At 72.2% G+C, this 114,166-nt stretch carries 101 protein-coding genes (1 of these 101 cut by a window edge); 49 read left to right on the top strand and 52 right to left on the bottom strand.

Annotated elements, in window-relative coordinates; all coding sequences use genetic code 11:
• From ACIBKX_RS37590 to ACIBKX_RS37625, 8 genes are all read right to left on the bottom strand, one after another.
• Positions 1-92 (bottom strand): chorismate synthase (locus ACIBKX_RS37590; RefSeq protein WP_351336173.1); only part of this gene is annotated, 92 nt, incomplete at its 3' end.
• Complete coding sequence (locus ACIBKX_RS37595; RefSeq protein ID WP_363272295.1) at positions 89-1,291, bottom strand: 3-hydroxybenzoate 6-monooxygenase; 1,203 nt, start codon at positions 1,289-1,291, stop codon at positions 89-91. The genes ACIBKX_RS37595 and ACIBKX_RS37590, both read right to left, overlap by 4 nt.
• Positions 1,292-1,332: 41 nt before the next feature.
• Entirely contained in the window at positions 1,333-2,601 is a 1,269-nt protein-coding gene (gene aroA / locus ACIBKX_RS37600; protein ID WP_363272294.1) for a 3-phosphoshikimate 1-carboxyvinyltransferase, read from the bottom strand.
• A gap of 261 nt (positions 2,602-2,862) precedes the next feature.
• Positions 2,863-3,204, bottom strand: coding sequence for a hypothetical protein (locus ACIBKX_RS37605; protein WP_363272293.1), 342 nt, complete (start codon positions 3,202-3,204; stop codon positions 2,863-2,865).
• Positions 3,192-5,087: an anthranilate synthase family protein gene (locus ACIBKX_RS37610; RefSeq protein WP_363272292.1), complete on the bottom strand. Its 1,896-nt coding sequence runs from the start codon at positions 5,085-5,087 to the stop codon at positions 3,192-3,194. Before ACIBKX_RS37610 ends, ACIBKX_RS37605 begins: the two co-directional genes overlap by 13 nt.
• A 28-nt stretch (positions 5,088-5,115) precedes the next feature.
• Positions 5,116-5,775, bottom strand: a complete 660-nt coding sequence (locus ACIBKX_RS37615; protein WP_363272306.1) for an isochorismatase family protein — start codon at positions 5,773-5,775, stop codon at positions 5,116-5,118.
• A 58-nt stretch (positions 5,776-5,833) separates the two neighbouring features.
• Positions 5,834-6,604, bottom strand: coding sequence for a 2,3-dihydro-2,3-dihydroxybenzoate dehydrogenase (locus tag ACIBKX_RS37620; protein ID WP_363272291.1), 771 nt, complete (start codon positions 6,602-6,604; stop codon positions 5,834-5,836).
• Between the two features lie 51 nt (positions 6,605-6,655).
• Entirely contained in the window at positions 6,656-7,831 is a 1,176-nt protein-coding gene (locus ACIBKX_RS37625) for a 3-deoxy-7-phosphoheptulonate synthase (protein ID WP_363272290.1), read from the bottom strand.
• A 310-nt stretch (positions 7,832-8,141) separates the two neighbouring features.
• Between ACIBKX_RS37625 and ACIBKX_RS37630 the strand changes: the two genes are divergently transcribed.
• Entirely contained in the window at positions 8,142-9,197 is a 1,056-nt protein-coding gene (locus ACIBKX_RS37630; protein ID WP_363272289.1) for a ketoacyl-ACP synthase III family protein, read from the top strand.
• Between the two features lie 76 nt (positions 9,198-9,273).
• On the opposite strand, the gene ACIBKX_RS37635 is transcribed toward ACIBKX_RS37630, so the two are convergent.
• Positions 9,274-10,215: an oxidoreductase gene (locus ACIBKX_RS37635; protein WP_363272288.1), complete on the bottom strand. Its 942-nt coding sequence runs from the start codon at positions 10,213-10,215 to the stop codon at positions 9,274-9,276.
• An 86-nt stretch (positions 10,216-10,301) separates the two neighbouring features.
• A complete protein-coding gene (locus tag ACIBKX_RS37640) occupies positions 10,302-11,705 on the bottom strand; it encodes an MFS transporter (protein ID WP_363272287.1) in 1,404 nt (467 codons plus the stop codon).
• Positions 11,706-12,045: 340 nt separating this feature from the next.
• On the opposite strand from ACIBKX_RS37640, the gene ACIBKX_RS37645 reads away from it, so the two are divergent.
• From ACIBKX_RS37645 to ACIBKX_RS37715, 15 genes are all read left to right on the top strand, one after another.
• Positions 12,046-12,771, top strand: coding sequence for a dithiol-disulfide isomerase (locus ACIBKX_RS37645; protein ID WP_363272286.1), 726 nt, complete (start codon positions 12,046-12,048; stop codon positions 12,769-12,771).
• A gap of 65 nt (positions 12,772-12,836) precedes the next feature.
• Positions 12,837-13,934 (top strand): phenazine antibiotic biosynthesis protein, encoded by a 1,098-nt coding sequence (locus ACIBKX_RS37650; RefSeq protein WP_363272285.1) that lies wholly within the window; start codon positions 12,837-12,839, stop codon positions 13,932-13,934.
• The gene (locus tag ACIBKX_RS37655) at positions 13,934-15,334 is read left to right on the top strand and encodes an aldehyde dehydrogenase family protein (RefSeq protein ID WP_363272284.1); all 1,401 of its coding nucleotides are present in this window, start codon (positions 13,934-13,936) and stop codon (positions 15,332-15,334) included. Before ACIBKX_RS37650 ends, ACIBKX_RS37655 begins: the two co-directional genes overlap by 1 nt.
• A 21-nt stretch (positions 15,335-15,355) precedes the next feature.
• A complete protein-coding gene (locus ACIBKX_RS37660; RefSeq protein ID WP_363272283.1) occupies positions 15,356-16,360 on the top strand; it encodes a beta-ketoacyl-ACP synthase III in 1,005 nt (334 codons plus the stop codon).
• 69 nt (positions 16,361-16,429) lie between these two features.
• Positions 16,430-16,672, top strand: coding sequence for an acyl carrier protein (locus tag ACIBKX_RS37665; protein WP_363272282.1), 243 nt, complete (start codon positions 16,430-16,432; stop codon positions 16,670-16,672).
• 88 nt (positions 16,673-16,760) lie between these two features.
• Positions 16,761-17,414: a hypothetical protein gene (locus tag ACIBKX_RS37670; protein WP_363272281.1), complete on the top strand. Its 654-nt coding sequence runs from the start codon at positions 16,761-16,763 to the stop codon at positions 17,412-17,414.
• The gene (locus ACIBKX_RS37675; protein WP_363272280.1) at positions 17,401-19,092 is read left to right on the top strand and encodes a GH3 auxin-responsive promoter family protein; all 1,692 of its coding nucleotides are present in this window, start codon (positions 17,401-17,403) and stop codon (positions 19,090-19,092) included. The genes ACIBKX_RS37670 and ACIBKX_RS37675 overlap by 14 nt, the downstream gene beginning before the upstream one ends.
• 92 nt (positions 19,093-19,184) lie before the next feature.
• Positions 19,185-20,042, top strand: a complete 858-nt coding sequence (locus ACIBKX_RS37680; protein ID WP_363272279.1) for an SAM-dependent methyltransferase — start codon at positions 19,185-19,187, stop codon at positions 20,040-20,042.
• Positions 20,042-21,505 (top strand): FAD-dependent oxidoreductase, encoded by a 1,464-nt coding sequence (locus tag ACIBKX_RS37685; RefSeq protein WP_363272278.1) that lies wholly within the window; start codon positions 20,042-20,044, stop codon positions 21,503-21,505. Before ACIBKX_RS37680 ends, ACIBKX_RS37685 begins: the two co-directional genes overlap by 1 nt.
• Positions 21,502-22,653: a hypothetical protein gene (locus ACIBKX_RS37690; RefSeq protein WP_363272277.1), complete on the top strand. Its 1,152-nt coding sequence runs from the start codon at positions 21,502-21,504 to the stop codon at positions 22,651-22,653. Before ACIBKX_RS37685 ends, ACIBKX_RS37690 begins: the two co-directional genes overlap by 4 nt.
• Positions 22,650-23,387 carry a DUF6182 family protein gene (locus ACIBKX_RS37695; RefSeq protein WP_363272276.1) on the top strand — a complete coding sequence of 246 codons (738 nt, stop codon included), beginning with the start codon at positions 22,650-22,652 and terminating at the stop codon, positions 23,385-23,387. Before ACIBKX_RS37690 ends, ACIBKX_RS37695 begins: the two co-directional genes overlap by 4 nt.
• A complete protein-coding gene (locus tag ACIBKX_RS37700) occupies positions 23,380-24,027 on the top strand; it encodes a LysR substrate-binding domain-containing protein (RefSeq protein WP_363272275.1) in 648 nt (215 codons plus the stop codon). The genes ACIBKX_RS37695 and ACIBKX_RS37700 overlap by 8 nt, the downstream gene beginning before the upstream one ends.
• Entirely contained in the window at positions 24,024-24,839 is an 816-nt protein-coding gene (locus ACIBKX_RS37705) for an alpha/beta hydrolase (RefSeq protein ID WP_363272274.1), read from the top strand. Before ACIBKX_RS37700 ends, ACIBKX_RS37705 begins: the two co-directional genes overlap by 4 nt.
• On the top strand, positions 24,833-25,687 hold the full coding sequence (locus tag ACIBKX_RS37710; RefSeq protein ID WP_363272273.1) for a class I SAM-dependent methyltransferase: 855 nt from the start codon (positions 24,833-24,835) through the stop codon (positions 25,685-25,687). Before ACIBKX_RS37705 ends, ACIBKX_RS37710 begins: the two co-directional genes overlap by 7 nt.
• A gap of 37 nt (positions 25,688-25,724) precedes the next feature.
• A complete protein-coding gene (locus ACIBKX_RS37715) occupies positions 25,725-27,065 on the top strand; it encodes a cytochrome P450 (RefSeq protein WP_363272272.1) in 1,341 nt (446 codons plus the stop codon).
• A gap of 65 nt (positions 27,066-27,130) precedes the next feature.
• Here the strand turns inward: ACIBKX_RS37715 and ACIBKX_RS37720 are convergent, their stop codons facing one another.
• The 4 genes from ACIBKX_RS37720 to ACIBKX_RS37735 all read right to left on the bottom strand — a co-directional run bounded on the left by ACIBKX_RS37720 (position 27,131) and on the right by ACIBKX_RS37735 (position 31,698).
• Positions 27,131-27,910 carry a glucose 1-dehydrogenase gene (locus tag ACIBKX_RS37720; RefSeq protein ID WP_363272271.1) on the bottom strand — a complete coding sequence of 260 codons (780 nt, stop codon included), beginning with the start codon at positions 27,908-27,910 and terminating at the stop codon, positions 27,131-27,133.
• 55 nt (positions 27,911-27,965) lie between these two features.
• A complete protein-coding gene (locus ACIBKX_RS37725) occupies positions 27,966-29,462 on the bottom strand; it encodes an MFS transporter (RefSeq protein WP_363272270.1) in 1,497 nt (498 codons plus the stop codon).
• A gap of 36 nt (positions 29,463-29,498) precedes the next feature.
• Positions 29,499-31,151, bottom strand: a complete 1,653-nt coding sequence (locus ACIBKX_RS37730; protein WP_363272269.1) for an FAD-binding protein — start codon at positions 31,149-31,151, stop codon at positions 29,499-29,501.
• A gap of 61 nt (positions 31,152-31,212) precedes the next feature.
• On the bottom strand, positions 31,213-31,698 hold the full coding sequence (locus ACIBKX_RS37735; protein ID WP_363272268.1) for an AtaL-like protein: 486 nt from the start codon (positions 31,696-31,698) through the stop codon (positions 31,213-31,215).
• Positions 31,699-31,999: 301 nt separating this feature from the next.
• Between ACIBKX_RS37735 and ACIBKX_RS37740 the strand changes: the two genes are divergently transcribed.
• The 3 genes from ACIBKX_RS37740 to ACIBKX_RS37750 all read left to right on the top strand — a co-directional run bounded on the left by ACIBKX_RS37740 (position 32,000) and on the right by ACIBKX_RS37750 (position 36,143).
• Positions 32,000-33,235: an acyltransferase gene (locus tag ACIBKX_RS37740; RefSeq protein WP_363272267.1), complete on the top strand. Its 1,236-nt coding sequence runs from the start codon at positions 32,000-32,002 to the stop codon at positions 33,233-33,235.
• Positions 33,236-33,357: 122 nt separating this feature from the next.
• Entirely contained in the window at positions 33,358-35,037 is a 1,680-nt protein-coding gene (locus tag ACIBKX_RS37745; RefSeq protein WP_363272266.1) for an FAD-binding protein, read from the top strand.
• 41 nt (positions 35,038-35,078) lie between these two features.
• The gene (locus tag ACIBKX_RS37750; protein ID WP_363272265.1) at positions 35,079-36,143 is read left to right on the top strand and encodes an alkene reductase; all 1,065 of its coding nucleotides are present in this window, start codon (positions 35,079-35,081) and stop codon (positions 36,141-36,143) included.
• A 74-nt stretch (positions 36,144-36,217) separates the two neighbouring features.
• On the opposite strand, the gene ACIBKX_RS37755 is transcribed toward ACIBKX_RS37750, so the two are convergent.
• The gene (locus ACIBKX_RS37755) at positions 36,218-36,517 is read right to left on the bottom strand and encodes an antibiotic biosynthesis monooxygenase (RefSeq protein WP_363272264.1); all 300 of its coding nucleotides are present in this window, start codon (positions 36,515-36,517) and stop codon (positions 36,218-36,220) included.
• 160 nt (positions 36,518-36,677) lie between these two features.
• The gene (locus ACIBKX_RS37760) at positions 36,678-37,412 is read right to left on the bottom strand and encodes a peptidyl-tRNA hydrolase (protein WP_363272263.1); all 735 of its coding nucleotides are present in this window, start codon (positions 37,410-37,412) and stop codon (positions 36,678-36,680) included.
• Between the two features lie 107 nt (positions 37,413-37,519).
• Between ACIBKX_RS37760 and ACIBKX_RS37765 the strand changes: the two genes are divergently transcribed.
• Together ACIBKX_RS37765 and ACIBKX_RS37770 are read left to right on the top strand one after the other, a co-directional pair.
• The gene (locus ACIBKX_RS37765) at positions 37,520-38,449 is read left to right on the top strand and encodes an ATP-binding cassette domain-containing protein (protein WP_363272262.1); all 930 of its coding nucleotides are present in this window, start codon (positions 37,520-37,522) and stop codon (positions 38,447-38,449) included.
• Positions 38,446-39,114: an ABC transporter gene (locus ACIBKX_RS37770; RefSeq protein ID WP_363272261.1), complete on the top strand. Its 669-nt coding sequence runs from the start codon at positions 38,446-38,448 to the stop codon at positions 39,112-39,114. Before ACIBKX_RS37765 ends, ACIBKX_RS37770 begins: the two co-directional genes overlap by 4 nt.
• Positions 39,115-39,165: 51 nt before the next feature.
• Here the strand turns inward: ACIBKX_RS37770 and ACIBKX_RS37775 are convergent, their stop codons facing one another.
• The 4 genes from ACIBKX_RS37775 to ACIBKX_RS37790 all read right to left on the bottom strand — a co-directional run bounded on the left by ACIBKX_RS37775 (position 39,166) and on the right by ACIBKX_RS37790 (position 42,116).
• Positions 39,166-39,306 (bottom strand): hypothetical protein, encoded by a 141-nt coding sequence (locus tag ACIBKX_RS37775; RefSeq protein WP_363272260.1) that lies wholly within the window; start codon positions 39,304-39,306, stop codon positions 39,166-39,168.
• A 238-nt stretch (positions 39,307-39,544) separates the two neighbouring features.
• Positions 39,545-40,423 carry a polysaccharide deacetylase family protein gene (locus tag ACIBKX_RS37780; protein ID WP_363272259.1) on the bottom strand — a complete coding sequence of 293 codons (879 nt, stop codon included), beginning with the start codon at positions 40,421-40,423 and terminating at the stop codon, positions 39,545-39,547.
• Between the two features lie 94 nt (positions 40,424-40,517).
• Positions 40,518-41,312: a hypothetical protein gene (locus tag ACIBKX_RS37785; protein ID WP_363272258.1), complete on the bottom strand. Its 795-nt coding sequence runs from the start codon at positions 41,310-41,312 to the stop codon at positions 40,518-40,520.
• Positions 41,313-41,396: 84 nt separating this feature from the next.
• Positions 41,397-42,116, bottom strand: coding sequence for a hypothetical protein (locus tag ACIBKX_RS37790; RefSeq protein WP_363272257.1), 720 nt, complete (start codon positions 42,114-42,116; stop codon positions 41,397-41,399).
• Between the two features lie 489 nt (positions 42,117-42,605).
• Between ACIBKX_RS37790 and ACIBKX_RS37795 the strand changes: the two genes are divergently transcribed.
• The 3 genes from ACIBKX_RS37795 to ACIBKX_RS37805 are packed head-to-tail and all read left to right on the top strand — an operon-like array spanning position 42,606 to position 46,936.
• Positions 42,606-44,036: a DUF4331 domain-containing protein gene (locus tag ACIBKX_RS37795; protein ID WP_363272256.1), complete on the top strand. Its 1,431-nt coding sequence runs from the start codon at positions 42,606-42,608 to the stop codon at positions 44,034-44,036.
• The gene (locus tag ACIBKX_RS37800; RefSeq protein ID WP_363272255.1) at positions 44,033-45,358 is read left to right on the top strand and encodes a tetratricopeptide repeat protein; all 1,326 of its coding nucleotides are present in this window, start codon (positions 44,033-44,035) and stop codon (positions 45,356-45,358) included. The genes ACIBKX_RS37795 and ACIBKX_RS37800 overlap by 4 nt, the downstream gene beginning before the upstream one ends.
• A gap of 6 nt (positions 45,359-45,364) precedes the next feature.
• A complete protein-coding gene (locus ACIBKX_RS37805) occupies positions 45,365-46,936 on the top strand; it encodes a nickel transporter (RefSeq protein WP_363272254.1) in 1,572 nt (523 codons plus the stop codon).
• A 9-nt stretch (positions 46,937-46,945) separates the two neighbouring features.
• On the opposite strand, the gene ACIBKX_RS37810 is transcribed toward ACIBKX_RS37805, so the two are convergent.
• Together ACIBKX_RS37810 and ACIBKX_RS37815 are read right to left on the bottom strand one after the other, a co-directional pair.
• Positions 46,946-47,245, bottom strand: a complete 300-nt coding sequence (locus tag ACIBKX_RS37810) for a hypothetical protein (protein ID WP_363272252.1) — start codon at positions 47,243-47,245, stop codon at positions 46,946-46,948.
• Positions 47,246-47,310: 65 nt separating this feature from the next.
• Positions 47,311-47,754 carry a hypothetical protein gene (locus ACIBKX_RS37815; protein WP_399377120.1) on the bottom strand — a complete coding sequence of 148 codons (444 nt, stop codon included), beginning with the start codon at positions 47,752-47,754 and terminating at the stop codon, positions 47,311-47,313.
• 65 nt (positions 47,755-47,819) lie between these two features.
• Between ACIBKX_RS37815 and ACIBKX_RS37820 the strand changes: the two genes are divergently transcribed.
• Complete coding sequence (locus ACIBKX_RS37820) at positions 47,820-48,227, top strand: VOC family protein (RefSeq protein ID WP_363272251.1); 408 nt, start codon at positions 47,820-47,822, stop codon at positions 48,225-48,227.
• Between the two features lie 39 nt (positions 48,228-48,266).
• On the opposite strand, the gene ACIBKX_RS37825 is transcribed toward ACIBKX_RS37820, so the two are convergent.
• The 5 genes from ACIBKX_RS37825 to ACIBKX_RS37845 all read right to left on the bottom strand — a co-directional run bounded on the left by ACIBKX_RS37825 (position 48,267) and on the right by ACIBKX_RS37845 (position 54,247).
• Positions 48,267-49,664, bottom strand: a complete 1,398-nt coding sequence (locus tag ACIBKX_RS37825) for an MATE family efflux transporter (RefSeq protein WP_363272250.1) — start codon at positions 49,662-49,664, stop codon at positions 48,267-48,269.
• Between the two features lie 5 nt (positions 49,665-49,669).
• Positions 49,670-50,698: a cysteine synthase family protein gene (locus ACIBKX_RS37830; protein ID WP_363272249.1), complete on the bottom strand. Its 1,029-nt coding sequence runs from the start codon at positions 50,696-50,698 to the stop codon at positions 49,670-49,672.
• Between the two features lie 67 nt (positions 50,699-50,765).
• On the bottom strand, positions 50,766-52,178 hold the full coding sequence (locus ACIBKX_RS37835; protein ID WP_399377123.1) for a Y4yA family PLP-dependent enzyme: 1,413 nt from the start codon (positions 52,176-52,178) through the stop codon (positions 50,766-50,768).
• Entirely contained in the window at positions 52,169-53,179 is a 1,011-nt protein-coding gene (locus ACIBKX_RS37840) for an ornithine cyclodeaminase family protein (RefSeq protein WP_363272247.1), read from the bottom strand. Before ACIBKX_RS37840 ends, ACIBKX_RS37835 begins: the two co-directional genes overlap by 10 nt.
• 72 nt (positions 53,180-53,251) lie before the next feature.
• Positions 53,252-54,247: a TauD/TfdA family dioxygenase gene (locus ACIBKX_RS37845; RefSeq protein ID WP_363272246.1), complete on the bottom strand. Its 996-nt coding sequence runs from the start codon at positions 54,245-54,247 to the stop codon at positions 53,252-53,254.
• Positions 54,248-54,512: 265 nt separating this feature from the next.
• On the opposite strand from ACIBKX_RS37845, the gene ACIBKX_RS37850 reads away from it, so the two are divergent.
• The 8 genes from ACIBKX_RS37850 (at position 54,513) to sph (ending at position 63,011) form a co-directional block, all read left to right on the top strand.
• Positions 54,513-56,063 (top strand): ABC transporter substrate-binding protein, encoded by a 1,551-nt coding sequence (locus tag ACIBKX_RS37850; protein ID WP_363272245.1) that lies wholly within the window; start codon positions 54,513-54,515, stop codon positions 56,061-56,063.
• The gene (locus ACIBKX_RS37855) at positions 56,048-57,079 is read left to right on the top strand and encodes an ABC transporter permease (protein WP_363272244.1); all 1,032 of its coding nucleotides are present in this window, start codon (positions 56,048-56,050) and stop codon (positions 57,077-57,079) included. The genes ACIBKX_RS37850 and ACIBKX_RS37855 overlap by 16 nt, the downstream gene beginning before the upstream one ends.
• Positions 57,076-57,972 (top strand): ABC transporter permease subunit, encoded by an 897-nt coding sequence (locus tag ACIBKX_RS37860; protein WP_363272243.1) that lies wholly within the window; start codon positions 57,076-57,078, stop codon positions 57,970-57,972. The genes ACIBKX_RS37855 and ACIBKX_RS37860 overlap by 4 nt, the downstream gene beginning before the upstream one ends.
• The gene (locus ACIBKX_RS37865; protein ID WP_399377126.1) at positions 57,969-59,504 is read left to right on the top strand and encodes an ABC transporter ATP-binding protein; all 1,536 of its coding nucleotides are present in this window, start codon (positions 57,969-57,971) and stop codon (positions 59,502-59,504) included. Before ACIBKX_RS37860 ends, ACIBKX_RS37865 begins: the two co-directional genes overlap by 4 nt.
• 148 nt (positions 59,505-59,652) lie before the next feature.
• Positions 59,653-60,960, top strand: a complete 1,308-nt coding sequence (locus tag ACIBKX_RS37870) for a Cmx/CmrA family chloramphenicol efflux MFS transporter (RefSeq protein ID WP_363272242.1) — start codon at positions 59,653-59,655, stop codon at positions 60,958-60,960.
• Positions 60,900-61,223: a RidA family protein gene (locus ACIBKX_RS37875; protein WP_399377167.1), complete on the top strand. Its 324-nt coding sequence runs from the start codon at positions 60,900-60,902 to the stop codon at positions 61,221-61,223. The genes ACIBKX_RS37870 and ACIBKX_RS37875 overlap by 61 nt, the downstream gene beginning before the upstream one ends.
• Before the next feature lie 62 nt (positions 61,224-61,285).
• Positions 61,286-61,864, top strand: coding sequence for a TetR/AcrR family transcriptional regulator (locus tag ACIBKX_RS37880; RefSeq protein WP_363272241.1), 579 nt, complete (start codon positions 61,286-61,288; stop codon positions 61,862-61,864).
• 94 nt (positions 61,865-61,958) lie between these two features.
• Complete coding sequence (gene sph, locus ACIBKX_RS37885; protein ID WP_399377129.1) at positions 61,959-63,011, top strand: sphingomyelin phosphodiesterase; 1,053 nt, start codon at positions 61,959-61,961, stop codon at positions 63,009-63,011.
• Between the two features lie 56 nt (positions 63,012-63,067).
• Here the strand turns inward: sph and ACIBKX_RS37890 are convergent, their stop codons facing one another.
• Both ACIBKX_RS37890 and zapE read right to left on the bottom strand, forming a co-directional pair.
• Positions 63,068-64,429, bottom strand: a complete 1,362-nt coding sequence (locus ACIBKX_RS37890; protein WP_363272239.1) for an alkaline phosphatase PhoX — start codon at positions 64,427-64,429, stop codon at positions 63,068-63,070.
• Between the two features lie 166 nt (positions 64,430-64,595).
• Positions 64,596-65,687, bottom strand: a complete 1,092-nt coding sequence (gene zapE / locus ACIBKX_RS37895) for a cell division protein ZapE (RefSeq protein WP_363272238.1) — start codon at positions 65,685-65,687, stop codon at positions 64,596-64,598.
• Between the two features lie 36 nt (positions 65,688-65,723).
• On the opposite strand from zapE, the gene ACIBKX_RS37900 reads away from it, so the two are divergent.
• From ACIBKX_RS37900 to ACIBKX_RS37925, 6 genes are all read left to right on the top strand, one after another.
• On the top strand, positions 65,724-66,488 hold the full coding sequence (locus ACIBKX_RS37900; protein WP_363272237.1) for a pyrimidine reductase family protein: 765 nt from the start codon (positions 65,724-65,726) through the stop codon (positions 66,486-66,488).
• Positions 66,489-66,633: 145 nt separating this feature from the next.
• Complete coding sequence (locus ACIBKX_RS37905; RefSeq protein WP_363272236.1) at positions 66,634-67,107, top strand: indole-3-glycerol phosphate synthase; 474 nt, start codon at positions 66,634-66,636, stop codon at positions 67,105-67,107.
• Between the two features lie 133 nt (positions 67,108-67,240).
• Positions 67,241-68,635, top strand: a complete 1,395-nt coding sequence (gene murC, locus ACIBKX_RS37910; protein ID WP_363272235.1) for a UDP-N-acetylmuramate--L-alanine ligase — start codon at positions 67,241-67,243, stop codon at positions 68,633-68,635.
• A 22-nt stretch (positions 68,636-68,657) separates the two neighbouring features.
• Positions 68,658-69,065: a peptide-methionine (R)-S-oxide reductase MsrB gene (msrB, locus tag ACIBKX_RS37915; RefSeq protein WP_363272234.1), complete on the top strand. Its 408-nt coding sequence runs from the start codon at positions 68,658-68,660 to the stop codon at positions 69,063-69,065.
• A 99-nt stretch (positions 69,066-69,164) separates the two neighbouring features.
• Positions 69,165-69,491, top strand: a complete 327-nt coding sequence (locus ACIBKX_RS37920) for a plasmid mobilization protein (RefSeq protein WP_363272233.1) — start codon at positions 69,165-69,167, stop codon at positions 69,489-69,491.
• The gene (locus tag ACIBKX_RS37925) at positions 69,488-69,973 is read left to right on the top strand and encodes a hypothetical protein (protein WP_363272232.1); all 486 of its coding nucleotides are present in this window, start codon (positions 69,488-69,490) and stop codon (positions 69,971-69,973) included. The genes ACIBKX_RS37920 and ACIBKX_RS37925 overlap by 4 nt, the downstream gene beginning before the upstream one ends.
• On the opposite strand, the gene ACIBKX_RS37930 is transcribed toward ACIBKX_RS37925, so the two are convergent.
• Together ACIBKX_RS37930 and ACIBKX_RS37935 are read right to left on the bottom strand one after the other, a co-directional pair.
• Positions 69,925-70,188, bottom strand: coding sequence for a hypothetical protein (locus ACIBKX_RS37930; protein ID WP_363272231.1), 264 nt, complete (start codon positions 70,186-70,188; stop codon positions 69,925-69,927). The genes ACIBKX_RS37925 and ACIBKX_RS37930 overlap by 49 nt on opposite strands.
• A 181-nt stretch (positions 70,189-70,369) precedes the next feature.
• Entirely contained in the window at positions 70,370-71,707 is a 1,338-nt protein-coding gene (locus ACIBKX_RS37935; protein ID WP_363272230.1) for a M28 family peptidase, read from the bottom strand.
• A gap of 285 nt (positions 71,708-71,992) precedes the next feature.
• Between ACIBKX_RS37935 and ACIBKX_RS37940 the strand changes: the two genes are divergently transcribed.
• Genes ACIBKX_RS37940 through ACIBKX_RS37955 form a run of 4 tightly spaced genes read left to right on the top strand, consistent with a single transcriptional unit; the run spans position 71,993 to position 78,881 of the window.
• Positions 71,993-72,379 (top strand): CU044_2847 family protein, encoded by a 387-nt coding sequence (locus ACIBKX_RS37940; protein WP_363272229.1) that lies wholly within the window; start codon positions 71,993-71,995, stop codon positions 72,377-72,379.
• Between the two features lie 4 nt (positions 72,380-72,383).
• Positions 72,384-74,540 carry a trypsin-like peptidase domain-containing protein gene (locus tag ACIBKX_RS37945; RefSeq protein WP_363272228.1) on the top strand — a complete coding sequence of 719 codons (2,157 nt, stop codon included), beginning with the start codon at positions 72,384-72,386 and terminating at the stop codon, positions 74,538-74,540.
• A gap of 22 nt (positions 74,541-74,562) precedes the next feature.
• Positions 74,563-75,513 carry a MoxR family ATPase gene (locus ACIBKX_RS37950; RefSeq protein ID WP_363272227.1) on the top strand — a complete coding sequence of 317 codons (951 nt, stop codon included), beginning with the start codon at positions 74,563-74,565 and terminating at the stop codon, positions 75,511-75,513.
• 2 nt (positions 75,514-75,515) lie between these two features.
• The gene (locus ACIBKX_RS37955) at positions 75,516-78,881 is read left to right on the top strand and encodes an SAV_2336 N-terminal domain-related protein (protein ID WP_363272226.1); all 3,366 of its coding nucleotides are present in this window, start codon (positions 75,516-75,518) and stop codon (positions 78,879-78,881) included.
• 1 nt (position 78,882) lies between these two features.
• Here ACIBKX_RS37955 and ACIBKX_RS37960 read toward each other — a convergent pair whose 3' ends face one another.
• Together ACIBKX_RS37960 and ACIBKX_RS37965 are read right to left on the bottom strand one after the other, a co-directional pair.
• Positions 78,883-79,374 carry a hypothetical protein gene (locus ACIBKX_RS37960; RefSeq protein WP_363272225.1) on the bottom strand — a complete coding sequence of 164 codons (492 nt, stop codon included), beginning with the start codon at positions 79,372-79,374 and terminating at the stop codon, positions 78,883-78,885.
• Positions 79,375-79,459: 85 nt separating this feature from the next.
• Entirely contained in the window at positions 79,460-79,870 is a 411-nt protein-coding gene (locus tag ACIBKX_RS37965; protein ID WP_363272224.1) for an organic hydroperoxide resistance protein, read from the bottom strand.
• A 111-nt stretch (positions 79,871-79,981) separates the two neighbouring features.
• Here ACIBKX_RS37965 and ACIBKX_RS37970 point away from each other — a divergent pair, with 111 nt between their 5' ends.
• Together ACIBKX_RS37970 and ACIBKX_RS37975 are read left to right on the top strand one after the other, a co-directional pair.
• On the top strand, positions 79,982-80,464 hold the full coding sequence (locus ACIBKX_RS37970; RefSeq protein ID WP_363272223.1) for a MarR family transcriptional regulator: 483 nt from the start codon (positions 79,982-79,984) through the stop codon (positions 80,462-80,464).
• Positions 80,465-80,800: 336 nt separating this feature from the next.
• Positions 80,801-84,460 (top strand): hypothetical protein, encoded by a 3,660-nt coding sequence (locus ACIBKX_RS37975; protein ID WP_363272222.1) that lies wholly within the window; start codon positions 80,801-80,803, stop codon positions 84,458-84,460.
• Between the two features lie 88 nt (positions 84,461-84,548).
• Here ACIBKX_RS37975 and ACIBKX_RS37980 read toward each other — a convergent pair whose 3' ends face one another.
• From ACIBKX_RS37980 to ACIBKX_RS38010, 7 genes are all read right to left on the bottom strand, one after another.
• Complete coding sequence (locus tag ACIBKX_RS37980; protein WP_363272221.1) at positions 84,549-85,097, bottom strand: hypothetical protein; 549 nt, start codon at positions 85,095-85,097, stop codon at positions 84,549-84,551.
• Between the two features lie 184 nt (positions 85,098-85,281).
• Entirely contained in the window at positions 85,282-86,292 is a 1,011-nt protein-coding gene (locus tag ACIBKX_RS37985) for an ABC transporter substrate-binding protein (protein ID WP_363272220.1), read from the bottom strand.
• A gap of 47 nt (positions 86,293-86,339) precedes the next feature.
• Positions 86,340-87,113: an ABC transporter ATP-binding protein gene (locus tag ACIBKX_RS37990; protein WP_363272219.1), complete on the bottom strand. Its 774-nt coding sequence runs from the start codon at positions 87,111-87,113 to the stop codon at positions 86,340-86,342.
• A gap of 38 nt (positions 87,114-87,151) precedes the next feature.
• Positions 87,152-88,249, bottom strand: coding sequence for an iron ABC transporter permease (locus ACIBKX_RS37995; protein ID WP_363272218.1), 1,098 nt, complete (start codon positions 88,247-88,249; stop codon positions 87,152-87,154).
• Between the two features lie 118 nt (positions 88,250-88,367).
• Complete coding sequence (locus tag ACIBKX_RS38000; protein ID WP_363272217.1) at positions 88,368-89,642, bottom strand: MFS transporter; 1,275 nt, start codon at positions 89,640-89,642, stop codon at positions 88,368-88,370.
• Positions 89,639-90,466, bottom strand: coding sequence for a Rossmann-like domain-containing protein (locus ACIBKX_RS38005; protein ID WP_363272216.1), 828 nt, complete (start codon positions 90,464-90,466; stop codon positions 89,639-89,641). The genes ACIBKX_RS38000 and ACIBKX_RS38005 overlap by 4 nt, the downstream gene beginning before the upstream one ends.
• Before the next feature lie 65 nt (positions 90,467-90,531).
• Positions 90,532-91,521, bottom strand: coding sequence for a pyridoxal-phosphate dependent enzyme (locus tag ACIBKX_RS38010; protein WP_363272215.1), 990 nt, complete (start codon positions 91,519-91,521; stop codon positions 90,532-90,534).
• A 122-nt stretch (positions 91,522-91,643) separates the two neighbouring features.
• On the opposite strand from ACIBKX_RS38010, the gene ACIBKX_RS38015 reads away from it, so the two are divergent.
• A complete protein-coding gene (locus ACIBKX_RS38015; RefSeq protein WP_363272214.1) occupies positions 91,644-92,585 on the top strand; it encodes a kinase in 942 nt (313 codons plus the stop codon).
• Between the two features lie 383 nt (positions 92,586-92,968).
• On the opposite strand, the gene ACIBKX_RS38020 is transcribed toward ACIBKX_RS38015, so the two are convergent.
• Positions 92,969-95,938 (bottom strand): BTAD domain-containing putative transcriptional regulator, encoded by a 2,970-nt coding sequence (locus ACIBKX_RS38020; RefSeq protein ID WP_363272213.1) that lies wholly within the window; start codon positions 95,936-95,938, stop codon positions 92,969-92,971.
• A gap of 308 nt (positions 95,939-96,246) precedes the next feature.
• Between ACIBKX_RS38020 and ACIBKX_RS38025 the strand changes: the two genes are divergently transcribed.
• Positions 96,247-98,913, top strand: a complete 2,667-nt coding sequence (locus ACIBKX_RS38025; protein WP_363272212.1) for a hypothetical protein — start codon at positions 96,247-96,249, stop codon at positions 98,911-98,913.
• Here the strand turns inward: ACIBKX_RS38025 and ACIBKX_RS38030 are convergent.
• From ACIBKX_RS38030 to ACIBKX_RS38080, 11 genes are all read right to left on the bottom strand, one after another.
• A complete protein-coding gene (locus tag ACIBKX_RS38030; RefSeq protein ID WP_363272211.1) occupies positions 98,861-99,532 on the bottom strand; it encodes a hypothetical protein in 672 nt (223 codons plus the stop codon). The two genes, ACIBKX_RS38025 and ACIBKX_RS38030, sit on opposite strands and share 53 nt — an antisense overlap.
• Positions 99,529-100,773 carry a hypothetical protein gene (locus tag ACIBKX_RS38035; protein WP_363272210.1) on the bottom strand — a complete coding sequence of 415 codons (1,245 nt, stop codon included), beginning with the start codon at positions 100,771-100,773 and terminating at the stop codon, positions 99,529-99,531. The genes ACIBKX_RS38030 and ACIBKX_RS38035 overlap by 4 nt, the downstream gene beginning before the upstream one ends.
• A gap of 126 nt (positions 100,774-100,899) precedes the next feature.
• Positions 100,900-101,289, bottom strand: coding sequence for a D-ribose pyranase (gene rbsD, locus ACIBKX_RS38040; RefSeq protein WP_363272209.1), 390 nt, complete (start codon positions 101,287-101,289; stop codon positions 100,900-100,902).
• Complete coding sequence (locus ACIBKX_RS38045) at positions 101,286-102,191, bottom strand: ribokinase (RefSeq protein ID WP_363272208.1); 906 nt, start codon at positions 102,189-102,191, stop codon at positions 101,286-101,288. The genes rbsD and ACIBKX_RS38045 overlap by 4 nt, the downstream gene beginning before the upstream one ends.
• A gap of 92 nt (positions 102,192-102,283) precedes the next feature.
• Positions 102,284-104,230: a substrate-binding domain-containing protein gene (locus ACIBKX_RS38050; RefSeq protein ID WP_363272207.1), complete on the bottom strand. Its 1,947-nt coding sequence runs from the start codon at positions 104,228-104,230 to the stop codon at positions 102,284-102,286.
• The gene (locus ACIBKX_RS38055; protein WP_363272206.1) at positions 104,220-105,773 is read right to left on the bottom strand and encodes a sugar ABC transporter ATP-binding protein; all 1,554 of its coding nucleotides are present in this window, start codon (positions 105,771-105,773) and stop codon (positions 104,220-104,222) included. The genes ACIBKX_RS38050 and ACIBKX_RS38055 overlap by 11 nt, the downstream gene beginning before the upstream one ends.
• A complete protein-coding gene (locus ACIBKX_RS38060; RefSeq protein WP_363272205.1) occupies positions 105,770-106,786 on the bottom strand; it encodes a LacI family DNA-binding transcriptional regulator in 1,017 nt (338 codons plus the stop codon). Before ACIBKX_RS38060 ends, ACIBKX_RS38055 begins: the two co-directional genes overlap by 4 nt.
• A 177-nt stretch (positions 106,787-106,963) precedes the next feature.
• A complete protein-coding gene (locus ACIBKX_RS38065; RefSeq protein WP_363272204.1) occupies positions 106,964-108,259 on the bottom strand; it encodes a DUF1266 domain-containing protein in 1,296 nt (431 codons plus the stop codon).
• 104 nt (positions 108,260-108,363) lie between these two features.
• Positions 108,364-109,650: a cytochrome P450 gene (locus ACIBKX_RS38070; protein WP_363272203.1), complete on the bottom strand. Its 1,287-nt coding sequence runs from the start codon at positions 109,648-109,650 to the stop codon at positions 108,364-108,366.
• Between the two features lie 35 nt (positions 109,651-109,685).
• Positions 109,686-110,456, bottom strand: a complete 771-nt coding sequence (locus ACIBKX_RS38075; RefSeq protein WP_363272302.1) for an alpha/beta hydrolase — start codon at positions 110,454-110,456, stop codon at positions 109,686-109,688.
• A gap of 156 nt (positions 110,457-110,612) precedes the next feature.
• Positions 110,613-111,833, bottom strand: coding sequence for a hypothetical protein (locus ACIBKX_RS38080; RefSeq protein ID WP_363272202.1), 1,221 nt, complete (start codon positions 111,831-111,833; stop codon positions 110,613-110,615).
• Positions 111,834-112,032: 199 nt separating this feature from the next.
• Between ACIBKX_RS38080 and phsA the strand changes: the two genes are divergently transcribed.
• Both phsA and ACIBKX_RS38090 read left to right on the top strand, forming a co-directional pair.
• Complete coding sequence (gene phsA, locus ACIBKX_RS38085; RefSeq protein ID WP_363272201.1) at positions 112,033-113,940, top strand: O-aminophenol oxidase PhsA; 1,908 nt, start codon at positions 112,033-112,035, stop codon at positions 113,938-113,940.
• Between the two features lie 117 nt (positions 113,941-114,057).
• Positions 114,058-114,166: the beginning of a PDZ domain-containing protein gene (locus ACIBKX_RS38090; protein ID WP_363272200.1), read on the top strand. The gene runs 635 nt beyond the window's last position; only the first 109 of its 744 coding nucleotides appear in the window; its start codon is at positions 114,058-114,060; its stop codon lies off the right edge, out of view.

A 114,166-nucleotide genomic window follows, 5' to 3' on the forward strand; every position in this document is an offset into this window, starting at 1 on the left:
GTGATCGGCACGCCGGCGGGAAGACCCTCCAGCGTCGCCACAAGTGCGGGTCCGTGGGACTCGCCCGCGGTCAGCCAACGCAACCTGCTCAACGGACGCCCCCGGCACCGCTGTCGGTGAAGCCGCGGTCGCCGTGCAGCCAGGACACCTTGTCGTACATCTCCCGCTGCGTCAGACCGGAGAGCATCGCGTTGCGCGCCGCGGCCCGCTCGCCCGCCGGGTGGTACAGCTCGCTGCCCATGAGCCGGGCCGTCAGCTGTGCGCGCCCCGCGCGTTCGCGTCGTACGGCGTTGAACTTCTCCAGGCACTGCACGGCGTCGTCCGCGGCCATGCCGTCGAGCAGGTCGCCGAGGACGACGGCGTCCTCCAGCGCCTGGCAGGCGCCCTGGGCCGCGTACTGCAGCATCGGGTGTGCGGCGTCGCCCATCAGCGCGACGCGCCGGTCGGTCCAGTTGCGCACCGGGTCGCGGTCGCAGAGCACCCACTCGCGCCAGCCCTCGCCGAGTTCGAGCAGCCTGCGTGCCGTGGCGCCGATGCCGGGGAACCGGCCGAGCACGTGGTCGCGCGCGGTCTCCCGTCCTGCCACCGGAACGGTCGCCCCGTCGTCGAGGGTCACGGCGAGATTGAGGTACTTGCCGCCGCCGATGATGTAGTGCACGAAGTGCCACTTGGGTCCGGCCCACAGCGTGACCGTGTTCCAGCGCAGTTCCTCGGGGACCTTCTCGATCGGGATCACCGAGCGGTAGATCGTGTGCCCGGACACGCGGGGCTCGCCGTCGCCCAGCATCGCCGCGCGCACCCTGGAGCGGATGCCGTCCGCGCCGATCAGCGCCGCGCCGTGGAACGTCCGCCCGTCGGTGGTGCGTACCGTCACGCTGCCCGCGTCCTGCCGGTAGCCGTCCACCGCGGCCTCGGTGAGGAGTTCGACGGCGTCCGACTCCTGGCAGGCGGCGAGCAGCGGCTGGTACAGGTCGCCGCGGTGCACCACCGCGTACGGGTTGCCGAACCGGCCGCGGTAGGCGTCGGTCAGTTCCATGGCGGCGACCTTCTCGCCGGTGGTGCCGTCCATGAAGCGCAACTCGTCGATGAACACCGCGCGTTCCCGTACGCCGTCGCCCACGCCGAGGCGGTCCAGGGCGTGGAAGGCGTTGGGGCCGAGCTGGATGCCGGCGCCGATCTCCGCGAAGGTGTCGTTGCGTTCGAGCACGGTGGCCCGGTGCCCGTGCCGGGCGAGGGACAGCGCCGTGGCGAGCCCGCCGATTCCGCCGCCTGCGATCACTATGTCGGCCATGGTCGTCAAATCCTCTCTGAGATACGGATGGTGACGGTGCGTCAGTGGATGTGTCCGGGGAACAGGCGGTGCAGTTCCTCGTGGAAGCCCGGGAAGGTCTTGGCGACGCAGCCGGGGTCGTCGAGCGTGAGGTGCCCGGCCCGCAGGTTCAGCACGGAGAACGCCATCGCGATCCGGTGGTCGCGATGGCAGGCGACATGTGCCGGGGAGGTGGGGCCCGGATGCACCGTGATCCGGTCCCGGCCCGTCTCGACGCGTACGCCCATGGCCCGCAGGTTCAGCGCGACGGCCTCGATCCGGTCGGACTCCTTCAGCCGGGCGTGGCCGATGCCGCTGATGGTGATCGGGCCGTCGGCGAGCGGCGCGATCGCCGCCAGCGTCATGAAGGTGTCGGAGATCTCGCCCATGTCGACCGTGAACCCTCCCCTGAGCACGCCGGTTCCGGTGACGGTGGTCGACTGCCGGTCGCGGTGCACGGCGACCCCGGCGCGTTCGAGGACCTCGGTGAAGCGCACGTCCCCCTGAAGACTGCCGCTGCCGAGGCCGTCCACGGTCACCCGGCTCCCGGTGACGGCCGCCGCGGCGAAGAAGTACGAGGCGGTGGAGGCGTCCGGTTCGATGCGCAGATCGGCGGCGCGGTAGCCGGTGGGGCGGACGGTGAACTCGCCGGGGGCGTCCTCGGAGACCTCGGCCCCGAAGTGCCGCATCAGGGCCAGCGTCATGTCGACGTAGGGCCGGCTGACCAGGTCGCGCACCCGGAACGTCACCGGCGCGCGGAACAGCGGGCCCGCCATGAGCAGCCCGCTCAGGAACTGGCTGCTGAGCCGCCCGTCGACGTCGAGCGCCCCGCCGTCGAGCCCTCGGGCCCGTACCCGCAGCGGCAGTTTCCCGTCCGGCGCGGTCTGCGCTCCTGCGCCCAGGCCGCGCAGCGCGTCGGCGAGCGGGGCCACGGGGCGGGCCGTGAGCTGCTCGCTGCCCTCGAAGACGAAGTCGCCGTGGCCGGCGGCCGCAAGGGGCGGCAGGAAGCGTGCGGCCGTCCCGGCGTCCGCGCACCAGATGCGGGCGGCGCCCTCGGGACCGCCGCCGAGCCCGGTCACCCGCCATGCGTCAGAGTCGTCCAACGGCTCGACAGGGGCGCCGAGTTCGGCGAGCGCGTGCCGGAAGGCCGTGGTGTCCTCGCTGACCAGCGGCGCGGAGAGGACGCTGGTCGCGTCGGCCGCGGCGGCGAGCAGCAGGGCCCGGTTGGTGAGTGACTTCGAGCCCGGGATACGGGCGTGGAGCGCCGGGGGAGGCGCGGTGACGGTGGTCATCACTGTCCTTGGTCGGTCTCGGGGGCGCCGGTGCCCGGCGCGACCGACGGCCCCGCCCGGCCGGCGGCGCGGTGGCCCGGACGGTGGGGCCCGTGGCGGGCACGGGCCCCACAGCGGACGGGACCGGGCCGCCGAGCCCGGGGGACTGTAGGTGCGGCGGCAACCGGGCCCGTGGGGATGATCTTTGGACGCGGCCGTCGGGCCGGCAAGCGGGGCCGCCCGAGTGCGTCACGTCGCGTCCGGCCGGGCGATGGCGGCAGGTCAGCCGCCCGCGGTCTCCAGCGCGAGACCCCGCCCGGCGAGCGCGGCCAGGGCGAACTCGCCCTCCACGGTGGCCTCCACGTCGAAGGCGTACCGCTCGGTGGGCGCGTAGCCGATCAGCGGCGCCGCCAGGTTCGGCAGCGGGCCGTCGGCGGCCTGCCGCGACTCCCAGAGCAGCACCGCGCCCCACCGGTTCGTCGCCGGGTCGGAGATCCAGAACTTCAGCCGCAGCCCCGGAACTTGGGAGAAGCGTTCCACCGCCTCCTCGCGCAGGAAGCCGCGCAGCGACTCGATGGTCTGCCGCGAGTGGGTCAGGTCCCACCAGACGATCACAGCGCGCATGCGCCCGACACCTCCTGGAGCAGCGAGCCGATGATGCCGGGCCCGTCCACGGTCAGCACGGACTCGGCGTGGAACTGCATCGAGGCGAACCCCGCGGCCCGCAGCGCGTGCACCTCGCCCGTCGCCGGGTCCCGGCTCACGTCGACCCTGCCGTACACCGGGTGCGTGAAGGAGTCCGCGTCGCAGCGGGCCGCGAAGGTGTTGTAGAAGCCCACGCGGCGCCGGGTGCCGAACAGGTCGATCTCGTGCCGGGCGCCCTGGTTGGGCACCGGGCGGCGCGCCAGGTCCAGGCCGAGGAGCGTGCTGAGCACCTGGTGGCTCAGGCACACGGCGAGGAACGGACGGCGCTGGTCCAGGAGTTGGGCCACCGCCGAGCGCAGATGGGCGATCTTCGGGTGCGCCACGTGCTGCGGGTCACCGGGGCCCGGGCCCATCACCACCAGGTCGTACGCGTCGAAGTCGTACGGCTCGTCGAAGCGCCGTACCGTCACCTGGCAGCCCAGCGACCGGATCTGATGGGCAATCATCTCGGTGAACGTGTCCTCGGCGTCGACCACCAGGACGCTCCGCCCGGCCAGCGGACCGGTGAACCCGCCGGTCAGGGCGGCGTCCTTCAGCCAGAAGGGGGCGATGTCGTCGTTGCGCGCGTCCAGCGCCTCGCGCACCGCCGGGTGCGCGCCGAACCGGGTGGGCTCGGGATCGCCGAGCGCGGCGAGCAGCCCGGCCGCCTTGGCGCGGGTCTCCTGAACCTCGGACGCGGGGTCGGAGTGCCGCACCAGGGTGGCGCCCACGCCGATGCGCATCACACCGTCCTTGTCGATGTCCGCCGTACGGATCAGGATCGACGAGTCCAGGGTGCGTCCGCCCGCCGCGTCCCGTCCGATGAGGGCGGCCACCCCGCTGTAGTAGCCGCGCCCCGCGGGCTCGTAGCGGCTGATGACACGGGCGGCGCTCTCCAGGGGCGAGCCGGTCACCGTCGGCGCGAACAGCGTCTCGCGCAGGATGTCGCGCACATCGCGCCCGGTCCGGCCCTCGATGAAGTACTCGGTGTGCGCGAGGCGCGCCATCTCCTTCAGGTACGGACCCACCACCCGGCCGCCGTCGGGGCAGATCCGGCCCATCATCTTCAGCTCTTCGTCGACGACCATGTACAGCTCGTCGGCTTCCTTCGTGTCGGCGAGGAAGCCGAGCACGCCGTCCAGTTCGGGGCCGGACGCCGGGTAGCGGTAGGTGCCGCTGATGGGGTTCATCACGGCCCTGCCGTCATGGACGCTGATGTGCCGCTCGGGGGTGGCCCCCACGAAGGTCCGCTCCCCGGTGTGGATGAGGAAGGTCCAGTACGCGGCCGACTCGCGCTCGACGAGGCGGCGGAAGAACGACAGCGCCGCCGATACGTCGAAGCCCGGCAGCTGGGCGACGAACGACCGCTTCATCACGAAGTTGGCGCCCTCGCCGCTGCCGATCTCGTCGGCGACCACGCGGCGCACGGTCTCCGCGTACGCGTCGTCGTCGACGTCGAAGTGGCCCTCGGCCACCTTCACCGGGTCGTTCGGGAAAAGCCCCAGGTTCTCGCGCAGCGGCAGCGCGGCCTGCTCGCGGATCCGCATGGCGAGCAGCGGTTCGCCGTCGTCCGGGGCCGCGAAGCCGCGTTCGGCGAGCTGCCGGTAGGGGACGAGCGCGAGCAGCTCGTGGCGGGCGCCGCCGCCCACCGCCTCGGGCAGTTCGAGATCGGCGAGCGTCTCGACCCGGGTGATGTCACCGGTCAGCAGCTCCAGGGTGTCGTCGCCCGCCGGCTCGGGCCGGTGCAGCAGCGCGAACGCCTCCGTCGAGCCGTCGAGGATGCGTGCCAGCAGCCGGTGGGCGGCGCCGTCGTGTCCAGTCATCAGAGGTCCTTTCGCCGGGTCGGCACGATCAGCGCGCCGCCGTGGCGGCCGCGTCGAGTTCGGTCAGCACCGCCCGGGTCGTCACGACCTTCCCGGCCCGCTCGGCGGCGTAGGTGAGCGCCAGCTGGTGGTAGTGGGCGGAGAAGTCGGCGACCGCGTCGGCCACCAGGAACGGCTGGATGTCGTTCGTGTACGCCTCCACCGCGGTCATCAGGACGCCCACGTGCGCGTACACACCGCAGATGACCAGCTGGTCGCGGCCCTGGGAGCGCATCCGCTCCAGCAGGTCCGACTTGAAGAAGGCGCTGTAGCGCCACTTGGTGAACGTCCAGTCGTCGGCGTCCGGCTCCAGTGGGGAGACCACCTTGCGGTGCTCGGGCGTGGGGCGCATGCCGGGGCCCCAGAAGTCCTTGAGCAGCCCGCGCTGCTCGGGCGTCATGCCGCCGGGCTGCGCGGTGTACGCCACCGGTATGCCGAGCGCCTTGGCCTCGGTGCGCAGCCGTGCCGTGTTGTCCACCAGGGCCCGGCCCAGTTCGGTGGTGCGCGGGAACGGCTTGAGGAAATACTCCTGCATGTCGTGCAGGAGCAGCACCGCGCGGCGCGGGTCGAGTCGCCAGCCGACCGTGTTCTGGGGCAGCTGGTCCGCGGTGGGCACGGGGTAGGGGTCGACGGTGGGGATGCCGGGCATGAGCCGGTGGTTCCTTTCGTTCTCGGACATCGGGTCGTTCACGGCCGCCGAGTCGATCTCAGACACCGAGGGTGGCCCCGCCGTCCACGGTCAGTTCGTGCATCGTGATGTGCCCGGCGTCGTCCGAGAGCAGGAAGGCGATGGTCCGCGCGATGTCCTCGGGGCGGCCGATCTTGCCCAGCGGGATGCCCACCTTGTACGTGTCCGGAGTACCGGCGATGAGGTCCGCGACGAGGCCGTCGCCGTCGTGCATGCCGTGCAGCATCGGGGTGTCGGTGGAGCCAGGCGCCACCACGTTGCAGCGGATGCCGTGGCGCGCGACCTCGAGGCCGAGGCACTTGGTGAACGCGGTCGCGGCGGCCTTGGACGCCGCGTAGGCGGCCATGCCGGAGCGCGCGGTGCCCGCCGCGTTCGACGCGACGGTGACGATCGCGCCGGCGCCGCGCGGGACCATCCGGTTGACCACGGCCCGCGACATGTGGAACACGCCTGCGGTGTTCACGGCGAAGGTCGCCTCCCAGTCCGCGTCGGACAGCGCCGAGGCCTGGCCGATGCGCAGCACACCGGCGGCGTTCACCAGGGCCCGCACCGGGCCGAGCCGCTCCTCGACGTCCGCGACGAGCCGGTCGACGTCCGCGCTGGAGGTGACGTCGGCGGCGAAGCCGGTCACGTCGAGGCCTTCGCCGCGCAGCGCGGCCGCCGTCTTCTCGACCCGCTCGGGGTCGAGGTCCACGGCGGCCACCCGCAGTCCGCGCCCGGCCAGCAGCCGGGCGGTGGCCTCTCCTATGCCACCGGCCGCCCCGGTGACCAGCGCAAGATTTCCTTGCACGCTTTCAACCTCCATATGTGGTGGGCGAGTTGACTGCCGGCCAGGGCGGGGTCAGCCCTGCCAGGCCGAGACGGCCTCGACGGCCTGCTGCGGATTGAGCCGCGGGTCGCAGAAGCTCAGGTACTTGTCGCCGATGCGGTCCATGCCGACCGCGTCCGACACGCACTCGGTGACCGCTTCCGGGGTCGTCTCCAGGTGCAGGCCCGCCGCGACACCGCCGCCGGCGCGCACCGCGTCCTGGAACGCCCGTATCTCGGACTTGACGGTCTCGACGAGGCGGGTCTTGAGCCCGTCGGGGCCGCTCACCGTGTTGCCGTGCATCGGGTCCGACATCCACAGCGCCGGATGGCCCGCGTCGGCGACGGCCGAGACCAGGGCGGGCAGCTTCCGCTCGGCGTTCTCCGCGCCCATCCGCGCGATCAGCGTCAGCCGGCCGGGCGTGCGCCCGGCGTCGAGCCGCTCGCACAGGTCGAGCAGCTCGGGCGCCGTCATGCCCGGGCCGACCTTGACGGCGACCGGGTTGGACACGGCGGCGAGCAGCGCGATGTGCGCGCCGTCCGGCTGCCGGGTGCGCTCGCCCACCCACGGCCAGTGCGTGGAGGACAGCAGCAGCGAGCCGTCGGGTTCGCGGCGCAGCATGGGCAGTTCGTAGTCGAGGAGCAGCGCCTCGTGGCTGGTCCACACCGGTACGCCGAGCTCGGAGCGCAGGCCCGCGGTGCCGCGCCAGCCCAGGTAGTGCATGGTGTCGCTGGCGGCGCGGTACCCGGAGAGCAGATGCTCGGGGTCGGGGCGGCGCAGATCGGCGTCGGGCTCGGGGCGGTTGACCATGTGGCCGCGGTAGACGGGCAGTTCGACGCCGTGCACGGTCTCGGTCGGCTTCGAGCGGGGCTTGCCGAACTGTCCGGCGAGGCGGCCCACTCGCAGCACCGGCTTCCCGGAGGCGAGTTTCATCGACCCGGCGAGCACGTCGAGCAGCGCCGTCTTGCGGGCGACGTCCTCGGGGGTCGCCTCGGCGGGGTCCTCGGCGCAGTCGCCGGCCTGCACGATCTGCAGATGGCCCGCCGCGGCCTCGGCGAGGAGGGACCTGAGGCGGTGCACGGCCTCGATGTCCACGAGGGCGGGCATGCGGCGCAGATGGGCGCGGGCCTTGTCCAGGCACGGGTGGTGTGCCCAGTCGGGCTGTTGGATGGCGGGTAGAGAACGGAGGTAGGACTCAACGTCGGTCATCGAATTCCCTCGGAGGGGCATGCCGGATCGACTCCGGCAGATGGTGGGCGTGGCCGTGTATGCGGCGGCACGGTCATGGGTGCTCGCCGGCGAGGTGTCCTGCCCGGTGAAGGGTCGACCAGTGGCTCAGATGCGGCTGGTCCGGGCGGCTACCACTGTTGGCCGGGGCGTGCCGGGCCGCAACGCATTGCGGCGTAGTCCGTCAAGTGCGGGCCGCTGCCGGCACGTTGTTTCCCGAGATGGTCCCGACACGTGACGGAGTACGGGCCGGGCGATTGCCGCTCCCGACGCGGTGCGCAAGGGTCCACCCATGCGCCACGACAACCTGTATCTGGCGGGCGTGGGGGCCTGGTACCCCGAGCCGACGCCCATCGGCGACGCGATAGCCGCCGGCTGGTACGACGAGGCCGCGCAGCGGCGCTCCGGCCAGCTGAGCGCCACCATCGCGGGCGACCACGACACCCAGCCGGAGATGGCCGCGCGCGCCGGATCCGCCGCCGTACGCCACTCGGGCATCGACCCGGACGAGTTCGGGCTGCTGCTGCACGCCACCGTCGCGTTCAGCGGCCTGGACGGCTGGAACGTCGCCTCCTACCTCCAGCACCGCGTGCTTGGCGGCAACGGCCTTTCCTTCGAGGTCAGACAGCAGTCCAACGGGGCCATGGCCGCCATCGAGCTGGCCGCCGCGTTCCTCACCGCGGGCGGCGACCGCCCGGCCGCCCTCGTCACGGCCTCCGACCGCTTCCCGATGCCGGTGTGGAACCGCTGGCGCATCTATCCCGGCCTGGTGTTCGGCGACGGCGCGAGCGCCGCCGTGTTCTCCCGCACGGGCGGCTTCGCCCGCGTGCTGTCCGCCGTTTCGAGCAGCCGCCCCGACCTGGAGCGGGCCCAGCGCGCCGGGCTGCCGTTCCTGGAGTACCCCGACACCACCGACGAGCGGGTCTATCCGACCAACCTCATCCAGCGGATGCAGAACTTCGCCGACGAGGAGTACGACGGACGCATCACCGAGGTCTTCAAGGTCATGAACGAGGCCCTGATCGCATCCGTCGAGGGCGCCGCGGCGGAAGCCGGCATCCGGCCCGCCGACGCCGACCACCTGGTCTTCCCCAACTTCGGCCGCACGATGCTCCGCCAGGAGGTGCTGATGCCGCTGGGGCTCGGCCCGGAGCGGACCGCCTTCGAGTGGGCGCGGACGGTCGGCCACGCCGGGGCCACCGACCAGTTCGGCGCCATCGAGCACCTGGTGCGCACCGGTCGGCTCCGGCCGGGGCAGCGGGTCCTGATGACCGGCATCGGCCTCGGCTTCAACTGGACCACCGCCGTCCTGGAGATCACCGGAAGCCCGGCGCCGCTGCCGGACTGACGCCTGGCTCCCGACAGCGAAGGAGGGCCCGGACGCGCTCGGCGTCCGGGCCCTCCTCATGTGCGGGCGCGGTCCGTCAGTCCCGCATGGCCTCCAGCTCCTCCAGGTCCTCGTCGGTCAGCCGCAGCCCGGCCGCCGCGATGTTCTCCTCCAGGTGCCCGATCGACGACGTACCCGGAATGCAGACCAGGTTCGGCGAGCGGTGCAGCAGCCAGGCGAGCGCCACCTGGTACGGGGTCGCGCCGTGCCGCTCGGCGACGACGTCGACGGGCTTGGCCGCCAGCGGCACGTTCAGCGGGACCTTCGCGTCCTTGCCCGGCAGCTTCTGAGCGCCGAGCAGCGTGTACGTGCCCAGCGGGAAGAAGGACATGTACGCGATGCCGGCCTCCTCGCAGGTCCGCAGGGTCTCCTCGTCGTCGCGGCGTACGACGTTGTACTCGTTCTGCACGCACACCACCGGGGCGATGGAACGCGCCTCGGCGAACTGCGCGGCGGTGACGTTGCTGACGCCCAGGTGCCGGATCAGCCCCTGCTCGCGCAGCTCGGCCAGCGCGCCGAAGGGCTCGGCGATCGACTCGTCGGGGCCGATGCCGCCCGCCTCGGCGACGACACGGAAGTTGACGACGTCGAGCCGCTCCAGGCCGAGGTGGCGCAGGTTGGAGTGGACGGCGTCGCGCAGTTCCTCGGGGGAGAGCGCCGAGGGCCAGGCCTTGTCGGGGGTGCGCTTCCCGCCGACCTTGGTGACGATCACCAGGTCGTCGTCGTAGGGGTGCAGGGCCTCGCGGATCAGCTCGTTCACCACGTACGGGCCGTAGTAGTCGCTGGTGTCGATGTGGTTGACGCCAAGCTCGCGGGCCCGGCGCAGCACGGCGAGCGCGGCGTCGCGGTCCTTGGGCGGTCCGTAGACGCCCGGACCCGCGAGCTGCATCGCGCCGTACCCCATGCGGTGGATGGTGAGGTCGCCGCCGAGGGTGAGGGATCCGGCGGCGTCCGCGCGGACGGTGGTGGGGTCGGACATGAGCGAAATCTCCTTCGGGACTTGGGACATGGGACGGTCGTGAGAGAGAAGGGAAAATGAGAAGGGAAAAGGGAAGGGAAAAGGGGTCAGTTGACGGTCGCGCCGCGGCGCAGCGCGCGGCCGAGGCAGAACCAGACGGCCGCCGCCGCGGCGAGCACGACGAGCGCGTCCACGCCCAGGGCGAGCCGGACGCCGGAGCGCACGGCATCCGCGTACGGAGTGTCCGCGTCGGCGGCGTGGATACGGCTGTTGGCGACGGCGCTGAGCACCGGGGTGCCGACCGCGAGCGCCACCTGCTGGGTCATGGTGGCCAGGCCGGTGGCGGGCCCCTGCTCGTCGGCCCGCAGCCCGGAGGTCGCCGTGACCATGTACGCGACGACGCCGATGAGATGACCGAAGATGCTCACGGTGAGCGCGCCCAGGATGAGCGGGAGCCCGCCCCCGGCGCCGATCACCACGAACACGCCCAGCGGCCCGACGAACTGCAGGGCGAGACCGGCGGTGAGCGTGCGCCGGTTGCCGTACCGGCCGAGCAGCCGGGGGGCAAGGGTGCCGCCGATGAACGCGGAGACGCCGAGCACCGAGAAGGACACCCCGGTCGCGAGCGCCGAATAGCCGCGCGCTTCCTGCAGATACAGGGTGACGAGGAAGATCACCGCGGTCTGCATGGTGATCAGGGCGAGGCCGCCCAGGTTGCCCCAGAGCACGGTGGGCGCGCGCAGCGTCCGCACGGAGGCCAGGGGCGCCGGGGCGCGCAGTTCGATGCGCCAGAACACGGCTAGCAGCACGGCGCCGGCGAGGACACAGCCGAGGACGAGCGGGCTGCCCCAGCCGAGGTCGGGGCTGCGGGAGACGCCGTACACCAGCGCCGCGAGGCCGGAACTCACGGCCAGCGCGCCCGGTACGTCCATCCGGGTGCGCTCGGCGAGCCTGCTCTCCTTGAGCAGCACCGGTGCCAGGGCGACGATGGCGACGCCGACCGGAATGTTGACCAGGAACGTCCAGCGCCAGCTGAGCAGGCCGGTGAGCAGTCCTCCGGTGACCGCGCCGACGGTGAAGCCGAGCGAGATCATCGTCCCGTTGATGCCGAACGCCCGTGCGCGCAGCGGTCCTTCGGGGAACGAGGTGGTGAGCAGTCCCAGGGCGGCCGGCGTGGCCATCGCGGTGGCGATGCCCTGCGCGACGCGGGACGCGATCAGCACCTCAGGGCTCTGCGCGGCCGCACCGAGCACGGAGGCGGCGACCAGCAGCGCGATGCCGGACATGAACACCAGGCGGCGCCCGTACAGATCGGCGATCCGGCCGAACAGCAGCGTGCAGCCCGCGGAGGTGAGCGCGAAGGCGGTGGTGATCCAGTGCAGGTCGCCCACGCCGAAGCCGAGGCCCGAACCGATCACCGGGATCGCGACGTTGAGCAGCGGGAGGTCCGCCGCCAGCAGGAACGTGGAGCTGAGCAGCAGACACAGGACGGCCCGCTGCCGGCCGGTCATCCGGGGCGGCGCCGGGGAGTCGTCCGGGGTTCCGGGTGAGGTTCCGGGTGGGGGTCCGTTCCCTTCGGGGTCCGAGGGGGCACGGGGATTCGGCCGGGACGCCGAATCGTCCAGCACAGACATGAAGCGCCTTTCGAACGGGGGTGCGTCATGATCTGCCGCTCCCCGGAGCGCCGTCGACCGATCGCCGTTGACTACGTCAAGTAGTCCGCGACCTTGTGACGGAGTCGGCCGGGTGTGACAGAGTCCGCCGGCCGCTCTGCCCCGACGGCCGCTCCCGTGCCAAGAATGCGGGCCAGTCCACCGTCCCGTGCGCACCGAGCTGCAGGAGCGACCCGCCATGACCGTCCCGGACGACACCGCCGCGTTGTACTCGACCGACGAGGCGGTCGTCACCGTCTGGTCGGACATCGGCTGCCCCTGGGCGACCCTCGCCCTGGACACCCTGCACACCGCCGCCGCCGAACGCGGCCGTGAACTCCTGGTCGACCACCGGGCGTTCCCCTTGGAGCTGTTCAACTCCGAGCCGACCCCGAAGCCGATCATCGACGCCGAGACCGTGGCGATCGGCGCGCTGGTGCCCGCCCTCGGCTGGCGGCTGTGGTCCGGCCCGGAGTGGCGCTACCCCGTCACGACGCTGCCCGCGCTGGAAGCGGTGCAGGCGGCGAAGGACCCGGCCGTGGGCGGACTGCCCGCGAGCGATCAGCTGGACACCGGCCTGCGCAACGCCTTCTACCGGGAGGGCCGCTGCATCAGCGTCCCCTCCGAGATCCTCGACGTCGCGGCGAAGTGCCCGCTCGTGGACGAGGCGGCGCTGGCCGACGCGCTGGTGCGGGGCACGGCCCGTGCGGCGGTCCACCGTGACTTCGCCGTGGCGAGCGGCCCGCGGGTGCAGGGGAGCCCGCAGCTGTTCACCGCGTCCGGCACCGATGTGCACAACCCCGGCGCCGACTTCGTGTGGACGGGCGACCCGTACGACGGCGGATTCCCGCACTTCCGCTCCTACACGCGCGACTGGGCCGACGCACTGCTCGACCGGCTCGCCCGGGCGCCGCAGGGCGGCTGATCCGGGCGACGAAGAGCTGTCCCGCCTTGTCGGTCCGTCCCGGCAGAAAGGAAACACACCCTCCCATGTCTCCCGCAGACCCCCTTCTGGAACTGCCCTACGGCACCAGGCCCGACCCCGACGAGTTCCTCCGCGCCGCGATCCGCTGGCACTTCTCCAAGGAGACCGGGGCGCCGTTCTGGCTCGACCGGGCCGGCCGTCTCGACTTCGACCCGATCGACGCGATCCGTACGTTCGACGACCTGAAGCGCTTCCCGAACCTCGCCAACGAGCTGCGGGACGTACGGGCCGAGGACCTGATCCCGCGCGGCTACGGCGTCCGCCCGGACATCGTCGGCGTCTTCGACAGCGGCGGCACCACCGGCGCGCCCAAGCGCGTCGTCATGCTCCAGGAGTGGCTGGACATGCTGCTCGCCCACAGCGACGCCCAGCTGGACGCGCACGGCGTGCCGCGCGACGTGAACTGGCTGCTCGCCATCCCGTCCGGGCCGCACATGGTCGGCGCCTCCTTCCAGCAGCTGGTGGCCCGGCGCGGTGGCCTGTCCTTCGCCGTCGACGTCGACCCGCGCTGGGTGAAGAAGATCATCGCGCGGGGCGACCAGGCCGAGTCCGACCTGTACACCGAGCACCTCATCGACCAGCTCCAGCATCCGCTGCGCTCCCAGGACATCGGCGTGCTGATGCTCACGCCGCCGGTCCTGGAGCGGCTGTGCCGCCGCGACGAACTCGTGGAGCTGGTGCGCGAGAAGGTCCGGGCCATCATGTGGGTGGGCACCCAACTCGACCCGGACACACGGCACTTGTACCGCACCGAGCTGTTCCCCGACGCGGTCCTGTGCAGCGGTTTCGGCAACACCATGACCCTCGGCCACGTCAGCGAACGGCCGGGCCTCGGCGACGACGACCCCTGCGTCTACGACCCGTTCTCGCCGTACATGACGTACAACGTCGTCGATCTGGAGCGGCGCAGGCCGGTCGAGTACGGCGAGCGCGGCCGGGTCGTCATGCACTACGTCGGCAAGAGCCTGTTCCTGCCCAACAACGTGGAGCGGGACGTCGCCACCCGGATCCGCCCGCTGCCCGGCGACGTGGGCGACGCGGTCGCCGACATCGCCCCGGTGCGCGAGTTCGACGACGAGAAGGTCATCGAGGGGGTCTACTGATGCCGGCAGCCGAACCTCTGCTCCTCGACGCGCTGGGCCCCACGGGCCCCTACCGCGCGCGCAGGCGCGAGTCCGTGACCGACACCGCCGGAGCGGTGGTCGCCGAACTCAGCCTGGCCCCCCGGCTGTTCGTCACGCGGACGCTCACGGCGCTGCACAAGGCGACCCCGCTGCCGAGCGAGCAGCGCCTGGCCGCCCTTGCCCGCGCCGGGCGGATCTTCCGCGAGCGGACGGTGCACGGATCGACGTACGAGGAGTACGAGCGCACCGTCGCCCGCGTCTGCGGCATCCCGCTGACCGCGGTCCGTGCCGCGGCCGACGAGATCGCCGACTCCGCGCGCCGCGCCCTGGCCGGTGCCTACGGCGCGCTGCCCGGCGGCGCCGTGCTCGACTGGCGGGACGCGCGCACCCGTACCGGCAGCGCCGTGTGGACACGGCGCGGCGAGGTCCTCGCGGTGAACGCGGCGGGCAACCATCCCGCCCCGCACGCCCTGTGGCTGGAGGCGCTCGCGCTGGGCTTCCGCGTCGCGGTCCGGCCCTCGCGCCGGGAGCCCTTCACCCCGCACCGGCTGATCGCGGCGCTGCGCGAGGCCGGGTTCGGGGACGACCACGTGGTGCTGCTGCCGACCGACCACGCGGTGGCGGACGAGGTGCTCGCGGGCGCCGATCTGTCCCTCGTGTACGGCGGCGACGACGTCGTCCGCAAGTACGCCGCCGACCCCACCGTCCTGGTGCAGGGACCCGGCCGCGCGAAGATCCTCGTCACGGAGGGCGCGGACTGGCGCGCCCACCTGGACACCATCGTGGACTCCGTCGCGCACCACGGCGGCATGAAGTGCGTCAACGCCACCGCCGTCCTCGTCGAGGGCGACCCGGCGCCGGTGGCCCGCGCGCTCGCCGAACGGCTCGCCGCGCTGCCGACCCTGGCGGCCGACGACGAGAAGGCGGCCCTCCCCGTGCAGCCCGTAGAGCGGGCGCGCGCCCTGGAGGCACATCTGCTGGAGCGGGCCAAGGGAGCCACGGCGCACCTCGGGGGCGAGGGCATCGTGGCCGAACTCCCGGAGGGCGGCGGCGCGGTGCTGCGCCCGGCGGTCTTCGAGACCCCGCACCTCGACGGCGGCTGGCACACCGCCGAACTCCCCTTCCCCTGTGTGTGGGTGGCGCCCTGGAGCCGCGCCGACGGCCCCCGGGCGCTGGGCGAAAGCCTCGTCCTCGGGGTGCTCACCGCCGATGAAGCCCCGGACGCCGACGTCGAGTTGATCGACGAACTGGTCGCCGACCCGACCGTCCGCAATGTCTACGTGGGCGACCACCCCACGCACTGGATGGACCGCGGCGTGCCCCACGACGGGTACCTCGGCGAGTTCCTGATGCGGACCAAGACCGTCATACGCGGCTGAACGAAAGGCCGGTCACCTGAGATGACCCGACATACTGCCGTCCTCAAGGGCGTCGGCACCTTCCTGCCCGCACGCGCCGTGACCAACGACGAGCTGTCCCGGCAACTCGACACGGACGACGAGTGGATCCGCACCCGCACCGGCATCGGCACCCGCCACTGGGTCGACTCCGACACCGCCACCGGTGACCTCGCCGTCGAGGCGGGCGCGCGGGCGCTGAAGTCGGCGGGCGCGGACGGCGCCGACGCCGTGGTGCTCGCCACGACCACCCCCGACCATCCCTGTCCGGCGACGGCGCCCTGGGTCGCGGCCCGGCTCGGCCTCGGCTCCGTACCGGCGTTCGACGTCGCCGCGGTCTGCGCCGGGTTCGTCTACGGCCTCGCCGCCGGGGCCGGACTCATCGCCGCGGGCACGGCACGCCGGGTGCTCGTCATCGGCTCCGAGACGTACTCGACCATCGTCGACCCGACGGACCGCAACACCGCGGTCGTCTTCGGTGACGGGGCGGGTGCCGTCGTCCTGGAGGCGGGCGACGCCGACGAGCCGGGCGCGCTGCTCGGCTTCGACCTGGGCAGCGACGGGGCGCTGCACGACCTGATCACCGTCCCGGCCGGCGGCTCCCGGCAGCGGGCGGGCGGCGCGCCGCCCGAGCCGTCCCAGTGGTACCTCACCATGCAGGGCAAGCGGGTCTTCGCCCAGTCGGTGGCGCGGATGAGCCAGTCGGCCGGCGCCCTGCTGGAGCGTCTGGGCTGGCCGAGCGCCTCGGTGGACCGGTTCGTCGCCCACCAGGCCAACGTACGCATCCTGCACGCGGTCGCCGACCGGATCGGTGTCCCGCGCGAGAAGGCCGTGGTCAACCTCGACCGCGTCGGGAACACCGCGGCCGCCTCCATTCCGCTGGCCCTCGCGGACGCCGTAGCCGACGGCGCGCTCAAGGCGGGGGAGCGGGTGGTGCTCACCGCGTTCGGCGGCGGACTCGTCTGGGGTTCGACGGCCCTGATCTGGCCGGACATCGAGCCGCACTGACCGAAGCTCCGCCCAACTCCCTTGATTCATACGCCCGTTGAACTGCCTGCTAGTGGAAAGGCCCAGCCGATGACCGCCCTGGCCCAGCGCATTACCGACATCATGGCCGAGAAGTTCAAGGTGCCCGCGGACGACGTCGACGTCACCGCCGAGTTCAGCTCCATGGCGCTCGACTCCCTCGATCTGGTCGAGCTGACCGTGATCCTCTCCGGTGAGTACGACGTCGTCCTTGAGGACGACGACATAGAGAAGGCCGGGACGATCGAGAAGACGGTCGCGCTGCTGCGCGACAAGGGCGTCCCGCTCGACTGACGCGGACCAGGCCAAGGGCGTGCCCACCGCGGCGGACACCGCGGTGGCCGCACGCCCCGTCATCCAACTCAGCCGAGGGAGCCGCACCATGCCCGACCGCACCCGTCACGCCCCGCCCTTCTGCGTCCTGCTCGGCCCCGACCACGCGGGAAAGTCGACCGTGCTCGACCGGCTGCGCCGCGCCGAGCCGCAGTGGCGGACGCTCTCCGTCGACGACGCGCACCTGGCCCCCGAGCACGCGCTGATCGGCCGGCTGCGCAGGGACGTCGTCAAGGACATCGCGCCCCATCCGGAGTCCTGGTCGACGGAGTTCCTCACCACGCTGGTGCAGACCGCCGTCGTCCACCTGCGCGACCAGCTGCTGCGCGACGACGGACCGCGGCGGCCGGTCGTCGTCGACTCCTACTACTACAAGCTCCTGGCCAAATGCCGCCTCGCCGGCGCCCCGGACGGCCCCCTGTTCGACTGGTGGCGCACCTTCCCCCGGCCCCGCCGGGTGATCTATCTCGACGTACCGCCCGAGACGACCTGGCGGCGCGCGGGCCAAGGCGCCGGTCTCAACATCCTTGAGTACTACGGCCCCCGGCCCGAGTGGGACGCGTTCCGCCGCTACCAGACCGACCTGGCCAAGACCATGCGGGACGAGATCCAGTCCCTGCCCGTGACCGTGGTCGGCGAACACGATCGCCCCGAGGACACAGTGGCGGCGATCCGAGAGGTGCTCACCCATGAGTTCAGCTGAAGCCTGGTCCGACCCCGACCGGCTGCGGCGCTACCGCGCCCGCGTGTTCGCCGAACGGCAGGGCCTGCGGGACTCCTTCGCCGCCGCCGCGCGCCACCGCGAGCACGTCCTGCGCGACCTGCTCGACTTCAACTCCCGTACCCAGTACGGAAAACGGCACGGCTTCGACCGCGTCCGCACCCTGGACGACTTCCGCAAGGCCGTGCCCATCCAGACCTACGCGGACCTGGAGCCCTGGATCGAGCGGGCCGCCGCCGGCGAGGAGGGCGTCCTGACGGCCGACCGGCCCGCCGTCTTCTTCACCAGCAGCGGCAGCACCGGCGCGCACAAGAAGATCCCGGTGACGCCCCGCTTCATGCGCACCACCTTCTTCCCCTTCTACTACGCCGCCTGGGCGCCCCTCGTCGAACACTTCCCGGACGTCCTCGACCACCCCGGCGCCGTGCTCAACCTCAAGCACGACCCGATCGCGGCCCCGCCCACCACCACCTCCGGACGGCCCCATGTGGGCGCGAGCCAGGTCGACTTCGGCACCGCCTTCGGCGAACCGCTGTCCGCGGAACCCGGCACCGGCGCGCCCTGGGCGCGGCTCCCCGTGCCGGTCGCGGCCGACGCGCACCTGGAGAAGATGTATCTGCGCCTGCGGCTCGCGGTGGAGAGCGACGTACGCTGCGTCATCGGCATCAACCCCGCCATGGTGGCCGCCCTGCCCCACCAGCTGCGCCAGTGGTGGCCCCGCATCGTCAAGGAGGTCCGCGACGGCACCCTCGGCGGTCTGCCGCACGGCTCCCCGAACCCGGCACGCGCCGCCGAACTCGAGCAGCTCGCCGAGCGGCACGGCGTGCTGCGTCCCGCCCATGTCTGGCCCCGGATGCGCGCCCTGTTCTGCTGGACCACCGGCCTCGCCTCGCTGTATCTGCCGCGGCTGCGCGAGGAGTTCGGCGCCGGAGTGACCGCGCTGCCCGCACCCGTCGCCGCGTCCGAGGGCCCGGTGGCCGTGGCCCTCGACCGGCACGGCTCGGCGGGCAGCCTCGTCGTGACGGCGGCGGTCCACGAGTTCGCCGACGCCGACGAGGACCTCCGCCCCGACACCGCGACCCTGGGGCCCGAGGAACTGGAGCCGGGCCGCGACTACCACGTCGTCTTCAGCCACGTCGGCGGGCTCTACCGCTACGCCGTCGGCGACGTCGTACGCGTCGTCGACCGGCAGGACGGCGTGCCCCGCCTCGAATACACCGGCCGCGGCAACACCCGCTCCGACCACGCGGGGGAGCGGCTGCGCGACGCCCAGGTCATCAGGGCTCTGCGGGAGGCCCTCGACGCCACCGGCCTCGAACTGCACAACGCGGCCTGCCGGGTGGACACCGCACCGGAAGGCGCCGCGGCCTACGCGTTCGCCGTGGCGCCGACGACACCGTGGAGCGACGACGAGTCCACGCGCTTCACCGCCCGGCTCGACCAGGCCCTGCGCCACGAGTCGGCCGGCTACCACGCCGCGCGCGCCCGCGGCCGGGGCGGGCTCGCCGCCCCGACGGTGCGCGCACTGCGGCCGGACGCGTTCCTGCGCGACTGGCAGGACCAGGTCGCGAGCGGAATCCGCCCCACCCAGGTCAAGGACCGGCTCTTCCGGCAGGACCCGGCGCAGTGGGACCGGCTCACGCGGCCCGCACGCGACTGACCGCCGCCCGGCACCGGGCGCAGACCCCCCATCACGGAAGCGCGTTCAGAGCACCTCTCGCGCACCGACCCAAGGCAAGGACAGCCACAGCCATGACCGCATCACTGGACGCCGTCGAACGGACCTCGCTGCTCACCGCCGCACTCCGCGCCGCCGAGACCCGGCGCGCCGACCGGCTCTACGAAGACCCGTACGCCGCGGCCCTCACCGGCGACATCGGCCCCGAACTCCTCGCCGAGGTCCGCGCGGCGACCTTCCCGCCGGACCGCGAGCGGACCCTGCCGAGCACACCGGACTACAACGCCATCCGCACCCGGTTCTTCGACGACTACCTCCAGCGGGCGGCGGCCGAGCCGGAGACCACCCAGATCGTGCTGGCCCCCGCCGGCATGGACTCGCGCGCCTACCGGTTCGACTGGCCGGACCGGCTGCGCTGGTTCGAGGTCGACCGTCCCGCCGTCCTCGCCCACAAGCGGGACCGGCTCGGCGACGTCAAGCCGCGCACGGACCACCGTGAAGTCGCCGTCGACCTGACCTCGCCGTCCTGGGAGGAGGACCTGCGGGCCGCCGGATACGACCCGACGGTCCCCTCCACCTGGCTCCTGGAAGGGCTGCTCTACTACATCCCCGAGCCCGACACCCACCGCATCCTGGAGCGGATCGCCGCGATCTCGGCGCCCGGCAGCCGGATCGCCGCCGACATCGTCAACGCCGCCGCCCTGACGCTGCCTCATATGCGGGGCCTGCTCGACGTGTTCGAGGGATGGGGCTGCCCCTGGCTGTTCGGCACGGACGAGCCGGAGGCCCTCTTCGACCGCCACGGCTTCAGCGTCCAGGCGACCCAGCCGGGCGAGGAGGGCGCGGACTACGGCCGCTGGCCCGACCCGGTGCCGCCGCGCGAGGAGCGCGACGTACGCCGTGTCTTCTTCGTCCACGGGCGGCGGCGCTGATGCCCACGGCCGTGGTGGCCGGCGGCAGCGTCGCGGGGCTCGCCGGCGCCCTCGCGCTGTCCGGCGTCGGCTACCGCGTCCTGGTCGTCGAGCGGGCGCCGAAGCCGCCCCGGTGGCCCGTCGGCGAGGCCGTCTCGCGGTGGAAGCGCACTCATGTGCCGCAGGGACTGCACTCGCACACCCTGACCTCGCTGGGCGTCCGGGTGCTGCGCGAGCGGGCGCCGCAGGTGCTCGCCGCCGCCCGTGTCGCGGGCGCCCTCACCCTCGACCTCACCGCGGCGCTGCCCGCCGACGCGACCGACGGCGCGCCCGAGCCCGGCGACGACGAACTCGTCGGGCTCGGCTGCCGCCGCTCGACCCTGGAGCTGATCCTCCACCAGGTCGTCAGCGATCTGCCCGGCGTCACGATCTGGCACGGCGCCACCGTCGACGGCATCGAGACCGACCCCTCCATGCGACGGGTGCACGCCGTCCGGGTCAGCGGCGGCAGCCGCATACCCGCCGACATCGTCGTGGACGCCACCGGGCGCCGCGCCCTGTCGCGCTCCTGGCTGCGGGACGCGGGCGTACCGGTCGCGCCCGACCGCACGAGCCCGGCCGGGCTCAGCGGCTACTCGCGCTTCTACCGGCTGGAGGGCGACACCCTGCCGGGGCCGCTCACCCGCGGCAACTCCGTCGGCGACATCTACAGCCACTACGCGTCGGTGCTGCACCCCGCGGACGACGGCACCTTCTCCGTCACCCTGGCCAGGCTGCCCGGCGACCGGGCGCTGACCGGGCTGCGCACCGCGGCGGGCTTCACCGCGGCGGCCCGCGCCACGCCGGGACTCGCGGCATGGCTGGCGGACGGCGTCAGCGAACCGATCTCTCCGGTACGTTCCATCACCAGCCCGCCCAACACCCTGTCGGGCACGGCCGCCGCCGGGCCGCGCCCGCTGGCCGGGGTGTTCCCGCTGGGCGACGCGGCCTGCATCACCAACCCGCTCTTCGGCCGGGGCATGTCCCTCGCCCTGGAGCACGCCTTCCGCCTCGCCGACCTGCTCGTCGAGCATCCGGACGTCGACGTCGCGCAGCGCGAGGCGGTGGCCCGGATGACGGCGGAGCTGTTCACGCCGTGGTACGAACAGGCCGCCGCCTCCGACCAGTTGCGCATCGCCCGCTGGCGCGCGGCCGTCGAGGGAGTGCCCGCGCCCGCGCCGCCCGCCCGGACGCCGGACGGACCGCCCGGCTTCGACGAGGTGGCGGCGGCCGCCCGCGTCGACGGCACGGTGTGGCGGGGCCTCACCCGTGTCCTCATGACGCTGCGCACCCCCGCCGAGGTGTTCGGCGACGGCGCCTTCGTCGACCGCGTGCGCAGGGCGGCGGCCGAGGCCCGCGCGCGGGGCGGGGAGACCCGCAAGGACGAGCTGAGCAGGGACGCGCTGGTGCGCGAGGTCGCGGCGGCGGAGGGAGCCCTCGTATGACGACGCTCTCCGCGGAGCAGCACGGGCGTTCGCCGGCGATGCCGGAGCGCCGCCGGGTGCTGCTCGCGCCGATCACGATCACCCCCTCCAAGCCCCTGACGCCGAGTCACCTCAAGGGGATCCTGTGGACGGACGTGATGTACCGGGCCACCCTGCCCCTCGCGGACGTCACCTACCGCTACAGCCACACCACCTACCACCCCACCGAACAGACCCTGGGCTTCTGGGAGTTCCTCGACCGCACCCGCGGCGACACCGACTACGCGGAGCTCACCGAGGACGCCATCGGCGAGCTGTACGTCGCCTTCCGTGCCGCCCCGCGAACGCCGGCCGCCGCGCTGCGGCCGTACGCGGAGGCCGCCGAGCGCGGCTGGGTGCACCCCGCGAGCGCCCGCGTCCTGCGGCTGTGGACCGGGCACTACGCGGCGCTCGGCCTGCACGACCCCGGCCTGCTGCGCCGCCAGCCGCCCGGACTCACCCTCGACGCCGCCCTGGAGCGCCTCGCCGAGCTGGACATGTGCCTGGACCAGCGTGCCGTCGGCGGGCCCGTCTATCTCGACCTCACCCGCTTCGGACTGCCCCTGCGACAACTGGTCACCGCCGACGGCCGCCCCAACTACCTGGCCTGCGCCCTGCGCGAACTCCTGCCCCTGGCCCCGGAGTTCGACGAAGTAGTGCTCCTGTACGACAGCGAACTCGACGCCGACTACCAGCAGTTGGAGCGGGTCATCAGGGCGCTCGGCCCCGACGTACGGCGGGTGAGCCTCGGCCGGGTGCCCATCGACGGACAGATCCGCTCGGCCCGCCACGGCGGCTGGCACGACCTGCACGCGGGCGCGCTCCTGAGCGCCGCCCGCCGCGACCACGACCCCGCCGCCGTCCGCCTGGGCATGCGCCTGTACTTCATCGCCGTACTCGGACCGGGGCAGCGGCAGTCCTTCCGCGCCGACCTGCTGCACCAGAACATCAGACGCGCCGAACGGCTCCTCGCCGCGGCGCTCCGGGAGCCGCGACCCGCGCTGGAGGAGGGCCTCGCCCGGCACCGCAAGGACCACGTCTACGTCGACCCGTACCGGCTGACCTCCGGCCTGCTCGGCAAGCGGCGCTCCGCACCCGCGTCGGAACTCCTCACGACGGTGTTCTCATGACCCTCACCCAGCAGGCCCTGCGCGACCGGGTCGCCCGCCGCATCCGGGCCGCACGCCCCGACCTCGCGGCCCGGCACGACCTGGACACCTACACCGGACTCATGGGCGCCCAGCACGCCGTCGCCGCGGAGCACGCCGACTCCGGCACGCTGGCGGCCGTGGTGCTGCGCGGCTTCGACCTCGCCGCCTGGGCGCGCGACACCTGCGCGTTCGCCCTGCGGGTCGGCCCCGACGCGGCGGCCGACTGGCGTGCCTCGTTCACCCGCACCGTGTTCCTCGCGGGCAATCCGGCGCACCTGGGCCAGCGGTTCGACTTCGCGTACGTCGCCCCCGACCGCTCGGCGGCCTGGACCGCTCCCGCCCCGGCGGCGCACACGGCAGGACTGCGCCGCCTCCTGAAACTGTTCGACGCCCCCGCCGCGCTGCCGGCCCGCCCGGACACCCTCGTGGAGGTCCCCGGCGCCCCGCGCCCCGGAGGCCGGGTCAGCCGCGACCTGTACGTCGCCACCGCCGACTGCACCGTCGCCGAGGCCCTGGTGCACGTCAACCACGTACTCGTCGAGGCGGTCCTGGACGGCCTCGTCGGACCCGGCGATCTACTGACGCTACGTCAAGTGCCGCGCCTGGTGGGGCTGCGGGCGCCCCTGGCCGGCGTACGCGTCGTCACCGAACCCCAGCTTCCCGGACGGCTGAAGGCCGCCGCCGGACTCACCGAGGAGACCCTCGTTGTCTGAACAGACCGTCACCACCACCTCCACCCGCGCCGAAGCCCCGGTCATCCGGTTCGGCTACCACGGCTCCACCGAAGTGGCCTTCGACATCGTCCGGCTCGCGGGCCGGGACAAGGCCGACGTCCGACTCGTCGAGTACGACATCAACGACCCGTTCCGCGGCGTCCGCGAGGGCGAACTGGACCTGATGATCATCAAGTTCGGGATCAGGGAACCCGACCTGGTCTACAGCCGGGTGCTCGTCGAGGACGCCCGCGCCGTCGTCGTCGCGGCGGACCATCCGGTCGCCGCGCGGGACTCGGTCTCCGTCGAGGACCTCGTCGACTACGACGCCTTCCTGCCGCCCGGCAAGTTCCCCGCCTATGTGTGGGACGAGGTCGTACCGCCGCGCACCCCGTCCGGCCGCCCCATCCGCCGCACCCGCCGGGTCTCCGCCATCCCCGAGATGATGAGCCTGGTGGCCAAGGGCGAGGCGGTGCACATCTCGCTCCTCTCGCTCGCCGACGTCGCACCGCCCGGCATCCGCGTGGTGCCCGTCCACGACCTGCCGCCGGCCCCCGTCACCGTCGCCTGGCGCCGAGGCGAACTCCCCGACCACGTACGGGAGTTCATCGTCGCGGCCGAAACGGAGGCCACCCGATGACGACGACCCCCGCGCCGCCCCGCGTCCCCGTCGTCCTGCTGCACGCCCTGTCGCTGCACGCCACGATGTGGCAGGCGCAGGCGACCGCCCTGCGCGCCGTCGGCCACCCCGTCCTCACCCCGGACCAGCGGGGCTTCGGCGCCACCCCGCTCGGCACCGCCCCGCCGTCCCTCGACCTCGTCGCCGACGACCTGGCCCGCACGCTCGACGAACACGGCATCGACCGGGCCGTGCTCGTCGGCTCCTCCATGGGCGGCTACGTGGCCATGGCGTTCCTGCGCCGCTTCCCCGACCGGGTCGCGGGCCTCGCCCTGCTCTCCGCCCGCGCCACCGCCGACAGCCCCGAGGACGCCGCCCGGCGGCTCGGCTTCGCCCGGCTCGTCCAGGACGAACAGGACGGACCCGGCGTGATCGTCAGGACCACACCCCTGCTGCTCGGCGCCACCACCCGCAGCCGCCGCCCCGAACTCCTCGCCCGCGTCCTCGCCGACGCCCAGGGGGCGGACCCCGCCGCGCTGGCCTGGGCCCAGCGCGCCATCTCGGCCCGCCCCGACGCCACCGACGTACTGCGCACCGCGCGTGTCCCCGCCCTGGTGATCGCCGGGGCAGAGGACGAACTGGTCGGCGCCGAGGACTCCCGGCACGTCGCACAGGCCCTGCCGCACGCACGCCTGGTCACCCTCCCGGCCGCCGGACATCTGCAACCCCTCGAAGCCCCCGAAGCGGTCACCGCCGCCCTGTGCGACCTCCTCGACGAGATCCCCGCCGCGGCCGCCGCCACCACCGCCGGGAACGGAGCCACCTCATGCTGACCGCCGACCACAAGGACTGGGGCCACACCTCGTCGACCGGCCTCGGCTTCACCCACCACACCATCGTCGACGCGCACTTCCGCGCCTGCGAGCGGCCCTACCTCGACCTCCTCGACCAGGCGGGCCTGCGGCCCGGACAACGGGTGCTCGACGCGGGCTGCGGATCCGGCGACTTCCTGCCGCACATCGCCTCGCTCGTCGGCGCCACCGGCAGCGTCACCGCCGTCGACCTCGCCCCGGAGAACACGGCGCTCGCCGCCCGGCGGGTCAAGAACTGGACGCTGCCCGCCCCCGTCGACGTACGCGGCGCCGATCTGCTCGACCTGCCCTTCCCCGACGACTCCTTCGACGCCGTGTGGTGCTCCAACACCGTGCAGTACCTGGACGACGCCGAACTGGCCCGCGCCCTGGCCGAGTTCCGCCGCGTCGTGCGCCCCGGCGGCACCGTCGCCGTCAAGGACCTGGACGCCCACCTCATCACCGCACGGCCCGCCGACCCCCACCTCTTCGGCGACTTCTTCCGCGCCGCGGGCGCCACGCCCGGCTACGCCCGCCAACTCCTGCGCAGCCGCGAGCTGTACCGCCACCTCCGGCGCGCCGGACTCACCGACGTACGCCAGCGGACCGTCCTCATCGAGCACCACGCGCCGCTGACCCAGGCCGCGCGGGAGTTCTACACCGCCGCCTGCGCCAGCCTCGCCGAACAGGCCCTGGCCCTCGGACTGAGCGAGGAGTGGCGGCGGTTCACCGACCCCGCGGGCCCCGACCACCCGCTGGCCGACCCCGACGGCTACATCAGCGAGGGCAACGCACTGGCCGTCGGCACCGTGCCCGCAGGACGCCGCTGACGGCGGCCGTCCCCGCACCGACAAGGAGCCACCACCCATGCCGGCGACCGACACCGCGCCCTGCCCGCCCGCACCGGGCGGGCTTCCCCTGCTCGGCCACGCGCCCGCCCTGCTGCGCAGGCCGCTGTCCTTCTTCGAGTCCACCCACACCGCCGACCCGCTGGTCCGCGTCGGCTTCGGGCCCGTCAGCCTCTACCTGGCCAACGAACCGGCCCTCGTCCACCGCATCCAGGTGGACACCGACGCCTTCGAGCGCGGCCGGTTCTTCGAAAGCCTCGCCGGCCACTTCGGCAACCCGCTGATCGCCACCAACGGCGCCGCGCACCGGCACCAGCGGCGCGTCCTCAAACCCGCCTTCAGCCGGCGCACCGTCCGCGGCCACATCCAGGACATCGCCGACGAGGCCGACCGGCTGTTCTCGTCCTGGCAGCCGGGTACGCCCGTCGCGGCGGACGAGGCCGTGTCGGACCTGGTGGCGGCCGTCGTCCTGCGTTCCCTGTTCGGCGTCGCCCTCGCCCATGACGTCGTACGCGACATCCGGCAGACCTTCTTCCTGATCTCGCGCAGGCTGATCTCCGGGACCGTCTTCCCCGACTTCCTGGCGACCCTGCCGACGCCGGGCAACCGCCGGTTCAACGCCGCCGTGGGACGCTTCTACGCCACCATCGACGCCCTGATCCGGGACCGCCGCGCCCACCCGGCCGACACGCACGACGTCCTGGACCTGCTCCTGGCATCGACGCACCCCGCGACGGGACTGCCGTACACCGACGAGGAGATCCGCAGCGAGGCGCTGATGATTCTCTTCGCGGCCCTGGAGACCACCAGTACGTCGCTGACCTGGGCCGTGTTCGAGACGACCACGCGCCCCAAGGTGCAGCAGCGGGTGTACGAGGAGGCCGTGCAGGTCCTCGACGGGAGTCCGGTCACCCAGGAGCGGCTCAAGGAACTCCCGTACACCCGCAGGGTGATCGACGAGACGCTGCGGCTGCACGCGCCGATGCTGTTCACCCGGCGCGCCCGGCACGACGTCGAACTCGCGGGCGTCCGCGTCCCGGCGGGGGCCGAGGTCGGCTACAGCCCGCGCGCCATGCACCGCAACCCGGCGACCTACGCGCAGCCGTGGCGCTTCGACCCGGAGCGCCGCGAGTCCGAACTCGGCCAGGACCTGCCGCGCGGCGCCTACTTCCCCTGGGGCACCGGACCGCACCGGTGCATCGGCGAGCACCTCGCCGCGACCACCATGACGGTGGCGCTGGCCTCTCTGGTGGCCCGCTGGCGGCTGCGGATCGCGCCCGGCACGCGCCGGATCCGGGAGACGAACAGCTCGCTGCCGCACCCGAGCAGCCTTCCGCTCGTGGTGGCCGCGCGCGCCTGAACACGCGGATGGCCCGGAACCGGCCGGTCCCGGGCCATCCGCGTGATGCGTGGCTCCGACGGGCGTCAGGCGGTGGCGCCGCCGTCGACGACCATGTCGTGTCCGACGACGAAGCTGGCCTTCTCGGAGGCGAGCCAGAGCACCGCGTCGGCGATCTCCTGCTGCCGGGCCACCCGGCCGACCGGGACCACGGCGGCGACGCGCGCGTCACGGTCCGCGGTGGACTCGCCCGGACGGTACGACATCGGGGTGTCGGTGGAGCCGGGGCTGATGGCGTTGATGCGGACGCCCTCGGCGATGTACTCCCGGGCCGCGTTGCGGGTCAGGACGGAGACGGCGGCCTTGGAGGCGGCGTACGCGCTCATGTTGGGGCGGCGGCCGTGGAAGCCGATGTTGGAGGCGGAGTTGACGATGACGCCGCCGCCGTTGCGGCGCATGTGCTCGACCTCGTGCTTCATCGACAGCCAGATGCCGGTGGTGTTCACGGCGAAGACACTGGCCCAGATCTCCTCGTCGATCTCGGAGCTGGGGGCGGGCTTGCCCACGATGCCCGCGTTGTTGAACGCGATGTGCAGTCCGCCGTGCCGGGCCACCGTCGTCTCGACCATGCGGGCCACGTCGGCGGGGCGGGTCACGTCGGTGACGATCGCGGAGCCCTTGCCGCCCTCGGCCTCGATGAGCTTGACGGTCTCGGCGAGGTCCGCCCCGGTGGTGCCTGCCACGACCACGGTGGCACCCTCGTGGGCCAGGCTGAGTGCGGTGGTACGGCCGATGTTGCTGCCGCCGCCGGTGACGAGGGCGACCTTGCCCGCGAACTGGCCGGTGACGTCGGTGGTGTTGCTCATGGTGAATCTCCTTTGGGGGGTGGGGAGTCGGGGGACGAGCCAGATGGCTGTGGTGTCAGGGAGCGGTGGAAGCGTGTGCGGGTGCCGGGGCGTCCTCGGCGGGGGTCCCGGTCGGGGTCTCGTCGTCCGGCGTCGCACGCTGCGGCCGGCCCCGCAGGACCACCGCCGCGAGCACGCCGCTCAGTGCGAACACCGCCGCCGCGACGGTGAACGCGAAGCCGTAGCCGCCCGCCGTGGCCGCGTCCGCGCCGCTGCCCCCGTCCCGCAGGGCCGTGGTGTGCGCGGTCGCCAGGGAGACGAGGACCGCGAGGCCGACCGTCGGGCCGACCTCCATGGCGGTGTTGACCACACCGCCGGCCAGGCCCGCCCTGCGGTCGCCGACACCCTCCACCGCGGCCACCGTCGAGCCGGAGAAGACACAGGCGATGCCCAGCGGGAAGACGACGAGGCCGGCCAGCATCGTGCCGACGTACCCGCTGTGGGTGTCGAGGCGGCCGATCAGGAGGAGCCCCGCCCCCGCGACCAGCAGCCCGGCGGACAGCACCGCGCGGTGCCCGAAGCGGCCCACGATCCGGCCGATGAGCAGGCCCAGCGTGATCTGGACGGCGCTGAACGGCAGGAACGCGGCGGCGGTCAGGAGCGGTGAGACGCCGCGGACCTGCTGGAAGTAGAGCGAGAGCAGGAAGAAGATCGTCGACATGCCGGCCGAGCCGAGCGCGATGCTCCACAGGGCGGTGGCCCTGCGGCCCGAGGCGAGGAAGGACAGCGGCACGAGCGGATCGCGGGCGCGCCGCTCGACCAGGGCGAAGGCCAGCAGGAGTACGGCACCGGCCAGCAGCGGCGCCCAGACGACGGCGGCGCTCCAGGGGCGTTCGCCGGCCTCGACCAGACCGTAGCTGAGCACCGTCAGGCCCGCGGTGACCAGCGCCGCGCCCGGCAGGTCGAGCCCGGACCGCACCGGTGGCGGCCCCGCGGGCAGCAGCTTCCCGGCGGCGACGGCCGCGATCGCCGAGACCACCGCGGGCACGAGGAAGACCCACCGCCACGACACCCAGGTGGAGACGGCGCCGGAGAGCAGCATGCCGGAGGTCGCGCCGAACCCGGCGAGGCCGCCCCAGATCGCGATGGCGCGGGAGCGCGCGCCCTCCTCCGGGTAGAGCGAGCCGACCAGGGACATCGCGGCGGGCGCGGCGAGCGCCGCCCCGACGCCCTGGGCGAACCGTCCCGCGAGCAGTGTGCCGAAGCCGGGGGCGAGCCCGGACAGGGCGGACGCGAGCCCGAAGACCGTCACCCCGACGACCAGCAGCCGGCGGCGGCCCACCACGTCGGTGAGGCGCCCGCCGAACATCAGCAGACCGCTGAACGCGAGTCCGTACGCGGCGCTCGCCAGGGTCAGCTGAGCGCCGTCGAGGCCGAGGTCGTCCTGGATGGCGGGCAGTGCGGGCGACAGCATGGTGATGGCGAGGATCAGGACGACCTGCACGGCTCCGAGGAGCGCGAAGCCGGTGCCGGGGCGGGACGCCCGGCCGGTCCTTGCGGTGCCCAGGGGCATGGGACATCAACTCTCTTCAGGGGATGGCCGAGCGCCTCAGGACGGCAGCTGGACCGACTGCGCGTGGTGGAAGACGTCCGTGGGGTCCCACCGCGCCTTCACGCTCTGCAGCCGCTTGTAGTTGGACTTGAAGTACAGCTGGCTCCACGGGACGCCGGAGCGGTTGATCTCCCGCGAACTGAGGTCAGCGTCCGCGTAGTTGACGAAGCAGCCGTCGGTGACGGAGTCGTCGGTGCGCGGCACCCCGCCGGTGGCGGTGTACACGTCCTCGTAGAACGCGCGGATCCACGCCAGGTGCGCCTCGTCGGCGGACTCGTCGGCCCAGAAGCTGATGTAGTGCAGCTTCATCACCGAGTCGCGCTGCGGCACGGCGGTGGCGTCCGGCGCGACCGTGTTGACCCGGCCGCCGTACGCGGAGATCATCACGAGCGACGCGGGACCGGTGAAGTCCGTCCGCGTCAAGTGGCGGTAGAACGCCTTGAGCTGGGCGTCCGGGAAGCTCTTGCGCATGTACGCCGACTTGGCCTTGAACCGCATCGTGGTGTCGGGCGCGGTGAACCCCGGCCAGAACGTGGTGGCGTGCAGCCAGGAGATGGTGCGCCGGTCGTCCACGCTGTAGTCGACGCCGCTGCCCTCGTTGACGGCGGCGAGGAAGTCGTCCATCAGCTTCGCCGCGTCGGGCGCCGCCGCGTCGAGCTGCGTCGTCATCGAGAAGCCGCCCGCCGACTTGTGGGTCGGCTTCAGCTGGCTGAACAGGCTCGCGTACGCCGAGTCGGGTCCGCTGTGGGTCTCGCACCACTTGCCGTAGTTGCCGAGGATCCGGCTGAAGGACTCCTCGGTCATCTCGGACCACTTCCAGCTGACCGTGGAGACGAGCAGCCGGGACGGCGGCCTGGGCAGCAGGCTCGCCGGGTCGGAGCCGGTGGCACCGGGGGAGCGGAACCAATAGCGCGTCACCACACCGAAGTTGCCGCCGCCGGCGCCGGTGTGGGCCCACCACAGGTCGCGGTTGGGGTCGTCCTCCTCGCGGGTGGCGACGACCTTCTTCGCGGTGCCCGACTTGTCGACGACGACGACCTCGACGGCGTACAGATGGTCGACGACCAGGCCGTCGCGGCGGGCCAGCGCGCCGTAGCCGCCGCCGACGACATGGCCGCCCGCGCCGACGGTGGGGCAGGTGCCGCCGGGCACGGTCACGCCCCAGCCCTTGTACAGCGCCGTGTAGACCTCGCCGAGGAGGGCGCCGGGGCCGACGGCGAAGGCGCGGCGGCCGGGGTCGTAACTGACCTGGTTCATGGCCGACATGTCGATGACGACGCGGACGCCGTCGTGCGTGACGAAGTTCTCGTAGCAGTGCCCGCCGCTGCGCACCGCGAGCCCCTTGCCGGCCGAGACCGCCTCCTGCACCACGGCGACGACCTGGTCGGCGTCGCCCACCAGGCGCACCGAGTCGGGCGTGCCGACCCAGCGGCGGTTGTGGCCCCAGGCGAGGTCCGCGTAGCGCCCGTCCGACGGCTTGACGGTGAAGGGACCGTACGTGCCGGCGGTGCCCGCCGTGTCGGCCACCGGCGCGTACGGGGCCGCCGGGAGCGTCGCGTCCGCGCCCGGACTGGCGGCGAAGCCCAGCGTGGCGGCGGTGCCGGCCACCGCGCCGTGCGACAGGAACGTGCGTCGCGAATACTCGCTCATGTGATCCGTCCTCTGGTCCGTCCTCTGAAGTGACGAGGCCCTCGAATGAAGTGACGAGGCCTCAGACGCCTATGCCGGCACCGGTGTTGTGCAGCGCGTTCTGGCGCAGGACGGCGGTCATGGCGTCGAGCGTGTAGCCGAAGTCGGTGTCGAGCCCCTTCAGGTAGCCGTTCTCCTGGAGGAGGGCCGCCGACGGGGCCTCGTCGAGCGTCAGGCTCAGGGTGAGCGTGAGACGCCCCTGCTCGTCCTCGCCGATCTCGTTGCGCATGACCGCGAGATCGGTGGTGTCCATGTGGCGGAAAGTGATCCGGCCGTTGGTCTCGTCCGGGGTGACGCGCTGCAGCAGCGTGCGCGAACCGCGCTTCGCCGCGCGCAGGAATCCGTCCGCGTACCGCTCGACGATGCGGCATTCGGTGATGGCCGGCACATAACCGACCGGGTTCTCGGCCTTGTCGAGCAGAACTCGCCACAACTGGCCGCGCGTCGTGGGAGGTCGGTCCAAGTCGATCGCATCGTCGACGGTGCGGGTCCAGGAAAGCGTAATCATGTAATTCCCCGGTTCGGTCTGGAGGGCTGCAACGACACGGGGAATCTTGGGTATTCGGCCGCCGCGGAACAAGGCGGGGCGGGCAATCCATCAAGTAATGGATAGTCCGTCAAGTCGGGACGGGGTCCCGCAGGTGCGCCGCCCCGGCCGCTCTGCGATGGGGCATACTTCGACGAGAACGCGACCGGACGCCCAATGCCGGTACCGCCGCCCGGAGTTCGCTCTGACCCGGGCCTCCCGCTCTCTCAGAACTCTTTGTTTTCCTGCTCCCGGTTCCTTCGTCAAAGGAGTCTGCATTCCCGTGTCAACGGACGAGATAAGTGACGAGATAAGCAACGAGACCCGCAGCGAGATCCGCAACGAGGCAAGTAGCGAGACAAGTAACGAGACAAGTAACGAGACGCATACGGAAAGTGCGCAAAGGAAGAAGGCGGCCCGGCTCGACACCCTCACCGGCCTGCGCTTTCCCGCCGCCCTGCTGGTGCTCCTCTACCACGCCGCGCTGCCGTTCCCGGAGGTCCGCCTCTTCGCCGACGACACGGCCGAGAATCGCTTCACGCAACTGTTCGGCCAGGCGGGCGCGCTCGGCGTCACGTTCTTCTTCGTCCTCAGCGGATTCGTGCTGACCTGGTCGGCACGGACCGGCGACAGCGCGCCCTCCTTCTGGCGCCGCCGCTTCGTCAAGATCGTCCCGAACTACGTCATCGCGTGGGCCCTCGCGATGGTGCTGTACGCGGCGGCCCAGACCGAGGCCTGGCGGGAGATCCTCAGCCTCCTGATGGTGCAGGTCTGGGTCCCCGACATCGCCACCAACCTGGCCGTCAACCCGCCCGGTTGGTCCCTCGCCGTCGAGGCCGTCTTCTATCTGTCGTTCCCGTTCCTGCTGCGCGGCGCCCAGCGGATCCGGGCCGACCGCCTCAAGTACTGGATCGCGGGCACCGTCGCCGCCGTCTTCGCGACCCCCCTGCTCACCTACGCCCTGGTGCCCGCGGGCACGGAGGTGATGGCCAACGAGCCCAGCGCGTCGGCCACGCAGTACTGGTTCGCGTACGTCATGCCGCTGCCCCGCGTCCTCGACTTCGCCCTCGGCATCCTGGTGGCCCGCGCGGTGATGCTGGGCCGCTGGCGCAACATCGGCATGGTCTGGTCCGGCGTACTGCTGCTCGTCGCCTATGTCATCGCCTCGAACGTGCCGCACCTGTACGCGCAGCGCGCGGTGTGCCTCGTACCGGCGGCCCTGCTCATCGCGGCCGGCGCGATCGCCGACGACGAGGGACGCTTCACGCTCTTCCGCGGTCGCGCCATGGTCTGGCTCGGCGAGGTGTCGTTCGCGTTCTACCTGCTCCACTACGTCGTACTCGCCTATACGCGCAAGGTACTTGGCGACGACCTGTACTCCACCCCGGTCGGCGTGGCCGTCCTCCTCGCCGAGATCGCGGTCGCGCTGCTGGCGGCGTGGGCCTTGTACGCGCTGGTCGAGAAACCGGTCACCCGGCGCTGGTCCCGCTCCCGGGCGTCCCGCCGGACGAGTACCTGACACAGTCCCGCGGAGCCGCTTGCCCGCCCCGTCCACCAGGTCATTTAGTCGTTGCGTCCGCCCCCCGACCCGTTCCGTCCGCCCCTCGAACCGTTCCGTCCGCCCCTCGACCCGGGAGCGCCATGCCACGCAATGGGAACCAGTTCACACGCCGCTCGCTCCTCGCGACCGCGGGCGGCGCGGCCGGTGCCACCGCACTCGGCCTCGCCCAGCCCGCCTCGGCGCAGTCCGGCGGTACGGCACCGGGCCCGACGCCCTTCGCCGCCGCCACGATCCGCGCCGGGGACGTGCGCTACCCGGATCTCACGGTCAGCCTGAACAAGCGCTGGTCCGCGACGCCGGACCGGGTGCACGTGGTCGCCACCACGGAACAGGTCGTCGACGTCGTCGCGGGGGCGGCAGCGGCGGATCAGCGGGTGTCGGTCCGCAGCGGCGGCCACTGCTACGAGGACTTCGTCTACCACTCGGACGTCGACGTGATCGTCGACATGTCGGAGATGAACCGCGTCTACTTCGACGAGGAGCGGCAGGCCTTCGCGGTCGAGTCGGGCGCCACGCTCGGCGAGGTGTACGACCGGCTCTTCCGCGGCTGGGGCGTGACCGTGCCGGGCGGCCTGTGCCACTCGGTGGGCGCGGGAGGCCATGTCGCCGGCGGCGGCTGGGGCCTGCTGTGCCGCCGCGACGGTCTGATCGTCGACCATCTGTACGCCGTCGAGGTCGTGACCGTGGACGACACGGGCACCGCCCGCGCGGTGGTCGCCACCCGTGACGACAAGGACGCCCGGCTCCGCGACCTGTGGTGGGCGCACACCGGCGGGGGCGGCGGCAGCTTCGGCATCGTCACCCGCTACTGGTTCCGCTCCCCGGCGGCCCGCGGCAAGGGCCCCTCGGGGCTGCTGCCCGAGCCGCCGGCGGAGGTGCTGCTCAGCCTCGTCTCCTGGCCGTGGGAGAAGCTGACGCGGGCCGACTTCGGCACGCTGGTACGCAACTTCGGTGCCTGGCACGAGAAGTACTCCGCCGTGGACACGGACACCGCGGGGCTCTGCTCCCTGCTCAACCTGAACCATGTCTCGGGCAAGGAGGTCCTGCTGCTCACGCAGGTGGCGGCGGACACTCCCGACGCGCGGGACGTGCTGCGGGACTTCCTCGACTTCCTCGGCAAGGGCATGTCGCTCTCGCCCACGCCGCCCGCGGGCACCACCAGCGAGCACGGTCCGCTCGCCCACTTCTTCGAGCCGCGGCGCTGGAGCTGGCTCAAGGCCACGCAGTACCTGAGCACGAGCAACCAGGTGATGGTGAACCCGAGCCTGCGCGGCGACCAGAAGTCCGCGTACCACCGCCGCACCCTGACCGAGCGTCAGATCGCCGCCATCTACCGGCACTTGCGCTCCGAGGCGCTGGACAATCCGATGGCACAGGTCGTCCTGAGCTCCTACGGGGGCCAGGTCGGCGCGGTGCCGGCGTCGGGGACCGCGCTGGTGCACCGCGACTCCGTCTTCAAGGTGCTGTACCAGACCAACTGGACCGAGCCCGAGGACGACAAGGCCAACCTCGACTGGCTGCGGGCCCTCTACCGGGACACGTACGAGGACAAGGGCGGAGTCCCGGCGCCCGACGAGCAGACGTCCGGCTGCTATGTGAACTACTGCGACATCGACCTCGGCGACCCGCGCCACAACACCTCAGGCGTGCCCTGGCACGACCTGTACTGGGGCGAGAACTACCGCCGGCTCCAGCGGGCGAAGGAGCACTGGGACCCGACGGACTTCTTCCGTCACGGCCAGTCGGTCCGGCTGCCCTGATTCCACCAAACCGCGTTTCATTCATTCCTGAGGGGACACCCATGCCCACCGCATTCGACTCGCTCACCGCCGGGAGCATCCCGCTCGCCAACCGGATCGCCATGGCGCCGATGACCCGCAGCCGCGCCCAGGACGGCCTGGTCTCGGAGCTCACCGCGGAGTACTACGCGCAGCGCGCCTCCGCCGGACTGATCGTCACCGAGGGCATCCAGCCGTCCGTCGTCGGCCAGGGCTACCCGTTCACCCCCGGTCTGCACAGCGCCGAGCAGGTGGCGGCCTGGCGCAAGGTCACCGACGCCGTGCACGCCAAGGGCGGCCGGATCGTCGCGCAGATCATGCACACCGGCCGGATCGGCCACCCCTCGCTGCTGCCCGACGGCCTCGTCCCCGTGGGGCCCTCGGCCGTCGCCGCGCAGGGGCAGGTGTTCACACCGGAGGGCCCGCAGGACTTCGTCACCCCGCGCGAGCTGACCGAGGCGGAGATCGGGGAGACGATCGCCGACCATGTGGCGGCCGCCCGCAACGCCGTCGACGCCGGCTTCGACGGGGTCGAACTGCACGGCGCCAACGGCTACTTGATCCACCAGTTCCTCGCCCCCGACAGCAACCAGCGCACCGACGCCTGGGGCGGCTCGGTCGAGGGCCGCATCCGCTTCGCCGTCGAGGTCGTCTCCGCGGTCGCCGCGGCGATCGGCTCCGACCGGGTCGGCCTGCGGCTGTCCCCCGGCAACCAGAACAACGACACCCACGAGCCGGACCCCCGCCCCACCTACGAGGCGCTGGTCCAGCGGCTCGCCCCGCTGAACCTGGCGTACCTGCACGTGATGGAGGCCGACGACCGTGAGCTGACGCTCGCCCTGCGGGGGCAGTTCCCGGGCACGTTCATCCTCAACCCGCAGACCGGGGAGCGCCCGACCGGCCCCGACGAGCTCGCCCTGATCGAGGACGGCACCGCCGACGTCATCACCTTCGGCCAGCTCTTCCTCGCCAACCCGGACCTGCCGGCCCGCATCGCGGCAGGCGGCCCCTACAACGAGGCCGACCCGGCCACCTTCTACGGCGGCGACGCCGGCGGCTACACCGACTACGCGGCCCTTTCGGCCTGACGTCATGCGAGAGCGCCGGGGGCCAAACGGCCCCCGGCGCTCTCGTCTCTCTCCGGAACCCAGAACTCCGGAACCTAGAACTCGGGAAGCGAGGAGGCGGACCCCTCCTCGGAGCTGAGCACCTCGTCGATCGTGGCGAAGAAGGCCTTGATGCCGGGCAGGTCGGCTCCCTTGGCGCGGGACGCCGCGAAGTCCTCCGACGAACGCCACCACAGGACGTCCAGCCACACATGGTCGGGCAGCTCGATCAGGTGTGCCCCCAGAAAGCCCGCACGGTCACGGCGGAAGTCCTCCACCATGGCCGGGCGGGCCTCCAGCATGGCTGCGGTGTGCTCGGGGGCAATGCGTACGCGCACCAGTTCGACAGTGGCCACGTCGGCTCCTCATCAGTCAGAGACATGGGGGTACGGAGCCGGGCGCCGACGCCAAGACGGGGGATTTTGAGCGCGGCAACCGACTCCGTACCCGAGGATCCTCGGCAGTTCGCGGGCCGGTGCCAAGCGCGTCAGGGCAAGTGTGTCAGCATGCGCCCGGTCAGGGCCGCCGCCCGCGCGGCAGCGGGCCGAAGTGACTGCCGCCTTCGGATACGACGGTGTTGCCGGGGGCGATCTCGGTGAACCCCGCGTCCCGCACCACCGGCAGCCCGCTCGTCTCCAGCTCCCGCCACCGGGCGGCGTCCGCCGTGCGCACCGAGAGCGGGAAACCCGCGTCGCGCCAGGCCGCGCGGTCCTCGTCCGACAGCTCCCACCAGGCCAGTTGGGCCCCGTGCCCCGCCTGGGCCATGGACTTGCCCGCCGACATGTCGACCTCGGGGCTCATCCACAGGACGGGCGCGGTCGGGTCCGCGGGCGGGGGCGGCTCCGGGTCGTCGAGCTCCGTGCCGGAGACCTGGAGCTTTGCCAGTTCCTTGGGCCAGCCGTCCAGCGGCACCGGCGGGAAGACGCGGACCTCGGCGGACTTCCCGGCGACCGTGATGCCGGGCAGTGCCCCGGCCTTGCGCCACTCGGCGCCGCGGGCCCGCCGGACCACCTTGCGGATCCGGGCGTCCTGCCAGTCCCGCATGGCCTGCGCCCACTCGCCGTCGCCGGTGGACCGCTCGTCGGCGAGCATCACCAGGACGGCGCGGGCCGCCGTCTCCAGCGCGTCAGTGCGCTGCGGGGGCTCGGCCCGCTCGATCCGCACCACCAGCGGCAGCACGAACTGCGGCGCCTCGTCGCGGTTCCTCGGCTCGGCGGGGGCGGGGCTCTCGGCGGTACGTTCGCTGCTCACGCGCCCAGTCTGCCAGGCCGAAGATCGGGCCCGGCGACGGCGTGCGCCGGGTCTCCCCGGCCGGGAGCGGCTGTCCCGCCGCCGGACGCGTGCGCGAGGATGACCCGATGGACGGTGTTGATCTCGACGAGCGGGCGGCTGCCGCGCTGCGTCTGGACGGGGTGGGACGGCGCTACGCCGTCGGCGGACCATGGGTGCTGCGGGGCGTCGAATGCGCCGTCCGCGCGGGCTCGTTGACACGGATCGAGGGCGCCAACGGCTCCGGAAAGTCGACCCTGCTGAGAATCCTCGCCGGGATCGACGCCCCCTCCGAGGGCCGCGTCGTCGGCCGCCCCCGCACGGCGTACGTACCCGAACGCTTCCCGGCGGCCCTGCCGTTCACGGCCGTCGGCTATCTCACGCACCTGGGCCGGGTCCACGGTCTGCCGAAGGGCACGGCCGCGCGTGCGGCGGACGAGTGGCTGGAGCGGTTCGGAGCCGGGAGCTACGGGCGCACGCCCCTGTCGGAGCTGTCCAAGGGCAGCAGCCAGAAGGTGGCGGTGGCGCAGGCGCTGCTCGCCGAGCCGGAGCTGCTCGTCCTGGACGAGGCGTGGACGGGCCTGGACGCGGCGGCCCGCGACGAACTCGACCGGGCGGTCGCCGAGCGCGTCGCGCGGGGCGGCGCCGTCGTCTTCGTCGACCACGACCCGCGGCGGCTCTCCGGCACGGTGGACGTGACGTACGCGGTGGTCGGCACGGAGGTCAACCGCCGCGCCCCGCAGTCCGCTTCGGAGTCCGCGACGCCGTCAGGCCCTTCGGTCGTCATCGAGGCGCAGGGCCCGCCGGGCGCACCGCCGCCCGCGACACCGGGCACCGTCACGGCACACTCCCCGCAGGGCGCGCTGCGCCTGACGGTGCCCGCGACGCAGTCGGACGTGGCGCTGCGCGCGCTGCTCGGGGCGCGCCCGCCGTGGCATGTGGTGTCCGTGGCGGCGCCGGCCCCGTCGGACAGCCGTACCCAAGACGTCCTGAGCGCGAACGAGGTGCGCGACCGTTGAACGCCCTGCTCCACTACCAGTCCGCCCTGCTGCTGCGCTCCCAGCGCTGGCTCGCCCCGGTCATCCTGTACGCCGTGTTCCTCGCCGTGGGCGTCCAGGGCGGGCAGCCGATCCTGGACTCCCTCGCGTACGCGGCCGCCGCGCTGCTGCCCGTGGCCGCCTGGCTGGTCCGGATCTGCGTCACCAACGAGCCGCCCGCGGCCCGCAGTTGCACCGCGGCGGCGGCCGGACCCCGGCGCGCGCAGCTGGCCCCGCTGCTGTCCGCCTTCCTGGCCGCGGCCCTGCTCGGCGCCGTGGCCACCCTCGTCGTGGCGGTGATCAGCGATGCGGCGAGCACCGATCAGCGCACGGCGGTGAACAGGATCGCGGCGAGCGGCACGGGACTGCTCGCCATGCTGGTGTGCGCGCTCCTGGGCACCGCCATCGGGGCCGTCACCAACTGGCCGCTGCTCCGGTCGCCGGGCCGCGCGATCCCCGTACTGCTCCTCGCCTCGCTGCTCGCCCTCGTCACCACGGGCTCGCCCGCGAAGGCGGTCCTGACGGAACTGGTCGGGGGTTCGCGGGACGGCGTGGTGCCGGTGCCGCTGCTGCCGGTCGCGGCGGCCGGCGCACTCGCGGTCGTGGCGGTGGGGACGGCCTGCGGTCTCGCCTCGCGGCGAGGGTGAGCGGCCCGCGGATGAGCGACTGGGGTGAGCGGCGGGGCCCGTCGGATCAGCTCAGCCTGAGCAGGCCATGCGCTGCGCCTCGTGCCACTCGCAGACGGGGCAGAGCGTGATGCCCTTGTGGGACTCCGGATACTCGGTGGGCTCCTGGCAGAGCACGCACTCGGCGAACGGGCCCTTCGCTTCGTCGTCCATACGGTCCAGCCTAGGCCCTAGGCCCTAGGGCCTGTCCGGCGGATCTTGCCTGGGACGCGGCGGCCCGGCACGCGCATCTGCGGTGTTGTCGTCAATCGCCATCGCCATCGCTGTCGTCCATCGCCATCGCTCCGCGACGCCTCGATCCTCCGCCTTGCGGCTGCACGCGCCAGGCCACCGCTCACCGGCAGAGACAAAGCACCGCCCACAGAGGTCGGCCAGATCCGCCGGACAGGCCCTAGCCGCGCGCCCCGGCCGCCCCCGCCGCCTTGCCGCCGCGGGCGGCGCCGATCTGCTCCGACACCCGGACGAATCGGAAGCCCCGCTCCCGCAGCTCCGGCACGATCTTCCGCAGCGCGCGCTCCGTCGCGGGAGCCGCGCTGCGGGTGCAGTGCATGACGACGACCGAACCGGGGCGCACCCCTTCGAGCACCTGCGCGGCCACCGCGTCGGCGTCCGTGGCGAACGCGTCGCCGCTCACCACGTCCCACTGCACGGCCGTGACGCCGCCCGGCGCGAGCGCGCGCAGCGCCTGCCGGTCGTAACAGCCGCCGGGGAAACGGAAGTACGGCACCGCGCGCTCGACGCCCGCCCTGCGGAAGGCCGCGAAGGCGCGCTCCATGTCGGCGCGCATCCCGGAGGCGGGGACGGTCGGCAGTCCGTAGCAGTTCTTGGTGAAGGCGTAGTGGCTGTACGAGTGGTTGGCGACCTCGAAGAGCGGGTCCCGGCCGATGTCCTTGGCCTGGGCCGGATACTCCTCGGCCCACCGCCCCGTCATGAAGAACGTCGCCGGTACCTTCAGCCGCCGCAACGTCGCCACCAGCGCCGGATTGTCGAACCGCTCGCCCGCCGCGGCGCGGGGCCCCTGATCGGCGGTCATGTCGGCGTCGAAGGTGAGGGCCACCGTGCGGGCGGCCTTGGTGCGGGGCGCGTTCTTGAAGACGGGTGTGAGGCCCGCGGGTCCGGGGGCGAGGGTGGGGGGACCGGCGGGCGGCCGGGCGGGCCGCTGCGGCTCGCGCGGGGCAGGGGCGCCGGTGCCCCCGCAGCCGCTGAGGGCGGCGAGGGAGAGGGCGGCCAGGGCGCAGCCGGTGGTGAGTCTCTGGGCCAGTGTGATCATCTGGCGAACATAACGGTGCAAAGGGCGCGAATCGGTGAGGTCGGGGTGGTCCGGGGGAGTGACCGTGCCCGCCCTCACCGACTCGGCTCCGGGGCTAGCCCAGCGGGGACGGAGGCAGCTGCGGCAGGCTGGGGGCGGTGGAGCCGGTGCGGATCGCGTCGGCGATGCGCCTCAGGCCGGCCAGTTCCGGATTGTCCGTGGTCGGCAGCGCCCGGCTCGGGACGCCCTTCCAGGCGATGTCGAGCGTGGCCCAGGGGCTGCCGGGCTCGACGTCGGTGCCGAGTGCCGCGTTCAGGTCTTCGGCGAAGGCGGGGTCGACGGTGAACGTCACGCGCTTCGGCCCGATGCCCCCGTTGTGCGGCACGAACTGACCGGTCGTGAACGCCTGGGCCACGGTGAAGTTCGCCAGATTGAGCTCACCGGCGGCGCGCGGCTCGCCGTTGATCCGCGGAGTGGTGAAGACCTTGCTGTCGCCGACCGCGGCGAACTTGATCCAGAAGTCGTCGACGGTGTACGTGGCGTCGCTGTCGGGGTTCTTGAACGTCATGCCGCCCGGATAGCAGACCCGGCCGCTGGGCAGCTCGATGTTGTCGTACGACTCCCCGATCGGGATGCGGACCGCCTTCCCACCGTCCACGACGGTGTTCGGCGCGACGCTCTCCGTCTCGGTGCCGGCGCGCTCCAGAGCGGCCAGGAACTCGGGGGCGAACGACAGCTTCGCCTCGCCCTCCTTGGAGAGATAGAGGCCGGTACCGCCCTGCGGTACGCAGCCGTGGCGCCCGGCGGTGGTGTCCGGGGCGTGCGCCGCGGCCGCCGATGGCGCGGTGAACAGCAGGGCCGTGCAGGCGGACGCGGCGACGGCGGTGGCGATGAGCCGGAAGGTGCGCATGGGACGGAGACTCCTCTTCGATGGGGTGGGGAAGCCGGTCCGGCTCTGAGGGCCGGAGCGGCGGGCTACCGCGTTACGGCGGGGTCAGCCGGGAAAGCCCGGGAAAGAGGGGGGCGTGGGGACGGGGCCGGTGTCGGAGCCGGTGGACACGTAGTCGAACTCCGGGGTGAGCGTGCCGAGCAGGCTGCCGACGCGGGGCCCTTCGGCGTCACTGTGCTTCTCGATGAGGGCCGAGGCCTCCTTCGTGAAGTAGAAGGGGACCTGCTCCAGGCGGAAGCCGGTGGGGCTGGGGCGGGCGGAGGCCATGACCTCCTCGTAGTGAGTGTCGCCGATCTGCACCTCGTCCTCGATCTTCTTGCCGTTCACCTCGACACCCGCCGAGTAACCGGGCCTCGGCATCACGCGGATCCAGGTCGGCGAGAGCTTGATGGTCTTGTCCGATGCCTCATGGTGCAGCTGGAGGCCGCCGGGGTAGTAGATACGGCCCTTGCTGTCGAGGTGGTCACCGGCCGTCGAGCCGATCGGCATCCTGAAGCCCGTGCCGTCGGGGTTCATCTCGAACGGGGCGATCGCCGTCACGGTGACGCCCTCGTCCTCCATCCACTTCAGGGTCTCCGGGCTGATGGCGATCTCGGCGCTGCCCCAGGGCGAGATGTAGGCGCCCGGGATCGGTCCCGCGGTGGCGGCGCGGGGGGTGTTCGGCCGCTGATGGTCGGCCGCTCCCGCGGAGTTGAGGCCGAGCGGCAGGGCCAGTGCCGCCACGGCGGCGACGACCGTGAGGCGGCGGAGTCCGTACGTGCGCATGGCAAGTCTTCCTTCCTGATGGGGTGTGCGTCTGCTGGTTTGCGCGTCCGTGGAGCCCGCGACGGTTTCGAGGCAGGCTTCAGCGGGCCCTGACGGGCCATGGACGAGGGGGAGTTGGGACTGCGACGGGCGACGCGGGAAGCTCTCGCCGCTCGCCTCTTCATGCATAGACGTGTGTGCTGCCCAATGCGTATACGAGTCACGGAAAGTAACTGAGATGGCGTACGGGTGTGCCCCGTACGGCTCTGATTGATCATGGAAATCGATCGACTCCGAGGGGACGCGGAAAGCGGCAGCAGGTCGTGCAGCCGCGAGATTCCCTCTCATCTGGCCTGAGAAATAAGCGAGTTGCCCCTGTCTGCGAAAATGATCACGCGACCGGGCGCGTCGGGGTCGCATTGTGATCTTGATTGCTGCAAGGTGGAAGACCGTCACGCACAGTTACGGAGATTCTCCATGCCCGGAACCGTCAGAACGTCCCATCGATGCATGGCCATGCTGGCCGCCACCGGCGCCCTCACCGCGGCCGCCCTCTCCGGTCCGCTGTCCGGCAGCGGCACGGCCGGCGGTCACGTCGACGCCCCCTCGTCCGTCAAGGACACCGCGGCGGACCTCACCGACGTATACGCCTTCACCAGCCCCGACAACCACGACACGGTCACGCTCGTCGCGAGCGTACGGCCCTTCCAGCTGCCGGCGACCGCGGGCAACGCGGTGGTCGACTACCCCTTCGCCAACGGGGCCCGGTACGAGATCCACACCGATGCCGACGGCGACGGCGCGGCGGACACCACGTACCGCTGGACCTTCCGCACCAAGGACAGCAGGCCCCCGTTCCCGCCGCTGCCGAAGGTCGGCCCGGAGCCCGTCACCTCGCTCTCCAGCAGCTCCCTGCGCGTCCGTCAGACGTACACGCTGGAGCGGGTGCGGGCGGGCAAGGCCGAGAAGCTGGTCTCCGGGACCGCGGCCCCCACGCACGCCGGGCGCTTCCTCATGCCCAACTACGCGGGGCTGCGCAGCCAGGCCGTCGAGAAGCTGCCCGGCGGCGGCCAGACCGTGGCCGCCCAGTCGGCCGACGCGTTCAAGGCCAACACCCAGGCCTTCGGCCTCTACACCGTCGGTACGGCGGGTCCCGTACCGAAGTGGATGCCCGACGCGAACCCGCTGTCGGAGATGAACGTCAGCAGCCTCGTCCTCCAAGTACCCAAGAGCGAAGTGGCGTTGAAGGGCGACCCGCAGCGCAATCCGGTGGTCGGTGTCTGGTCCACCGTCTCCCGCCCGGGCGCCGACCTGAGCCGCAGTCTCGCCCGGCAGGCGCCGGCGTTCCGTCAGATCTCCCGCCAGGGCATCCCGCACGTGGCCTTCGGTCTGTACGGCACCACCATCGGGCTGCAGCGCGGCAACGGACCCGAGGACCGCTTCCAGCACCGCACGCCCGCAGAGGACCAGGACGCGAAGGGCTTCCTCGACACCACGCTCGACCCGGTACCGCCCCGCAAGATCGCGGAGGCCCAGAACTTCCCGGCGCCCGCCGCGCCCCGGAACGACATCCAGGCCCTGTTCCTGAAGGGCATCGGCGCCGACAACGGCGCCAAGTTCGGTTACGACCTCAACTCCCATGCCATGAACGCCGACGCGGACGCCGACCGCATCGCCCTCGCCGAGGAACTGCGCCTGAACCTCACCACCCCCGTCACGGCGAAGCCCGACCCGGACGGCGTGCTCGCCGGGGACAAGCAGGGCTTCCCCAACGGGCGGCGCATGAACGACAACATCGACGGCCCACTGATCCGGATGCTCATGGGCGAGCCCGGAGGCCGCTCCGCGGAAGGCCTGCTGCCCAAGCCGATCGCCGACCTCCAGCCGGCCGACGCCAAAGACACCTTCCCGTACGTCAACACCCCGCACGCGTTCCTGTGAGGCGCGTCGGCGCCGCCGTGGGCGGAGCGGCGGCCGTCGCCGCATGTGTCGCGGGCCTGCTGTCCCTGGGGTCCGACGTCCGCAGCGACGGCGCCGCCGCGCGCCCCGGTGCCCCGGCCGCCGCCGGGGCACCGGGGGCGGTGGACGGTGAAGTGCGGGCGGCGCGGAAGGCGGCCCGCGACTTCCCGGCGGAACCGCTGGTCTGGGCCCGCCTGGCCGACGCGGAGATCGAGACGGCCCGCACCACGCTGGACGCGGCACGCCTCGACGCGGCCGACAGGGCCCTGCGCCGCTCCCTGAGGCTCGACCGCGACGGCAACTACGCGGCCGTGACCGGGCAGGGCGAACTGGCCAACGCCCGCCACGAGTTCACCCGTGGGCGCAGGTACGGTCTGCGCGGCACCCGGATGGCCCCCGACCGGCCGGACGGCTACGCGGTACTCGTCGACGCGGAGATCCAGCTCGGCCACTACCCGGCCGCCCGCGCCGCGGTGCAGCGGATGCTCGACCTGGCCCCCGGCCCCGCGGCGTACACCAGGGCCGCGTACGACCTGGAGACCCACGGCAGGACCGCGGACGCCGGGATCGCGCTGCGGCGCGCCCTGGAGAGCGCGGGCACACCACAGGAGACCGCCTTCGCCGCGTACCGCCTCGGCGAGCTGTCCTGGTCCTCGGGCGAACCGGCGGCGGCGAACCGCCACTTCCGCCGCGCGCTCGCCGCCGTACCCGATCATCCGTACGCCCGTGCCGGACTGGCCAGATGGCACGGGGCGCACGGCCGCACCGAGGAGGCGACGCGCCGCTACGGCCGACTGATCCAGCAGACTCCAGTGCCGCAATTCCTTCTGGAGGCAGTCGAGTCGGCGGCGTCCGACCGGAGCTCCGGAGCGACGTCACGGGCCCAGGTCCGCGGCTGGCGTGCCGCGCTCGACGCCCAGGTACGGATGACGCTCGCCGAAGGCGGACCCGTCGATCCCCAACTCGCCCTGTACGAAGCCGATCACGGTGACCCGGACGTGGCGGTGCGGCTGATGCGCGGGGTGTGGCGGCACACCCGCAGTGTCATCGCCGCGGATGCGCTCGCCTGGGCCCTGCACCGGGCAGGGCGGGACACCGAGGCCATCGGGTACGCGCGCAAGGCAGCCGCGACGGGCATGCGCAGCGCGCTGTTCCGCTACCACCGCGGGGCGATCGAGAAATCCCTCGGCCTGCCCGACGCCGACCGTCACCTGCGCGAAGCCCTCGCCCTGAACCGGCACTTCTCCCCCTTCCACGCGCCCCGAGCGGCCCGCATGCTCGACCGGGGCGCCGAAAGCAGCTGATACCACGTGAAGCAGCACCACGGTGACCGTCGGCTCCGGCCGACGGTCACGGCGGCTCCGGCCGCCCTTGTCTCCGTCGCCTCCGTCCTCCTGGCACTCCTGTCCGTCCTGTTCGCCGCCCCGGCCGCACACGCCCACCCCCTGGGCAACTTCAGCCTCAATCACCACGACGGGCTGCGGCTGCTGCCCGACCGAATCGAGGACACCGCCGTCGTCGACAGCGCGGAGATCCCCACCGCGCAGGACCACGCGGCGACCGACGCCGACCGGGACGGGCGCCTCTCGGCGGGGGAGGTGGCGGCCCGCGCCACCGGCCGGTGCGCCGAACTGGCCCGGCACACCCGGATCTCGGCCGACGGCAGACGGCTCTCCTGGCATGTGGACCGCAGTTCCCTGAAGTACCGCGAGGGAGCCGCCGGTCTGACCGTCGCCAGGCTGACCTGCGCGCTGCGCGCCGAAGCCGATCTGACCGAGCCGAGGAAGCTGTCCTTCGCCTCGGCCGCGGACCCGTCGCGCACCGGCTGGAAGGAGATCACCGCCGCCGGGAACGGCGTACGGCTGGTCGGCTCCTCGGTTCCGGCGGACAGCACGAGCCGCGCCCTGCGCCGCTATCCCGCGAACGCCGGGGAGCAGCCGCTGAACACGGTACGGGCCGACTTCCGCACGCGGTCGGCGCCGGGAGCCGGGATGGGGGCACCGGCCGATCCTGGGGCGGCGCCCCCGGAGCTGCCCCAGGGCGCGGTCCTCTTCCCCGGTCTCGAGGCGAAGCTGACCGCCCTCACCGCGGGCCGCGATCTCACCCTGCCCGTAGGCCTGTCGGCCGTCCTCCTCACGATGCTCCTCGGCGCCGGGCACGCCGCGCTGCCCGGCCACGCGAAGCTCGCCGTCGCCGCCTGTCTGGCGCGGCGCGACGGTGGCGTACGGGCGGCATTGGCGGTCGGCGCGACGGTAACGGCCACGCATACGGCGGGAGTTCTGATCGTGGGGCTCGTCCTGACCGCGTCCGGCGGCCTGGTGGGCGAGCGCCTTCTCGGCTGGCTCGGCGCGATCAGCGGCACGGTGATCGCCGTCATCGGCGCGGTGTTGGCGGTCACGGCGGGGCGGGCGCTGCGGGGCGGCCGTGCGGTGTCGCTGTGGCAGCATGGACACGGGCATGGGCACGGGCATGCGCACCACGGGCACGTCCATGGCCATAGCCATGGGCACGACCACGATCACAGCCACAGCCATGGTGATGGCGACCGGCGCCGTCGCTTCGGCCTTCCGTCCCTCCTCGGCGTCGGCCTCGCGGGCGGCCTGGTGCCGAGCCCCTCGGCGCTCGTCGTCCTGCTGGGCGCCGTCGCCCTCAGCAGGACGACCTTCGGCGTACTGCTCGTGCTCGGTTACGGTCTCGGGATGGCCGCCATGCTCACCTCAGCCGGAGTGCTGCTGGCCGGAGGCGGCAGCAGACTCGCCGTCGTGGGCGAGCGCCACCTCCCGATGCTGCGCCGGTTCACGCCGTACGGAAGTCTGCTGACGGCGCTGGTGATCCTGACCGTCGGTCTCGGCCTCGCGGCGCGCAGCCTGCTGCCGTTGTGACAGCTGGACTCACGCCTTCTGGCCCTGCTCGTCACAGGGCAGCTTGCCCTCGCCGTACGCGGACGCGAAGTCGGCGGAGATGTCCTGGGACGTCACCGTCATGGAGATGGAATCCACCTTGATCAGGCCCTGATAGGGCCGGTCGACGTCACGGATCATGAGCAGCGAAGCGGTCAGCAGGGCGGTGAAGATGGCGAGGGTGGCGATGGCCGGGCGGCTGTCCATGGTGGGCCACTCCTTGGCGACCACGGCGCGTGCGTAGCAGACCGAGTCCGCGGCGATCGCGATGATGACGATGGTCAGGACCACGGTTCTCCCCGTGAGAGCGGTGCGGGGCAGCACTCATACGTAGAGTGACTGATGCGGATGCTCAGTTACAGGGAGTGTTGAGCGGCGGCCTCGAATCGCAGCCTCAGCAGTTCGTACTCCGACTGGCGGCGCGGCAGCGGACCCGGTGGGCGGATCACCGTGCGCGGGGCCGAGATCCGCTGGTCGTGCAGGAACTGCTCGCGGGTCAGGTCCAGTTCGAGCCCGCTCGGCAGGCGGTTCCACCAGTGATAGTTCTGCTGCTCGCCCTGGGCCGACCACACCTCGCCGCACAGCAGCTCGCCGCCGAACAGGTCGTGCACGATCAGCGCGGTGATGTCGCAGTGCCCCCAGGCGGGGTTCGCCGCGGTCCACGGGGAGCGCTCCTGGTCATCGGGGGAGCAGGTGTCGGCGGACCACGCGGCGCGCAGCGCGGCGTCGATGCCGGTCAGCGTCATCGGAGCCTCGGTCGGCGGGAGTTGGGTCGGCGGGAGTTCGTGCGGCGGAATCATGATTGCCACCCTCGCATCCGTCACCGACAATGCCGGTCCGACCACGATCCACGAAGGGCCCACCCATGCGCTCGACGCTCTACAACGTCGCCTTCGACTGTGCCGACGCGTACGAACTGGCCCAGTTCTGGAGCAAGGTGGTCGGCCATCCGCTGAACGCCGACGATCTTCCCGGCGAGTCGACGGCGGCCATCGCCCTGCCCACCGGGCTCCACCTCTACTTCGCCGAGGTCGACGAGCCGAAGGTCCAGAAGAATCGTGTCCACCTCTGCCTCCAGCCGGACGGTCCGCGTGACGAAGAGGTGGAGCGGCTCCGCGCGGCGGGCGCGACCCTGGCCGCGGACCGCCGTGAGCCGGACGGCACCGGCTGGGTGGTCTTCACCGACCCGGAGGGCAATGAGTTCTGCGTGCTGCGCAGTGCGGCGGAACGCGCGGTGGGCGAAGCGCCCACGTGCGACCGCGCCGCCGGGTGACCGTGGCCCGCCCGGCGACCGGCGACCGCCCGGCGGGGCCTATCCGCCGACCGGTGAGGTCGCCACCGTCTCGCCCCGCACCGCCAGCGCCGCCGAGTATCTGCGCAGCAGCAGGACCGCCGTCGTGGCGAGGCCGATGAGGAGGCCCAGCCAGATGCCGACCGTCTCCAGGCCGAGCGGGTGGGCCAGGAGCCAGGCGGCCGGGAGGCCCACCGCCCAGTAGCCGACGAGCGTGATGCGGAAACCGCTCTTGGTGTCGTCGAGGCCGCGCAGCAGGCCCACCCCGATGTTCTGCGCGCAGTCGAAGAACTGCAGGAACGCCGTCACGACGAGCAGCTGTGCGGCGATCGTCAGGGCGCGGTCGGACCCTGAGTCCATGAACGGGGCCAGGATCAGGCGCGGCACGGTGAGGTAGGCGATGCCCACGACCGCCATGACGGCCGCCGCGCACGCGAGCGCGGTGTTCTTGATGCGCCGCGCGTCGTCGGTGCGGCCGAGGGCCAGCTCGCGGCTCACGTTGATGGACGCGGCGTGGGAGAGGCCGACCGCCACCTGGAAGACGATGTAGACGAGCTGGTTGACCGCGGTGTGCGCGGCGAGCGCGGCGGGGCCGAAGGAGCCCGCCATCAGCGCGGTCAGCGAGAAGAATCCCGCCTCCGAGCCGTACGTCGCCGCGATCGGCACCCCGAGGCCCACCAGCCGCCTGACCGTCGCCGGATCGGCCTTGGTGACGTTCAGGGCGAGCAGCGGCGCCAGTTCCGCGTCCCGCTTGGCGGAGGCGTACAGGGCGAGGAAGGAGAGCAGATAGACCGTGGAGGTGGCCACGCCGATGCCGGTCAGGCCGAGCCGGGGCAGGCCCCAAGTGCCGTGGATCAGCACCCAGTTGAGGCCCGCGTTGACGGCGATGGACGCGATCGTGATGCGCAGCAGGGCCTGCGGTCGCCGCATGCCCACGGTGAACTGGCGTACGGCCTGGAACCACAGGCACGGCAGCAGTCCGGGAGCCAGCGCGAACAGCATGTCCTGGGCGCGGTCGACGACGTCCGCGTCCTGGCCGAGCAGCGGAAGGGCCTGCCCCACGAGGATCATGAGGACGGCTCCGGCGAGACCGGCGAGCGTGGCAACGGCGAGGCTGGCGCGGACGATCCCGCGCACCTCGTCGTGATCCGCGCCCTCGCCCCCGTCGCCGGCCTTTTCGGCGCGGGCCGCCGCCGCGGCGATCTGGTTGCCGACGGACGTGACCAGGCCGACGCCCATCGTGCGCAGCTGGTTGAAGATGACGATCGCGAGGCCGCCCGCGGCCAGCTCCCGCGTGCCGAGCAGGCCCATCATCACCGTGTCGGTGGTGGTCAGGGCGACCTGCGCGAGCTGGGTGAGGACGAGCGGGACGGCGAGGGTGGCCAGGGCGCGGCTGTCGCGCAGGAGAGTGCTCGGCATGGGTGTCATCGGCTCCTGCGGAGTTTGCTGAGACGTTCCTCGATCTCCCGCTCCGCCGCGGGGTCGAGCAGGCCACGGGCTTGCATCCAGTCGTCGTCGTAGACGGTGTCCAGGTACTTCTCCCCGCCGTCGTTGACGAGCGCGACCATAGTCGTTCCGGGCGGCAGTGCCGAGAGCCGGGTCAGTGCCTCGTGTACGACACCGCCCGCGGAGCCGCCGATGAGCAGCCCGGTGCGGGCGACGGCCCGGCAGGTGGCGAACGCCTCGACGTCGCCGACCTTCACGCCCTCGTCGATGAGCCCGAAGTCGACGAGGGCGCCTATCTCGGCGCCTTCGGGCGTGCCGGTGCCCGACTGGTAGTAGTCGTGGGCCGGTCCGCCGAACGCGATGGACCCCTTGGGTTCGACGCCGACGGTGGTGAAGCCGACGTTCAGCGCCCGCAGTTCGCGTGCCGTTCCGCACAGCGCGCCACCCGTGCCGACCGCGCCGACCAGCACGTCGATACGTCCGTCCAGCGCCTCGTGGATCTCATGCGCGACGGGGAAGTATCCGACGCCGTTGCTGGGATTGTTGTGCTGCTCGGTGAAGATCGTGTTGTCCTCGCCGCGCGCCATGTCCTCGGCCAGTTCCTCGCGCGCCGCGGTGGCGAGTTCATCGGTCCCGTCGTCGACGACGTACACGAGATCGGTGCCCAGGGCCTTCATCGCGCGCAGTTTGTCCGTGCAGGCGTGATGGTCGACGACGGCGGTGAAGGTGTAGCCGCGTTCGGCGGCGATGACGGCGAGGCCGAGCCCGGTGTTGCCCGACGTGGACTCGATGATCCGGCCGCCGGGGCGCAGCTCGCCGCGGGCCTCGGCGTCGGTGATCATCTGGCGGGCCATCCGGATCTTCGCCGTTCCGGTGGGGTTGAACATCTCCAGTTTGAGCAGCAGCCGGCTGCCCGTCTCGGTGGCGGCGAGTTCGAGCAGGGGCGTGTGTCCGATCAGATCGGACACGCGGGAGACCACGGCGGGGCGCTGGAGTGATCCGGGCATCACATACTCCTGGGTCGGGTCGATGACGATCGGGCTCGTCTCTGACGATCGGGTTCGTCGACGGCAATCAGGCTCGGAGGAAATGACGGTCGAACCGCCAGCGCGGACGCCCCCCTGGGGCGTCGGTGCGCTCCACGCGGTCGACGACCACTTTCGGCGGCAGCGGCAGTTCGTGGAAGGGCGACTCGTTGGAGTCCATCTGATAGCCGGCCGTGTTGGGATAGACGAGGAGATCCCCCACCCGGGGCCGCCGCCGGAAGGGGATCCGGCGCCAGCTGAGCATGTCCGACTCCAGACACGTCGCGGCTCCGACGCCGGCGGGGAACACCCCCGAGGCCCCGTCCCGGTCGAGCGGGAGCAGCCAAGGGTCGGGCAGATACTCGCTGTTGAACCACTGCTCCGACAGGCTCAGGCTGCTCCCGTCCACGGTCAGCAGCCGCTGCCCCGACCGCTCCTTGACCCCCTGCACCCGGAACACGCTGCCGCCCGCCCGGTCCAGGAGCGCGCGCCCCGGCTCGACGAGGAGCGCGACGCCGTGTTCCCTCAACAGTGCGGCGAGCGGCCGCCCTTGACCCTCCGGCCCGGCCGCGAGCAGCGCGCGCAACGCGTCGGCTCCCGCGACCGGCGAGTGGTACGGGTAGAAGTCGTCGCCGCCGAACCGCTTGCCCGCGTGATACTGCCCGCCGTGCTGCGCGCCCAGAAACCCGCGCCAGCTCTCCGCGTCCGTGTAGCTGACGGGAAGCCCGCCGCCCACGCTGATCCGGTCCGCCCGCAGGCCCAGCGCCCGCGCCTTCAGGCACCGCTCGACGAGCCGCGCCGCCAGATCGGCGCGGGGCGCCACCTCGTATCCGGAGAGATGGAAGCTGAACCCCTCCATCCGTACGGCGTCGCCCGCCTGGACGCAGCGGTCGAGGGCGGTGGCCAGCTCGGCGTCGGTCATGCCGAAGCGGCTGTGCGGTTGCGCGGGCGGCAGACAGCGCAGCAGGACCCGCGCCGGGCGACCGCCGCCCGAAGGCGCGGCAGCCGCCGACAGCAGCGCGTCGAGTTCGTCGGTCGCGTCCACGGCGATCAGGGCGCCGTGCCGCAGCGCGAGATCGAGCAGCTCGCGCCCCTTGGCGGGCCCCGTGACGACGACGTCCTCGCCGCGTACCCCGTGCCCCAGCGCCTCGCGCAGCTCGCCGACGGACGCCACGTCGACGCCCGCGGCGCCCGCCACGCAGCGTTCGACCCACACGGCCGCCTTGTTGGACTTCTTCGCGAAGTACACGAAGCCGTCCACCCCGGCGTCGGCGACGGCCGCCCGCATCGCCCGCAGGTTGGCGTCGAAGGCGCCGGGAAGCAGGAAGTGGAACGGGCCGCCGAGCGCGTACGCGAGTTCCTCGACGAGCCCGCAGGACAGCACCGCCTCGGTGGCGGGATCGGGCAGGGCCGGCACGCTCGGCGCGCAGGCCCCGCCCCCGGTCGTCTCCGTCACCGCCACAGCGGCACCTCGCTGCCCAGGCCCTGGGCGACGGCGAGCTGTGCGAAGCGGTGGCCGAGCGCGATGTCCGTGACGACCAGACCGCTGTTGTACGCGAAGATCCGCTCCTCGGCCGACCGGCGCCCGGCGACGGCCCCGGCGAGCACGGGCGGGAATTCGGCGTCCACCGCCGGGAGTTCACCCTTGGCGTCGGCCATGTCCGTCCCGGTGACGTTCATCTGCGCCTCGCTCGTGGCGATGAGGCGGTCCGCCTCGTGGAGCGTCGAGGGGGCGAGCCCGTGCCCGACCAAGACGCAGAGCGCGCCCGGCTTGAGCCAGTCCGCCTCGACGGCCGCGGGGGTGTGCCCGCCCGCCGTGGCGACGATGACGTCGGCGTCCGCGGCGGCGGCCCGCAGATCGGTCACGATCTCCAACTCGCGTTCCGGGAAATGGGCGTTCAGCTCGGCACGGACCGCCGCGATGCCCTCGGGATGGGTGCCGGACAGCATCAGGCGGTCGAGGCCGGGCAGCGTGGTGAGCAGGAACGGCAGGGCGAGCCTGCCCTGGGTCCCGGTGCCGATGACCAGCGCGCTGCGGGCGTCCGGAGCGGCGCACTCGCGGGCGATGAGGGCGGAGACGGCCGGGGTGCGCAGGGAGCCGATGCGGGAGCAGTCCATCATCGCCACCGGAAGGCCCGTGGCATCGTCGTACAGCGTGAGCGAGGTGTAGTAGTGCTGCTCGTCGCGGCCCTTGTCCAGGCCGTGCTTGTACGAGGTCTTGATCGCGACGACGTCGCGGGAGCCGTCGCGGCCGAGCATCGCGTAGGCGACCGAGTGCTCGTCCCGTGGTTTGACGGTGAGCTTGCGCGGGTTGTCGGAGTGGCCGGCGTGGAGGGTGCGGTAGGCGTCCTCGACGGTGGCGACGACGTCGGCGAGGGAGATGTCGATGCCGGCGAGGTCCGTGGTGGACAGGACGCGCAGGGTCTTGTCCGAGGTGCTCGTCGGTATCGGTATGCGGGTCATGGGTGTCTTCCTCCGTTCCGTGGGCGGGAGTTCGGGCCGCGTGCGCCGGGTCGGCGTCGGCGCAGGCCGGGGTCAGGGCACGCGTGCCTCGAGCGCGCTCTGGCCGTAGCCGTGCTCGGCGGCTTCGGCGGGCGGGCGGGTGCGCCGGCCGGGGACGCGCACGGAGGCGCGCTTGAGCCAGCGGTCGGTGCCGTCGTAGCGGGCCTTGAACGGCACCCGGCCGTGCACGACGAGGTCGTTGTCGACGACGAGGATCTCGCCGGGTTCGAGGCTCACCGCGACCGAGGTGCGGGCGAGTTCGGCCTCCAGACGCCGGTAGGCGGCGCGGTAGGGCGCCACCGCGCGGTCCACCGGGGTGTACGCGGGATCGAAGCGCAGCGTCAGGCCGTCCTCGGTCGCGAACAGGGTGGGCACCGGGGGTGGCGGCTGGTCGGCGTAGCCCTGGGCGCTCGCGTACGCGTCGTCCGGGAGGATCGGCAGGACGGGCCGGGAGAGCAAGTCGACGTCCTCGTCGGAGAGTTGGACCCTGCGGACGCTGGCCGCCGTGGTCGCGACGTGGTCGTGGTTGCGCATGCAGCCGAGCATCAGGAGGTGGGCGCGGCCGGGATGGAAGGCGTCCTCGGTGTGCGGGCTGAGGAGCACCGTGCTGCTGGCGCCGGTCTGTTCGGCCTCGTGGCCGGGCGAGGGGACGATGTTGTGCACGAACCGGCCGTCCTGCTGGCCCTCCCAGGCCAGCGGGTTGCCCATCGCGCAGGCGAGGAGCAGCAGGGTGATGTCGTGGACGGCCCCGCTGTCGCCGGCGTCGGCCCAACTGGCGGGCGTCGGCCCGACGGTGTCGTCGTCGACGTCGAGGCCGCGCAGGACGAAGAGGCCGTCGGCGGTGTCCACCGGGCGGCAGTGGTGGAGCAGTCGGGCGTCGAAAGCGGAGGCGGCCCGCGCGACGCGTTCCAGAAGTCGGTCAGACGTGGCGGACGTGCCGAATTCGGCGAGTATTTTCTCGGCGGTTTCGCGGAGTTCGTGCGCTGTGTGGGGGTCGAGCGTGCGGACAGGTGCGGCTGCCGTGCCCATGGCGAAATAGTCCGTTTCCGTTGATGGGGGAGGAATCGGCCGTGTCACCGGTGACGCTTCGAACGCTAGCAGCAAAGTAAGGTAAGGCAAACCTTAGTGTTGGATCTTGCCGGAGAGCGGCGGAATCTTGAACTTGGGGGCGCATGGGCGCACTTCACGGGGGGTGCGGGTTGCGGCGCCCAATGTTCTTAGGGTAGGCAAACCTAAAACCTTCTTGACTGCCTGAGCCGGCCACAAGCCGGTCCGAACCGGAACGAGGACGTACGTGGACATCTCCAGGCGCCAAGTGCTGTGGGCCGGCGGGGCATTGAGTACGGCGGCTCTGCTCACCGGGTGCTCGGGAGGCGGTGAATCGTCGTCCGACGCGGCCAACGGAGGCGGCAAGCCCCGCAAGGGCGGCACGCTCCGGGTCGGCGCCCTCGGCCGCACGTCGGCCATCACCCGGGACCCGCACGGCACCCAGGCCAACGAGAGCGACTACCTCATCATCGCCCTCCTGCACGACACCCTCACCGCGCCCGGCGCCAAGAAGAACACCGCCCCCCGCCTCGCGGCCAGTTGGAAGCCGTCCGAGGACCTGAAGACCTGGCGCTTCACCCTCGCCAAGGGCGCGAAGTTCCACGACGGTACGCCCGTCACCGCCGACGACGTCGTCTGGTCGCTGCGTCGCCTGCGCGGCACCCCGTCCGGTGCCTCGCGGCTGCCCGGCATCAAGGCCGAGAACATCAAGGCGGAGGGCGACGACACCGTCGTCCTCGTCTCCGACTACGCCAACGCCGAACTGCCCCTGCTCACCCGCCTGACCACCTTCGTGCTGAAGAAGGGCACCAAGGACAAGGACATCGGGAAGGCGCCCGGCACCGGCCCCTTCAAGCTCGACTGGTTCCGCTCCGGCAACGCCCGTCTCGTCCGCAACGACGACTGGCACGGCGGCGACGTGTTCCTCGACGCCGTCGAAGTGAAGATCTTCGAGTCGCCGCAGGCCATGTCCAACGCCCTGCTCGCCGGACAGATCGACCTCGCCTCCAACGTCGGTCCGGTCGCAGCCCGTACGGCCAAGAAGCGGGGGGACATCCAGATCGTGCGCCGCCCCGACGACATGGCGATGCCGATCGTCATGCGCACCGCCGACGGCCCGTTCGCGGACCCGAAGGTGCGCGAGGCGCTGCGCCTTGCCGTGGACCGCGAGGCCATGGTCGACCAGGTCCTCTCCGGGTACGGGGCGGTCGGCAACGACGTCCTCGGAACCGGCGACCCCGCCTACGACAAGAAGATCCCGCAGCGCGCCCGCGACCTCGCCAAGGCCAAGTCCCTCCTGAAGGAAGCGGACTTCGACACGTCCAAGACGTACAAGCTGCTGACCACCGAGGACGTCCCGGGTCTCGCCGAGTCCGCGACGCTCTTCGCGGGACAGGTCCGCGAGGCCGGGGTGAAGGTCGAGGTGGTCAAGCAGGAGTCCGCCACGTTCTGGGACAAGACCTGGCTCAAGGGCGACCTCTACACCAGCTACTGGGGCACCAACGACTCGGTGATCTTCCTGGCCAGCAAGACCATGGTCTCCGAGTCCGCGCAGAACGAGGCCGGTTGGGAGAACAAGGAGTTCGACGCCGCCTACCGCAAGGCCATCGGCGCCAAGGACGCCGGGGCCCGCGCCGAGGCGCTCGGCGAACTCCAGAAGATCGAGCACGACGCCTCCGGCTACCTCCTGTGGGGCGTCGCCGAGGGCATCGACCTGGCCGCCGCCCCCGTGCACGGACTGCCCGAACTGCCCGGCTACGGACGTGTGCAGCTCGAGTCGGCATGGCTGGCCCGCTGAGCGGAACGGCGACGCGGCAGAAGGCCGGGCAGCGCGACACGGGCGGCGCCGGGAGCCGCGGACCCGGCGGGGCGGTGCTGTCCGGCGCCCTGCGGGTCGGCGTGCTGCTCGCCCGCCGCGCACTGCTGCTCGCCGTGCTGCTCGCCGTCGTCTTCGCCGCGATCGAACTGCTGCCGGGCGACGCCGCCAACGCCACGTCGGAGCGCGGCGAGAGCGCGGCCGACCTCGAACACCGCCGCCAGCTGCTCGGCCTCGACCAGCCCCTGCTCACCCGCTTCACCGACTGGATGACCGGACTGCCCTCCGGCGACCTCGGCACGTCCGCGCGCGGCGAGTCCATCGCGGACCTGCTGTCCCGGCCCTTCCCCAACACGCTGCTCCTTGGCGGACTCGCGCTGCTCGTGACGCTCGCCGTCTCGGTCGGCCTCGGCTGCTGGGCGGCGCTCAAGCCGGGCGGCGGCACCGACCGGGCCGTCTCCGCGACGGCCACCGGCATCCTCGCGCTGCCCGAGTTCGTCGTCGCCGTGGCGCTCGTCCTCGTCTTCGCGCTGTGGACGGACTGGCTGCCCGCCGTCACCCTGACCGACGCCGACGGCTCACCGGCCTCCTGGCGGATGCTGATCCTGCCCGTACTGGCCCTCGCGATCCCGCAGATCGGCTGGAACACCCGGATCGTGCGCGCCGCCCTCGCCGACGAGGCGAAGGCACCGCACGTCGAGAGCGCCGTCATCGACGGACTGCCGCGCCACCGGATCCTCACCCACCATCTGCTGCCGGGCGCGCTGCCGACCATCGCGGCGGGCATCGCCACCTCGACGGGCATGCTGCTCGGCGGCGCCGTCGTGGTGGAGACCATCTTCAACTACCCGGGCGTGGGCTCCGTGCTGGCCGGTGCCGTCACCGACCGGGACAGCCCCGTCGTCGCCGGGGTCGTCGCCGTCACCGGAGCCGTCATCACCGGCGTGCTCCTGCTCGCGGATCTCGTACGCGCAAGGGCCTCGGGAGGCCGTATATGACCGCCCCGTCCGCGCCACCTGTCCCGCCGTCCGGCCCGTCGTCCGGCCCGTCGTCCGTCCCGGAGAAGCTCGCACGCCGCCGGCTGCCCCGGCGCGGCGTCGTCCTGCGCGTCCTGCCCGCTCTCGTGCTCCTCGCGCTGGCCGCCGCCGGGCCCTGGCTCGCCCCGCACGCCATCGACGTCCCGGTCACCGCCCCCTACGCCGAACCGGGCGGCAAGGCCGCGCTCGGCGGCGACCAGCTCGGCCGCGACGTGCTCAGCAGGCTGCTCGCCGGCGGGCGCGAACTCATCGTGACCTCCCTCCTGGTGGCCGTCCTCGTCACCGGCACGGCCGCGCTGCTCGGCGCGATCGGCGCGCTGCGACCCGCCGTCGGACGCTTCGTCGAGCGGGCCGCGGACGTGCTGATGCTGCTGCCCGCCGTGCTCGGCATCCTCCTCATCGCACTGTCCTGGCCCGGCGGCGGCCGGCTCGCCGTGATCGCCGCCGCGGTCGTGATGGGCGTCCCCTATGCCGTACGTCTGGTGGCGGGCGCGGCGGCGCCGGTCGCCGCCGCCGGGTACATCGAGGCGGCGGCCGTCGGCGGGGAGCGCCTGTGGCATCTCGTCGTACGCGAGGTGCTGCCCAATCTGCGGGCCACGCTGCTCGCGCTCTTCGGGCTGCGCTTCGTCGCCGCCGTCTACCTCGTCGCCACCGCCGGATTCCTCCAGGTCGGACCCCAACCACCGGCCGCCGACTGGGCGTTGATGATCCGGGAGAACTCGGGCGGCATCGTCCTCAACCCCTGGGCCGTGCTGGCCCCCTCCATCGCCATCGGCCTGCTCGCCATGAGCGTCAACCTGGCCGCATCGGCACTCGTGCCGCGCACCGGCCGGAAAGCGGGGACCGCCCTGTGAACCACATGCCCGACTGGTACCCCGAGGGCCAAGTCCCCGTCACCGACGCGGCGGTGGGCGTCACGGACCTGACCATCGCCGCGGCCGACGGCCGACTGCTGCTCGACGGCGGCAGCCTGGAGGTCCGCCCCGGCCGCGTCACCGCCCTCGTCGGCCCCTCCGGCTGCGGCAAGACCACCCTGCTGCGGGCCGTGGCCGGCGCCCTGCCGCCGGGAGCCAGGCGCACCGCGGGCCGGGTCGAGGTGCTCGGCAGGGACACCCTGACGCTGGGCGCCGCCGAGCTGCGCGCCCTGCGCAGGCACCGGCTCGCCTACCTCGGCCAGGATCCCGGCACCGGACTCAATCCCCGGATGAAGGTGCGCGGCCTGCTCGCCGAACTGGCCGTGGACCGCACCCCGGCTGGCCTGAACGCCCTGCTCCGGGAAGTCCAACTCCCCATGGACCAGGGCCTCCTGGGCCGCCGCACCGGTGAACTCTCCGGCGGCCAGCAGCGCCGCGTGGCACTCGCCCGGGCGCTGGCCCGGCGCCCCGCCGTGCTGCTCCTTGACGAGCCGACCGCGGGGCTCGACCCGGCCCTGCGCGACGAGATCGCCGAACTCCTGCGGCATCTGGCGGGACACCACCGGCTCGCCGTCGCGCTGTCCTGCCACGACACGGACCTGGTCGCCCGGCTCGCCGACGACGTCGTGGACCTGACGGGCGGCGGCCCCGCGCCGCGGTCCGCCCCGCGCACGGCGGAACGGCCGCCGCCCGAGGGCGTCCCGACGCTCACCGTCTCCGGGCTGCGCGCGGCCTTCGCGCACCGTGGCCGCCGGGTCCCGGTGCTGCACGGCGTCGACCTCTCCGTGGTCCCGGGATCGAGCACGGGCATCGTCGGCGCATCGGGCTCCGGCAAGACGACCCTGGTGCGCGCGGTCGTGGGCCTGCACCGGCCCACCGGAGGCACGGTCACCCTCGACGGCGTACGCCTCGCCCCCGCCGCCCAGCGCCGCACCCGTGAACAGCGCCGCCGCCTCCAACTCGTCCCGCAGGACCCGCTCGGCACCCTCAATCCGAGCCGCACCGTCGGCCAGACACTCGGCCGCCCGCTGCGGCTGCACCGCAGGGCGGACCGCGCCGATGTCCCGGCCCGCGTACTCGAACTCCTCGAACAGGTCGGTCTCCCCGCCCATTTCGCGGACCGCTACCCCCACGAACTCTCCGGCGGCCAGCGCCAACGCGCCTCCATAGCCCGCGCGTTGGCGGCCGACCCGGACGTACTGGTCTGCGACGAGGTGACGTCCGCCCTGGACGACGGGACCGCCGCCGCGATCATGGACCTGCTGGCGGAGCTGCGGGACGGCCGGGGGCTCGCGCTGGTCCTCATCAGCCACGACCTCCGCATGATCGCGAGCCGCACCGACTCGCTCCTTGTCCTCTCCGGCGGCGAGGCCGTCGAGTCCGGCACGACCCGCGCCCTGTTCGCGTCCCCGTCCCACCCGGTCACCGCGTCACTGGTGGCGGCAGCGGCGGGCCCGGAACTGTCGGTCTGATCCGCGCACTTCAGCCCGCCGTCCTCTCTCCTCCCTCATTTTGAAGCGACTGCTTCAGAATGTGCTAGCGTCCTGATCGCCGGTTCTAGAGCGAGTGCTCCAGAATCCGCGCAGTGACGACGTCGGACACAACAGGGGAGGGGCCGCGATGCCGCCCGCGGTGTACATGGTCGGGCTCGGGATTTTCACCCAAGGGACCTCGGAATTCATGCTGTCCGGGCTGCTGCCGGGCATGGCCGCCGACCTCGGGGTGTCGATCCCCGACGCCGGGCTGCTGATCTCGGCCTTCGCGATCGGCATGGTCGTCGGCGCGCCGCTGCTCGCCGTGGCCACCCTGAGCTGGCCCCGCCGGACGGCGCTGGTGTCCCTCCAGGCCGCCTTCGTGCTGGCCCACGTGATCGGAGCGCTCGCGCCCGGCTACGCGGTCCTGTTCGTCACGCGGGTCGTCGGCGCTCTCGCGTACGCGGGGTACTGGGGCGTGGCCGTGGCCACCGCGGTCGCGCTGGTTCCGGCGGCCGCGAAGGGGCGGGCCGTGGCCGTCGTGGCGAGCGGTCTTACGCTGGCCACGGTCGTCGGCGTACCCGCCGGGACCGTGCTGGGCCAGCACTCCAGTTGGCGCGCCGCCTTCTGGGCCGTGGCCGCCGCCACCGCGGTGAGCCTCGTGTGCACACTGCTCGTCGTCCCCGGCGGGCGTGGCGCGCAGCCGGGCACGTCGGTACGGGGCGAGCTGCGGGGCATGGCGCGCCCCCAGCTCTGGCTGTCGTACGCCATCACGGCCTTCGCCTTCGGCGCGGTCATCGTCACCTTCAGCTATCTCGCGTCCCTGCTGACCGGGGTGAGCGGAGTGCCCGAGGGGTGGGTGCCGGCGGTGCTCGCGCTCTTCGGGGTGGGCGGGATGGCCGGCCTCTACGTCGGCGGCCGGACGGCCGAGTCGTATCCGCTGGCCACGCTCGGCATCGGGCTCGGCGCGCTCGCGCTCCTTTCCGCGCTGCTCGGTGCGGCGGCCGGGTCCGCCGGGATCGTGATCGCCTTGGTCTTCCTCCTCGGCTTCGCCGGATACGTCACCAATCCCGCCCTCCAGTCCCGCGTCTTCACTCTCGCGCCGGGCGCGCCCACGCTCGTCGGTGCGACCAACACCGCCGCGTTCAACGTCGGCAACACCCTGGCCCCGCTCCTCGGCGGCCTCGCCATCGACGCCGGACACGGCTACACCTCCGTTGCCTGGGTCGGCGCCGCGCTCGCCGCCGCCGGGGCCGGGGCGGTGCTGTGGGCGGCGCACCTCCACCACCGACAGCAGACAGAGAAGAGAGAACCGACATGCCGCACCGCACCGTCACCCGCACCCGCGTCACCGCCGACCCCGACTGGTACGCCTCGGCCGGCATCTCGCTCGGCATCCGCGTCGGAGACCTCGTCTTCGCCTCGGGACAGGCGCCGGTCGACGCGCACGGGGTGACCGTCGGCGCCGGGGACTTCGAGGCGCAGGCCCGGCAGGCGCTGGCCAATCTGGACACCGTCCTCGGCAACGCCGGATCCGGCCTGGACAAGGCGGTCAAGCTCACGGTCTTCGTGACCGACATGGCGCACCAGGAGGTCTTCGCCCGCCTCCGTGCGCGGTTCTATGCGCCGCCGTTCCCGGCCGAGTCGTTCGTCCAGGTCGCCGCGCTCGCCGACCCGGAGTGGCTGGTCGAGATCGAGGGGGTCGGCGCGGTCGAGTAGGCCCGGCGGTCCGCGCCGATCTGTTTTGTACGCATGTTCCAAAAACCCGTACTGTGGGGGACATGGCCAGGCCACGAGAGTTCGACGAGGACCGTGTCGTCACCGCCGCCATGGAGACGTTCTGGCGCCATGGCTACGAGGGCACGTCGACGCGCGCGCTGTGCGACAGCACCGGACTCGGGCCTTCCAGCCTCTACAACACCTTCGGCGGCAAGCACCGGCTCTATGTGCGTGCGCTCCAGCGCTACTACGAGACCAGCACCGCCGAGCAGGTCGAGATCCTGCGGGCGGCGGGGCCGGTCAAGGAGCGGCTGCGGGACATGATGATCCACGCCGTCGACGCCGATCTCGACGCGGCGGACGGGCGCGGCTGCTTCGCGATCAGCGCCGCCGTCGAGATCGGCGGGCTCGACCCGGAGGTCAGGGAGGCGGTGCGGCGCAGCTTCGACCGGGTCGAGGAGGAGCTGCGTACGGTCGTGGAGACGGGGCGGCGCACCGGCGAGCTGCGGTCCACCGGGGACGCGCGGACCGTCGCCCGCCGGGTGCAGAGCACCTACTACGGACTGCGCGTCCTCGCCCGCGTCCAGGACGACCGGCAGGCGTTGCTCGACACGGTGGAGAGCACGCTCGCCGAGCTCTGAGCGGGGTGGGGCGCGGGGCGGGTGCGGGGCGCCGCGCGAACTCGGTCGGATCTGTTCACGCGAAGGCTACCCAGAAGTAATCGCGGCTGGTTGGATGATCCGCGCCACAGCAACCCCCCACCCTTCACACCCCCCCACAGGAGATTCCGTGCCGCACCCAGCGCTGCGCTCTTCCCAGGCCGCGGCGGTCGCCACCGTGCTCGCCGCCGCCACCCTCGCCGCCGTCGCCCCGTCCGCGACCGCCGCCGACGCCCCCGCTGCCCCGGCCGCCGCGGCTCCCGCACTCAAGGTCCTCTCGTACAACACCTTCCTGTTCAGCAAGACGCTGTACCCCAACTGGGGCCAGGACCACCGCGCCAAGGAGATACCGGCCACGGACTTCTTCAAGGGCCAGGACGTCGTCGTGATCCAGGAGGCCTTCGACAACTCCGCGTCCGACGCGCTGATGTCGAACGCCCGCGGCGAGTACCCGCACCAGACCCCGGTGATGGGCCGCGGCAAGGACGGCTGGGACGCCACCGGCGGCGCCTACTCCTCGGTGACCCCGGAGGACGGCGGGGTCACCGTGCTGAGCAAGTGGCCGATCGTGCGCAAGGAGCAGTACGTCTACAAGGACGCCTGCGGCGCCGACTCGTACTCCAACAAGGGCTTCGTCTATGCCCAGTTGGACGTCAACGGCACGAAGGTGCACGTCGTCGGCACGCACGCGCAGTCCACCGACCCGGGTTGCGGCTCCGGCGAGGCCGCGGCGACCCGCTCCCTGCAGTTCAAGGAGATGGACGCCTTCCTGGACGGCAAGAACATCCCGGCGGACGAACAGGTCGTCGTGGCGGGCGACTTCAACGTCGACTCGCGCACCGACGAGTACGCCTCGATGCTCGCCGACGGCGGCCTCACCGGCGCCGACGGCCGCACAGGCCACCCGTACTCCTTCGACACCCAGGACAACTCGATCGCCTCCGAGCGCTACCCGGACGACCCGCGCGAGGACCTCGACTACATCCTCCACCGCAAGGGCAATGCCCGCCCCGCGAGCTGGAAGAACGAGGTGATCAAGGAGCAGAGCGCCCCCTGGACGGTCTCCAGCTGGGGCAAGCAGTACACGTACACCAACCTGTCCGACCACTACCCGGTGATCGGGTACTAGCACCGCACGGTTCGGCCCGCCTCCCCTGGCACCAGAGGAGGCGGGCCGAACCTGTGTCAGTCGTCCCAGGGCCCCGTCACGGCGAACGTCGTGCCGGGGTTGTAGCAGTTGACGTACATCGTCTCGTGGTCCGGGGAGAACGCGACGCCCGCGAACTCGCCCCACTCCGGCTTGTCGGGGGTGCCGATGTTCTGCCGGTTGGCGGCCATCGCGTAGACCTCGCCGCCGCGCGTGAGGCCGTACACATGCTGGGCGCCGTCGCCGTCCTCGCACACCATCAGGCCGCCGCTGGGCGCGAGGCAGATGTTGTCGGGGGACTCGCCGGGGAGCTGGATGTCGGTGCTCGGGCCGAAGACGATCACCAGGGTGAGGCGGCGCTTCGACGGTTCGTAACGCCAGATCTGGCCGAAGTGATCGCCCGCCGAACCCTCCGCGCTGTGCGCGAAGGACGACACGAAGTAGACGGACGAGCCGCCCCAGTAGCAGCCCTCCAGCTTCTGCGCGTGGGTGATGCCCTTGGGGCCGAAGTCCTGGAGCCTGATGGGGGTCTGGGCAGCCAGCGGGTCCGGGACGTCCACCCACTCGACGTGGTCGAAGCGGGCGCCCGTCTCCTGGACCGCGGACAGATCCGGTACGCCCGGTACGCGCATCGCCTGCAGCCTGCCGCCCGCGCGCAGCGAACCGCGGCCGCCCTCGGGTTTGTTGGGCAGGAAGCGGTAGAAGAGGCCGAAAGGTTTCTGGAAGGCGTCCTCGGTCTCGTAGACGACGCCCCGTCTCGGGTCGACGGCGATCGCCTCGTGCTGGAAGCGGCCCATCGCGGTGAGCGGCACGGCCCCGGTGCGGCGCGGGTCCACCGGGTCGACCTCGAAGATGAAGCCGTGGTCCTTGGTGTAGCCGTTCGTGCCGGCCTTGTCCTCGTTCTCCTCGCAGGTCAGCCAGGTGCCCCAAGGCGTGGGCCCGCCCGCGCAGTTGACCGCGGTCCCGGCGATCGCGACCCGCTCGTCCAGGACGTTGTTGCGGCGGTCGAGCGCGAGCGCCGTACAGCCGCCCTTGGCCGCCGGGTCGTAGGTGAGGCCCTCGATCGTCGGCACGCCGATCTTTCCGTTGTGCCGGTTCTCGTGGTTGCGGACGAGATGGACGCCGCCGCGCTTGCCGCGGAAGGCAGCCATGCCGTCGTGGTTGCTCGGCACCTTGCCCTCGCCGGACGGCAGTTCGCCGCCCTCGCGGGACAGGACCTTGTAGCGGAACCCCTCGGGCAGATCGAGCAGTCCGGCAGGGTCGGGCACCAGGGGCCCGTATCCGGCCTTGCCCTGCGCGGCGGCGCTGCCCGCGAAGAGTTCCGAGAGCGCGCCGGTGAAGGCGATGCCCATACCTGCTGCTCCGGTACGGGCGAGCACTTCGCGTCGTGTCGTGGACATTGGGTCGACCTCCTGCTGGCGGACAGGAACATGACCGGATGTGTGTACCACGGGCCTTCGTGCACGGGAACCACGCGCGTAGCTATGAGTCCCGGTGAGTCTTGGCGGCTCCAGCAGCCGCATCGGGTCCCTGCCGTTTTACGAGGCCCTACCGCTCCACGAGGCCCTACCGCTCCACGAGTCCCTTCGCGTCACGCGCGAGCGCCGTGAGCCGGGAGATGGCCCGGAAGTACTTCTTCTTGTACCCGCCGTTCAGCATGTCCTCGCCGAACAGCCGGTCGAAGGGGACGCCGGACGCCAGTACGGGCACCTCCCTGTCGTACAGCCGGTCGGCGAGCACCACAAGGCGCAGCGCGGTCGACTGGTCGGGTACGGGCGTCACATCGGTCAGGCAGACGGCCTTGAGCCCGTCGGTCAGCGCCCCGTAACGGCTCGGGTGGACGCGGGCCAGATGGTCGAGCAGCTGCGGGAAGTCGTCCAGGCTCGCCCCGTCGGTCGCGTACGCCGCCTTGGTGACCTGCTCCTCGGAGTACGGGGCCGGTGCCTCGGGAAGACCCCGGTGGCGGTAGTCCTCGCCGTCGATGCGCAGCGCCTTGAAGTGGGCGGACAGGCCCTGGATCTCGCGCAGGAAGTCGGCGGCGGCGAACCGGCCCTCGCCGAGTTTGCCCGGCAGCGTGTTCGAGGTGGCGGCCAGCGCCACGCCCTCCTCGACGAGCCGGGCGAGCAGCGAGGAGACCAGGACCGTGTCGCCCGGGTCGTCGAGCTCGAACTCGTCGATGCAGAGCAGCCGGTGCCCGCTGAGCGTGCGCACGGTCTGCTGGAAGCCCAGCGCGCCCACCAGGTTCGTCAGCTCGACGAACGTACCGAACGCCTTCTGCTCGGGCGCCGCGGGCGTCGCGTGCCAGAGGGAGGCGAGGAGGTGGGTCTTGCCGACGCCGTAGCCGCCGTCCAGGTAGACGCCGCGCGGGCCGGTGGGGGCCGGGGCCTTCTTCTGGAACCAGCGCTTCTTGCCCGCTCCGGAGGCATGCGCCCCGCCGAGCCCTCCCGCGAAGCCGCTGAGGACCGTCACGGCCTCGGTCTGGCTCGGCTGGTTCGGGTCCGGGATGTACGTATCGAAGCGGACGGAGTCGAAGCGCGGCGGCGGCACCATCTCGGCGACCAGACGGTCGGCGGGGACATGGGGCTCGCGGGCGCACAGCGACTGCGGGGCCGCTTCGGCTATGGGGCTCTGCCCGGGGGCGGCGGTGGAGGACGACACGGTTCCTAACCTTAAGGGCCGTGTAAGACTGCTGACATGCGACGCCTGTTCCCTGTGACCGACCAGACAGACGAAACAGCAGTACGAGAGTGGGGACTGGGGGAGCTGGCCGACGCCTATGCGTACCCCTCCGGGGAGGGCGCCTGGCTGCGCGCCAACATGGTGTCCACGCTCGACGGGGCCGCCCAGCACGACGGCCGGTCACAGCCCATCTCCAGCGCCACGGACATGCGGGTCTTCGGCACCCTGCGGGGGATCGCCGACGCGGTGGTCGTCGGCGCGGAAACGGTCCGCCAGGAGGGCTACCGGCCGGCGCGCGCACGTGAGGCCTTCGCCGAGCGCAGGGCGGCGGCCGGGCAGGCGGTGGCGCCCGCGATCGCGGTCGTCAGTGCGAGCCTCGACCTGGATTTCACCCTTCCGCTTTTTGTCTCGCCGCTGGTTCCCACGCTCGTGGTGACGGGCGCCGCGGCCCCCGTCGAGCGGGTCGCCGCGGCCGAGAAGGCGGGCGCCGTCGTGGTGATCGCGGGGGAGGGGGCGGGCGTGGACCCGCAGCGGGTCGTGGCGGCCCTCGCCGAGCGCGGTCTGACCAGGCTGCTCACCGAGGGCGGGCCCAGGCTGCTCGGGCAGTTCGTGGCCGCGGGGGCGCTCGACGAGCTCTGTCTGACGGTGTCGCCGATGCTCGCCGCGGGGGACGCGCAGCGGATCGCCGGAGGGCCGTCGATGGCGGTGCCGGAACGTTTCGAGCTGGCATCACTGCTGGAGGAGGCCGGGTTCCTCTTCACCCGATACCGTCGAACCTGACAATCAGCGGAATATGCCGTTCCGTTTCGCTTCCGTTGGGCACACTAAAAGTCGCAGACCCCGTGCGGCCACGGGGCAGGATGGTTTCCGCAGGGGCCTGTCGAGACAGACTCTCGGCAGCCCACGGATGAGAAGGGCGCCTGTCGTGTTCACAAGCGTACTGATGATCGAGAAGGCCCTGACCTCCGCCGACGTGGAGTTCGTCACCACCTTGCACGGCGAGGAGACGGTCACCTTCCGGGTGCTTCTCCAGCCCCGCGGCGATCAGGCGGACCGCTTGCTGCGGGCCATCGACGACGTGGCGCTCGGGGAGCTCGACGAAGCGGCGAAGGAACGGGACGTACCCGAGGGGCAGGATGCGACGGCCCCGGCCCAGAAGGCGCTCGAGGTCTCGCTGACGGCGCTGCGCGCCGCCGGCTGCGAGGCGACGGGGCAGCTCATCGAGGACCACCCGCTCGACGCGCTCAAGGAGCTGGTCGACAGCGCGGACGCCGACGAGGTCATCGTCCTGACCGACCCGCACTACGTGGAGGAGTTCTTCCACCGGGACTGGGCCTCGCGGGCGCGGCACAAGGTCGGCGTACCGGTCCTGAAGCTGTTCTCGCACGCGGTGGACTGACGCAGGGCCCGCCGAGGGGGGCAGGGCAGGGCGGGCGAGTGTGCCCACTGTCGGTCCGAGGCAATAGTCTGGGCCCTGCTCATCGCCGTAACTCTTGAACTCTTGAGCTCTGGACCCTTGGGGAGACACACGTATGGCACCCGGCCTGCCCACCGCCATGGACCGACCGCACTTCATCGGCATCGGCGGCGCCGGTATGTCGGGCATCGCCAAGATCCTCGCCCAGCGCGGCGCCAAGGTGGCGGGCAGTGACGCACGCGAGTCCGCCACGGCCGAGGCCCTGCGCACCCTGGGTGCCACGGTCCACATCGGCCACGACGCGGCGCACCTCGCCTCCGACGCCAGCTGTGTCGTCGTCTCCTCCGCGATCCGCGCCGACAACCCGGAGCTGGCCCGCGCCACGGAGCTCGGCATCCCGGTCGTCCACCGCTCGGACGCGCTGGCCTCCCTCATGGAGGGCCTGCGCCCCATCGCGGTGGCCGGCACGCACGGCAAGACCACCACGACCTCGATGCTCGCGGTCACCCTGACCACCCTCGGCCTCGACCCGTCGTACGCGATCGGCGGCGACCTGGACGCGCCGGGTTCGAACGCGCTGCACGGCGCGGGCGAGATCTTCGTGGCCGAGGCGGACGAAAGCGACCGCAGCTTCCACAAGTACGCGCCCGAGGTCGCCATCGTCCTGAACGTGGAGCTCGACCACCACGCGAACTACGCGTCGATGGACGAGATCTACGAATCCTTCGAGACCTTCGCGGGCAAGATCGTCCCCGGCGGCACGCTGGTGATCGCCGCCGACCAGCCCGGCGCCGTGGAGCTGACCAAGCGCGTCCGCGACCTGGGTGAGCTGAAGGTCGTCACGTACGGCGAGTCCGAGGGCGCCGACCTGCGCATCCACAAGGTCACGGCGCGCGGTCTGACCAGCGAGGTCACGGTCGTCCTGGGCGGCAAGTTCCTGACCTTCACGGTCTCGGTCCCCGGCCGGCACTACGCGCACAACGCGGTGGCCGCGCTGGCGGCGGGCATCGCCCTCGGCATCCCCGCCCACAACCTGGCGTCCGCCCTCGGCTCGTACACCGGGGTCAAGCGCCGCCTCCAGCTCAAGGGCGAGGCGGCGGGCGTCCAGGTCATCGACTCGTACGCGCACCACCCCACGGAGATGACGGCGGACCTGGAGGCCATGCGCGCCTCGGCGGGCGAATCGCGCCTCCTGGTGCTCTTCCAGCCGCACCTCTTCTCCCGCACCCAGGAGCTGGGCAAGGAGATGGGCCAGGCCCTGGCCCTCGCCGACGCCTCCGTGGTCCTCGACATCTACCCGGCCCGCGAGGACCCGATCCCCGGCATCACCAGCGACCTGATCATCGACGCGGCCCGCGCGGCGGGCGCCGACGTGAGCGCCGCGCACGACAAGACGGACGCCGTGCGGGCGATCGCGGGAATGACGCGGCCCGGCGACCTGGTTCTCACCATGGGCGCGGGCGACGTCACGGACCTCGGCCCGCAGATCTTGGCCCAGCTGTCGAAGTAAGCCGAAGTAAGGGGATCCACCCATGTCGTACGACGTCGAGAAGCCGGACGAGCAGTGGCGCGCGGAGCTGACCCCTTCGGAGTACGCGGTCCTGCGCCAGGCCGGCACCGAACCGGCCTTCGTGGGTGAGTACACCGACACCAAGACGAAGGGCGTCTACTCCTGCCGTGCCTGCGGCGCGGAGCTGTTCACGTCGGCGGAGAAGTTCGAGTCGCACTGCGGCTGGCCGAGCTTCTTCGACCCCAAGGACACGGAGGCGGTCGAGCTCCTCCAGGACACCTCTCACGGCATGGTGCGCACCGAGGTGCGGTGCGCGCGGTGCGGCTCGCACCTCGGACATGTGTTCGAGGGCGAGGGTTACAACACGCCCACCGACCAGCGGTACTGCATCAACTCGATCTCCATGCGGCTGACGCCGGACGAGGCGTAAGCCGGCGAACTGAGCCGACGGTGCAGCGGGGGCGGCCGGCGGCGCACGGGCGTCAGGGCACCGCTTGAAGCCGGGTAATACGCGTCATACGCTGGGTGCATGGCGAAGACGCGGATCAGCATCAGCCTGGATCAGGCACAGGCCGAGCGCATCAGGCAGCACGCGGAGCGGGCCGGCATGGACGTGTCGGCGTATCTGGTTCATGCCGCCACACGGCAGATGGCCGAGAGCGATGCCATAGAGGAGCAATTCGCCGGGGTGGACGCATTGATCGCCCAGGCGGAACTGGCGGCCGGCGAGATGCCCGACGAGGCTGTCGGTTCACCGGCGGGGCTCACGGAGCAGGAGCGGCGCGAGGTCGAGGAGGCCCTTGGCCTTGTGCACGGCCAGGGCCGGCAGGGGCGTCACCCGGGGCACGCCGCGTGAGCGGACGCGTGCCCGTCTACGACACCGGCATGCTGATCGCGCTCACTGACCGCAAGGCCAAGGCGGTAGCCCTGCATGACGGCCTGCGTGCCGCGCGGCATCGGGCGTTGGTGCTCGGCCCGGTCCTGGCTCAGGTCTGGCGGCCCCACCCAGCACTGGTGCACGCACTGTCCGGGGTGCTCAAGGACTGCACGGTGCCGCAGGCCCGTTCTGCCGCGCCTCCGATGCGGGAGACCAAGGCCGGACGTCCGGAGTGCCTGGCCTGTGCGACAGGTCCGGACCTGGCCGACTGGCGCCGCATCGCCACCGCGCTCGGGCAGGCGGCCCTGCCCGCCAAGAAGCGCCCGGACGCGGTGGACGCCTGGGTGGCGCTGACCGCCGCACGCCACGGCAGTGCGGTGATCTTCACCAGCGATCCGGACGACATCCGCGCCTACCTCGCGGTGCTGGCCCCGTCGGACGTGCACGTGGTCGCGATCTGAACGGCACACTTCATGGGGCTCAGCGGCGCGAGGCCGGCGGCGGCGTTCGCGTCGGGCCCCGACAGATCGGCGGGCAGCGGGCCGGCGCGCTCCCATTCGGGCAGCGGCCGCGTCCCGTACGCGGCCCCGTACCAGGACACCTCGCGCACCCCCGAGTCCAGCGCGAGCCAGTGCTCGGGGTCGGCGACGGCCAGCACGGTCCGCAGCGGCGCCACCCGCGAGCAGCACCGCTGCCGCTTCCCCAGCCGTGATCTCCCTCATCGGGCGATGGCAGGGCGCGGGCTGTGCGCGGGTCGCGCGAATATGCCGTGCGGACCGGCCGGCCGTCTCCGGGGCGGGTCAGGCGGTCCCTGGTGCGGACGGGTTCAGAAACTCAGCCGCCGACTGCCTGCCCGGTCAGAACGTCAGCTTCCAGCTGTTGATGTAGCCGGTGTCCTGCGCCGCCACGTCCTGCACGCGCAGCTTCCACGCGCCGTTCGCCGTCTCGCTCGACGCGTCCACCGTGTACGTCGCGATGACGTCGTCCGCCGAGTCGCTGCTGCTGGAGTTCTTCAGGCGGTACGCCGTGCCGTCCGGGGCCAGCAGGTCGACGACCAGGTCGCCGCGCCAGGTGTGGCGGATGTCGACGGCGGCCTTGAGGGTGGCGGGGGCGTTGCCGGTGCGGCCCGTCACGTTCACCGTGGAGGTCACGGCCGCGCCGTTGTCCGGGACGGCCACGTCGGCCGTGTTCTCGTACGTGTCGCCGGGCGGGACCGGGGTCTGTGTGCCGAGGGTCCAGACGGCGTGCGCGATGGCGTCGCTGTTGCGGTCCAGGGCCGTGTCGTTGATGTTCGACGTCGTGTCGCAGGACGAGTGGTAGCAGCGGTCGAAGGCCTGACCCGCCGTGCCGCCCCACTTCTGCGCCTGGGCGCTGGTCTTGGTGCGGCTGGCGCCGGTGAAGAGGCCGCCCACCGGGATGCCGACGTTCTTGAAGCTGGCGTGATCGGAGCGGCCGTCGCCCTCGGTCTCGATCTCCGTGGGGACGTTCAGCCCGGCGTAGTAGTCCTTGAACGTCTTCTCGATGACCGGGTCGTCGTCGTACACGAAGTAGCCGGGGTTCGGGGAGCCGATCATGTCGAAGTTCAGGTAGCCGCCGATCTTCGAACGCTCCGTGGCGGGAAGGTTGTTGACGTAGTACTTCGAGCCGATCAGGCCCAGTTCCTCGGCGCCCCACCAGGCGAACCGCAGATGCTTCGTGGGCTTCAGCTGTGCGCGTGAGACGGCGAGCGCGGTCTCCAGGACGCCCGCGGAGCCGGAGCCGTTGTCGTTGATGCCGGGCCCCGAGGTGACGCTGTCGAGATGGGCGCCCGCCATCAGCACGTCGTTCGCGTCGCCGCCCGGCCAGTCGGCGATGAGGTTGTAGCCGGTGGCGCCGCTGGACGTGAACTGCTGGACGGTGGTGGTGAATCCGGCCGCGTCGAGCTTGGCCTTCGCGTAGTCGATGGAGGCCTTGTAGCCGGGCCGTCCGTGCGCGCGGTTGCCGCCGTTGGCGGTGGCGATGGACTGGAACTGGGAGAGGTGCGCCTTGACGTTGGCGAGCGGGATGTCGGGTGCCGCGAGCGTCGAAGGGGGAGCGGCGGGTGCGGCGAGGGCCGCGGGCGCGGCGGTGGCGAGCAGCCCGGCCGCGGTCAGCGTGGCGACGCCCGCGGTGGTCCGTCTGAGCAGGCGGGGCAGCGGGCGTATGGAGAGTTTCATGTGGGGCTCCGAATTCCGAACGATGAGGGGGACGGAACGTACGAGACGCCCTGCGAAGCGGGTTCCGCAGGGCGCTGGAGCTGTACGGGAGTGCATGGGACTGCATCCGGACGCATGGACGTGCGAAGTGCGTTGCCTGATGCTCGGGGTGCGGGGGGTCGGCGTCAAGGGAGGAAACCGGTCAGAATCCGGGGAGTTGGGTCCGGATACCGGACATCGTTCCGAGCTGATTCCGCTTGTGCCGAACGCGGTACGCCACCGGCAATGATCGGCACAATATGAAAGGTGCCGAACTTCAACGAGCTTGAGTTAGCCGACGGTACCGCCATCCGCTTCGAGGTGTTCCCCGTGCAGGGGCAACCGCCCCTGGGGGATCCGGAGTCCGACGGTGATCTGCCCGACGGGATGGGGCACAGCGTGCCCGTGGCGCGGGGTGGGGACGTCGTCGCCGCGTTCGCCGTCGACGCCCTGCGCACCGCCCTGCGCCCCCTCGGTCCGCTGCTGCGTGAGGTGCACGACGCGGTCATGGACTCCGAACGGCCGCCGGAGGAAGCCAATGTGACCTTCGGGGTCCAGGTCGGGCAGGATCTCAGGCTCGGCATCGTCGGCGGCAGCGGGCAGGCCCACCTCACCGTCTCGGCGACGTGGCAGCGGTCCCCGCAAGCGGGCTGATCGGATGGGCTGGTTCCGGACCGAGGCCCGGTCCCCCTCGGCCGACCCGCGGCACTGCGTCGTCTCCGTGCTGCGCGCACGCGACGTCAGGACGGCGGGTGCCGGGGTGCTGCTCGGTCCCGGCCGGCTGCTGACCTGTGCCCATGTGGTGAACGACGCCCTGGGGCGCAATCTGTTCGACGTACGGCACCCCGGACGCGAGACGGTGCTCGTGACCCTGCGCGGCCCCGCCGCATCCGTCAACTACGAGACCAGGGTGGCCCATTGGATCCCGCCGCGCCGCCGTGACGGCGCGGCCACGGTGCGCGAGAAGGAGGACCACGAGTGGCTCGGCGACCTCGCAGTGCTACGGCTCGACGCGGTGCCCCACGAGACGGTGCCCGCGCCGATGTGGCAGCCCATGGCGCCGGGGCAGTCGCTGCGGGCCTGGCACGGCGGCGGGATGAGCAGTTCCTTCGCCGACGTACGGGTGAAGACCTGTGACGAGTCCATCGGGTACGTCGACGGGGAGCCCACCGGCATGGCCATCGGTCCGGCCTTCAGCGGCGGACCGCTCTGGTCCGTCACCGACAACGCCGCCGTCGGCCTGGTCGTCGCGCACATCATGCCGCCCGCCGATCCCCGCACCGGAGCCGCGCGGCCGTTCAGCTCCCAGCACGTCTCGCGCCGCAGCTGGGGCATCCCCTGGCAGCGCATCGAGGCCGAGCTGCGCGCCGCAGGCGCCCACGAGCTGCTCGACACCGCCGAGGCCGACCCGGACGATCCCGCGCTGCCGATGCTCGTCGAACTCCTGGAGGGCATCATGCCCTCACCCGTGCTGCGCGGCGACCATGCCAGGGCCGTCGCGCGGCGGTGCGGATACGGCCAGCCGGGCGGCGAATCGGCCCCCACACCCGAGGAGTTCGCGCAACTCCTCGTCACCGACCCGCGCGCGCTCGCCGCGCTCACCGAAGTGCTCTACCGGCCGGAGCCCGCCGCCGTCCGCCCGCTGCTGAACGCGGGACAGTTCTCCCTGGTGCCCCGGCTGCTCTCGCCCGACGAGTACAGAAAGCTCCACCAGACGCTGAAGAAGCTCCCCGCCACGACCCTGGCCCGGCTGCCGGAGGCGGTGCGCGCCGCGCTGCCGCTCGCCGCCGCCTTCCCCGGAGAGGACTCGCCCGACGCCTGCATCGACCATCTGGAGCGGCTGCAGGGCGACAGCCGCACCGGCGAGGACGGACTGCGCGTACCGGCACTGCTGCGGGTCATGGAGTATCTGGCGGCGCTCTGCCCGCCCGCCCCGTCCGCACGGCTGCGGCTCTGGTCCGACGGGGTCGCCAAACGGCTCGGCATCCCGCGCTCCGCCCTCGCCGAACGGCGCGCCGACGCCGTGGACTGGGTCAGGGCGCAGCGCGAACAGGTCGCGCCACTAAGGGTGTTGGTGCAGGTCAGCCGCAGCGGCGAGGACCGGTACCGGCTGCGCGTCTGGTGCGACGAGGGCGCCGGGCCGCGCCAGGTGTCGACGGACGGCGAGATCACGTTCAGCGCGGCGGGGGCCGCGCGGGAGCTGCTGCGGGTCCTGGAGACACTGCACCAGGCGTCGCCGAGCGACCGCAGACCGCTCGTGGAGGCCCTGGTCGACCGGGCGGGCCTGAATCTGCCGATAGACGAGTGGGAGAGCTTCGGGCCCGACGACCTGGTGCCGGGCGTGCTCGGCGCGGAGTATCCGCTGGTCGTCAACTGTCCGGAACTGCTGCGCCGCAACGAACGTTTCCTTCCTGACTGGCGTCGCCGGTGGCGCCAGCTCGACACGGGCATCTCCCTGCTCTTCGCCGACGAGGCGCTCGGCCTGCGCGAGATCTACGGCACGCTGATGGACCGCGTGGACGCCGTGCGGGTGGCCGTGGACGTACCGCCGCGGCTGCGCGACGAGGTCGTGCAGGTGTGTCTCGCCGTCGGGGTGCCGGTCGTGGTGTGGGACCGGGGCCTGGGGCGCGAGTCGCACGCCGTGCAGCGGATGAGCGGTGTGACGACCCGTGAGCTTCCGGAGGGCGTGCGGTCCTACCGTGCCAAGACCGTGCACCAGCCCCGCGCCTTCCCCGGCCGCCCGGTCCTCGCCTGGGCCGACCCGGACCGCACGGTTCCGCAACTGCATCTGTCCGAACCCCGGGAGGGCGTATGAGCCGCGAACCCCAGGAGGGCGTATGAGCACCGCTTCGAACGGCAGTTGGCGGATCTTCCGCGGCGACGGCCTCGCCCGCCCCGTCACCATGCCGCCCGCCCCGCCCTGGCGCCGCTTCTCCCCGCCGGACGGCGCCGCGCCGCCGCTGCCCTATCTGATCGCCCAAGAGCACGCCGACGTCGTCAACGCGGCCCTGCACCTGCGCAGGCCGCTCCTGGTGACCGGGCCCGCGGGCACCGGCAAGTCCTCGCTCGCGCGGGCCGTCGCCCATGAACTGAGCCTCGGCACACTGCTGCGCTGGCCGGTCAACAGCCGCTCCAGCGTGCAGGACGCCCTCTATCAGTACGACGCCATCGGCCGCCTGCGGGAGACCACCCTCAGCCGGGACCGCGGCGACAGCGAGCCCTCCATCGGCAACTTCATCCGGCTCGGCCCGCTCGGCACCGCCCTCGCCCCCGCGGACACCCCGCGGGCGCTGCTCGTCGACGAGATGGACAAGGGTGACGTCGACCTGCCCAACGACCTGTTGACCGTCTTCGAGGAGGGCGTCTTCGAGATACCCGAACTGGCCCGGCTGCCCGAGGAGTCGGGATACGTCGACGTGCTGACCGCCGACCACCACGGCTCGGTCGTCGTGGAGCAGGGCCGGGTGCAGTGCGTCGAGTTCCCCGTCGTCGTCATCACCAGCAACGGCGAACGGGATTTCCCGCCCGCCTTCCTGCGCCGCTGCATCCGTCTCGACCTGCCGGTGCCCGACGAGGAGCGGCTGCGGGCCATCGTCTCCGCGCACCTCGGGGACGGCGCCCTCCTTGAGGTCGACGACCTGCTGCAGGCGTTCCTGCGCCGCCGCGCCCCCGGCGAACTCGCCACCGACCAGCTGCTCAACGCGGTGTTCCTGCGCGCCGGGGGAGTGGACCTGGACGCCGAGGGCCTCCTCGACGCCGTGCTCCACCAGCTGACGGGAACCCTCTGACCGTGGACCGCCGGGACGACAGCCTGGCCACCGCCCTGCGGGTCCTCAAGGCGGCGGGGCGCGACCTCGACGCGCACGAGGTCCTGGACGTGCTGTGGCTGGCCGAGCGCCTGGCGTCCGGCGGTCCCGAAGAGCTGCCCCTGGCACGGGCGGCCCGCCGGGCCCAGCGCGCCCGGGGCCCGTCCCCCGCCGTCGAGTACCCGGCGCCCGCCGAGGACGACGGCGAACCGCCCGAGCCCGCCGCGCCCGACGCCGACCTGCCCGACCTCACCCCGCCGGAGCTGCACGCCGCGTCCCTGCCGCCGCTGCTCCCCGACCGCCCGGCACCCCTGCCCGACGACGAGCAGCCCGCCCTGCCGCTGCGTGTCCCCGAGGACAAGGCCCTGCGCCAGGAGCTGCTCATCGGACGCGCCCTGCGCCCGCTGAAGCGGAAGCGGCCCAGCAGATGGCGGCAGGAACTGGACGAGGCGGCCACCGCCGCGGCACTCGCCGAGACGCGGCTGCCCGATGTGGTGATGCGCCCGGCGCGCGAACGCTGGCTGCACCTGGCGCTCGTCGTCGACGGCGGTCTGTCCATGCTGCTCTGGCACCGCCTCGCCGCCGATCTGCGCACGGCGCTGCAACGCCTCGCCGCCTTCCGCTCCATCCGCGTCCTCGGCCTCGACACCCGCACGTCAGGGGCCCCGGTGCTGCACGGCAGGCCCTTCGAGACCGGCGCCTCCACCATGTCCCCTTCCGTGCTGCTCGACCCGACCGGGCAGACGCTGGTGCTCGTCGTCAGCGACGGACTCGGCGGCGCCTGGCGGCGCGGCGCCATGCACGACGTACTCCTCGACTGGGCGACCAGCGGCCCGGTGGCCGTCCTGCACACCCTGCCGCCGGGTCTGTGGGACGGCTCCGGGATCCAGGCCGACCGCTGGCTCGCCACCACCCGCAGGCCGGGCGGGGCCAACACGTCGTGGGAGATCAGCGACCGCGTCCTGCCCGCGGGCGTCGCCGACTTCACCGGCGTACCCATCCCCGTCCTCGAACCGGCCGCGGAGTCCCTGCGGGACTGGTCGCTGCTGCTGACCTCGCCCGGCACCACCGTCGAACTGCCGCTCCTGGCCCGTCCCCAGCGGCACGCGCCGATCGCTCCGGGGCGCGAGGTCCGCGGCATCCAGCACTTCAGGGACGCGGCATCCCCGGAGGCGTACCGACTGGCCGCGCATCTGGCCGCCGTCTCGCCGCTCTCCGTGCCTGTCATGCGGCTCGTGCAGTCCGCCGTCCCCTGGCGGGCCCCGGTCGCCCAGCTGGCGGAGGTCTTCCTCGGCGGCCTCATGGAGCCCTACCCGGCCCCCGTGCCGGGACCGCTGCCCGCCAAGCACCGCATCTTCGACTTCAGCGAGGAGACCAAGACCGCCCTCCTCGACGCCGTGCCCAGCTCCGAACTGCTGCGCACCGGCCGGGCGATCGGCCGCCGCCTGGAACAACTGGCGGGCCGCTCACCGGACTTCCCCGTCTGGCTCACCCACCCGGACGGCGCGGACACCGTGCCCGCCGCCTTCCACGCGTTCACCGCCGTCGAGCGCAGGCTGCTCGCCCGGTTCGGTGTGGCGACACAGCCGCGTGTCCCCGCCTTCGACATGCCGGACCGGGCCCGCGCCCAGCCCTGGTCGCCGCTCACCCCGCAGGACCCCACGCGCCTCGGCCGCTACCGGCTGCAGGGCCGCCGCGCGGGCACCCGCAGCCTCGTCTACCTGGGCCGGGACGAGGCAGGGCGCGAGGCCGCGCTGCGGGTGGTCCGCCCCGATCTGCCCGTGGCCACCGAGCAGTTGCTGGCCGCCGAGGCCGAGGCGCTGCGCCGGATGGACGGGCGGTACGCCCCCGAACTCATCGCCACGGATCTCGCCGGCCGCCCTCCGTGGCTCGCCATGCGGCTGCTCTCGGTGTCCGGCAACCGGGATCTGCAGCCGCCGCGGCTCAGTGAGCTCCTGGTGTACGAAACCCCGGACGGCACCGCCACGTTCGACATCCTCACCAGCCTGCTGCTCGCCTGGCATCTGGCGAGCGCGCTGAGCATCTGCCATCTCAACGGCCTTGTCCCCGCCGGGATTTCTCCCGACTCGGTGATGGTCCTCGAACGGTCGGTGGTCTTCGTCGGCCTGTCGGACTGCGTCGTGGACGGCGAGTTCTCCGGCACGGGCGTCGCGCCGACGCGGGAGGACAACATCAGGTCGCTCGGCGAACTGCTGCGGCTGGTCAGCAGCAAGCGGCAGGCCTCGGTGCCCGGCCTGCCGGACGGCATGCATCTGTGGCAGGGCTCCACCTGGCAGTCCCTGCGCGCCCTGGTCAAGGCCTGCCTGGACCCGGATCCGGCGCGGCGGCCCACCGCGGGTGCCGTCGCCGACAAGCTGGCCCGGTACGTCGCGATCGCCCAGGCCATGCACGGCGACGGGAGGTCCACCGGGGTGACGCCGGCCGCCAAGGGCGGGGCGCCCGCGCGCCCGCCCCTGCTGGCCCGGCCCAAGGCGGCAGAGGCCCCGGCCGTCCCCCGGATCGGCCGCCGCAGTCTCCGCCTCGATCTGGGTCTCGGCGGCGCCCGCGCCATGCAGGAACGCCGGATCGCCCTGGTCAGGCGCCCGCTGACGTATCACAGGCGGATCACCGTGGTCGGCGCCCACCCGAGCTGCGGCCGGTCCACCACGACGTTCATGCTGGGCTCGCTGTTCGCGGCGGTGCGCGACGAGCCGGTCCTCGCGATGGACGGCGCACCGGTCAGCGGTGACCTGCACGACTATCTGGTCCGGCCGAACGCCGCGACACCGCGCGACCTCACCAGGCTCCCGGCGGACGCCTCGCACGCCGCCATCCGCGAGCTGACCAGCCGCGCCATCACGGGCCTCGAGATCCTCGCGCACCGCGCCAGCTACGCCACCCGCAGCCCGGCCTACGCGGAGGAGTACGGGCGCATCCTCACGATGACGGCACGGCACTACGCCGTGGTGCTGACCGACTGGGCGGCCCCGTACCGTGATCCCGCCCTCGACGTGGCCCTTGACACGACCGACCGGCTGATCGTGTGCTGCACGACCTCCGTCTTCTCCGTGGGGGAGGCCACGAGGCTCCTCGCCGGCCTTCGCGCGCGCGGCCGCGAGGACCTGGTGCGGAACGCGGTGGTGGTCGTGTCCCTGCTCGGCGGCATCGACAAGTCGCTCCAGGACGCGGAGATCAAGGAGCGGTTCGCCGCGAACTGCGCCGGCACGGTCTTCGTCCCCTTCGACCTGCACCTCTCCGAACACCGGGCGAAGGAGCTCGGCCGGCTCAGGGCGCGCACGGCGCAGGCCCTGCTGGACCTGGCGGCGCGCGTCGTCGACGACCCGGAGTGACTCAGTCGGCCGTGTCCGCCGTGTCCGCCGTGTCCGCCGCGTCCGCCGCCTCGGGCCGCAGCAGCGGATGCCGGACGCCGGGGAAGACCCGCGCCCGCACCACCGGCTCCCCGGACGCACCCTGGACCGTCGTCTCGGCGATGCCCCAGGGGCGGCCGGGCAGTACGACGGTCAGGGTGTACGAGGATGCGCAGCCCATGCAGTCGTAGCGGTCCGCCCAGGTCTCGACCTCCGTGCGGCTGCCGGGGGAGCGGGAGACATGACGGTGGCGGGCGTGGCAGCGGTCGCACTTCTCGCCGGGCTCGCAGGTGCCGCCGCAGGGGCACGGCACGTCCAGGGTCTCCGCGGGCCGCCAGCGCTGCGTGCGGACGGCCTCGCGGGTGGCGCCCATGTCCTTCATCGACTTCAGGTTGCGCGCCGCCACGTTGTACGACTCGCCGGTCGCCGTCATCCGGTCCCGGATCACGTCCTTGCGGCCGCGGTTCGTCGTCATGCTCTCGGTCCTCCTGGGGTTCACGCAGCCCACCAGGAGGCCCATGAGATCGGTCCCCCTACGGTACCTGCCGCGAGGCGGCCGACTACTCGACGACCAGCTCGACCTCGATGTTGCCGCGGGTCGCCTTCGAGTACGGGCAGTACGCGTGCGTCGCCTCGACCAGCTGCCGTCCCGTCTCGCCCTCCAGCGCCTCCGGCAGCTCCACGCGCATCACGACCGCGAGCCCGAAGCCCGTGTCGTCCTTGCCGATGGAGACCTCGGCGGTCACCGAGACGTCCTTGGTGTCGACCTTCATCTCACGGCCGACCGCGCCCATCGCACTGGCGAAGCACGCCGCGTACCCGGCGGCGAAGAGCTGCTCCGGGTTGGTGCCCTTGCCGTTGCCGCCGAGGGCCGGGGGCATGGCGAGGGGGAGGTCGAGCTGGCCGTCGGTGCTGACGGCGCGGCCCTCGCGGCCGTTGGCGGTGGCGACGGCGGTGTAGATCGCGTTCATGGGGGTCCTCTTCCTCTGGCTCTCCGCTGGCTGCGGTTCGTCCGCGCCATAAGAGTTGCACGCAATTTAGTTGTACACAACTCAATGATGTGCGGCAGGTACCCTGGACCCATGACACCGCCGCCCGCCACCGACCCCCGGCTGCTGCCCGACATCCCGGACGCCGAGCTGCTCCGCCTCGACCACCAGGTCTGCTTCTCGCTGCACGCGGCGTCGCGCGCCTTCGGCGGCGTCTACCGCGACGCCCTCAAGGACCTCGGCCTCACCTACCCGCAGTACCTGGTGATGATGGTCCTGTGGGAGCGCGGCCCCCAGCCCGTCAAGGCGATCGGCGAACGCCTCCGCCTCGACTCCGGCACGCTCTCGCCGCTCCTCAAGCGCCTGGAGACCGCCGGTCTCGTCCGGCGCGAGCGCAGCGCCGAGGACGAGCGCTCGGTGACCGTGCGGGTGACGGACGCCGGGACGGAGCTGCGCGAGCGGGCCCTGCCCGTGCCGCGCCGGATCCTCGCCTCGACCGGCCTGGGCATAGACGAGATCCTCGCCCTCCAGGGACTGCTCGGCCGCCTCACGGGGGCGCTGGACGAGGCCCACTAGGCGTGGCCGGACGGCCGGCGGCGGGGCTCGATCAACGTGCGCGGGGGTGCGGCGGTCAGCCGCGCTGTCGCAAGGCCGGTGCCGGTGCCTGTGCCCTCCCCCCTTGGCCTTCTCGGGGCACAGGCACCACACCGCCGCTCGGGAGCGGCGGTTCCGGCCTTGCCCAAGTGATTCAAGTGGGCACCTGGTTTTCTCGCAGCCCGTGTTTGTGCTGGTAGACAAAGGAATGGGTGGCCTGGGCCGGAGGCCGGGTTGGCGTGCGGACGCCTTGTTGCCGCTGTGACGGCTGTGTTGAGGTGAGGGCCAGGGCGTCGACGGGGAAGGGCTGGGACTGCGGTGGGGCGCCGGGAGAAGCCGATCGATCCGGTGGCGGGGCCGGTGCAGCAACTCGCCTTCGAGTTGCGCAAGCTGCGCCGTGAGGCGGGCAGTCCGACCTACCAGGTGATGGCGAAAGAGGCGGAGTACTCGATTGCCGCACTGGCGCGCGCGGCCGCGGGAGAGACGCTGCCGTCGCTGCCCCTGACGCTCGCCTACGTGAAGGCGTGCGGCGGTGGCCCGGCGGAGTGGGAACGGCGCTGGCACGCGGCGCGTGATGAAGAGAGCGCCCAGCCCAGGGACGTCGACGAGGAGTCGGCGGATCCGCCCTACCAGGGCCTGGCCCGTTTCGAAGCCGGACATCGTGCGCGGTTCTTCGGTCGCACCCGGCTCACGGACGACCTCGCCGGCCTGGCCGAGGCGCGTCGCTGCGTGATCGTGATCGGCCCGTCGGGCAGCGGCAAATCGTCCCTGTTGCGCGCCGGGTTCATTCCCCGACTGCAGAATCCCGAGGATCCCGTGCCGAGGCCGGCGGCGATCCGGATCCTCACACCCGGTCCCAGTCCGGCGCATGCTCACCGGAGACTGTTCACCCCGGCCGGGGGAGAGGGCGACACGTGGCTGGTGGTGGACCAGTTCGAGGAGATATTCACCCTCTGTCAGGACCCGGCCGAGCGCAGCGAGTTCATCGGCCTGCTGCTCTCTGCCCGGAACCCGGACAGTCGGCTACGGGTCGTCATCGGCGTGCGCGCGGACTTCTACGCCCGGTGCCTTGAGCACGAGGGTCTGGCCGCGCTCCTGGGGGAGGCGAGTCTGCCCGTCGGCCCGATGACGGCGGACGAACTGCGTGAGGTGATCGTCAAGCCCGCGGCTGCCGAAGGGCTGATCGTGGAGCGGACGCTGACTGCCCGTCTCATCGACGAGATCAGCGGGGAGCCGGGCGGGTTGCCGCTGCTGTCGCACACACTCCTTGAGACCTGGCGACGGCGGCGCGGCCGCACCCTGACCCTGGAAGGCTACGAAAGCACCGGCGGCATCCATGGCGCCATCGCCCAGAGCGCCGAAGACCTCTACACCCAACTCACCCCGCGCCAGGGCGAGACGGCCCGTCGTATCCTGCTGCGTCTGATCACCCCGGGCCAGGGCACCGCGGACACCCGCCGCCCCGTCGAGCGGGCCGAGCTCGCGACCGCCGACTGTGACCCGGACACTGTGCTGCAGCGCCTGGCGCGGGCCCGCCTGGTCACCCTGGACGACGACACCGTCGACCTCGCCCACGAATCGCTGATCACCGCATGGCCCCGACTGCACGGGTGGATCGAGGACAACCGTGAGCGTCTGCGCCGCCACCGGCGCCTGACCGACGCAGCCCACAACTGGCAGGCCCGCGACCGCGACAGCGGAGCGCTGCTGCGCGGCACCGAACTCACCGAGGCCCAAGACGCCTTCCGTACCCCCGAACAGCAAGATGAACTCACGGAGATGGAAGGGGACTTCCTGCACCAGTCCGTCCGCGCCGAGCAACGCCGCTCCCACCGGGCGCGCTCGTTCACCGCGGCTCTCGCCACGCTGCTCGTCCTTGCTCTCATCGCCGCGGGGGTCGCCTACCAGCAGCGCAACGCTGCCGAGCAGCAGCGCGGCCAGGCCGTCACCGCCGGGCAGCAGGCCCTGTCCCGCCAACTCGCCGCCCAGTCCGGCACGCTCATGGAGACCAATCCCGACCTCGGCTCCCTCCTGGCCGTGCAGGCCTACCGCACCAGTCCCACCACTGAAGCCAGGATCAGCCTCTACAAGGCAGCCGATGAACCCCTTCGCCACCGCCTCGCCGCGGCCAAGGCGGACGCGGTCGCGGTGGCGTTCAGCCCGGACGGGCGCACCCTGGCAACGGGGAGCCGCGGTGGCACGGTGCGGCTGTGGGACGCCGGCACCGGAAGACTCCGCCACACCGTCACCGGGCATCGCGGCGCGGTGTCCTCACTCGCCGTGGGCCCGGATGGTCACACTCTCCTCATCGGCGGGGCCCAGGGCACGGTATGGCGGGGAGACACGCGCACCGGCCGGGTCAGCAAGGCCTTCACCCAGGACGCCGAGCTGGAGAAAGGCGCGCCGACGGTGCTCAGCCCGGATGGGAAGACGGTGGCGAGGGGCGACAGAAGGGGCCTGATGCGGCTGTGGGACATCCGGACCGGCCGTGAGCGTGCCACACTCGCCGGTCACAAAGTTGCGGTGGCGGGGTTCAGCCCGGACGGCCGAACGCTGGCCACCAGCGACTTCGACGACAGGGTACGGCTGTGGGACGCGGCAACCGGCAAGGTGCGCACGACGCTCCCCGACCGCCAGGAGGAAGTGACAGCGCTCGCCTTCAGCCGGGACGGCGAAACCCTGGCCACCGGCAGCGGCGCCGGCACCGCTCGGCTGTGGGACGCCGGCACCGGACGCGCCCGCAGCACGCTCGAGGACCGCTACGACGGCGAAGTCCTCACACTGGCCTTCAGTCCGGACGGCCGCACCCTGGCTGCCGGCGGATGGGCTCCACTGCGGTTGTGGGACACCGGTACCGGCCGCTCCCGTACCGACCTCGCGGGCCACGACGGTTCGGTGAACTCGCTGGTGTTCGGCCCGGACAGCCGCACCCTGGCCACCAGCGGCAGCGATGGCACGGTACGGCTGTGGGACGTAGGCACGGGCCGTACGCTGACGGGCCATAAAGGTCCGGTGCACTCGGTGGTGTTCGGCCCGGACAGCCGCACCCTGGCCACCAGCAGCTACGACGGCTCCATACGCCTGTGGGACATCCGGACGGGCCGCGCGCGCACCACCTTCACCGGCTACAAGGGAATCGCGGCCCCGTCCGTGGCGTTCACAGCTGACGGCCGCTCCCTGGTGGTCGCGGACAGCGACGACGGCCGGGTGCGCGTGCACGACCTCCGGACCGGCCGCAGCCGCACCACCCTGACCGATCCGGAGCGAAACTTCTCCGAACCGACGGCGCTCGGTCCGGACGGCACAACCCTGGTCACCGGCGGCGATTCCGCCGGATCGGTGCGGCTGCGCGACGTCCGGACCGGCCGCACACGCACCACCCTCACCGGCCGCCACACGTTGGCGAATACGGCCGTTTTCACTCCGGACGGCCACACCCTGGCCGTCGGCTACGACGCGGGCAGGACGATGCGGCTGTGGGACATCCGCACCGGCCGTGGCCGCGACTTCTCCGGCCGCGGCGGCTGGCTGCCACTGGCCTTCAGCCGGGACGGCCGCACCCTGGCCACGAGAGGCAGCAACGGCACGGTGCGACTGCGCGACGCGACGACCGGACGCGTCCGCGCCGTGATGACCGGCAGCGAAGACGTGACCGCGGGCTCGGCCGCCTTCAGCCCGGACGGCCGCACCCTGGCCATGGAACAGGGCGACGGCACCATGCGGCTGTGGGACACCGTCACCGGCCGCACGCGTGCCACTCTCACCGGCCGCACGACGGCAGCGCCGGTGTTCAGCCCCGACGGACACGTTCTGGCCGGCACCGCCGGAAAGACGGTGCGGCTCTGGGACGTACGCCTGCCCGGTCCGTCTGCCGCCCAGCACAAGATCTGCCGCGCCGTCGCCCGCAACCTCACAGCAGAAGAACGCACGGCCTACCTCCCGGACTCGCCCCCGGGACCCGTGTGCCCGTCCGGGTAGAAGGGGCAGGCCTCCTGGAGTCGACAACGCGATGCCGTCACGCCCGCCGGCGCCCACTGTCACCAAGAGGCCCACCCCGTTCAGCCGCTTAGCTCCTCTCGGCCACGGTCATACTGGTGGCCTTTCGCACATTGCCCTTGTAGGCGGCGAGGACGAAGCTGATCATGACGTCTTCCTTGATCAGCCTTGAGAAGTTGCAGCGGGTCCAGCCGGCGCGCTTGCCCTTGTAGTTCCTGCAGTTGTAGACGTTCGTGTCATTCCCCGAGGGCATGGCGATCGTCCTGAGGTTCATCCCGTCGGACCGCCTGTCCTTGATCCAGAACCTGTCCCCCTTCGGCTGGAAGCACGCCTTGCCGTAGGTCGGGGATCCGCCGCGCCCGTAGACATAGACGCAGGGCCACCGCCTGGACGGCGTGCCCTGGATGTTCTTGGCATTCTTGACGTGCCAGCGCTGCTGGATCTTGACGTCTCCGGACTTCTGTCCCTTGGCGGGGGCAGTGGCGGCCGCGGAGTCGGCGACCTGGAGGTGAGTTCCGGGGCTTGCCGCAGGGGCATCGCCGGCCGAGGCCGGGACCACTGCTCCGAGTAGGAGCGCGCTCGCAGCGCCGCTCGCCGCGAGCAACCGTGCTGTACGCATGAGGCTGTCCTTTCCCGTGAGGGATCGTGTTGCCGCTGTCGCGGCACCGGCCGAAGCCGCCGCTGCCGCAACGGCGGACGGTGGCGACTTCGGCTCTGCCTCAGGCATTTCAGTGGCCGGGAGGTTGTCTCACAGCCCCCTTCCGTTCCCGGGGACAAAGCCCGGCACCAGCCCCCGGGGCTGCTCAGCGCCTGTCGAGCTCGCGCAGGTACTTTCCGAACTTCTCCAGGCCGTCGATGTTGCGCGGCCCGCTGATGCCCTCGTTGTAGTCGAGGACGAAGAAGTTGTTCTTCTTCACGGCGGGCAGTTCCTTGGTGTGCGGGGACTTCTTCAGGAAGTCGATCTTCTTCTTGGCGGGCATGTCGCCGTAGTCGAAGATGATGACGACCTCGGGCTCCGCCTTGGTGACCGCCTCCCAGTTCACCTGGGTCCACCGCTCGTCGAGGCCGTCGAAGACGTTCCGGCCGCCGGCGCTCTTGATGATGTCGTTCGGCGGGACCTGGCTGCCCGCCGTGAACGGCTGGTCCGTCCCGGAGTCGTAGAGGAAGACCGGGACCTTCTCGCCCTTGGGGGCCTTGGCCTCCACGGCCGCCACCCGCTTCTTCAGGCCGGACACCACGTCGTCCGCCTTCTTCTCGACCTTGAAGATTTTGCCGAGGCGCTCCAGGTCCGAGTACAGCGCCTTGAAGGGGGTCACCTTCTGCGGGAACTTCGGGTAGTTGAAGCAGCTCTCCGTGTGCATGAAGCTCTGGATGCCGAGCTTGTCCAGGATGGCGGGCGTGATGCCGCGCTGGTCGCTGAAGCCGGAGTTCCAGCCCGCCACGACGAAGTCGGACTTGGCCTCCACGACGAGTTCCTTGTTCAGGAGGTCGTCGCTGAGCATCTTCACCTTGGCGTACTCGGACGCCCAAGGGGACTCGCTCACCGGGGGGTTGGCCGGCGGCATGACATAGCCGTGGACGTGCTTGGTCAGACCGAGGCTGAACAGCTTGTCCGCGCTGCCGCCCTCGTATGCGACCGCGCGCTTCGGGGTCGTGTACGTCACCGGCTCACCGCAGCGGTCGACGGTGACCTTCTTGTCCGCCCCCGCCGCATCGGAGTCCGGGTCGACCTCGGCTCCGCAGCCGCCGAGCAGCACGGCGGCCGCGAGGGCGGAGCCGAGTGCGGCGGTCTGCTTCCGGGTGTTTCTGCGCATGGGTGTGGTGCCTTTCGAGGGTGAAGTGGGGGTGTGGTCAGGGGAGTTCAGGGGGTGGGTGTGAGGGCGTACAGGAGTTGCGGGTCGCCCGTGAGGGGGTGGCTGACGACCGTCGCCCGCACTCCGAAGACCTTGTCGACGAGTTCCGTGGTGAGTACGTCCTGCGGCGTGCCCGAAGCGACCAACTCGCCGCCGGACAGCACCCCGATGCGGTCGCAGGCGGCCGCCGCCAGGTTCAGGTCGTGCAGCACGACGAGGACGGTGAGGCCCGAGCCGCGCAGCAGGGAGAGCAGCTCGATCTGGTGGTGCACGTCGAGGTGGTTGGTCGGTTCGTCGAGCACCAGGATTCGCGGTTCCTGTACCAACGCCCGGGCGAGGAGCACCCGTTGGCGTTCACCGCCCGACAGGGTCAGTACGCCGCGCCGGGCGAGGCGTGTCAGGTCGAGACGGTCCATGGTCCGCGCGCACAGCTCGCGTTCCCGGCCGCTGAGCGCCTGGTTGCCGCGCAGATGGGGCGCGCGGCCCAGGGCCACGACCTCCTCCACCGTGAAGTCCAGGTCCACCGCGCCGTCCTGGGCCATGGCGGCGACGATCCGCGCGCTGTGCCGCAGGGGCAGCCGGGACAGGTCGTCGTCGCCGACGCGGACCACGCCGGCGCTCGGACGCAGCGCGCGGTAGACGCACTTGAGGGCGGTGGACTTGCCGCTGCCGTTCGGGCCGACGAGGCCCACGACGCGGCCGCTGCCGACGTCGAGGGAAAGCTCCCGGACGAGCCGCTTGCCGTCGACCATGACGGACAGACCGTCGAGTACGAGATCCATGTCAGCGGCCCCCGCACATGTCACGTACGAGTCTCATCTCAACGGCCCCCGAACATATAGCCCTTGCGCCGCATCAGCGCGATGAACACCGGCACCCCGACCAGCGCCGTGATGACGCCGAGGGGCAGCTCGCGCGGCGCGACCAGCGTCCGCGAGACCAGGTCGACCCAGACCATGAACACCGCCCCGACGAGCGGCGCCACCGCCAGCACCCGCGCATGCGTGGCGCCGACCACCATCCGTACGAGATGCGGCATGACCAGGCCGACGAAACTGATCGCCCCGCTCACGGCCACCATCACCCCAGTGATGAGCGAGGCGAGCACGAGCAGTCCCTTGCGGTGCCGGTCGGGGCTGAATCCCAGGCTCGTCGCGGTCTCGTCGCCGAGCGCGAGAACGTCGAGCGCCCTGCCGTACCGGTGCAGCAGGGCCACGCCAAGGAGCACGACGGCGGCCACGACGGGCAGCGCGCCCCAGGTGGCGGCGCCGAAGCTGCCCATCGTCCAGTACAGGACCATGCTGGTCGCCTCGCTGTCCGGCGCGAAGTAGATGATCACGCTCATCACGGCCTGGAACCCGAGCGACATGGCCACGCCCGTCAGGACGAGCCGCAGCGGCGCGAGCCCGCCACCTCGGCTCGCCGAGGCGGCGTACACGAGGAGCGACGCGACCAGCGCGCCCACGAACGCCCCCACCGACACGGCGTAGATCCCGAGCGCGGCGAGCCCGCCGGTGACCGTGACGCCGACCGCGCCCACCGAAGCACCGGACGAGACGCCGAGCACGAACGGATCGGCGAGCGCGTTGCGCACCAGAGCCTGGATCGCGACGCCGACCGCGCTCAGCCCGGCACCGACAAGTGCCGCGAGGAGTACGCGCGGTGTGCGGATCTGCCAGATGATCTGATACGTCGTCACCTCGTCGGAGTCGATCGAACCGCCGCTCAGCGCGGCCCACAGCAGCCGGGCGGTGTCCCCCGGCGAGACCGAGGCGGAGCCCATGCCGATGGCGACGACGACGGAGCCGAGGAGGACGGCGACAAGCGCGGCGCAGGCCGCGGCGAGGCCTGCAGGGGAGGCGAGGAGTGCCTTGGTCCTGCTCACCTCCGCCGCTTCGCCCGCGGATGCGGCGGCCATGGAAGAGGTCATGGGCGGTGACATGATCGGTCGGGCCTTTCGAGCGGGGGTGGGACGACGCGCCCCGAAGGGGCGCGGGGAACTGCGCGACCAGCCACGACGGCGCCGCGCGCGACCCTCAACCGGAGTCCTCCTCAGCCCTCTCCACCGCTCCGGCCCTCAGCACGAGAACCGCCGCGCCCAGGGCCACCACGACCAGCACGCCGAACGCCACCGCGATTCCGGGGTAGCTGGCGAGCCCGAGCCCGAGTCCACCAAGCGCGGCCCCCACGAACACCCCGAGGCTCATCCCCGCCGAGTTGACGCTCAGCGCAGCGCCCCGCTGGGCCCCGCAACGCCGCACCAACAGGCTCACCACACACGCGGCCACGACCGCATGGCTCGCCGCATGCAAGGACGTCATCGCGAGCGCCAGCGGCAGCCAGTGGGTGAAGTAGAAGCCCACCACCGAGACGAGCGCGGCGACCAGGCCGACGGCCAGCAGCCGTTCCGTGCCGATGCGCGGCTCGGCGGAGTTCGTGATCCGCCCCGTGAGGAGGTTGCTCACGAAGAACGATGCGCCGCTGAGCGTCCAGACGAAGGCGAAGAGCCCGGGGTCGAGCGAGAAACGGTCGTCGTAGTAGGCGGCCAGATAGGAGAGATAGCCCATGAAGACCGCGGTCCGCAGCAGCGCGATCAGCAGCAGCGGTACGACACCGGGAATCGCGCCCAGCGCCTTGAACGAGGCGAGATAGCCGAGCCGTTCGGCCCCCTCGGCCACCTCCACCGGCTTGTTCCTGCCGCGTACGAAGAAGACGCCGGCCAGCAGCAGCGACAGCGCGGTCACGGCGAACAGATCGCCCTGCCAGCCCCAGAACAGCGCGGGCAGCGCGATGACGGGCGCCGCGAGCATGGCCGTCATCGACTGCGTCGCCGTCACGAGCGTCGCCGCGCGCCCGGCCGCCTTGCCGGAGCCGAAGCGGTCGGCGGCGGCCGCGGTCAGCGCCGGGTTCAGCACCGACGTACTGGCGCCGACGAGCAGGCAGAACACGGCGATCAGGAGGAAGTCGCCGCTCGCGCCGAGCGCCGCGGAGAGGCCGAGCGCGGCGAGCCCGCCCGCCGCCGCCCACTCCTTGCGCACCCGGTCGATGAGCGGCGCGAGCGCGGTGCCGACCAACAGGGCGGCGAGCCCGCCGAGTCCGCGCAGCCCGCCCAGTGTGGCGACGCTGCTGTCGGCGTCCTCGGCCATCGGCACGAGGTAGGTGCTGAAGACGGTGAACGGCAGCAGTCCGACCGCCGAGGCGACGAGCACGGGCCACAGGGCGCGGGCCATCCGCAGATCGCCGGGGACGGCCTCGCCCGCCTCGGTGGCCCCGGAACTCACGGCCGCACCACCCTTGGAGTCGACGCTCACACCGACTCCCGGTAGCGGTACATCGGCGTCTCGTCGGCGCTGAACTGGGAGAACGTGAACGGCTCGGCGTTGAGCCCGGTGACCCCCGCGGACAGGAACGCGCGCGCCACGGCGCTGCCGCTCTGCGCGTACATCACCAGCGGCACCCCGTGCTCGCGGCAGTGCGCGAGGATCAGGTCGAAGGTGCCGTTGCTCAGCGTCATGCCGGTGGCGACGACGGCATCGGCTTCGGCGAGCACCTCGGTCATGTCGTCGGTGATCTCGTCGCCCCACTGGGTGGTACGGAGATTCAGGTCGCAGGGCAGGCAGACGCCGCCCCGCTCGCGTATCGCCGACACCAGCGGGTTGACCACGCCGATCAGCGCGACCTTGGCTCCGGGGCGGATGTCGAGCAGCGCGGCGATGGACGCGTCGCGGGCCTTCGCACGGATCTCCGGGGTGCCGGCGGGCAGCGTGACGCGCTCGGCGCCGGATGCTTCGCGGTGCGGGTCGGTCCGGGCGAGATAGGCGTCGAGCGCGGCGACGCGGACGGGTGTGGACTCGGCGCGCAGCAGCTTGCCGAGCGTGTGCCCGGAGGCGTTCTCGCAGAAGTCCGGGGCGAGTTCACCGGCCTCGAACGAGCAGGCGCCGAAGGCCGATCCGACCCGGAGCAGCAGGTAGTGGTTGTGGTACGTGACGTCGCCGCCCGCGAGACGGGTGGTGTTGTACAGCCAGAACGCGCTGGTGACGGAGAGTTCTTCGGGGTCGGGTCCGTACTCGCCCGCGAGGACGGCGTCGGTGAGCTCCGCGACGGTACGGGGGGTGCGCGGCTCGGGGTGTGACATATGGGGTTCTCTCATTGCGGGGATGGGGATTCGTGGCGGAAATCAGATGGGGAATCAGACAGGGATCAGGAAAGATCGCGCCAAGAAGCCGTCGACCACGGATGTCTCAACTCGTCGAGCGAGGTGATCTCATGGGGCTTCAGGGTGTCGATGTCGTGGGCGTCCGCGTGTTTCGCGTACGCGCTCTCGACATAGCGGTGACCGGTGTCGGCCGCGATGAAGACGTATGTACGGGAATCGTCGCGGCGCTGTTCCCAGAGGGTGGTCAGATAGGCGGCCCCGGTGGAAAGGCCGGCGAAGATTCCGCTGGTCCTGAGGAGCGAGACGGCGCCGGATACGGCGGAATCGAAGTTGACCCAGTGAATGCGGTCGTAGGACGCGTGCCGGACGTTCTTGAATTCGATGGCGCTGCCGATCCCGGCAATGATCATGTCGGGGTCGGCGACCTGCTCCGAGCCGAAGGTGACGCTGCCGAAGGGCTGTACGCCGACGAGTGAGACGTCCCGGCCGGCCTCGCGCAGATACCCGGCGATGGCGCCGGTCGAGGCGCCCGAACCCACCCCGCCCACCAGGGTGAGCGGCCGGTCGGGGAGTTCGGCGTCGATCGTCTCGGCGACGTCGCGGTAGCCGTAGTAATGGATGCCGTCGTGGTACTGCCGCATCCAGTGGTACGACGGATTCGCCTTGAGGATCTCGGCGATGCGGCGCACCCGCAATTCCTGGTCGAGCCGGAGATTCTTGGACGGCTGAACCTGTTCCAGCGTGGCGCCGAGTATCTCCAGCTGTACGCGCATCGTGCGGTCGACGGTCGTTGATCCGACGATGTGGCACTTCATTCCATAGCGGTGACAGGCGAGTGCCAGGGCCTGTGCGTAGATTCCGCTGGAGCTGTCGATGAGGGTGTCGCCGGGTTTCACGGCGCCCGAATCGAGAAGGTGCTTGACCGCCCCGAGGGCCGAATAGATCTTCATCGTCTCGAACCGGAGACAGAGCAAGTCCGGTCGCAGGGATATGAGATCGGGCTTCTTCACGGCTTCGGCTATGTGGTCGTGCAAACCTGCCCCCAGTCGGCTCGTCGCAGCCGGTCGTTGTCGTCCGGTCGCTGGGCTGTGAGCCGAGAGCATCACACTAGATGAAAATGATTGTCAAGACGCTTTAGGTGTGGCAGCCTGTGGGCGTGGAGACAACGAGGCGCCGAGTGGAGATCCGTGACGTCGAGAGGGGGCCCGTCGGGGTCGGTACCGCCTTCGGGACCTTCGGCGAGCTGCTTCAGGGCGTGCTGCCGGAGGCGGACGGAGACTTCCTGGTGACGCTGCCGGTGGCGCGCTGGACGATGGCCACGTTCCGCGGGGAGCCCGGTTCGGGCGAGCTCGCTGTGTGGCCGCCGCGCAAGACCAAGGCGCTGCAACTGGCCCGTACGATCGGGGAGTTGGCGGCGCGGCGGACCGGGGTTCCGGTCGGCGGCACCCTCACGGTCAACAGCGTGATACCGGAGGGCAAGGGGCTGGCGTCGTCATCGGCGGACCTGGTGGCCACGGCGCGGGCGGTGGGGCAGGCGCTCGGCGTCGAGATGCCGCCGGCCCGGATCGAGCGGCTCCTGGCGGGCATCGAGCCCACGGACGGGGTGCTCTACCCGGCGATCGTCGCCTTCCACCACCGCAGCGTGCGGCTGCGCGAGGTCCTGGGGGTGCTGCCGGTGATGGCGGTGGTGGGGATCGACGAGGGCGGGTCGGTCGACACGGTGGACTTCAACCGCATCCCCAAGCCGTTCACCGTGGCCGATCGCCATGAGTACGCCCGGCTCCTGGACCGCCTCGCGTGCGCGGTACGCCGCCGTGACCTCGCCGAGGTCGGCAGGGTCGCCACGCGCAGCGCCCAGATGAATCAACTCCTGCGCCACAAATGGTCGTTGGAGCCGATGCGGGAGATCTGCCGGGAAGTCGGCGGCCTGGGCGTCGCGGTCGGCCACAGCGGCACGACACTGGGCATCCTGCTGGACACGCGGGACCCGTCGTACACGCAACGGGTCAGCGACGCGGCGCGGGCGTGCGGGGAGCTGGCGGGGGGTGTCTCGGTGTACCGGACCCTGAGCTTTGCCCGGCGGGGCGGTGCGGGGTGAGGCGGCGACGGCGGGTGGGCCCGCCGTCGGCCGGGGGTGCGGGTCAGGTGCGGCTGGTCGTGGCCGGAAGATGCGCCCCGGGGAGGCGGCCATCGAGGGGCACGGCTTCCTCGTCAGAGGACGGAGCCAAGGAGGGGATGCAAATCGCCAAGACTTCCTTCGGCGAAGACGAAGCCACCGAGGGGATGCAAATTGCTATGCCCGCTGCGGCGGCGAGCAGCCCGCCGATGGCGCAATTGATTGAACGTCGCTTCATTTTTTTGCTTGCTTCTCCATGCCTTCGTTTCGGAAGCGGGGTGCTTCCGGGGCGCCAGAATTTCGCACGGAGATGGATCACGCAAACGCCCGGCGGCTTCCCTCCGGGCCTGGTAATGAAGTCAATCTCAGGCGAAACGTTCTGCCCTGGCCCCCGCCACGGCCGCCAGGCTCTCCCGCGCCCGGACCGCCTCCCCCGCCGCCCCGATCCGCTCGGCGACAGCGATCGCCGCGGTGATGTGTTCCACCGCGGCGGCGGTATGCCCCAGGCCGTGCTCGGCGAGGCCCAGGCCGTGCAGGGCCAGGGTTTCCTCGGCCGCCGAGCCGATGCTCCTGGCCAGGTCCAGCGCCTGCCGATGGCGGACCGCGGCCTCGCGGAAGCTGCCCGCGGTGTGCAGGGCCGTACCCATGACGTGCAGGGTGTTGGAGGCGTTCCGGCGGTCGCCCAGGCGCCGGAAAGTGCTGAGGGAATCCCCGTAGAGATCCAGCATCGCGGTCAACTCGTCCGGCGATTTCATGGTGTTCGCCAGATTCACCTGAGTGATCGCCCGCTCCCCCTGACTTCCGGAGTCGCTGAGAATGGCGAGGGCGTCGTGCAGATGATTCCGCGCCGATTCGAGATCGCCGTTCCGGGAATGCAGATCGGAGAGATTGTTCAGGACGCGTGCTTCTTCGCGGCCGTCCCTCGTCGTGCGGAATCCAAGGAGTGCCGCGTTGAAATGCTCGTCGGCGCTCTCGGAATTCCCGAGATAGAGATGAGTGATGCCCAGATTGTTCTGGGAACGGGCGATCTGCCAGAGGTCGCCCGACCCGAGCCGCAGGCCGAGCGTCTCGTTCTGGTGGGCCAGCGCCTCGGCGAGGTCGCCCAGGTTCCAGTGCAGCACGCCCAGCAGATGCAGCGCCTCCGCCCTGGTCGTGGTGTCACCGGTGTCCTGGGCCAGCCGGTGCGCCCGGCGGACGGCGGTGAGCGCCGGTTCGTACCGTCCGCAGTGCGACAGGACCGCCCCCAGGTCGAGCAGCGCGTGCGCCTCGGCCCGCTGCTCGCCCGAGGCGTTCCAGTGCCGCGCGGCCGACTCGTGCATGCGCCGCGCCTCCGCCGCGTACCCCTCCTCCACCAGGAACGCGGCCAACGCCCCTGCGAGCAGCGCCGCTTCATGCGGGAGCCCGTGCGTACGGCAGTGCCGCTCGGCCGCGATGAGCCCGGCGCGCTCGGCGGCGAGCCACTGCCGAGCGGCCGTCGCGTTCGGCCAGCCGGGGACGGGGGCGGCGCCCGCATCCGCCGCCCTCGGCAGGCTTCCGCGCAATCGGCGCGGATAGATCATGCGGTCCGCCGCGTCGGCCGCCCGAATGGAGAAATCGATCAGTCGGCGCAGCGCGCTTTCCCGTGCCTCGGGCGGATCTTCGGTTGTGGTGAGGGTGCGGGAGTATTCACCGAGCAGATCATGGAATGCGTAACGCTCTGGGGTGCGCTCCTGAATGAGGTGCGCGTCGAGGAGTGATTCCAGGACCCGCTCCGCGCTGTCCACGGAGAGACCGGTGAGCGCCGCCGTCCCGAACGGATCTATGTCCGGGCCGAGTTGGAGACCGAGGAGTCGGAAGACTGTTTGCTCTTCGCCGGTGAGTGTCTGGTACGAGACTTCGAATGCGCGGGCCACCTCTTGATAGCCGTCCCGGAATTCCTTCAGCCGGCCGTGGCCGTGGGTCAGCCGGCGCAGCAGATGCGCCGTGGTCCAGGCGGGGCGGGAGACCAGCCGTCCGGCGGCGAGTTCGATCGCGAGCGGGAGGTGGCCGGAGAGCCGGACGATGTCGGCCACCTCGTTGCTCTTGGTGGTGCGTTCGGCTCCGGCCAGCCGCCGGAAGAGCGCGACGGCGTCGCCCGGCGGGAGCACGTCGAGCAGCACGGACCGGATGCCGGGGAGTCCGGTGAGCCGGCGGCGGCTGGTGACGATGAGCAGGGAGGGCGAGGGGCCCGGCAGCAGCGGCCGCAGCTGCTCGGGGCCCGCCGCGTCGTCCAGGACGATGACGGCGCGGCGCGTGCTGAGCAGAGTGCGCCACAGGGCGACCAGTTCGTCCAGGCCGTCGGGGAGCGCGGTCGCCGGTACGCCCAGGACGCGGAGCAGCGCGGTGAGGGCGGCCTGCGGGGTCAGCGGCTCCTGACCGAGGGAGTGCGCGCGCAGGTCGAGATGGATCTGGCCGTCCGGGAAGTGCGGGCCGAGGCGTCCGGCGGCATGTACGGCGAGGAGGGACTTGCCGACGCCCGCCATGCCAGAGATGGTCTGCAGGGCGATGACCGGGGGTGCGTCGGGCGTGTCCGGCCGGGCGGTCGACTCCCGGATGATGGCCGCCAACTCCGAATCCCTGCCGACCAGTTCGGCGTGGCTCGGCAGGGTGCGCGGTGCCGCGACCGCGGGTTCCGGTGCCGGGAGCAGCCGGGTGATCGGCGCTCCGTCCAGGATGAGCCGGTGCAGCCGGGTCAGTGCCTCGCCGGGGTCGGTGCCGAGGGCCTCCCGCAGATGACGGCGGACGGTGTCGTAGGCGTGCAGGGCGTCGGCCTGCCGCCCGCAGCCGTAGGCCGCGGTCATGTACATCGCGGCGAGCGTCTCGTCGTCGGGGTGCTGGTCGAGCAGGGCGGCGACCTCGGTGACGAGTTCGGCGAAGCGGCCCCGGCGCAGCTCGATGCCGATCCGGGTGAGCTGGGCGGCGAGCCGCTGACCGGTGAGGGCCGTGCGGATCCGTTCCGCCCAGAGGCCGGGGAGTCCGGCCAGCGGCTCGCCCCGCCACAGGTCCTCCGCCGTGCGCAGCAGCTCGAGGGCCTCGGTGTCCGCGCCGCCGTCGGCCAGGGTGCGGGCCCGGTCCGCCAGGTGCTTGAAGTGGTGGCAGTCGACCTGGTCGGCGGGGATGCCGAGGGTGTACGTGTGGGCGTGCTGTACGAGCTGATCCCCGTCGCCCGGTGTGGTGCGCAGCCGCCGGCGGATCCGGGCGGCGTACGCGTGCAGGCTCGCCCGGGGCTTGGCGGGCGGGGACTCGTCCCACAGCCGGTCGATCAGGGTGTCCAGTGGGACGGGGCGGCCGGTGTCGAGGGCGAGGGCCGCGAGCATCAGGCGTTCCTTTGCCGAGCCGAGGGCATCGGCGTGTGGGCCCGTCCGCAGTTCGACGGGACCCAGGACACGAATCCTCAACTCCACCGGTGCCCCCCGTCCGCAGGTCGGCCTGTGCTGTGGGTGGCGTCAAAGAATCGCATGAGTTCAAAAACGTTCAAATAGCGTCGCGATGCCGTCAGGTTTATTGGCTGGTTTTGGCTCAATCGTTCGAGTTGGCCTCTCATTTGGTCTGGTGGCGGCGCCGGGCGGGTAGGGGGAATCGACGGAGGCCGGGGGAATCGGCGAGAGGCGGGGGAATGGGCCAGGTGACGACTCTGGAATTGTCGGCTGCCCTCACCGCGGCGGCGTCCCGGCCGGAGGCGAGACGCGCCTTCCTCGACCGGGTGGGCGGGACAGTGGGCCCCGTCGCGGAACCCCTGGTGCGCGCGTGGGCGATGGCGCAGACCCGGCCGGAGGCCGCCGCAGTCCGCGAACTGGCCGAGGCGCTGGCGGGGGAGGCGGCGCGAAGGCCGCTTCTTGTGCGGGCGTTACGGGATTGGCTCGGCGGTGCGTGGGCTGCGGAGGGCTCCGCGCGTTGGCCTGGGGGTGTGCCTGCTGCCGAGAGTTCCGCACCGGGGCCGGTCGGTGTGCCTGCTGCCGAGGGTTCCGCACCGGGGCCGGTCGGTGCGCCCGCTGCCGACGGCCCCGCGCCCCTGCCTGCCGGTGCGCCCGACGCCGAGAATCCCGCACCCCGGCCCGCCGGTGCCTCCGCCGCCGAAGGCCCCTCGTCCCAGCCCGCCAGCCGCGTCGGCAACACCATCGGTTCCACCGCCCGTATCGGCGGTCCCGTAGTGCAGGCCCATGCCATCCACGGGGACCTTCATATTCACGCCGCACCCGCACCCGCACCCGTCCCCAACCCCGCCGCACGGGAGCGGGCCGTGCCCCGGCAACTCCCTCCCGTCCCCGCCCACTTCACCAACCGCAGCCGCGAACTCGATGGACTCGACCGGCTCGCCCGGACCGTCGGGCGCGGCCCGGTGCTCGCCGTCATCAGCGGCCCCGCCGGGGTCGGCAAGACCACGCTGGCCCGCCGCTGGCTGGCCGGCCTCAGCGAAGCCTTCCCCGACGGACAGCTGTACGCCGATCTGCGCGGCCACTCGGGCAGCGGCCCGGCGCGGCCCGGTGAACTCCTCGGGGAGTTCCTGCGCGCGCTCGGCCATGAACAGATCCCGGCGGAGCTCGACGAACAGGCCGCGCTGTGGCGCTCGGCGACGGCGGGCGCGCGCATCTCCGTGCTCCTCGACAACGCGGTCAGCGCCGCCCAGGTCAGACCGCTCCTTCCGGGTGCGGCGGGCGCGCTCACGGCGGTCACGAGCCGCGCCCGGCTCACCGGTCTCGGCATGGACGGGGCCGCCTTCCACCCGCTCGACGTCTTCGGCACCTCGGACACCGTGGAACTGCTGCGCCGCCGCATCGGCGCCGACCGGGTGGGCCGCGAGCCGGAGGCCGCGCTGACGATGGCCAGGGCCTGCGCGGGCCTGCCCCTCGCCGTCTGCGTCGCGGCGGCACGCGTGGCGGCCCGACCGCGGCAGCCGCTGGCGGTGATGGCGGGGGCGCTCGGCGACGACGGCTCCGAGGCCCTGGACGCGCTGCGGGTCGAGGGCGAGTACGCCGTGCGGGGCGCCCTCGACCAGTCGTACCGGCTGCTCGCCCCCGAACAGGCGCGCTGCTACCGGCGGTTGGGCATCGCACCCGTCGACGTACTGAGCGTGCCGTTCGCCGCTGCCGCCTGCGGGGTGCCGCCGAGCGAGGCGGAACGGCTGCTCGACGAGCTGGCCGAGGTCAACCTCATCGAGGACCTCGGGCCCGCACCCGCCACCGGCCAGGGGCGCCACCGCTTCCACGACCTGGTCCGGGCGCACGCGCGCCGCGCCGCCGACGAGGCGGAGACGCCCGCCGAGGCGGCGGCGACGGTCCGGCGGGTCGTCGACTTCGGCCTGTCGGCCGCGACCGCCGCGGAAGCCCTCCTGACACCGAGCCACCGCACCCTGCGGCGCGCCTATGAACACCCCGTCACCCAGCATCCGCCCTTCACCGACGCGCCGGGCGCCCTGCGCTGGCTCGACGCCGAGCGGTCCCAGCTGATGTCCCTGCTGCGCACCGCCGCCGGGCGGGGCTGGCACGACACCACGTGGATGCTCGCCGACGCGCTCTGGCCGCTGTTCCTGCGCCTGCGTCCCTACGACCTGTGGATCGAGGCGCACGAGACGGGACTGGAGGCGGCGCGCCGGGCCGGGGACCGCCGGGGCCTGAGCCGGATGCTCACCTCGGGCGGCGCGGGGCTGCGCAACGTCGGACGGCACGACGAGGCCACCCACTGGTTCCGCGAGGCACTCGACCTCGCGCGGGAGGACGTGGCCCGGCTGACCGCCGGGGAACAGGTGCCCGAGCAGCGGCTCGCCGTCGCGCGCAAGGCCGAGGCGCAGGCCCTGCACGGGCTCGGCCAGACCTGCCGCCTCGCCGGACGACTCGACGACGCCGCACGGTACTTCGCGCTCGCCCTCGCCCTGCGCGAGGAGATCGGCTACCGGCGCGGCGCCGCGCTGACCCGGCTCTGTCTCGGCGACGTGGCGCTGGCCGACGACCGACCCGCCGACGCCCTGCCCGAACTGACCCGCGCACGCGCCGAGTTGCTCGCCGTGGACGACCCCTACGACGCGGCGCGCGCCCTCGCCTTCCTCGGCCGCGCCCAGGCACGTCGTGAGAGCGCGCAGGCCGAGCCCCAACTACTGCAGGCCCTCGCGGAGTTCGAGGCCACCGGGTCCGCGCACTGGCAGGGCCGCGTCCTGGAGATGCTCGGCCAGGGCGCGGCGGAACGGGGCGACCAGGAGCGGGCCAGGCACTGGTACGAGCAGTCCCTGGCCCGCTATGCGGGGCTCAGCGCGAGCGACGCGCACCGCGTCGGGGAACGGCTGCGCTCCCTGGGCTGAGACATGCCGCCCGGTGCCGTGGCCGCCGGAGCCGAGAACACTCCGGCAGCAGAGCACCGTACAGAGCGGACGCGAGACGTACGACGGTGAGGCGGGAAGGCGCGGTGGCGGTGGGCGACACCGGGTCGATCAGGACCCGGACACCGGAACGGGCGAGGGCCGCCCAGTGGCCGTCAGGGCAGGGGACCAGGGCCAGCGCACACCCCGGATAGCGGTCGAGCACCCGCCGGAGCAGCGCCGTCGCCTCGGGCAGCGGGCGCGGCCGACCGCCGAACAGGACGTCGGCGCACTGCCGCCAGGTGTCGTCATCGGCGGCCCCGTCGGCCCCGCCGAGGCTGCCGCCGCCTGCCGCGCCGAGCCCGCCGCCGCCCGCCGAATCGAGGCCGCCGTCGTCCGGGGCGTCCGAGCCGCCGCAGCCCAACGCGCCGTGGCCGTCGCCGTCCCAGGCTTGGAAGCCGCTCCCGCGGCCCGCGTTGGAGCCGTAGGTGTCCGGCCCTTGGAAGCCGTCCCCGCCCGCCGCGTCGAAGCCGCACGTGTACGGCCCGCCGAAGCCGGCGCCGCCCACCGCCTCGAAGCACACCACCACCGGCCCGTCCGGGCAGCAGGCCGGCCCGCTCACGCCGGCACCTCGCCCGCCCCGGAGCCGAGCCCCGCATCCGCCCACCGCCCGGGAACCGGCAGCGCGGGCAGATCCGGTGCGTAGGCCGGTTCGCCCAGGCCTAGCAGGCCGTACATCAGGCGTCGTGTGTTCCGGCCGAAGCGGCCCGGCTCGGAGGAGATGCGGTGGGCGATGCGCGCGTACTCCTGGGCCGGGTACTCCGCACGCGCGTAGGCGAGTTGCTCCGGCAGCGGGTGGGCCGGGGACAGCGCGGGCGCGGTCCTGGCCAGCTCCGCGCCCGGCGACGACGGGTCGACGTCGGCGGCCGGGAAGCGGGCGAGCAGGATCGCCGCGCGGGTCAGCGTCGCGTACAGCATGACCGATCCGTGGTCGCCGATCACCCAGTCCGCGGCGATCAGCGGCGGCCGCCAGTCGACGTCCGGCGGGATCAGGACGATCCCGCGCCTGCTCGCGGCCGACAGCCAGGACCGGACCTGCCAGTCGCCGTGCCCGGACCAGACGTTGGGGTGGACGAGGACGGCGATCAGATAGCGGTCCGGCGCCAGCTCCGTCAGGAGCCGGGGTAGCAGCGCGTCGAGGCGGTTGAAGGACGAGCCGAGCCCCCAGGTGGAGGAGACGAGGAGCAGCTTGCGGCCGCGCCGCAGGCCGAGGGCCGCGCGGTAGCGGCGCCGCAGCGGGAGGCTCGACACGATGCGGTCGTGGGTCGCGTCCCCGACCACCTCGGCGACCGGCAGCGCCTCCGGGCACGTCCGGGCCAGCGTCTCCAGGTCGTCCCGGTGCGCGAGGGCCACCGCGCGCGGCACGACCCTGCCGTCCCGCATCAGATACTGCCGCCCCATCCCGCCCACGGAACGCGGCGCCCCCGGATTCCGGTCGTCGGCCGTGCGCGAGAGCTTGTTGTGCCCCGCGCCGTGCGGCAGCCGCACCAGCGGTCCACGCAGCCGCTCGATGCCCTGCGAACCGGCGGCGAGCACCAGGTCGTACTCGGTACGCAGGGCCGCCTCCCAGGGCAGCACCGCGCCGCCGAGGCCGCTCAGCGAACGCTCGGCGCCCGCGTTGAACGCGTGCGGCGCGATGGTGAACTCGACCTGGACCCGCAGATCGGACTCGAGCAGCGGCAGCAGATCCCGCAGCCGCCGCCCGTACACCTCGGTGTGAATGACGACCAGGACACGCTTGCAGCCGGCCAGGGTCAGCCACTGCGCGGACCCCGAATCCCCTGATCTTCCGTCAGACGACATTGGTTCCCCCGGTGTTGGGTGAGAAGAACACTCCGGTCGGGGGATGCCCGGCGGCGCGGGAGGAAGCCTTGCCGGGGGCTTGCCGAAAGCTTGCAGAGGGCCCGGGGGCAGCCGCTGGGCGAACCGCTAGAAGAACACCCCGCAGCGCAGCAGCACATTCGCGTACGGAGTCGCCTCACCCGTGCGGATCACCAGCTGGGCCGTCGCCGAGAGCTGCTTCAGGTCTTCGTGCGGCACCAGCTGGAGCGGGGCGACCCGCTCCGACAGGAGTCGGGCCGTCGCGGGGTTCGCGTCGAGCACCTCGGTGGCCGCCGTGCCGCCCTCCGTCACCAGTTCCGCGAGGACGCCGTCCAGGACCTCCGCGAAGGAGGGGACCCCGGCCCGGAAGGCGAGGTCGACCACCTGCGGTCCCGCCGGGACGGGCATGCCCGCGTCGCAGATCAGGACGTGGTGGCCGTGGCCCAACTCGGCGAGTGCGCCCGAGAGTCGGCGGTTGAGAATGCCGGTCTTCTTCATGCGGAGGGGACCTCGTCGAGGGTCGGGTACGACTCCTGAGCGCCCTGCCGGGTGACCGACGTCGCGCCCACCCGCGCGGCGAACGCGGCCGCCGCCGGCAGCTCGTCGCCCAGGCCGAGGCGCCAGGCGAGCGCCGCGGTGAAGGCGTCGCCCGCGCCCGTCGTGTCCACCGCCGCCACCTTCGGACTCGGCACATATACAGGGGAGTTGACGCCGTCCGCGGTCAGCGCGCCGGACGCGCCGAGCGTGATCACCACAGAGCGGGGGCCGAGCGCCAGCAGCGCCGCCGCCCACTCCTCCGGGGAGTCCGTGGCGGCCGTGTCGCCGAGGATGTACCGCGCCTCGTGCTCGTTGACCACCAACGGGTCGCAGGCCGCGAGGACTTCGGGCGGCAGGGGCGCCGGCGGCGAGGGGTTCAGGACGAAGCGGCCGGACGCGGGCAGGGTGCGGACCACCTCAGTGACCGTCTCGACCGGGATCTCCAGCTGGGCCGAGACCACCCGCGACGCGGCCAGCAGACTGCCCGCCGCGCGGATGTCCGCGGGGGACAGCCGGGCGTTCGCGCCCGGCGACACCACGATGCTGTTGTCGCCCGACGGATCGACCGTGATCAGCGCGACGCCCGTCGGCGCCCCGCCCACCAGCACGCCGACCGTGTCCGCGCCCGCCGCGCGCTGCGATGCGAGCAGCAGCCTGCCGTGCGCGTCGTCGCCCACGCGGGCCAGCAGGGCGGTGCGGGCGCCGAGCCGGGCCGCGGCGACCGACTGGTTCGCGCCCTTGCCGCCGGGGAGCGTCACGAGATCGGAGCCGAGCACCGTCTCGCCGGGGGCGGGGCGGCGCTCGACGACCGTCACCAGGTCGGCGTTGGCCGACCCCACGACCAGGAGGTCGTACTCATGCATGGGGGGTTGCCTCTCTGAAACGGGCTCGGGGGAGCAGGGCGGGGGCCGGCCGCCGTGGCGGCCGGCCCCTCGTCATCGGCGTACCGGAGATCTCAGGAGAAGTCGGCCACGTTCTTCTTCGTGACCACCTTCACCGGGACCTTGACCATCGACTCGACGTCCTTGCCGCGCGCCGAGTCCACCGCGTTGCGCACCGCGATCCGGCCCAGCTCGGCCGGCTGCTGGGCGATGGACGCGTACAGCGTGCCCGCCTCAACGGCCTTGAGTCCGTCGGGAGTTCCGTCGAAGCCGACCACGGCGACCGACTTGCCGGCCTTGCCGCCCAGCGCCTTCGCCGCGCCGAGCGCCATCTCGTCGTTCTCCGCGAAGACACCGTCGATGCCGGGGTTGGACTGGATGAGGTTCGTCATCACGTCCAGACCCTTGGTGCGGTCGAAGTCCGCGGGCTGCGAGGCGACGACCTCGATGCCCGGGTACTCCTTGATGCCCTCCGCGAAGCCCTTGCCGCGCTCCCGGCTGGCCGACGTGCCCGCGACGCCCTGCAGGGTCACGATCTTGCCCTTGCCGCCCAGCTTCTCGGCGAGGGTCTTGGCCGCGAGCTTTCCGCCCGCGACGTTGTCGGAGGCCACGAGCGCCGCCGTCTTCGCCTTGTTCACGCCGCGGTCGGCGGCGATCACCGGGATGTCCGACTTGTTGGCGCCGCGCACCGCCGGGCCCACCGCGTCCGAGTCGACCGGGTTCACGATGATCGACTTCATGCCTTCGCCGGTGAAGTTCTGCAGCTGGTTCGTCTGCTGCGACGCGTCGTTCTGCGCGTCCGTGACCGTGAGGTCGATGCCCGCCTTCTCGGCCTCCGCCTGCGCGCCCTGCTTCATCTGTACGAAGAAGGGGTTGTTCAGCGTCGAGAGCGACATGCCGATCTTCGTCGACGTACCGGAGGAGCCGTTGTTGAAGAAGGAGACGGCGCCGACCACGGCCGCCACGAGCGCGGCGGCGATCCCGAGCTTCAGGGCCTGCGGCCCCTTGCGCCCGACCCCGCCGGACGCCCCGGACGAGGCACCCGGAGTCGCCCCCGCCTTGCGGCGCAGCGTGTCGAGCAGCACGGCGAGCGCGATGACGACGCCGATCACGACCTGCTGCCAGAAGGCGGACACCGAGAGGAGGTTGAGGCCGTTGCGCAGCACCGCGAGGATCAGCGCGCCGATGAGCGTGCCCGACGCCTTGCCCACGCCGCCCGCCAGGCTCGCGCCGCCGATGACGACAGCGGCGATGGCGTCCAGCTCGTATCCCTGCGCGGCCTGCGGCTGCGCGGAGACCAGCCGGGATGCGAGGACGATGCCCGCGACGGCGGCGAACAGACCGGACAGCGCGTAGATGACGAGCTTCTGCCGCTTGACCCGAAGACCCGAGAGGCGCGCCGCCTCCTCGTTGCCGCCGATCGCGTACATGGAGCGGCCGATGTAGGTGCGGGCCAGGATGACGGCCGTGACCAGGCCCATCGCGATCATCACGATGACCGGGACCGGCAGCCAGCCGCCGAGGGTGTCACCGAGCTTGGAGACCGAGTCGGGGAACGGGATCGGGCTGCCCTGCGAGATCACCAGCGAGAGGCCGCGGGCCACCGAGAGCATCGCCAGGGTCGCGATGAACGGGGGGAGTTTGCCGTACGAGACGAGCAGACCGTTCACGAAGCCGCACGCCATGCCCGTGCCGACCGCGAAGACGACCGCCAGCCAGACCGGCAGTCCCTGCGAAGTCGCCGTCCAGGCAAGGACGGTGGCGGAAAGGGCGGCCACCGAACCGACCGACAGGTCGATGCCCGCGGAGACGATGACGAAGGTGACGCCGAACGCGAGGATCGCGGTGACGGCGGCCTGCACACCGACGTTGAGCAGGTTCTGCGTGGTGAGGAAGTCGCCGGACAGCAGCGACATCGCCACCACCAGGACGACCAGGGCGCTCAGCGCGCCGTTGTCGAGCAGCAGACGGCGGATACCGGTGGCGCCACCCGCGTTGCTCTTCAGCGTTTCAGTGGCCACGGGAGGCCTCTCCTTCGGTTGTTCCGTTCTGAACTGCCGTATCGCTGACGTTGCTTGCGCTGCTGACGGCCAGTGCCATCACCGCGTCCTGCGTCGCCTCGTCCGCCGCGAGTTCGCCCGCGATGCGGCCTTGCGCCATGACGAGCACGCGGTCGCTCATGCCGAGCACCTCGGGCAGATCGCTGGAGATCATCAGGACCGCGTGCCCGGAGGCCGTCAGCTCGTTGATGAGCTGATAGATCTCGACCTTCGCGCCCACGTCGATGCCGCGCGTCGGCTCGTCGAGGATCAGCACCAAGGCGCCGGCGAGCAGCCACTTGCCGATCACGACCTTCTGCTGGTTGCCGCCGGACAGCGTCCGCACATGCTGGCCGAGCCCCGCCATCCGCACGCCGAGCTGTTCGGCGATCCGTGCGGCGGCGGCCCGCTGGCCCTTGAGGTCGACGAGCCCGGAGCGGGTCGCCGAACGCAGCGTCACCAGACCGAGGTTCTCCTGCACGGAGGCGTCGAGCACGAGCCCCTGGCCCTTGCGGTCCTCGGGTACGAGTCCGATGCCGGCGCCCATCGCGGCGTTCACGTCATGCCGGGGCAGCCGGCGTCCGCGTACGTCGACCGAGCCCGCGTCGTACGGATCGGCGCCGAAGAGCGCACGCGCCACCTCGGTCCGCCCGGCGCCGACAAGACCGGCGAGACCGACGACCTCGCCGGCCCGCACCTCGAAGCTGACGTCGTGGAAGACGCCGTCCCGTGTGAGGCCGTCGACGGTGAGCAATGCGTCGCCGGTGTCCGGGCGTTCGCGCGGATACTGCTGCTCGATGGAGCGGCCCACCATCAGGCGGACGAGCTCGTCCTCGTCGGTCGACGCGGGCACCTGGTCGACGCTGCGGCCGTCGCGCAGGACGGTCACGCGGTCGCCGAGCGCGGCGATCTCTTCCAGGTGGTGGGTGATGAAGACGATGCCGACGCCGTCCTCGCGCAGCTGCCGCACGATCGCGAAGAGCTTTTCCACCTCCTCGGAGGTGAGCACGGCGGTCGGCTCGTCCATGATCAGCACGCGGGCCCTCAGGCTGAGCGCCTTGGCGATCTCCACCATCTGCAGCCGGGCGATGCCCAGTTCACGCACCTTGGCGCGCGGGGACACCTGGACGCCGACCCGCTCGAGCAGGGCCTCGGCGTCGGCCTCCATCGTCTTGCGGTCGATCATGCCGAAGCGGCGCGGCTGGCGCCCCAGGAAGATGTTCTCGGCGACCGTGAGGTCGGGGACGAGGTTGAACTCCTGGTAGATGGTGGCGATGCCGAGCCGTTCGGCGTCCTGCGCGCCATGGATGCGGACCTCTTCGCCGTCCACGAGGACACGGCCGCTGTCGGGGCGGTAGGCGCCGGAGAGCATCTTGATCAGTGTGCTCTTGCCGGCCCCGTTCTCGCCGAGCAGCACATGCACCTCGCCGCGGCGCAGGTCGAAGTCGACGGAGTCGAGCGCGACGACGCCGGGGAAGGTCTTGCGTATCCCTTCGATACGCAGCAACTCGTCCTGGTTGCTCACGTGTTGCTCCTCAGGTCGGTGGGGGACTCGCCGCAGGAGCGGCGTACGACGAGACGTGCGGGCAGCGTGACGGACTGCGGGCTCCTGCCCTCGATCCGGTCGGCCAATGCGTGCACGGCCGCCCGCCCCAGGTCGCCGGTCGGCTGGGCGATGGCGGTGATCGGCGGATCGGTGTGCACGAACCACGGGATGTCGTCGAACGCGGCGAGCGCGATGTCGTGCGGGACGCTCAGGCCGTGCGCGCGGATCGCGTCGAGCGCGCCGAGCGCCATCAGGTTGTCGGCGGCGAAGACGGCCTGCGGCGGCTCGGGCAGCGCGAGGAAGCGCTCGGTGGCCCGGCGCCCGCTGTCGGCCTGGAAGTCGCCCTGCCCGATGTACGCCTCCGGCAGTTCGAGCCCGAAGTCGCCGAGCGCCTCCCGGAAGGCCGCCACGCGCTCGGAGCCCGTGGTGGTCGCAGCCGGGCCCGCGATGATGGCGAGCCTGCGGTGGCCGAGTCCGTGCAGATGGGCGACCAGGTCACGGACGGCCTCGCGGCCGTCGGCGCGGACGACGGGGACGTCCACGCCGGGGATCCATCGGTCCACGAAGACCATCGGGGTGCCGGAGCGGGCCGCGTCGAGTATCAGCGGGGAGCCGCCGTCGGTGGGGGAGACCAGGAGCCCGTCGATCCGGCGGTCCAGCAGGGTGCGGATGTGGTGGTCCTGCAGCTCGGGGCGTTCGTCGGCGTTGCCGATGATCACGCTGTAGCCGAGCGCGCGGGCCGCCTCCTCGACGGAGCGGGCGAGCGCCGTGAAGTACGGGTTCAGTACGTCGCTGATGACCAGGCCGAGGGTGCGGGTCTGGTCGGTGCGCAGGGACCGGGCGACGGCGTTCGGCCGGTAGCCGAGGCTCTCCACCGCGGCGAGGACACGGGCCCGGGCGGCCGGGCTGACCGAGGGGTGACTGTTCAGGACGCGGGAGACCGTGGCGACGGAAACGCCCGCCTCGGCCGCGACGTCCTTGATGCTCGCCATCGCCGTCCACCTCCTTGTGGAATCGATTACACGGAGGATTGGAATCGATTACATACAGGGTGCGCAAGGGGGTGAAGGGGGAGCGAGACCTGATTGTGATGGAGGGGGCTCAGATGAGCGCCCCGAAGGGGCGCGGGGAACTGCGCGCCCCGCCACGACGTACCCGCAGCCGGAGACTCAGCGGAGAGGCATCATCAGCCAAGGACTGTCGGGATCCGAGACCAGCTCGCGGTGAGCGTCCAGCACCGTCCCATACCAGTCCCCGAACTCCTCCTCGTCAAAATGCAGGCACCGCCCGAGGACGTACCCGGCGGAGAACTCCTCCCAGGACTGGTACGAGGATGCCGCCGCACCCCCCGCCCGCTCCAGAGCCTCGCAGAGCTCGGCGTGTGTCGCGTACCGCGCCCCCCTGCCCCACCGGGCCATCTTCGACGCGCGGCCGATGTCCCACGCCGCGACGGTGGTGACGTGGCCGTCCGGCGCCAGCAGCCCGTCCGCGCGGAAGCGGCCCTCGTAGCGGAGCACCTTCCCCACCAGGCCGCGCATCGCCGCGATGAAGTCGTCGAGCTCCGGGTCGTCGCCCGGCCGGTGCGGGGCGTCGGGGCCCTCCACCTCGACCACCCGGCCCCGGAGGGTCTCCTCGACGCACCGACGCCACAGCTCGGGGTCGACGCGCGGACCGTACCGGTCGATCAGCGACAGCCGCGCGCCCAGGACGAAGTCCCAGTACCACGGGCTGACTTCGCGGTTCAGGAGCCGCTCCTGTATGCCGGTCCAGTCCTCGCGGCTGTGGACGCCCCACCACTCCGCGAGCCGCTCGACCTCGCCGTGGTAGCCCGCGCCGTGCCAGTCGAGGGTGTTCCACGCGTCGCCGTTGGTGAAGCAGAGGTGCGCGCCGCAGGCCAGGCCGCGCAGCAGGGTGACGGACTCGGGGGCGCCCGTGCGGCGGATGTCGACGCGGTGCATGAGGCGGGCGGAGTCGTAGTGCGACTCGTGCAGGTCCGCCCAGACCTCCCGCTCCTCGTCGGTCGTCAGGAAGAACTGCTGGCAGGGCGTGGCCGCGTTCACCACCAACAGGTCCACGTCGTCCGGTAGTTCGGTGGCGAGGGTGCCCAGCGTGACGAACTCGTACACCACCTCCGGATGCGGCCTCGGCAGCACGCCCGAGGTGTACAGCTGCGCCACCTTGCGGCCGTCCGGGATCTCGATGGTGAGGACGGGGCGCTCGGTGGCGCCCGGTGCGACGTCGCTCATGGCCACCGGGCGGTACAAGCCAGAGATGGCGATGGCCCGGAGGTAGGTGTAGGCGTCGTCGGCCTCGGCGAGTTCGTAGAGCTGCTCCTCGAGGTCGGCGGGGGCCTGCCAGGGGCTGCCGTCCTCGGGTGCGTCGACGTTCGGGAAGATGTCGTCGTGGTACTCGCCGTGGTACGCGTCGTGCTCGTCGTACCCGTCCTCGGCCGCGGGGGCGTGCATGGGAGGTCTCCGCTTCAGGGGTGCTCGGCTTCGACGGGTGCAGCCCTGGGCGCCCGTCTTGATCTTGCACCGTAGCCGATGCCCGCGACCCGGCCGGTGCCGGATCAGCCGGAACGCACCTGGAGAGGCAGCGACTTCAGCCCGTTGATGAAGTTGGAGACGAGCCGCCTCGGCGGTCCCGCGAGACGGGGTTCGACGGGCAGCGCCGTACACAACTCCTCGTACAACACCCGAAGTTGAAGGCGGGCGAAGTGCGCGCCCAGGCAGACGTGCGGGCCGTCGCCGAAGGAGACATGGGGGTTGGGGGAGCGGGACAGGTCCAGGCGGTCGGGGTGCGGGAAGGCGCGCTCGTCGCGGTTGGCCGAGGCGTGCAGGACGACGACCTTGTCCCCGGCCCGGATCCGCTGTCCCGCGAGCAGGGTGTCGCGGGCGGCGGTGCGCCGGAAGCTGAGCACCGGGGGGTGCCAGCGCAGCAGCTCGTCCACCGCCGACTGCGGTGCGACCTCGCCCGAGCGCAGCCGGCGGTACTCGTCGGGATGCTCGGCCAGCGCGAGCACGCCGCCCGGTGCCGCGCTGCGCACGGTGTCGTTGCCCGCGACGGTGAGCAGGAAGAAGAACATCTCCAGCTCGGGAGCGGTCAGTTCGGGGTCCGTGGCGAGAGTGGTCATGATGTCGTCGTCGGGAACCCGGCGTTTGCGCGCCGCCAGCTCCTGTGCGTAGCCGAACATGTCGCCGAGCATCGCGGGCGAGCGCGGATTGACGGGTCTGCCGTCCGGGCCGATGACCGGCTCGCCCGCCTCGTCCGGGTCCTGGTAGCCGATCACGCGCTGCGTCCAGTGCAGCAGCAGACCCCGGTCGCTCTCCGGTACGCCGAGCAGGTCGGCGAGGTTGAGCAGGGCGTAGTCGTCGGTGACGGCGGTGACGAAGTCGACGTGCCCGGCGTCCTGTTGCAGCGCTTCGGCGAGCAGCTCGCGGGCCCGCGCCCGTGCCCGCTCCTCGAAGCGGTCCACTCGCCGTGGTGTGAAGGCGCGGCTGACCAGTCGGCGCAACCGGCCGTGGTCCGGCGGATCCTGATTGAGCATCATGCGCCGGATGAAGGGCAGGTCCGCCGGGTCGGGATCGCGGATCTGCGTGGCGCCGACGAAGGACGAGTACGCCGTCGAGTCCCGCAGCACACGGACGACGTCCGCGTGCCGCGAGACCGCCCAGAAGCCGGGACCGGCCGGCCAGCCGAGCACCGGCGGCTCGGCCTGCCGGGCGACGGGGTGATGGTCGCGGAGCACGCGGTAGCGCTCGTGCGGGACCCCGTCGGCGTACCGGCGCGGATCGAACACGTCGGGCACGGGCGGCGTGCGCCCGGCGGACGGCGTACCCCTCGTCGGTCCGCTCACGCGTCCGCTCGGTCCGCTCACGCCGCTCGGTCCGCTCACGCGTCCGCGCGCAGGAAGTCCTCCACCGCGCGGATCACGTCGAGCGGCGTCTCGTCCATCGCGTAGTGCCCGGCGGCGGGCAGCTCGACGAGTTCCGCGCGGGTGTACCAGCGCATCCACGTCTGACGCATCAGATCGGCGGAGAGCGCGGGGTCGAGCGCCCCGGTGACGGCGAGCGCGGGCACGGTGGCGCCCTCGACCAGGTCGTGGAAGTCCTCGCGGGCCCAGGAGTCGAGCCAGGCGCGGAACGCCTTCGGGTCGCTGCGGTCCATCGAGCGCTCCACCATGCGGTCGAGCCAGGCGGCGGGCCGGTTGCCGCCGGTGGTGACGTCGAGGATCGCGCGGCGGTTCTCCGGCCGCAGGTCAGCGCCCGCGAACAGCTCCCACTGCTCCGGCGGCAGGTCGAGGCCGGACGCGGGCACGGGCGAGACGCCGACCATCCTGCGCACCCGGTGCGGTGCCGCGGCAAGGACCCGCTGGGCGACGCTGCCGCCCATCGAGTGGCCGATCAGCGAGAACCGCTCCCAGCCGAGCCGGTCCGCCAGGTCGACGACATCGGCGGCCCCTTCGGACGTGGTGTAGTCGCCGGCCGCGTCCTTCGCCTCGCCGTATCCGCGCAGATCCACCACCGCGTACTGGAACGAGGCGAGGTCCAGGTCGGGCAGGACCGGCGCGTACGCCGAGCGGTCCGCGAGCCAGCCGTGCACGACGACGACCTTGTGCGGTCCTTCGCCGAGCAGGACATGGGGGAGCTGGAAGGAGGCCACGTCGACTCCGATCGCCGTACTGGTGCGGGTGTTGGGCCGTGCGGCCCGCGACAACGGTGACCGCAACTCACCGGCTCCGCAAGGGCGCGGGGGAGGTACGGAGGCGGATGCGGGGGAGTCGCGGACGCAGCCGCGGGGGTGCTCGCGCGGGGGAACCTATGACTCGGCCGCGGCCCCGTCCACCGCCTTCCGCTCCAGTTCGGCGAGGCGCGAGCGCGCCGCCGCGCGGCCGTGGTCGGTGCTCTGGAGCGACACGTACTGCCGCTGGGCCCGTATCGCCTGGGTGTAGTCGCCTATGAGCGCCAACTCCTCGCTCAGGACGGAGAGCTGGGCCGCGTCGGACTCCGTGTCGTCGAGCTCGCGGATCAGATAGGCGCGGGCCGTCTCGACCATGCCCAGGTCGCGGGCCAGCTCCAGCCAGGTCGACTCCGGTTCGTCGTCGGGATCCACCCCGAAGTTGGAGTCGTCGAACGAGCGTGCCCACGCCCGCACTTGCGCCGCCTCCTCGGGGAGCCCGGCCAGGCCGCACCACGTGTCGTACGTCGTCTCGTGCGCCTCGCGCAGCAGCGGCAGGTCCTCCTCCCGTCCGTACAGCCCCACCAGGACGACGGCGAGGCGCAGTTCGTCGGACATCGACGCGGCCGCCTCGTGCTTGAGGAGGTGGCGCAGCAGGGCGCGGTCCGTGTTCCGCCGGTCGTACTGCGCGGCGCGCAGGGCAGCCACCCGGCGTGGGCGGTCTCCGGTGACGGCGTCCCAGGTCGCGGCGTCGCCGGTGCGCAGCAGGGCCAGGTCCGTGCGCCCCTTGGCGAGCACCTGCTCCCACAGCGGCGGGCGCGGATGGGGGTCCAGGCGGCCGTAGGCGAGGTGCTCGACCGCGTTGAGCAGGAGGTGGTCCGGTTCGGTGCGCAGCAGCGCGGCGTGCAGCCGGGCGACGAGCTGTACGGGAGAGCGCTCGGGGAAGCCGAGCGCGGCCCGCAGCTCGGCGCGGCGGGCGTCCAGGTCGGGCACGCAGTCCTCGCGGAAGTCGCCCTCCGTGTCGGCGATCTCGGCCAGGATCCGCGCCTCGTCGTCGTCCGGCGACAGGCTCACGTAGTCGTGCCAGCCGGGGAGGCCGACGAGGATCTCCAGGGCCTCGTCCACGCTGTCGCCGATGATCCCCGCCGAGCCCTCGGAGTCGGCGTACAGGACGGAGCCGTCCGCGCACACGAAATACGTGCCCCCGGTGTCGTCCCCCGCGACCGGGTGCAGCGGGCCGCCCGACGCCAGGCGGACCTCTTCCACGTGGTCGGCCCGGGACAGGTCGAATGCGAAAGGGAACGCGGCCAGCTCGGCCAGACGCGGGTCCTGTCGCAGCAGACGCAGTGCACGTTCGGTCATGTTCCGAAAGTAACAGCGGCCACTGACAGCAGACCCACAACGGGAGTTCTCGAATCTCTATGGGGTTTCCGAGACTTTTATCGCGGAATGGCGGATTCACGGAACTTGGCCGGTGCGTGCGGAGTCTTCCTGGGTGCACATGTTTCGTTTGCTGCACGCAACGCCGACGGCGTTGCTGAACACGGGGGGTGTTCAGAGCTTGACCGACATCATCGAGCGCATCACCGACCGCCTGACGGGCACCGGCCAAGAGGCTGTCGCACAGGACGGCGAACTGGCTCCGTACGTGGCGCCGCTGCCGGTCCCGCCGGTCCTGCGGCCCGCCGCGGGCGACGTACGGGAAGAGACCGAGATCGCGCTGCGCCCGACCTGGGTGCGGCTGCACCCGCAGCTGCCGCCGACGTTGATGTGGGGGTACGACGGCTCCGTGCCGGGCCCCACCATCGAGGTGCGGCGCGGCCGGCGCGTCCGGATCGCGTGGACCAACCGCATCCCCAAGGAGAGCGAGTATCCGGTGACCTCCGTGGAGGTCCCCCAGGGCGACCCGAATCCGGCCACACTGCCCGGCCGGGGCGGGGTCGAGCCCAACAAGGACGTGGCGGCGCTGCCCGCCTGGTCGGTGACGCATCTGCACGGCGCGCAGACCGGCGGGGGCAACGACGGCTGGGCGGACAACGCGGTGGGGTACGGGGACGCGCAGCTCGCCGAGTACCCGAACGACCACCAGGCGGTCCAGTGGTGGTACCACGACCACGCCATGAACATCACGCGGTGGAACGTGCAGACGGGGCTCTACGGCACCTACCTCGTCAGGGACGACGAGGAGGACGCGCTCCATCTCCCCTCCGGGGAGCGGGAGATCCCGCTGCTGCTCGCCGACCGGAACCTGGACACGGACGAGGACGGCCGGCTGAACGGCCGCCTGCTGCACAAGACCGTCATCGTGCAGGCCGAGAACCCGGAGACGGGCAAGCCCGTGTCGCTGCCCTTCACCGGCCCGTACAGCACGGTCAACGGCCGCATCTGGCCGTACGCGGACGTGGACGCGGCCTGGCACCGCTTCCGCCTGGTGAACGCGTCGAACGCGCGGATCTACGACCTGGTCCTGGTCGACGAGGACAACAACCCGGTGCGCGGGGTGCTGCACCAGATCGGCAGCGACGGCGGACTGCTGCCGCGTCCGGTGCCGGTCGACTTCGACGGGGCGCTGCCCACGCTCACCGTCGCCCCGGCCGAGCGCATGGACCTGCTCATCGACTTCCGCGCGCTCGCCGGCAAGCGGGTCCGGCTGGTCAACAAGGGCCGTGGCCAGGCCCCCGGAGTGCCCGACCCGGCGAACGACGTGCGTTATCCGCAGGTCATGGAGTTCCGGGTGCGCGAGGGGCGGTGCGCGGACGACTTCGCGCTCCCGGAGGTCCTCTCCGGTTCGTTCCGCCCGCTGAGCCACGACATCAAGCACGGGCACCGGCTGGTCGTCCTGACGCCTCCGGCCACGAAGGGCGGTGGCGGCCACCCGGAGATCTGGGAGATGACCGAGATCAAGGAGCCGGGGGACATCCGGGTCCCGACCGAGGGGATCATCCAGCTCCGGGGCGCGGACGGGAAGACCAAGACCTACCGGCGGACCGCCCGCACCTTCAACGACGGCCTGGGCTTCACGATCGCCGAGGGCAGCCACGAGCAGTGGAGCTTCCTGAACCTCGCCGTGGACCCGCCGGTGACCCACCCCATGCACATCCACCTGGCGGACTTCCAGCTGATGGGCCGCGACGCGTACGACGTGTCGGGCTTCGACGTCAAGGTGGGCGGCACCCGGACGCCGATCGACTTCGACCCGAAGCGGGAGATCCCGCTCGCGCCGAACGAGCGCGGCTGGAAGGACGTGTTCCTGGTCCCCGGCGGTCAACTGCTGCGGGTGATGGGCAAGTTCGACGGCGCCTACGGCCGCTTCATGTACCACTGCCATCTGCTGGAGCACGAGGACATGGGCATGATGCGGCCCTTCGTGGTGATGCCCAAGGAGGCGCTGAAGTTCGACCACGGGGCCGGGCACGGGGGCCACGACGGCCATGGCGGGGGACCCGGCGGGGGAGACCATCAGGGCTAGCCACCGGGGCTGGTCACCGGGACCGGCCGCACGGCACAAGCCGCACACGTGGACGTCACTCGTTCGGGGAACGTCGTCCGGGGTCACGCCGGGTAGGGCTGTGGCCGGAGGCGAGCCATGGAACAGACTGCGTTGCGTCCCAAGCCGATGCCCGGCCGGCAGCCCGGCGGCGGCCACAGGTTCGGTATCAGGCGGCGGCTCGGCGCCGGACGGAAGTCCGGGGCGG

Origin of the sequence: Streptomyces sp. NPDC050658 (assembly GCF_044457025.1) — a bacterium.
Classification (GTDB): Bacteria; Actinomycetota; Actinomycetes; order Streptomycetales; family Streptomycetaceae; genus Streptomyces.

Excerpts from the sequence above, each read along its gene's own strand:
- ACIBKX_RS37595 (WP_363272295.1), bottom strand. The coding sequence starts at position 1,291 with ATGGCCGACATAGTGATCGCAGGCGGCGGAATCGGCGGGCTCGCCACG.
- aroA (WP_363272294.1), bottom strand. The coding sequence starts at position 2,601 with ATGACCACCGTCACCGCGCCTCCCCCGGCGCTCCACGCCCGTATCCCG.
- ACIBKX_RS37605 (WP_363272293.1), bottom strand. The coding sequence starts at position 3,204 with ATGCGCGCTGTGATCGTCTGGTGGGACCTGACCCACTCGCGGCAGACC.
- ACIBKX_RS37610 (WP_363272292.1), bottom strand. The coding sequence starts at position 5,087 with ATGACTGGACACGACGGCGCCGCCCACCGGCTGCTGGCACGCATCCTC.
- ACIBKX_RS37615 (WP_363272306.1), bottom strand. The coding sequence starts at position 5,775 with ATGCCCGGCATCCCCACCGTCGACCCCTACCCCGTGCCCACCGCGGAC.
- ACIBKX_RS37625 (WP_363272290.1), bottom strand. The coding sequence starts at position 7,831 with ATGACCGACGTTGAGTCCTACCTCCGTTCTCTACCCGCCATCCAACAG.
- ACIBKX_RS37630 (WP_363272289.1), top strand. The coding sequence starts at position 8,142 with ATGCGCCACGACAACCTGTATCTGGCGGGCGTGGGGGCCTGGTACCCC.
- ACIBKX_RS37635 (WP_363272288.1), bottom strand. The coding sequence starts at position 10,215 with ATGTCCGACCCCACCACCGTCCGCGCGGACGCCGCCGGATCCCTCACC.
- ACIBKX_RS37640 (WP_363272287.1), bottom strand. The coding sequence starts at position 11,705 with ATGACCGGCCGGCAGCGGGCCGTCCTGTGTCTGCTGCTCAGCTCCACG.
- ACIBKX_RS37645 (WP_363272286.1), top strand. The coding sequence starts at position 12,046 with ATGACCGTCCCGGACGACACCGCCGCGTTGTACTCGACCGACGAGGCG.
- ACIBKX_RS37650 (WP_363272285.1), top strand. The coding sequence starts at position 12,837 with ATGTCTCCCGCAGACCCCCTTCTGGAACTGCCCTACGGCACCAGGCCC.
- ACIBKX_RS37655 (WP_363272284.1), top strand. The coding sequence starts at position 13,934 with ATGCCGGCAGCCGAACCTCTGCTCCTCGACGCGCTGGGCCCCACGGGC.
- ACIBKX_RS37660 (WP_363272283.1), top strand. The coding sequence starts at position 15,356 with ATGACCCGACATACTGCCGTCCTCAAGGGCGTCGGCACCTTCCTGCCC.
- ACIBKX_RS37665 (WP_363272282.1), top strand. The coding sequence starts at position 16,430 with ATGACCGCCCTGGCCCAGCGCATTACCGACATCATGGCCGAGAAGTTC.
- ACIBKX_RS37670 (WP_363272281.1), top strand. The coding sequence starts at position 16,761 with ATGCCCGACCGCACCCGTCACGCCCCGCCCTTCTGCGTCCTGCTCGGC.
- ACIBKX_RS37675 (WP_363272280.1), top strand. The coding sequence starts at position 17,401 with ATGAGTTCAGCTGAAGCCTGGTCCGACCCCGACCGGCTGCGGCGCTAC.
- ACIBKX_RS37680 (WP_363272279.1), top strand. The coding sequence starts at position 19,185 with ATGACCGCATCACTGGACGCCGTCGAACGGACCTCGCTGCTCACCGCC.
- ACIBKX_RS37685 (WP_363272278.1), top strand. The coding sequence starts at position 20,042 with ATGCCCACGGCCGTGGTGGCCGGCGGCAGCGTCGCGGGGCTCGCCGGC.
- ACIBKX_RS37690 (WP_363272277.1), top strand. The coding sequence starts at position 21,502 with ATGACGACGCTCTCCGCGGAGCAGCACGGGCGTTCGCCGGCGATGCCG.
- ACIBKX_RS37695 (WP_363272276.1), top strand. The coding sequence starts at position 22,650 with ATGACCCTCACCCAGCAGGCCCTGCGCGACCGGGTCGCCCGCCGCATC.
- ACIBKX_RS37705 (WP_363272274.1), top strand. The coding sequence starts at position 24,024 with ATGACGACGACCCCCGCGCCGCCCCGCGTCCCCGTCGTCCTGCTGCAC.
- ACIBKX_RS37710 (WP_363272273.1), top strand. The coding sequence starts at position 24,833 with ATGCTGACCGCCGACCACAAGGACTGGGGCCACACCTCGTCGACCGGC.
- ACIBKX_RS37715 (WP_363272272.1), top strand. The coding sequence starts at position 25,725 with ATGCCGGCGACCGACACCGCGCCCTGCCCGCCCGCACCGGGCGGGCTT.
- ACIBKX_RS37720 (WP_363272271.1), bottom strand. The coding sequence starts at position 27,910 with ATGAGCAACACCACCGACGTCACCGGCCAGTTCGCGGGCAAGGTCGCC.
- ACIBKX_RS37725 (WP_363272270.1), bottom strand. The coding sequence starts at position 29,462 with ATGCCCCTGGGCACCGCAAGGACCGGCCGGGCGTCCCGCCCCGGCACC.
- ACIBKX_RS37730 (WP_363272269.1), bottom strand. The coding sequence starts at position 31,151 with ATGAGCGAGTATTCGCGACGCACGTTCCTGTCGCACGGCGCGGTGGCC.
- ACIBKX_RS37735 (WP_363272268.1), bottom strand. The coding sequence starts at position 31,698 with ATGATTACGCTTTCCTGGACCCGCACCGTCGACGATGCGATCGACTTG.
- ACIBKX_RS37745 (WP_363272266.1), top strand. The coding sequence starts at position 33,358 with ATGCCACGCAATGGGAACCAGTTCACACGCCGCTCGCTCCTCGCGACC.
- ACIBKX_RS37750 (WP_363272265.1), top strand. The coding sequence starts at position 35,079 with ATGCCCACCGCATTCGACTCGCTCACCGCCGGGAGCATCCCGCTCGCC.
- ACIBKX_RS37765 (WP_363272262.1), top strand. The coding sequence starts at position 37,520 with ATGGACGGTGTTGATCTCGACGAGCGGGCGGCTGCCGCGCTGCGTCTG.
- ACIBKX_RS37775 (WP_363272260.1), bottom strand. The coding sequence starts at position 39,306 with ATGGACGACGAAGCGAAGGGCCCGTTCGCCGAGTGCGTGCTCTGCCAG.
- ACIBKX_RS37780 (WP_363272259.1), bottom strand. The coding sequence starts at position 40,423 with ATGATCACACTGGCCCAGAGACTCACCACCGGCTGCGCCCTGGCCGCC.
- ACIBKX_RS37785 (WP_363272258.1), bottom strand. The coding sequence starts at position 41,312 with ATGCGCACCTTCCGGCTCATCGCCACCGCCGTCGCCGCGTCCGCCTGC.
- ACIBKX_RS37790 (WP_363272257.1), bottom strand. The coding sequence starts at position 42,116 with ATGCGCACGTACGGACTCCGCCGCCTCACGGTCGTCGCCGCCGTGGCG.
- ACIBKX_RS37795 (WP_363272256.1), top strand. The coding sequence starts at position 42,606 with ATGGCCATGCTGGCCGCCACCGGCGCCCTCACCGCGGCCGCCCTCTCC.
- ACIBKX_RS37815 (WP_399377120.1), bottom strand. The coding sequence starts at position 47,754 with ATGATTCCGCCGCACGAACTCCCGCCGACCCAACTCCCGCCGACCGAG.
- ACIBKX_RS37820 (WP_363272251.1), top strand. The coding sequence starts at position 47,820 with ATGCGCTCGACGCTCTACAACGTCGCCTTCGACTGTGCCGACGCGTAC.
- ACIBKX_RS37825 (WP_363272250.1), bottom strand. The coding sequence starts at position 49,664 with ATGCCGAGCACTCTCCTGCGCGACAGCCGCGCCCTGGCCACCCTCGCC.
- ACIBKX_RS37830 (WP_363272249.1), bottom strand. The coding sequence starts at position 50,698 with ATGCCCGGATCACTCCAGCGCCCCGCCGTGGTCTCCCGCGTGTCCGAT.
- ACIBKX_RS37840 (WP_363272247.1), bottom strand. The coding sequence starts at position 53,179 with ATGACCCGCATACCGATACCGACGAGCACCTCGGACAAGACCCTGCGC.
- ACIBKX_RS37845 (WP_363272246.1), bottom strand. The coding sequence starts at position 54,247 with ATGGGCACGGCAGCCGCACCTGTCCGCACGCTCGACCCCCACACAGCG.
- ACIBKX_RS37855 (WP_363272244.1), top strand. The coding sequence starts at position 56,048 with ATGGCTGGCCCGCTGAGCGGAACGGCGACGCGGCAGAAGGCCGGGCAG.
- ACIBKX_RS37860 (WP_363272243.1), top strand. The coding sequence starts at position 57,076 with ATGACCGCCCCGTCCGCGCCACCTGTCCCGCCGTCCGGCCCGTCGTCC.
- ACIBKX_RS37870 (WP_363272242.1), top strand. The coding sequence starts at position 59,653 with ATGCCGCCCGCGGTGTACATGGTCGGGCTCGGGATTTTCACCCAAGGG.
- ACIBKX_RS37880 (WP_363272241.1), top strand. The coding sequence starts at position 61,286 with ATGGCCAGGCCACGAGAGTTCGACGAGGACCGTGTCGTCACCGCCGCC.
- sph (WP_399377129.1), top strand. The coding sequence starts at position 61,959 with ATGATCCGCGCCACAGCAACCCCCCACCCTTCACACCCCCCCACAGGA.
- ACIBKX_RS37890 (WP_363272239.1), bottom strand. The coding sequence starts at position 64,429 with ATGTCCACGACACGACGCGAAGTGCTCGCCCGTACCGGAGCAGCAGGT.
- ACIBKX_RS37900 (WP_363272237.1), top strand. The coding sequence starts at position 65,724 with ATGCGACGCCTGTTCCCTGTGACCGACCAGACAGACGAAACAGCAGTA.
- murC (WP_363272235.1), top strand. The coding sequence starts at position 67,241 with ATGGCACCCGGCCTGCCCACCGCCATGGACCGACCGCACTTCATCGGC.
- msrB (WP_363272234.1), top strand. The coding sequence starts at position 68,658 with ATGTCGTACGACGTCGAGAAGCCGGACGAGCAGTGGCGCGCGGAGCTG.
- ACIBKX_RS37920 (WP_363272233.1), top strand. The coding sequence starts at position 69,165 with ATGGCGAAGACGCGGATCAGCATCAGCCTGGATCAGGCACAGGCCGAG.
- ACIBKX_RS37935 (WP_363272230.1), bottom strand. The coding sequence starts at position 71,707 with ATGAAACTCTCCATACGCCCGCTGCCCCGCCTGCTCAGACGGACCACC.
- ACIBKX_RS37945 (WP_363272228.1), top strand. The coding sequence starts at position 72,384 with ATGGGCTGGTTCCGGACCGAGGCCCGGTCCCCCTCGGCCGACCCGCGG.
- ACIBKX_RS37950 (WP_363272227.1), top strand. The coding sequence starts at position 74,563 with ATGAGCACCGCTTCGAACGGCAGTTGGCGGATCTTCCGCGGCGACGGC.
- ACIBKX_RS37960 (WP_363272225.1), bottom strand. The coding sequence starts at position 79,374 with ATGACGACGAACCGCGGCCGCAAGGACGTGATCCGGGACCGGATGACG.
- ACIBKX_RS37965 (WP_363272224.1), bottom strand. The coding sequence starts at position 79,870 with ATGAACGCGATCTACACCGCCGTCGCCACCGCCAACGGCCGCGAGGGC.
- ACIBKX_RS37970 (WP_363272223.1), top strand. The coding sequence starts at position 79,982 with ATGACACCGCCGCCCGCCACCGACCCCCGGCTGCTGCCCGACATCCCG.
- ACIBKX_RS37980 (WP_363272221.1), bottom strand. The coding sequence starts at position 85,097 with ATGCGTACAGCACGGTTGCTCGCGGCGAGCGGCGCTGCGAGCGCGCTC.
- ACIBKX_RS37985 (WP_363272220.1), bottom strand. The coding sequence starts at position 86,292 with ATGCGCAGAAACACCCGGAAGCAGACCGCCGCACTCGGCTCCGCCCTC.
- ACIBKX_RS37990 (WP_363272219.1), bottom strand. The coding sequence starts at position 87,113 with ATGGATCTCGTACTCGACGGTCTGTCCGTCATGGTCGACGGCAAGCGG.
- ACIBKX_RS37995 (WP_363272218.1), bottom strand. The coding sequence starts at position 88,249 with ATGGCCGCCGCATCCGCGGGCGAAGCGGCGGAGGTGAGCAGGACCAAG.
- ACIBKX_RS38005 (WP_363272216.1), bottom strand. The coding sequence starts at position 90,466 with ATGTCACACCCCGAGCCGCGCACCCCCCGTACCGTCGCGGAGCTCACC.
- ACIBKX_RS38020 (WP_363272213.1), bottom strand. The coding sequence starts at position 95,938 with ATGCTCGCGGCCCTCGCCCTCGACACCGGCCGCCCCGTCCCACTGGAC.
- ACIBKX_RS38035 (WP_363272210.1), bottom strand. The coding sequence starts at position 100,773 with ATGTCGTCTGACGGAAGATCAGGGGATTCGGGGTCCGCGCAGTGGCTG.
- rbsD (WP_363272209.1), bottom strand. The coding sequence starts at position 101,289 with ATGAAGAAGACCGGCATTCTCAACCGCCGACTCTCGGGCGCACTCGCC.
- ACIBKX_RS38045 (WP_363272208.1), bottom strand. The coding sequence starts at position 102,191 with ATGCATGAGTACGACCTCCTGGTCGTGGGGTCGGCCAACGCCGACCTG.
- ACIBKX_RS38060 (WP_363272205.1), bottom strand. The coding sequence starts at position 106,786 with ATGGCGAGCATCAAGGACGTCGCGGCCGAGGCGGGCGTTTCCGTCGCC.
- ACIBKX_RS38065 (WP_363272204.1), bottom strand. The coding sequence starts at position 108,259 with ATGCACGCCCCCGCGGCCGAGGACGGGTACGACGAGCACGACGCGTAC.
- ACIBKX_RS38080 (WP_363272202.1), bottom strand. The coding sequence starts at position 111,833 with ATGACCGAACGTGCACTGCGTCTGCTGCGACAGGACCCGCGTCTGGCC.